Origin of the sequence: Pseudomonas pudica (assembly GCF_015680405.1) — a bacterium.
GTDB classification, from domain to species: Bacteria; Pseudomonadota; Gammaproteobacteria; order Pseudomonadales; family Pseudomonadaceae; genus Aquipseudomonas; species Aquipseudomonas pudica.
Genome location: NZ_JADLJS010000002.1, coordinates 1 through 114,140, shown reverse-complemented (window position 1 = coordinate 114,140; position 114,140 = coordinate 1). Strand labels below are relative to the sequence as shown.

Annotated in this window: 98 protein-coding genes, 5 pseudogenes and 1 riboswitch (1 of these 104 running past the window's edge); of the genes and pseudogenes, 52 read left to right on the top strand and 51 right to left on the bottom strand. The window is 63.5% G+C overall.

All coding sequences use genetic code 11. The features are described from left to right. The 4 genes from IRZ77_RS02145 to IRZ77_RS02130 all read right to left on the bottom strand — a co-directional run. Positions 1-281 carry the beginning of an FAD-binding protein gene (locus IRZ77_RS02145; protein ID WP_108481055.1) on the bottom strand. Its footprint begins 1,396 nt before the window's first position, so the window shows 281 of its 1,677 coding nt (coding positions 1-281); its start codon is at positions 279-281; its stop codon lies off the left edge, out of view. Beyond that, positions 278-1,999 (bottom strand): FAD-binding protein, encoded by a 1,722-nt coding sequence (locus IRZ77_RS02140; RefSeq protein ID WP_196172785.1) that lies wholly within the window; start codon positions 1,997-1,999, stop codon positions 278-280. The genes IRZ77_RS02145 and IRZ77_RS02140 overlap by 4 nt, the downstream gene beginning before the upstream one ends. Before the next feature lie 123 nt (positions 2,000-2,122). Then, positions 2,123-3,694: an amidase gene (locus tag IRZ77_RS02135; protein WP_230384990.1), complete on the bottom strand. Its 1,572-nt coding sequence runs from the start codon at positions 3,692-3,694 to the stop codon at positions 2,123-2,125. Positions 3,695-3,726: 32 nt separating this feature from the next. After that, positions 3,727-5,163: a coniferyl aldehyde dehydrogenase gene (locus IRZ77_RS02130; RefSeq protein ID WP_196172784.1), complete on the bottom strand. Its 1,437-nt coding sequence runs from the start codon at positions 5,161-5,163 to the stop codon at positions 3,727-3,729. Between the two features lie 184 nt (positions 5,164-5,347). Here IRZ77_RS02130 and IRZ77_RS02125 point away from each other — a divergent pair, with 184 nt between their 5' ends. Further along, positions 5,348-6,331 (top strand): flavin reductase family protein, encoded by a 984-nt coding sequence (locus IRZ77_RS02125; protein ID WP_108481059.1) that lies wholly within the window; start codon positions 5,348-5,350, stop codon positions 6,329-6,331. Continuing rightward, entirely contained in the window at positions 6,328-7,647 is a 1,320-nt protein-coding gene (locus tag IRZ77_RS02120; protein ID WP_173015098.1) for a spinster family MFS transporter, read from the top strand. The genes IRZ77_RS02125 and IRZ77_RS02120 overlap by 4 nt, the downstream gene beginning before the upstream one ends. 76 nt (positions 7,648-7,723) lie before the next feature. Here IRZ77_RS02120 and arfB read toward each other — a convergent pair whose 3' ends face one another. Beyond that, positions 7,724-8,137, bottom strand: coding sequence for an alternative ribosome rescue aminoacyl-tRNA hydrolase ArfB (arfB, locus tag IRZ77_RS02115; protein ID WP_108481060.1), 414 nt, complete (start codon positions 8,135-8,137; stop codon positions 7,724-7,726). Positions 8,138-8,381: 244 nt separating this feature from the next. Between arfB and IRZ77_RS02110 the strand changes: the two genes are divergently transcribed. Continuing rightward, positions 8,382-9,359: a LysR family transcriptional regulator gene (locus IRZ77_RS02110; RefSeq protein WP_196172783.1), complete on the top strand. Its 978-nt coding sequence runs from the start codon at positions 8,382-8,384 to the stop codon at positions 9,357-9,359. Positions 9,360-9,379: 20 nt separating this feature from the next. Here the strand turns inward: IRZ77_RS02110 and IRZ77_RS02105 are convergent, their stop codons facing one another. After that, positions 9,380-9,841 (bottom strand): Rid family hydrolase, encoded by a 462-nt coding sequence (locus IRZ77_RS02105; RefSeq protein ID WP_046614140.1) that lies wholly within the window; start codon positions 9,839-9,841, stop codon positions 9,380-9,382. A 263-nt stretch (positions 9,842-10,104) separates the two neighbouring features. On the opposite strand from IRZ77_RS02105, the gene IRZ77_RS02100 reads away from it, so the two are divergent. From IRZ77_RS02100 to IRZ77_RS02085, 4 genes and pseudogenes are all read left to right on the top strand, one after another. Beyond that, positions 10,105-10,791 (top strand): hydrolase, encoded by a 687-nt coding sequence (locus tag IRZ77_RS02100; RefSeq protein WP_003258732.1) that lies wholly within the window; start codon positions 10,105-10,107, stop codon positions 10,789-10,791. A gap of 173 nt (positions 10,792-10,964) precedes the next feature. Then, positions 10,965-11,339, top strand: a pseudogene (locus tag IRZ77_RS27245) (helix-turn-helix domain-containing protein); the annotation flags it as partial. A 250-nt stretch (positions 11,340-11,589) separates the two neighbouring features. Further along, positions 11,590-11,901 carry a hypothetical protein gene (locus IRZ77_RS02090; protein ID WP_196172782.1) on the top strand — a complete coding sequence of 104 codons (312 nt, stop codon included), beginning with the start codon at positions 11,590-11,592 and terminating at the stop codon, positions 11,899-11,901. Between the two features lie 66 nt (positions 11,902-11,967). Next, on the top strand, positions 11,968-12,345 hold the full coding sequence (locus IRZ77_RS02085) for an NUDIX domain-containing protein (protein WP_108481063.1): 378 nt from the start codon (positions 11,968-11,970) through the stop codon (positions 12,343-12,345). A gap of 60 nt (positions 12,346-12,405) precedes the next feature. Here IRZ77_RS02085 and IRZ77_RS02080 read toward each other — a convergent pair whose 3' ends face one another. Next, positions 12,406-13,359: a GlxA family transcriptional regulator gene (locus IRZ77_RS02080; protein WP_046614137.1), complete on the bottom strand. Its 954-nt coding sequence runs from the start codon at positions 13,357-13,359 to the stop codon at positions 12,406-12,408. A gap of 107 nt (positions 13,360-13,466) precedes the next feature. Between IRZ77_RS02080 and IRZ77_RS02075 the strand changes: the two genes are divergently transcribed. Both IRZ77_RS02075 and IRZ77_RS02070 read left to right on the top strand, forming a co-directional pair. Next, positions 13,467-14,264: an SDR family NAD(P)-dependent oxidoreductase gene (locus IRZ77_RS02075; protein WP_196172781.1), complete on the top strand. Its 798-nt coding sequence runs from the start codon at positions 13,467-13,469 to the stop codon at positions 14,262-14,264. Positions 14,265-14,432: 168 nt separating this feature from the next. Further along, positions 14,433-15,440, top strand: a complete 1,008-nt coding sequence (locus tag IRZ77_RS02070) for a zinc-binding alcohol dehydrogenase family protein (protein ID WP_196172779.1) — start codon at positions 14,433-14,435, stop codon at positions 15,438-15,440. A gap of 49 nt (positions 15,441-15,489) precedes the next feature. On the opposite strand, the gene IRZ77_RS02065 is transcribed toward IRZ77_RS02070, so the two are convergent. Continuing rightward, the gene (locus IRZ77_RS02065) at positions 15,490-16,440 is read right to left on the bottom strand and encodes a LysR family transcriptional regulator (protein ID WP_196172777.1); all 951 of its coding nucleotides are present in this window, start codon (positions 16,438-16,440) and stop codon (positions 15,490-15,492) included. A 148-nt stretch (positions 16,441-16,588) separates the two neighbouring features. Here IRZ77_RS02065 and IRZ77_RS02060 point away from each other — a divergent pair, with 148 nt between their 5' ends. Beyond that, positions 16,589-17,005, top strand: coding sequence for a low affinity iron permease family protein (locus IRZ77_RS02060; protein ID WP_108481067.1), 417 nt, complete (start codon positions 16,589-16,591; stop codon positions 17,003-17,005). Positions 17,006-17,008: 3 nt separating this feature from the next. On the opposite strand, the gene IRZ77_RS02055 is transcribed toward IRZ77_RS02060, so the two are convergent. The 11 genes from IRZ77_RS02055 to IRZ77_RS02005 all read right to left on the bottom strand — a co-directional run bounded on the left by IRZ77_RS02055 (position 17,009) and on the right by IRZ77_RS02005 (position 24,083). After that, positions 17,009-18,088 (bottom strand): zinc-binding metallopeptidase family protein, encoded by a 1,080-nt coding sequence (locus IRZ77_RS02055; protein WP_108481068.1) that lies wholly within the window; start codon positions 18,086-18,088, stop codon positions 17,009-17,011. Positions 18,089-18,232: 144 nt separating this feature from the next. After that, positions 18,233-19,039 carry a DUF3618 domain-containing protein gene (locus IRZ77_RS02050; protein WP_108481069.1) on the bottom strand — a complete coding sequence of 269 codons (807 nt, stop codon included), beginning with the start codon at positions 19,037-19,039 and terminating at the stop codon, positions 18,233-18,235. Beyond that, on the bottom strand, positions 19,036-19,464 hold the full coding sequence (locus IRZ77_RS02045) for a phage holin family protein (RefSeq protein ID WP_080958432.1): 429 nt from the start codon (positions 19,462-19,464) through the stop codon (positions 19,036-19,038). The genes IRZ77_RS02050 and IRZ77_RS02045 overlap by 4 nt, the downstream gene beginning before the upstream one ends. After that, entirely contained in the window at positions 19,464-20,051 is a 588-nt protein-coding gene (locus IRZ77_RS02040) for a hypothetical protein (protein ID WP_153670875.1), read from the bottom strand. Before IRZ77_RS02040 ends, IRZ77_RS02045 begins: the two co-directional genes overlap by 1 nt. Positions 20,052-20,293: 242 nt before the next feature. After that, positions 20,294-20,818 carry a hypothetical protein gene (locus tag IRZ77_RS02035; RefSeq protein ID WP_046614128.1) on the bottom strand — a complete coding sequence of 175 codons (525 nt, stop codon included), beginning with the start codon at positions 20,816-20,818 and terminating at the stop codon, positions 20,294-20,296. A gap of 107 nt (positions 20,819-20,925) precedes the next feature. After that, positions 20,926-21,222 carry a DUF6555 family protein gene (locus IRZ77_RS02030; protein ID WP_046614127.1) on the bottom strand — a complete coding sequence of 99 codons (297 nt, stop codon included), beginning with the start codon at positions 21,220-21,222 and terminating at the stop codon, positions 20,926-20,928. Between the two features lie 111 nt (positions 21,223-21,333). Then, entirely contained in the window at positions 21,334-22,047 is a 714-nt protein-coding gene (locus tag IRZ77_RS02025) for a DUF72 domain-containing protein (RefSeq protein WP_153670874.1), read from the bottom strand. A 58-nt stretch (positions 22,048-22,105) separates the two neighbouring features. Continuing rightward, positions 22,106-22,408 (bottom strand): hypothetical protein, encoded by a 303-nt coding sequence (locus IRZ77_RS02020; protein ID WP_046614125.1) that lies wholly within the window; start codon positions 22,406-22,408, stop codon positions 22,106-22,108. Between the two features lie 18 nt (positions 22,409-22,426). Continuing rightward, entirely contained in the window at positions 22,427-22,645 is a 219-nt protein-coding gene (locus tag IRZ77_RS02015; protein WP_046614124.1) for a hypothetical protein, read from the bottom strand. A 210-nt stretch (positions 22,646-22,855) separates the two neighbouring features. Further along, the gene (locus tag IRZ77_RS02010) at positions 22,856-23,734 is read right to left on the bottom strand and encodes a manganese catalase family protein (RefSeq protein WP_046614123.1); all 879 of its coding nucleotides are present in this window, start codon (positions 23,732-23,734) and stop codon (positions 22,856-22,858) included. Positions 23,735-23,792: 58 nt separating this feature from the next. Beyond that, positions 23,793-24,083, bottom strand: a complete 291-nt coding sequence (locus IRZ77_RS02005; protein ID WP_085600893.1) for a con-10 family general stress protein — start codon at positions 24,081-24,083, stop codon at positions 23,793-23,795. Between the two features lie 314 nt (positions 24,084-24,397). Between IRZ77_RS02005 and IRZ77_RS02000 the strand changes: the two genes are divergently transcribed. Together IRZ77_RS02000 and IRZ77_RS01995 are read left to right on the top strand one after the other, a co-directional pair. Next, on the top strand, positions 24,398-26,185 hold the full coding sequence (locus IRZ77_RS02000; RefSeq protein ID WP_196172775.1) for a thiamine pyrophosphate-requiring protein: 1,788 nt from the start codon (positions 24,398-24,400) through the stop codon (positions 26,183-26,185). A gap of 278 nt (positions 26,186-26,463) precedes the next feature. Then, positions 26,464-27,057 (top strand): hypothetical protein, encoded by a 594-nt coding sequence (locus tag IRZ77_RS01995; RefSeq protein ID WP_196172773.1) that lies wholly within the window; start codon positions 26,464-26,466, stop codon positions 27,055-27,057. Positions 27,058-27,172: 115 nt separating this feature from the next. On the opposite strand, the gene IRZ77_RS01990 is transcribed toward IRZ77_RS01995, so the two are convergent. Next, entirely contained in the window at positions 27,173-28,048 is an 876-nt protein-coding gene (locus IRZ77_RS01990; RefSeq protein WP_108481073.1) for an AEC family transporter, read from the bottom strand. Positions 28,049-28,302: 254 nt separating this feature from the next. On the opposite strand from IRZ77_RS01990, the gene IRZ77_RS01985 reads away from it, so the two are divergent. After that, positions 28,303-29,607: an MFS transporter gene (locus IRZ77_RS01985; RefSeq protein WP_108481074.1), complete on the top strand. Its 1,305-nt coding sequence runs from the start codon at positions 28,303-28,305 to the stop codon at positions 29,605-29,607. Between the two features lie 77 nt (positions 29,608-29,684). On the opposite strand, the gene IRZ77_RS01980 is transcribed toward IRZ77_RS01985, so the two are convergent. The 8 genes from IRZ77_RS01980 to IRZ77_RS01945 all read right to left on the bottom strand — a co-directional run bounded on the left by IRZ77_RS01980 (position 29,685) and on the right by IRZ77_RS01945 (position 38,889). Then, complete coding sequence (locus IRZ77_RS01980; RefSeq protein ID WP_135002489.1) at positions 29,685-30,647, bottom strand: 2-hydroxyacid dehydrogenase; 963 nt, start codon at positions 30,645-30,647, stop codon at positions 29,685-29,687. Positions 30,648-30,658: 11 nt separating this feature from the next. Continuing rightward, positions 30,659-31,951 (bottom strand): MFS transporter, encoded by a 1,293-nt coding sequence (locus IRZ77_RS01975; protein ID WP_108481076.1) that lies wholly within the window; start codon positions 31,949-31,951, stop codon positions 30,659-30,661. 58 nt (positions 31,952-32,009) lie between these two features. Continuing rightward, positions 32,010-32,960, bottom strand: coding sequence for a sugar kinase (locus tag IRZ77_RS01970; protein WP_196172771.1), 951 nt, complete (start codon positions 32,958-32,960; stop codon positions 32,010-32,012). Next, complete coding sequence (locus tag IRZ77_RS01965) at positions 32,953-33,744, bottom strand: AP endonuclease (protein ID WP_196172769.1); 792 nt, start codon at positions 33,742-33,744, stop codon at positions 32,953-32,955. Before IRZ77_RS01965 ends, IRZ77_RS01970 begins: the two co-directional genes overlap by 8 nt. A gap of 67 nt (positions 33,745-33,811) precedes the next feature. After that, positions 33,812-34,831: a transcriptional regulator PtxS gene (gene ptxS, locus IRZ77_RS01960; RefSeq protein ID WP_046614277.1), complete on the bottom strand. Its 1,020-nt coding sequence runs from the start codon at positions 34,829-34,831 to the stop codon at positions 33,812-33,814. Positions 34,832-35,103: 272 nt separating this feature from the next. Next, positions 35,104-36,348 (bottom strand): cytochrome c, encoded by a 1,245-nt coding sequence (locus IRZ77_RS01955; protein ID WP_153670869.1) that lies wholly within the window; start codon positions 36,346-36,348, stop codon positions 35,104-35,106. A 12-nt stretch (positions 36,349-36,360) separates the two neighbouring features. Continuing rightward, positions 36,361-38,145: a GMC family oxidoreductase gene (locus tag IRZ77_RS01950; RefSeq protein ID WP_135002488.1), complete on the bottom strand. Its 1,785-nt coding sequence runs from the start codon at positions 38,143-38,145 to the stop codon at positions 36,361-36,363. Between the two features lie 3 nt (positions 38,146-38,148). Beyond that, positions 38,149-38,889: a gluconate 2-dehydrogenase subunit 3 family protein gene (locus tag IRZ77_RS01945; protein WP_135002487.1), complete on the bottom strand. Its 741-nt coding sequence runs from the start codon at positions 38,887-38,889 to the stop codon at positions 38,149-38,151. 361 nt (positions 38,890-39,250) lie between these two features. On the opposite strand from IRZ77_RS01945, the gene IRZ77_RS01940 reads away from it, so the two are divergent. The 7 genes from IRZ77_RS01940 to IRZ77_RS01910 all read left to right on the top strand — a co-directional run bounded on the left by IRZ77_RS01940 (position 39,251) and on the right by IRZ77_RS01910 (position 46,889). Beyond that, a complete protein-coding gene (locus IRZ77_RS01940; RefSeq protein WP_046614281.1) occupies positions 39,251-40,579 on the top strand; it encodes a hypothetical protein in 1,329 nt (442 codons plus the stop codon). A 32-nt stretch (positions 40,580-40,611) separates the two neighbouring features. Next, complete coding sequence (locus IRZ77_RS01935; protein WP_085600879.1) at positions 40,612-42,849, top strand: Ig-like domain-containing protein; 2,238 nt, start codon at positions 40,612-40,614, stop codon at positions 42,847-42,849. Positions 42,850-42,864: 15 nt separating this feature from the next. Further along, entirely contained in the window at positions 42,865-43,338 is a 474-nt protein-coding gene (locus IRZ77_RS01930; protein ID WP_085600877.1) for a curlin, read from the top strand. Positions 43,339-43,354: 16 nt separating this feature from the next. Next, positions 43,355-44,800, top strand: a complete 1,446-nt coding sequence (locus IRZ77_RS01925) for a curlin (protein WP_196172767.1) — start codon at positions 43,355-43,357, stop codon at positions 44,798-44,800. A gap of 276 nt (positions 44,801-45,076) precedes the next feature. Next, positions 45,077-45,724: a DNA oxidative demethylase AlkB gene (gene alkB, locus IRZ77_RS01920; RefSeq protein ID WP_085600873.1), complete on the top strand. Its 648-nt coding sequence runs from the start codon at positions 45,077-45,079 to the stop codon at positions 45,722-45,724. A gap of 166 nt (positions 45,725-45,890) precedes the next feature. Beyond that, positions 45,891-46,178: a hypothetical protein gene (locus IRZ77_RS01915; protein ID WP_046614285.1), complete on the top strand. Its 288-nt coding sequence runs from the start codon at positions 45,891-45,893 to the stop codon at positions 46,176-46,178. A 96-nt stretch (positions 46,179-46,274) separates the two neighbouring features. Next, positions 46,275-46,889: a Yip1 family protein gene (locus IRZ77_RS01910; protein ID WP_046614286.1), complete on the top strand. Its 615-nt coding sequence runs from the start codon at positions 46,275-46,277 to the stop codon at positions 46,887-46,889. A 19-nt stretch (positions 46,890-46,908) separates the two neighbouring features. On the opposite strand, the gene IRZ77_RS01905 is transcribed toward IRZ77_RS01910, so the two are convergent. From IRZ77_RS01905 to IRZ77_RS01880, 6 genes are all read right to left on the bottom strand, one after another. After that, on the bottom strand, positions 46,909-47,169 hold the full coding sequence (locus tag IRZ77_RS01905) for a DUF1652 domain-containing protein (RefSeq protein ID WP_046614287.1): 261 nt from the start codon (positions 47,167-47,169) through the stop codon (positions 46,909-46,911). A gap of 184 nt (positions 47,170-47,353) precedes the next feature. After that, the gene (locus IRZ77_RS01900) at positions 47,354-48,283 is read right to left on the bottom strand and encodes a DNA-3-methyladenine glycosylase family protein (protein ID WP_196172764.1); all 930 of its coding nucleotides are present in this window, start codon (positions 48,281-48,283) and stop codon (positions 47,354-47,356) included. A 154-nt stretch (positions 48,284-48,437) separates the two neighbouring features. Next, complete coding sequence (locus tag IRZ77_RS01895) at positions 48,438-49,325, bottom strand: pirin family protein (protein WP_196172763.1); 888 nt, start codon at positions 49,323-49,325, stop codon at positions 48,438-48,440. A gap of 96 nt (positions 49,326-49,421) precedes the next feature. Next, positions 49,422-50,396: a nucleotidyltransferase family protein gene (locus IRZ77_RS01890; protein ID WP_046614388.1), complete on the bottom strand. Its 975-nt coding sequence runs from the start codon at positions 50,394-50,396 to the stop codon at positions 49,422-49,424. A gap of 64 nt (positions 50,397-50,460) precedes the next feature. Further along, a complete protein-coding gene (locus IRZ77_RS01885) occupies positions 50,461-51,345 on the bottom strand; it encodes an alpha/beta fold hydrolase (protein WP_046614289.1) in 885 nt (294 codons plus the stop codon). A gap of 21 nt (positions 51,346-51,366) precedes the next feature. After that, a complete protein-coding gene (locus IRZ77_RS01880; RefSeq protein WP_046614290.1) occupies positions 51,367-51,996 on the bottom strand; it encodes a LysE family translocator in 630 nt (209 codons plus the stop codon). Positions 51,997-52,122: 126 nt separating this feature from the next. Between IRZ77_RS01880 and IRZ77_RS01875 the strand changes: the two genes are divergently transcribed. From IRZ77_RS01875 to IRZ77_RS01840, 8 genes are all read left to right on the top strand, one after another. Then, the gene (locus tag IRZ77_RS01875; RefSeq protein WP_135002480.1) at positions 52,123-52,602 is read left to right on the top strand and encodes a GNAT family N-acetyltransferase; all 480 of its coding nucleotides are present in this window, start codon (positions 52,123-52,125) and stop codon (positions 52,600-52,602) included. Between the two features lie 281 nt (positions 52,603-52,883). Further along, a riboswitch (cobalamin riboswitch) is annotated at positions 52,884-53,106 on the top strand. Between the two features lie 93 nt (positions 53,107-53,199). Further along, positions 53,200-53,388, top strand: coding sequence for a CbtB domain-containing protein (locus IRZ77_RS01870; RefSeq protein WP_025339304.1), 189 nt, complete (start codon positions 53,200-53,202; stop codon positions 53,386-53,388). 9 nt (positions 53,389-53,397) lie between these two features. Then, on the top strand, positions 53,398-54,084 hold the full coding sequence (locus IRZ77_RS01865; protein WP_046614292.1) for a CbtA family protein: 687 nt from the start codon (positions 53,398-53,400) through the stop codon (positions 54,082-54,084). Further along, the gene (locus IRZ77_RS01860; RefSeq protein WP_046614293.1) at positions 54,084-54,470 is read left to right on the top strand and encodes a cobalamin biosynthesis protein; all 387 of its coding nucleotides are present in this window, start codon (positions 54,084-54,086) and stop codon (positions 54,468-54,470) included. The genes IRZ77_RS01865 and IRZ77_RS01860 overlap by 1 nt, the downstream gene beginning before the upstream one ends. Positions 54,471-54,502: 32 nt before the next feature. Next, a complete protein-coding gene (gene cobM, locus IRZ77_RS01855; protein ID WP_046614294.1) occupies positions 54,503-55,255 on the top strand; it encodes a precorrin-4 C(11)-methyltransferase in 753 nt (250 codons plus the stop codon). A gap of 66 nt (positions 55,256-55,321) precedes the next feature. Next, positions 55,322-55,564: a DUF1272 domain-containing protein gene (locus IRZ77_RS01850; protein ID WP_046614295.1), complete on the top strand. Its 243-nt coding sequence runs from the start codon at positions 55,322-55,324 to the stop codon at positions 55,562-55,564. A 230-nt stretch (positions 55,565-55,794) separates the two neighbouring features. After that, positions 55,795-56,409, top strand: coding sequence for a response regulator transcription factor (locus IRZ77_RS01845; RefSeq protein ID WP_046614296.1), 615 nt, complete (start codon positions 55,795-55,797; stop codon positions 56,407-56,409). Between the two features lie 13 nt (positions 56,410-56,422). Further along, complete coding sequence (locus IRZ77_RS01840) at positions 56,423-59,692, top strand: transporter substrate-binding domain-containing protein (protein ID WP_196172818.1); 3,270 nt, start codon at positions 56,423-56,425, stop codon at positions 59,690-59,692. On the opposite strand, the pseudogene IRZ77_RS27240 reads toward IRZ77_RS01840, so the two are convergent. The 3 genes and pseudogenes from IRZ77_RS27240 to gntR all read right to left on the bottom strand — a co-directional run. Then, positions 59,667-60,098, bottom strand: a pseudogene (locus IRZ77_RS27240) (methyl-accepting chemotaxis protein); the annotation flags it as partial. The gene IRZ77_RS01840 and the pseudogene IRZ77_RS27240 sit on opposite strands and share 26 nt — an antisense overlap. Positions 60,099-60,203: 105 nt before the next feature. Beyond that, positions 60,204-60,887: pseudogene (locus tag IRZ77_RS27235) on the bottom strand (PAS domain-containing protein); the annotation flags it as partial. Between the two features lie 220 nt (positions 60,888-61,107). Next, positions 61,108-62,127 (bottom strand): HTH-type transcriptional regulator GntR, encoded by a 1,020-nt coding sequence (gene gntR, locus IRZ77_RS01830; RefSeq protein WP_046614299.1) that lies wholly within the window; start codon positions 62,125-62,127, stop codon positions 61,108-61,110. A 205-nt stretch (positions 62,128-62,332) separates the two neighbouring features. Between gntR and IRZ77_RS01825 the strand changes: the two genes are divergently transcribed. From IRZ77_RS01825 to IRZ77_RS01815, 3 genes are all read left to right on the top strand, one after another. Further along, the gene (locus tag IRZ77_RS01825; protein ID WP_085600851.1) at positions 62,333-62,872 is read left to right on the top strand and encodes a gluconokinase; all 540 of its coding nucleotides are present in this window, start codon (positions 62,333-62,335) and stop codon (positions 62,870-62,872) included. A gap of 110 nt (positions 62,873-62,982) precedes the next feature. Then, the gene (locus tag IRZ77_RS01820; RefSeq protein WP_015270532.1) at positions 62,983-64,335 is read left to right on the top strand and encodes a GntP family permease; all 1,353 of its coding nucleotides are present in this window, start codon (positions 62,983-62,985) and stop codon (positions 64,333-64,335) included. A gap of 84 nt (positions 64,336-64,419) precedes the next feature. After that, positions 64,420-64,713, top strand: a complete 294-nt coding sequence (locus tag IRZ77_RS01815; protein ID WP_046614301.1) for a hypothetical protein — start codon at positions 64,420-64,422, stop codon at positions 64,711-64,713. Positions 64,714-64,890: 177 nt separating this feature from the next. On the opposite strand, the gene IRZ77_RS01810 is transcribed toward IRZ77_RS01815, so the two are convergent. The 4 genes from IRZ77_RS01810 to IRZ77_RS01795 all read right to left on the bottom strand — a co-directional run bounded on the left by IRZ77_RS01810 (position 64,891) and on the right by IRZ77_RS01795 (position 70,274). Beyond that, on the bottom strand, positions 64,891-66,318 hold the full coding sequence (locus IRZ77_RS01810) for a sigma-54-dependent transcriptional regulator (RefSeq protein ID WP_046614302.1): 1,428 nt from the start codon (positions 66,316-66,318) through the stop codon (positions 64,891-64,893). Continuing rightward, entirely contained in the window at positions 66,287-67,780 is a 1,494-nt protein-coding gene (locus tag IRZ77_RS01805; RefSeq protein WP_046614303.1) for a sensor histidine kinase, read from the bottom strand. Before IRZ77_RS01805 ends, IRZ77_RS01810 begins: the two co-directional genes overlap by 32 nt. 300 nt (positions 67,781-68,080) lie before the next feature. Next, a complete protein-coding gene (locus tag IRZ77_RS01800) occupies positions 68,081-69,538 on the bottom strand; it encodes a sensor histidine kinase (RefSeq protein WP_196172762.1) in 1,458 nt (485 codons plus the stop codon). A 151-nt stretch (positions 69,539-69,689) separates the two neighbouring features. Further along, a complete protein-coding gene (locus tag IRZ77_RS01795) occupies positions 69,690-70,274 on the bottom strand; it encodes a lytic transglycosylase domain-containing protein (protein ID WP_046614305.1) in 585 nt (194 codons plus the stop codon). Positions 70,275-70,459: 185 nt separating this feature from the next. Here IRZ77_RS01795 and gspG point away from each other — a divergent pair, with 185 nt between their 5' ends. Together gspG and IRZ77_RS01785 are read left to right on the top strand one after the other, a co-directional pair. Further along, on the top strand, positions 70,460-70,885 hold the full coding sequence (gene gspG / locus IRZ77_RS01790; protein ID WP_046614306.1) for a type II secretion system major pseudopilin GspG: 426 nt from the start codon (positions 70,460-70,462) through the stop codon (positions 70,883-70,885). Positions 70,886-70,896: 11 nt separating this feature from the next. Next, entirely contained in the window at positions 70,897-72,087 is a 1,191-nt protein-coding gene (locus tag IRZ77_RS01785; RefSeq protein WP_085600846.1) for a type II secretion system F family protein, read from the top strand. 89 nt (positions 72,088-72,176) lie between these two features. On the opposite strand, the pseudogene IRZ77_RS01780 reads toward IRZ77_RS01785, so the two are convergent. Further along, a pseudogene (locus tag IRZ77_RS01780) lies at positions 72,177-72,470 on the bottom strand (LLM class flavin-dependent oxidoreductase); the annotation flags it as partial. Positions 72,471-72,613: 143 nt separating this feature from the next. Here IRZ77_RS01780 and IRZ77_RS01775 point away from each other — a divergent pair. The 6 genes and pseudogenes from IRZ77_RS01775 to IRZ77_RS01750 form a co-directional block, all read left to right on the top strand. After that, positions 72,614-72,998, top strand: a pseudogene (locus IRZ77_RS01775) (rhodanese-related sulfurtransferase); the annotation flags it as partial. 251 nt (positions 72,999-73,249) lie between these two features. Further along, on the top strand, positions 73,250-74,491 hold the full coding sequence (mexE, locus tag IRZ77_RS01770; protein ID WP_046614310.1) for a multidrug efflux RND transporter periplasmic adaptor subunit MexE: 1,242 nt from the start codon (positions 73,250-73,252) through the stop codon (positions 74,489-74,491). A 12-nt stretch (positions 74,492-74,503) separates the two neighbouring features. Beyond that, on the top strand, positions 74,504-77,683 hold the full coding sequence (locus IRZ77_RS01765) for an efflux RND transporter permease subunit (protein ID WP_046614311.1): 3,180 nt from the start codon (positions 74,504-74,506) through the stop codon (positions 77,681-77,683). Continuing rightward, on the top strand, positions 77,680-79,095 hold the full coding sequence (locus tag IRZ77_RS01760; RefSeq protein WP_046614312.1) for an efflux transporter outer membrane subunit: 1,416 nt from the start codon (positions 77,680-77,682) through the stop codon (positions 79,093-79,095). Before IRZ77_RS01765 ends, IRZ77_RS01760 begins: the two co-directional genes overlap by 4 nt. Positions 79,096-79,330: 235 nt before the next feature. Continuing rightward, positions 79,331-80,386: a HEAT repeat domain-containing protein gene (locus IRZ77_RS01755; RefSeq protein WP_196172761.1), complete on the top strand. Its 1,056-nt coding sequence runs from the start codon at positions 79,331-79,333 to the stop codon at positions 80,384-80,386. Between the two features lie 79 nt (positions 80,387-80,465). Next, positions 80,466-82,082: a response regulator gene (locus IRZ77_RS01750; protein WP_196172760.1), complete on the top strand. Its 1,617-nt coding sequence runs from the start codon at positions 80,466-80,468 to the stop codon at positions 82,080-82,082. 6 nt (positions 82,083-82,088) lie between these two features. Here IRZ77_RS01750 and IRZ77_RS01745 read toward each other — a convergent pair whose 3' ends face one another. Continuing rightward, positions 82,089-84,119 carry a hybrid sensor histidine kinase/response regulator gene (locus IRZ77_RS01745; protein ID WP_230386314.1) on the bottom strand — a complete coding sequence of 677 codons (2,031 nt, stop codon included), beginning with the start codon at positions 84,117-84,119 and terminating at the stop codon, positions 82,089-82,091. Between the two features lie 206 nt (positions 84,120-84,325). Here IRZ77_RS01745 and IRZ77_RS01740 point away from each other — a divergent pair, with 206 nt between their 5' ends. Together IRZ77_RS01740 and IRZ77_RS01735 are read left to right on the top strand one after the other, a co-directional pair. Beyond that, complete coding sequence (locus IRZ77_RS01740; protein WP_108481331.1) at positions 84,326-85,012, top strand: type 1 glutamine amidotransferase domain-containing protein; 687 nt, start codon at positions 84,326-84,328, stop codon at positions 85,010-85,012. A gap of 216 nt (positions 85,013-85,228) precedes the next feature. Then, positions 85,229-85,924, top strand: a complete 696-nt coding sequence (locus IRZ77_RS01735; protein ID WP_230386313.1) for a CSS-motif domain-containing protein — start codon at positions 85,229-85,231, stop codon at positions 85,922-85,924. A gap of 39 nt (positions 85,925-85,963) precedes the next feature. Here the strand turns inward: IRZ77_RS01735 and hppD are convergent, their stop codons facing one another. Next, positions 85,964-87,040, bottom strand: coding sequence for a 4-hydroxyphenylpyruvate dioxygenase (gene hppD, locus IRZ77_RS01730; RefSeq protein ID WP_025339331.1), 1,077 nt, complete (start codon positions 87,038-87,040; stop codon positions 85,964-85,966). A 299-nt stretch (positions 87,041-87,339) separates the two neighbouring features. On the opposite strand from hppD, the gene IRZ77_RS01725 reads away from it, so the two are divergent. Beyond that, complete coding sequence (locus IRZ77_RS01725) at positions 87,340-88,926, top strand: EAL domain-containing protein (RefSeq protein WP_108481332.1); 1,587 nt, start codon at positions 87,340-87,342, stop codon at positions 88,924-88,926. Between the two features lie 32 nt (positions 88,927-88,958). After that, a complete protein-coding gene (gene rarD / locus IRZ77_RS01720) occupies positions 88,959-89,846 on the top strand; it encodes an EamA family transporter RarD (RefSeq protein ID WP_196172758.1) in 888 nt (295 codons plus the stop codon). On the opposite strand, the gene IRZ77_RS01715 is transcribed toward rarD, so the two are convergent. Beyond that, complete coding sequence (locus IRZ77_RS01715; RefSeq protein ID WP_085600828.1) at positions 89,809-91,380, bottom strand: TerC family protein; 1,572 nt, start codon at positions 91,378-91,380, stop codon at positions 89,809-89,811. The two genes, rarD and IRZ77_RS01715, sit on opposite strands and share 38 nt — an antisense overlap. A gap of 282 nt (positions 91,381-91,662) precedes the next feature. On the opposite strand from IRZ77_RS01715, the gene IRZ77_RS01710 reads away from it, so the two are divergent. Beyond that, positions 91,663-92,250 (top strand): LysE family translocator, encoded by a 588-nt coding sequence (locus IRZ77_RS01710; RefSeq protein WP_196172757.1) that lies wholly within the window; start codon positions 91,663-91,665, stop codon positions 92,248-92,250. Between the two features lie 119 nt (positions 92,251-92,369). Here the strand turns inward: IRZ77_RS01710 and IRZ77_RS01705 are convergent, their stop codons facing one another. Next, the gene (locus IRZ77_RS01705) at positions 92,370-93,152 is read right to left on the bottom strand and encodes an AraC family transcriptional regulator (RefSeq protein ID WP_085600824.1); all 783 of its coding nucleotides are present in this window, start codon (positions 93,150-93,152) and stop codon (positions 92,370-92,372) included. A 161-nt stretch (positions 93,153-93,313) separates the two neighbouring features. Here IRZ77_RS01705 and IRZ77_RS01700 point away from each other — a divergent pair, with 161 nt between their 5' ends. The 4 genes from IRZ77_RS01700 to IRZ77_RS01685 all read left to right on the top strand — a co-directional run bounded on the left by IRZ77_RS01700 (position 93,314) and on the right by IRZ77_RS01685 (position 100,731). Continuing rightward, positions 93,314-97,141: a leucine-rich repeat domain-containing protein gene (locus IRZ77_RS01700; protein WP_196172756.1), complete on the top strand. Its 3,828-nt coding sequence runs from the start codon at positions 93,314-93,316 to the stop codon at positions 97,139-97,141. A 148-nt stretch (positions 97,142-97,289) separates the two neighbouring features. Beyond that, entirely contained in the window at positions 97,290-98,909 is a 1,620-nt protein-coding gene (locus IRZ77_RS01695) for an NADP-dependent glyceraldehyde-3-phosphate dehydrogenase (RefSeq protein WP_025339338.1), read from the top strand. A gap of 109 nt (positions 98,910-99,018) precedes the next feature. After that, complete coding sequence (locus IRZ77_RS01690) at positions 99,019-99,486, top strand: VOC family protein (RefSeq protein WP_046614324.1); 468 nt, start codon at positions 99,019-99,021, stop codon at positions 99,484-99,486. Between the two features lie 63 nt (positions 99,487-99,549). Next, positions 99,550-100,731 (top strand): hypothetical protein, encoded by a 1,182-nt coding sequence (locus tag IRZ77_RS01685; RefSeq protein WP_196172755.1) that lies wholly within the window; start codon positions 99,550-99,552, stop codon positions 100,729-100,731. Between the two features lie 177 nt (positions 100,732-100,908). Here IRZ77_RS01685 and ilvA read toward each other — a convergent pair whose 3' ends face one another. Then, positions 100,909-102,468 (bottom strand): threonine ammonia-lyase, biosynthetic, encoded by a 1,560-nt coding sequence (gene ilvA / locus IRZ77_RS01680; protein ID WP_196172754.1) that lies wholly within the window; start codon positions 102,466-102,468, stop codon positions 100,909-100,911. Between the two features lie 181 nt (positions 102,469-102,649). Next, positions 102,650-103,081, bottom strand: coding sequence for a PACE efflux transporter (locus IRZ77_RS01675; RefSeq protein WP_003259966.1), 432 nt, complete (start codon positions 103,079-103,081; stop codon positions 102,650-102,652). Between the two features lie 193 nt (positions 103,082-103,274). Between IRZ77_RS01675 and nfrB the strand changes: the two genes are divergently transcribed. The 4 genes from nfrB to IRZ77_RS01655 all read left to right on the top strand — a co-directional run bounded on the left by nfrB (position 103,275) and on the right by IRZ77_RS01655 (position 110,510). Then, complete coding sequence (nfrB, locus tag IRZ77_RS01670) at positions 103,275-105,449, top strand: cyclic di-3',5'-guanylate-activated glycosyltransferase NfrB (protein WP_153670859.1); 2,175 nt, start codon at positions 103,275-103,277, stop codon at positions 105,447-105,449. After that, a complete protein-coding gene (locus IRZ77_RS01665) occupies positions 105,446-108,451 on the top strand; it encodes a phage receptor (protein ID WP_196172753.1) in 3,006 nt (1,001 codons plus the stop codon). The genes nfrB and IRZ77_RS01665 overlap by 4 nt, the downstream gene beginning before the upstream one ends. Further along, complete coding sequence (locus IRZ77_RS01660; protein ID WP_108481239.1) at positions 108,451-109,290, top strand: DUF4434 family protein; 840 nt, start codon at positions 108,451-108,453, stop codon at positions 109,288-109,290. The genes IRZ77_RS01665 and IRZ77_RS01660 overlap by 1 nt, the downstream gene beginning before the upstream one ends. 140 nt (positions 109,291-109,430) lie before the next feature. Then, positions 109,431-110,510 carry a GGDEF domain-containing protein gene (locus IRZ77_RS01655; protein ID WP_108481238.1) on the top strand — a complete coding sequence of 360 codons (1,080 nt, stop codon included), beginning with the start codon at positions 109,431-109,433 and terminating at the stop codon, positions 110,508-110,510. Positions 110,511-110,549: 39 nt separating this feature from the next. Here IRZ77_RS01655 and IRZ77_RS01650 read toward each other — a convergent pair whose 3' ends face one another. The 3 genes from IRZ77_RS01650 to IRZ77_RS01640 form a co-directional block, all read right to left on the bottom strand. After that, complete coding sequence (locus tag IRZ77_RS01650) at positions 110,550-111,839, bottom strand: NHL repeat-containing protein (RefSeq protein ID WP_196172751.1); 1,290 nt, start codon at positions 111,837-111,839, stop codon at positions 110,550-110,552. Positions 111,840-112,024: 185 nt separating this feature from the next. Further along, a complete protein-coding gene (locus IRZ77_RS01645) occupies positions 112,025-113,323 on the bottom strand; it encodes an ATP-binding protein (RefSeq protein ID WP_196172749.1) in 1,299 nt (432 codons plus the stop codon). Between the two features lie 6 nt (positions 113,324-113,329). Further along, the gene (locus IRZ77_RS01640; protein WP_108481235.1) at positions 113,330-114,031 is read right to left on the bottom strand and encodes a response regulator transcription factor; all 702 of its coding nucleotides are present in this window, start codon (positions 114,029-114,031) and stop codon (positions 113,330-113,332) included. Positions 114,032-114,140: the final 109 nt, after the last annotated feature.

The following is a 114,140-nucleotide window of genomic DNA, read 5'->3' as shown; positions in this document are numbered from 1 at the left end:
TAGTCGAACATCGCCTCGGGGCTGTCGTCGAAACCCGCCGCCTGCTGGTGCCGGGTACCACCGCCGGCGTATACCACGCCACCACTGCGGGCGCTGGCACCGCCGCCGGTAAAGCGGTCGGCGACCAGCACATCGGCACCCTCGGCACGCGCCTGCAGCGCTGCACAAGCCCCGGCGGCGCCCCAGCCGATCACCAGCACATCGCACTGCGCCTGCCACTGCAGGTCCGCCGCGTCGGCCACCTGCAACGGTTCGAGGATCGCGGTGACTGCGCTGTTCATGCCACCTCCCGGCGCTTGGCCGCCAGGTGGTTGGCGGCCACGTAGGCGAAGGTCATGGCCGGACCCAGGGTGCCGCCGGCACCGGGGTAGCTGGTGCCCATCACCGAGGCCGAGCAGTTGCCGATGGCATACAGGCCGGCGATCACCGAGCCGTCTTCACGCAGCACCTGGGCCTGGGCATTGGTCAGCAGGCCGCCCTTGGTGCCGATGTCGCCGGCATCCAGGCGCATGGCGTAGTACGGCCCCTTGCGCAGCGGCGCCAGACACGGGTTGGGCTTGATGTTGCAGTCGCCGTAGTAACGGTCGAACACATTGCCGCCGCGGCCGAAGTCAAGATCGACACCTGTGCGGGCATAGTCGTTGACCTTGGCCACGGTGCTGGCCAGGCCCTGCGCATCGACGCCGATCTTTCCGGCCAGGGCCTCCAGGCTGTCGGCCTTCCAGTACAGGGTGTCGCTCCACTCCGGGCGCAGGCGGCTGTCGGGCATGACCTGGGCCGGCATCAGCGGGCCCATGGCGTAGTTGAAACGGAAGTGCCCGTCGAAGATCACCCAGGCCGGTACCGAGCCACCGCCGGTGCGGGCGTTGTCGCGGTGCATGGCGTCGACGAATTCCAGGTACGGTGCGGCCTCGTTGACAAAGCGCCGGCCCTCGCCATTGACCACTATGGCACCAGGGAAGGCGCGTTCGGCGAAAATACCCCGCGGTTTGTCTTCGCCAGGCACGGCAATGGTCGGTGCCCACCAGGCCCAGTCCATCAGCGCGGTGGCTGCGCCCTGGGCCAGGCCGGCCTGCAGGGCGGCGCCGGTGTTGTTGCCCGGTGGCGTCGCACTCCAGGCCATGCGCGTCGGCTTGGGCAGGTACTGTTCACGCAAGGCCTGGTTCTGCTCGAAGCCGCCAGACGCCAGAATCACGCCGTGACGGGCCTGCAATGCGAGCTCACGGCCCTCACGGTAGATGCGCACACCACTGACCCGGCCCTGCTCCATGATCAGTTCACGGAAATCGCTGTTCAGCCACAGCGGCACATCGCGATCCATCAGCGAGCGGCGTAGCGAACACACCAGCGAGCTGCCCAGCGCCGCGCGGCGGTCGAAGCGGCTTCTGCGGCGCCACTTGAAATCGAGCTTGTAGCGCAGCATCAGCCGCAGAATCAGCAGGCGCCAGCCAAAACCCCGGGCCATGGCCTTGTGCGCATCCCGTGCAGTCCAGGCGATACGGCCCATCAGCAGGGTCGAAGGTGACGGCTTGCGCAGGTTGTCGAGCTCGGCGCCGAGCAGGCTGCTGTCGAACAGCTCCGGGTCAAGGGTACGCCCGCCGGGCAAGGCACCGGGCAGATGCGGGTAGTAATCCGGATACTTTGCCGCCACCGCATAGCGCACGCGGCTGCAGCGGGTTAGCGCCTCGATCATCTTCGGCGCATTGTCCAGGTAGGCCTGCAGGCGGGCCGGGTCGACCTGGTCACCGGCGGCGGCATCGAGGTAGCGGCGCGCCTGCTCCATGCTGTCGTTACCACCCAGGCGGGCGAAGTAGTGGTTGTTGGGGATCCAGATGCCGCCCCCGGAGATGGCCGAGGTGCCGCCGAACTTGTCGCTCTTTTCCAGAACCAGCACGCTGAAGCCCTGGTCGGCGAGGAACACCGCCGAGGTCATCGCGCCGGCCCCCGAGCCGACCACTATCACGTCGTACTGGGTTTGAGACTGATCTTGAGCCGTCATTGTTGTTGTGCCATTCGCTAAGGTCAGGGAGAAGCCGCCAGCACCCTCGCGGTGCGGCTGGCGGCGTGCATCCCATGATCGGCGCTGGCCGACGGACACTCATCGTCAAAGCGGACTAGGCAGTTACAGCTGCGCCCGGCGCCCGGCCCAAGGGCGGTCCTGTTCCAGCTGGCTGGCCAGGCGCAGCAGTACGTCTTCGCCACCCAGCCGGGCGGTAAACAGCATCCCCACCGGCAAGCCGCTGTCGCTCTGCCCCAGTGGCAGCGAGAGCGATGGCTGGCCACTGACGTTGGCCAGCACGGTGAAGCCGGCGCTGCCCATCGCCCGGTGAGCGTAGCTGTCCCATGACTGGTCGAGGCTGAGCTGGCCCAGGGCCGGGGTGAGGTTGGCGGTGACCGGCGAGAGGATCACATCGAAGCGGCTGAACGGCTGCTCCATCGCCGCGCCGATGCGCTCGAAGCTCTGCCGGGCACGGTACATCGCCTCGCCGTTGGTGGCACGGGCCCGTTCCAGCACCACCCGGGTGATCTGCTCCAGGTCGCCCGGCCCTGCCGCACGGCCCAGCGCCTGCTCGCGCTCGTGCACCAGGCTCGACAGCGCCGTGCCGATCACGGTGCCATGGGCACCGAACAGCTCGCGCGGGTCTACGGCCAGCTGCAACTCTTCGAGCTCATGGCCCAGGCCCTGCAACTGCTTGATGGCCTGCTCCAGGGTGGTGGCCACTGCAGCGTCGAGGGGGGCGCCGGTCAACGACTGGCGCACCACGGCCACGCGCAACTTGCCCGGCGCACGCTGCAACTCATCCACGTAGGGGCGCTGCAGCGGTGCGCTCCAGTAGGCGCTGCCGGCTTCGTGGCCCTGCCCGGCGTCGAGGAACAGTGCGGTGTCACGCAACGTGCGCGACACCACATTGCCGACGCTGGCACCGAACCAACCCTCGAAGTGCAGCGGGCCACTGGGTGTACGGTAACGGCTGGGCTTGAGCCCGACCAGGCCGCAGTACGACGCCGGGATGCGGATCGAGCCGCCGCCGTCGGTGGCATGTGCCACCGGGACGATGCCGGCGGCCACCGCCGCAGCGGCGCCACCAGAGGAGCCACCAGCGCTCATGGCCAGGTTCCACGGGTTGTGGGTCTGGCCCCAGAGCAGCGATTCGGTGGTGGTGGTGAGGCCGAATTCCGGGCACGTGGTCTTGCCGAACGGCACCGCGCCGGCGTGCTCATAGCGGGCGATCAGTGTACTGGTGACGCTGGCCGGCGGCGCATCGCGGAACAGCCGGCAGCCATGGGTGGTCGGCGTGCCTTGCAGGTAGGTGTTGAGGTCCTTGAGCAGCAGCGGCACCCCGGCCAGCGCGCCCTTGGCGCTGTCACCGGCCGCACGCCGGCGGGCCAGCAAAGCCCGTGCGTAGGCCTCGTGCAGCATGTTCACGGCGCCGACCCTGGGGTTGACGGCGGCATGCCGGGCCAGCGCGGCGGCCAGCAGCTCTTCACCACTGAGGCTGCCGGCGCGCACCGCCTCGGCCATGGCCCAGGCGTCCAGGCCTTGGTAGTCGGTAGCCGAAAGGCCGGTGGTCGCCGCATCGGCAAAGCGCCCCAGCAGGCCGGCGCCCAGGCCGACGGCGCCGGCCTTGAGTACGCTACGGCGCGACCAGCTGGTGCCAGGGGTTGGGTGTGGATCTTGGATCTGGTTACTCATGGCGTCCTGTTCTTCATTGTTGTGAGTACGCATCAGTCTGCAGTGACCTGCGCCAGCATGGCGGCAAGGTAGTGCTCGCCATAGGGTGGCAGCAGCCCCCACTCGCGGCGCGGGTCGTGTGCCGGGGCCTGGAACACCGTGCGCAGGTGGCTGAACTGGAGGAACCCCTCGCGGCCGTGATAGTGCCCCATGCCCGAGGCACCGACACCACCAAACGGCGCATCGTGCAGGGCGGCATGCATCATCACGTCGTTGAGCGTCACCCCGCCAGACAGCGTGTGGTCGAGCACCTGCTGCTGTTCTTGCGGGTCGTCGCCAAAGTGGTACAGCGCCAGCGGCCGTGGCCGGCTGTTGATCTGGGCAATGACCTCGTCCAGTGCGTCATAGGCCAGCACCACCAGCGCCGGGCCGAAGATTTCTTCGTGCAGGATCTGCGCCTGCTCGGGTGGGTTGACCACCACGCTCAAGGGCCGACGGCGTTCATCCGCGGCGCCCGGGGCCACCTCGGGCATCGTTTCGACGCGCACGCCAAGCTGCTGCGCATCCTGCACCAACGCCTCGACACGCGCCAGGTGCCGGGCATTGACCACGGCCACCACATCCGGGTTGCCGGCCACGGTTGGATTGAGCGCACTGTAGGCGCTGCGCAGCGCGGCGATGAAGCGCTCCAGCGCTGCCCGCGGTACGTAGACCAGGTCCGGGTTGATGCAGATCTGCCCGGCATTGGTGGCCTTGGCCACGGCAATACTGTGCGCGGCCTTGGCCAGGTCGGCGCTGGCAGACACGATCACCGGCGACTTGCCGCCCAGCTCCAGGGTCACCGGCACCAGGTTCTGCGCGGCGTTGGCCATTACCCGCCGGCCCACCGCCGTGCTGCCGGTGAACACCAGGTGGTCGAACGGCTGTGCGGTAAAGGCATCGGCCAGGTCCGGGCCACCGGTCACCACCGCCACCTCTAGCGGGTCGAGGTGCGCTGCGCACAGTTCGGCGACCAGTGCCGCCGTGCGCGGCAGCACCTCTGAAGGCTTGAGAATGGCCCGGTTGCCAGCGGCGAGGGCCGACGCCAGCGGGCTGAACAGGGTGTACAGCGGGGCATTCCAGGTGCCGATGATGCCCACCGTGCCCTTGGGCTGGTAACGCACCCAGGCCTTGGCGCCGAGCTGGTCGTACGGCGCGAATGGCGCCCTGGGGTCATCGGCCATCCACTGCTGCAGGTGGTCCCTGGCGTGCTTGAGGCTGGCCAGGGCACCGAGCACATCGTTCATCAGGGTGAAACCGGCGGGCCGGCCGCCGAAATCCTCGTCAATGGCCTGGGTCAGGCCCTGATGGTGACGCACCAGCAGGTCGATCACCCGCTGCAGGCGCTGACGACGGCGCTCGGCCGTGACGGCGCCCTCGCCGACGAAGGCGCTTTGCTGCCGCGATAACAGGCCGCTGAGCGCCTGGACCGATGACGGAACGGGTGGCATGGGTGTCTCCTCTGGCTGTTGACTGCGCCCGATGCGCATGGCGCCACACTAGCCATGGCGCGGGGGCTGCGCCTCGTCCGATCGGACCAGGATCGAGCCACTGCGTTAGTCCGTTGAGACGATGCTCGGCAAGGCCTGCAAGCCAATACTGGCGGCACAAAAGCCACCCCGCATGAGGCCAGCCATGGCAACCCAACAGATCGGTTTCGACCCCCAGGCCTTCCGTGCCGCACTCGGCACCTTCACCACCGGTGTCACCATCATCACATCCCAGGGCGAAGATGGCGCGCCGGTGGGCATTACCGCCAACAGTTTCAACTCGGTGTCGCTGAACCCGCCGCTGGTGCTATGGAGCCTGTCCAAGCAGGCGCGCAGCCTGCCGGTGTTCAGCAACGGCAAGCACTGGAACGTGCACGTGCTTTCGATCGAGCAAGAGAAGCTGTCGAGCCGCTTCGCCACTCAGGGCGAGGACAAGTTCGCAGAAGTCGAGCTCGACAACGGCATCAGCGATGCCCCGCTGCTGCAAGATTGCACCGCACGCTTCCAGTGCCGCACCGCCTTCCAGTACGAAGGCGGCGACCATGTGATCTTCGTCGGCGAGGTGCTGGCGTTCGATCACAGCGACCGCGCACCGCTGGCCTTCCAGAGTGGCCAGTACGCCCTTGCCACGCGCAAGCCGCGCAGCGAGCTGCGCCTGGCCACCACGCCGCCTCCACCGGAGTGCAGCTACACCGAAGACCTGCTGGGCTACCTGCTGGGTCGCAGTCACTACCAGGTGCTCAACCTGTTGCGCCAGCTGCTCAGCAACCAGCAACTGGATGAACAGGCGTTCTTCGTGCTGGCGGTGCTGTCGATCCGCGACAACCTGAGCCTGGACGAGCTCAACACCTTCGTCAGCTATACCGGCCATGTGGTTACCTTGGCCGGCATGCGCTTCCTCGAACGCCAAGGCCTGGTTGCCATAGAAGGCAATGCCGCACAGTTGCGTTTCGTGCTGACCGCCAACGGCCGCGAGCTGTCGTTGCAGCAGGTAGCGCTGGCCAAGGTGGTCGAGGAAGACCTTATCGGCAAGCTCGGCGAGGCCGATGCACAGGCGCTGAAGGTGTTGCTCAAGCGCCTGATCGTGGTCAGCGACCCCGGCCTGCCGGACCTCTGGGCACCGCGATGAGTAGCGCCACCCCTACCCTGCCGTCGACCACGGTCGGCTGGCGCAGCCATGGCCTGCTGCTGTTGCTGGCTGCGGTGTTCGCCGACAACTTTGTCGGCAGGCAGATCCTGGCGGTGATGTTCGAGCCGATCAAGGCCGAGTTCCAGGTTGGTGACAGCTCGCTGGGCCTGATCTCGGGCCTGGCCTTCGCGGCGGTGTATGCGCTGCTCGGCTTGCCGGCCGGGCGCCTGGTCGACCGCGTGCCGCGCCTGCGCCTGCTGGCGCTGGCCTGCCTGCTGTGGGCGCTTGCCACCATGAGCTGCGGGCTGGCGGGCAGTTTCGTGGTGCTGGCCCTGGCGCGCATGCTGGTGGCGGTGAGCGAGGCGCCGACCACGTCGGCGTCGCTGTCGCTGATCGCCGACCTGTATCCGCCGCAGCGGCGCTCGTTCGCCATCAGCTGCTTCACCGCCGCGCCAACCTTCTCGTCGATCATCGGCCTGAGCATCGGGGCCTGGGTGGTCGAGCAGTACGGCTGGCGGACCGCGTTCATCGCCCTGGGGCTGCCGGCCCTGGCCTTTGCCGTCATCCTTGGGCTGCTGGTGCGCGAGCCGGTGCGTGGCCGCTGGGACCTGAATGCGCATCCGGCACCGCGCCTCGGCCTTGGCGCCGAGGCCCGTGCACTGTGGACGCTGGCGCCGTACCGATGGCTGATTCTCGCGGGTGGGCTGACCACCCTGGGCTCGTATGCCGTGGCCATGTGGAACACCAGCTTCCTGGTGCGCTCCCACGGCCTGTCGCTGCGTGAAGCCGGCATGCTCGCCGGCGTGGTCTGCGGCAGCGCTGCCGGCATCGGCGGGCTGTTCAGCGGCTGGCTGAGCGACCGCCTGGCGCGCCGAGGCGTACACTGGCAACTGTCACTGCCGGTGCTGGGGCACCTGGCGGCGCTGTCGGCACTGGCCAGCTACCTGCTGTGGCCCAGCGAGCGCTTGATGTACCTGGGCGCTTTGCCGATACCGGTGGCCATGCTGTGGTGCGCGTTGTACAGCTTCTTTGCTGTGTGGTGGGTGGCGCCGTCCTACAACCTGGTCACGCAACTGGTGACGCCACAACAACGCGGCACGGCCATGGCCCTGCAGACCGTCGTCAGCACTCTGCTGGGCGTGGGGGCCGGCCCGCTGTTGACGGGCCTGCTCAGCGACCTGCTGCAACCCTTGTTCGGCGTGCAGTCGCTGCGCTACGCGCTGTTGTTGATGAGCCTTCCGGTACTCGGGGCGGTGCTGCTATTACTGCGCACCTCGATGCATGTGCAGGCCGATATCAGCGAACAGCGCAGCTGACCGCGGGATAATACGCCGCCATGCACCCACTGGCTTGTTCCATGCGGTGTCTGCGATATCTCTTTTCGTACGGAGCCTAGAATTCCACCTTGCCCCGGCCCGCCTTGACAGTGCTGCGCCGGGCTTTTCCTTCGAGGCGACGGGTCTTCGAGCCGAGGGTCGGCTTGGTGGGGCGGCGTTTCTTCTCGGTCTTGCCGGCAGTGATGATCAACTCGGCAAGACGCGCCAGTGCGTCAGCACGGTTCTGTTCCTGTGTGCGGTATTGCTGTGCCTTGATGATCAACACACCGTCGCCGGTGATGCGGCTGTCACGCAGCGCCAACAGCCGCTCCTTGTAGAACTCAGGCAGCGACGAGGCGGGAATGTCGAAGCGCAGGTGCACGGCGCTGGACACTTTGTTGACATTCTGACCACCTGCGCCCTGCGCGCGGATGTATGTCAGTTCGATGTCGGCATCTGGCAGATGCACCTTGTCAGAGATGGTCAGCATGGCATGGCCCTTGTGAGTCCCTCCATTATCCAGGTTCGCCAGGCAATCATGCCAGTCGGGCTGACTTCGAAGAAGCGACCGTCGCGAGTGTCAGCTTGCGCATGGTAGTTCCCCAAAGGCCCCGGGCTTACTGTTCAGGATAACCCCGACAAGTGTTGACGTGCTCATGTACGACATCTCTTTGCCTTGGTTCACGCAGCCCCTTCTCGTATGATCGTCGCAAATCTGATCTGGAACGGATTTCGTGAAGTCGTTACCTGAAAATGCCCCAACTGCCCCTGCCGCCCCCAAGGTCGCGAAATGGAACGTGGGCGAGGCTGCCAACCAGCTCTCATGGGACGACCTGCGGATCATCAAAACGCTCAGTGAGTGTGGCAATCGCGCTGCCACGGCCAAGAAGCTCGGCATCAACGTGTCCACCGTCTCCCGCAGGGTCTCCCAGGTTGAAAAAACACTGGGCGTAGCCTTGTTCGACCACCGCAAATCAGGCTATCTGCTCACCATCGAGGGCGCGGAGTTGCGTGCTCTCGCCGAACGCGTGGAGCTGGACATTGTCAGCGTGACGAGGCGTGTCTCACGTGCCGGCCAAGGGCCACTCGGAAAGCTTCGTATCACCACCAGCGACTCACTGCTGCTTTACTTCCTCACCCCCATCATCGCGGATTTCAAGGCCCTCAATGAAGGCATCACGATCGAGGTGCTGGTGGGCAACGAATCACTGAGCCTTGCGCGAGACGAATCGGATATTGCGGTTCGAGCCACCAGGAAACCCGCCGAAAGCCTGGTGGGTCGCAAACTGGCCACAATCGCCTGGGCGCCCTACGGCAGCAGCAACCACACATCGCCTGCTCCTCTGTTCACAGAAGGCCAGGCATGGGTTTCCTATTCCGCGGCGCTACGCGGGCTCAAGGCAACGAGCTATGTCGAAAACAGGGTCGCTGCCGAGTGCATCTCGTACCGCACCGATTCGGTTGCGGCGGCAAGTGCTGCAATCGCGGCAGGCCTGGGGGTGGGTTTTCTGCCCTGCATGCTGGGTGATATCACACCAGGGCTTGAACGCGTCGGCCCGGTGGAGCCGGAGCTGCAGGATGAGCTGTGGCTGCTGACGCACCAGGACATCCGCAAATCGTGGCGGGTCAAAGCCTTTATGACATTCTGTGCCGCTGCCGTTGCCAATCAGAAGCCGTTGATCGAGGGCCAACTGGTACTCCCGGTCACGTAGAGCGAAACCGGGAGTGCGGGTCACTCAGCGCGTGGGCCAAGTACCGCTTTGCAGGCGATTTCGATCAGTTGTGGGCGCTGGGCAAGCCTCGAAACGCCGATGATGTTGCTGGCGCATTGAGGCCGCTCCGTGCCGTAGGCGGCCTTGCGTACCTTGCCGACCACGGCAAAGGCCGCGTCCATGTCCAGTACGTAAAGCGTCTCTTCCACGACATCTTCAAGCGTCGCTCCATACAGCGCGAGCAGCTTGGCGATATTGTCGTAGGCGGCACGCATCTGATCCCCCATCGAAGAGAAATCACAGGGCCTGCCGTCACGATCCAGCGGTGCCGGCGCGACCAGGTTGCCTTCTTCGTCATGATTGAACTGGCCCGATACGTAGATCTCGTTCCCTACCCGCCGAGCCTGCGGATACCCATAGGAACTCTCCCACGGCACGCCCCAATAGGCGGTTTGTCTGTTGAGTGGTTGTGAAGCTGCCATCGCTTTCTCCTGGCGTAAACCGGATCAGGTAGATCCGCGTTTGCGGGCGAATCCTAGCAGCAGGATGAACAAGCGGATGGTGCATTAATGCGCTCCTGAGAGCGCAAAAGTGCGCCACCGCATCGCTCAGCGATTCGCTATCTTGTGCTCGGACTCAAGCAACGGCCATCACTGAGGACGTCATCCAGTGCCTCAGCACAGTCTGCCGAAGGCAGGCGCCGTGACTTGTGCGATGACTACCATCCAACTGACAGGGAACAACAATGAACAATCCAAAAACTGAAGTCCTGACCCCATTCAACAGCCAACTGATCTTCATCGATCAGCAGCCGCAGATGGCCTTTGGCGTTCAGAGCATCGATCGCCAGACGCTGAAAAACAACACCGTAGGCCTGGCCAAGGCAGCCAGGATCTTCAATGTGCCCACCACCATCACGACGGTCGAAACTGAAAGCTTCTCTGGGCACACCTACCCCGAGCTGCTCGCCGTCTTCCCCGACGCTCCGCTGCTGGAGCGAACCTCCATGAACTCCTGGGATGACCAGAAGGTGCGTGACGCGCTCAAGAAAAACGGGCGCAACAAGATCATCGTTTCCGGCCTGTGGACGGAGGTATGCAACACCACGTTCGCGCTGTCTGCAATGAACGATGCCGGCTATGAAATCTACATGGTTGCCGACGCCTCCGGTGGCACCACCAAGGAAGCCCACGACTACGCCATGCAGCGCATGATTCAGGCAGGCGTGATTCCGGTGACCTGGCAACAAGTGCTGCTGGAGTGGCAGCGCGACTGGAAAAACCGCGACACCTACGATGCCGTCATGGAACTGGTGAAAGAACACTCCGGCGCGTACGGCATGGGTGTCGACTATGCCTACACCATGGTGCACAAAGCTCCAGAGCGCGTTCAGCACGGCCCAACCCTGGCCCCGGTTGCTGCCGCTGTCTGACCATTGCCAGCCCCTGCATCCAGGGGCTGTTCATTGACCCGCTGATGGGTACGCCGGCTGGCTGAGCCAGGCCATCGAATCGAGTGTTATCGTCTGTAGCCCGCCCAAGGCTGCAGTGGCCTGCTCTGCCCCCTCGAAACGTGCGTGCCCACTTCATTGATTAATGGATTGGTATGAACAGCGATCACTGCACTGTGCTGGCGACTGTCGCACTGAAAACAACCGGGCTCCTCAAGCCCTGGCAGGTCACGACTGCCAAGAAGTTGATGCTGGAGAACCTGGACACTGGCATAACTGTTACGGAACTCGCCCAAGCCTGCTCGCTGTCGCGTAGCCATTTCACACGAATGTTCAGGGATACCATGCACGTGCCCCCGCAGCAGTGGATGCGTGAACAACGGTTGCGCAAAAGCAAGGAACTACTGGGGGGCTCGGGAATGATGCTTGCCGAGATCGCACTGGAGTGCGGTTTCTGCGATCAGTCCCACTTCTGTCGCACATTCGTGAAGGCCGAGGGGATGTCGCCGCAGGCCTGGCAGCGACAAGCGTCCATTCGAACTGAGCCTCTGCTCAGTCAGGGAGCACATTTGTGCTCTGTCGCTGACGCTGACGCTGGACATCGACCAATGTCCACCCCTGGCGGTCCCAGGTACGTTCCTGGCCACACACCAAAATTTCGTACCCCTGAAGTTAATGCGTTTAGTCAGCTTCCCAGACATTCTTTGCACACCGCGGGAACGGGCCCGGGTCATAACAGTACACACAGACCTTCCTGTGTCTGACCTGAGGTAAGCGATCATGGCAAACAATCAAGACAAGGGTGGCAACCAAGGCAATGCTGACACTGGCATGGGTAACAACACTGCCGGCACCGGCCAGCAAGGCGGCCAGGGTTCGGGCGGTCGGATGCCCGGCCAGCAGCAAGGTGGCAGCCAGTCCGGCCAGAAACCTGAGGACAAGATGAACAAGGACTGGGAACGTTCCCGTGACACAGGCAGCCAAGGCGGCCAGCGTACTACTGAAAAGCAGAACCAGAACGTGACAGACAAGGACCGCATGGGCGGTCAGCAAAACCAGGCAGATGACCAGCAGTGGGATAAAGATCGCTGATCATCCGCAGCGGGCATCAGGGTGAGTTCTGCCCTGATGCCACCTCCATCGTATGGGAGGCTCCTGATGAACAACTCCAGAGAACGGCATTCGACAGTCATTTGCCTGCAAGCAGGACGCATCCTTTTCGTGCGCAAGCAAAGCGCTGAATGGTCGTTGCCAGGTGGGAAAATCGATCCAGGCGAGCATCACCTGGATGCTGCGCAGCGCGAGCTGATGGAGGAGACTTGCCTATCCTTCGACGGGGCCAGGTTCCTCAATCACTACATGCTTGCAGCCGAGGAACACTACCTCTATCAGCTGCCTGTCGAACCTGGCGCGCAACCCGCTGCAAATCACGAAATCGTGGAGTGCCGCTGGTTTACAGCGCCCGAAATTCACAAAGTGCACGTCAAACCGTCCAATATCGAGCTGCTTGAACGAGAGCATCTGCTCCCTGTGTAGTGCTTTATCGGCAGCACAGCGCATATGGACCTGGTGTGCATTAACCCGATTCAGCGCTTGTCATTCGGCCGATACCACCCGCCGGGCATCTCTTCGCACAGCTTGGGGCGGGACACCGAAACCACGAATGAACACCTCCCGCATATGCCGACGGTCCCTGAACCCTGTCTCCTTCGCCACCACATCCAGGCTGTGACGGCTCTGCTCGATCATCAAGCGGGCAGCCTCAAGACGCAGGCTCTCCACAGCCTTTGCGGGTGACTGGCCTGTCTCTGCAGTGAATACGCGGGTAAATTGCCGAGGGCTCAGATGTACGGATTCTGCGAGCTCCTCCACACTCAATGGACGATTCAAATGCTTGCGGGCGTAATCCAGGGCGTTCTGAATCCGATCAGATTTCGGCGAAAGCGTGAGCAGTTCGGAATGTTGCGATTGCCCACCGGAGCGGCGCTGATGCATCACCAGCTTTCGTGCCACCGACCTGGCCATCTCGGTTCCCAGATCCTTTTCCACCATGCCCAGCGCCATGTCCAGGGCGGCGGTCATCCCGGCGGATGTCCAGATCGGCCCATCCACAATGAAGATTCGGTCTTCTTCCACTTCGATTTTCGGGTGCAGTTCACGCAGCTTTTTCGCATAGGCCCAGTGTGTCGTGGCGCGCCGGTTATCCAACACTCCGGCCTGGGCCAGCACGAAACAGCCGGTACACAGGCCAGCGATGCGGCGGGCGCCGTCGACAAAGCCGCGAACGCTGGCCAGCACGTCATCGCCTGGCGGGGTCAGCGGGGTCAGAGTGCCCGTGATCATCCAGGTATCAGCCAAACCAGGAGCGCCCAATGGCAGTGTGTCCATGTACATGCCCAGGGAAGACCGCACCGTTCCGCCCCCGACGGAAAAATTCTGGATCTTGTAAACCGTTTCGCCCGCGACGATGTTCGCGAATTCGAACACGGCCTGCGTCGCCAGCGACATGATCTGGAAACCTTCGGTGATGAGATAGCCGACCCGGTGCATGGTTGACGCTCCACAGTTCAATGTCCTGAAAACGTACCATATGTGTCGTTTGAGACAAAGACGACCTTCTGCATCATGGGCTCCACACCCAACAACGGAGCACGACCATGAAACAGCAATTCAAAGGTACTGCACTCATCACAGGCGCCTCCACCGGCATCGGTTCGATCTACGCAGACCGCCTGGCGCGTCGGGGTTACGACCTGGTGCTGGTGGCCCGCAATCGGGAGCGCCTGAACACCCTGGCCAGCCGGCTGACTACAGAAACCCGGCAGAACGTGGAGGTACTTCCGGCAGACCTGGCAAACCCGGATGATCTGGCCAAGGTAGAACGCAAATTGCGCGAGGACGCCAGCATCAGCCTGCTGGTGAACAACGCGGGCATAGGCACGCACACCAGCCTGCTGGAGAGTGATGTCGAGCGCATGGCTGAAATGATCACTCTCAACGTCACCGCCCTCACCCGCCTTACCTATGCCGCCATCCCTGGATTTGTCGCCCGCAAGCAAGGCGCCGTGATCAACATCTCGTCCATTGTCAGCCTGGCGCCGGAGTTGCTCAACGGTGTGTATGGTGGCAGCAAGGCGTATGTCACCGCCTTTACCCAGTCACTGCACAGGGAGCTTGCGGAAAAAGGCATCAGGATCCAGGCTGTGCTGCCAGGGGCAACCGCTACCGACTTCTGGCAGATCGGCGGCTTGCCGGTCGAAAACCTGGACCCAGGCATCGTGATGTCGGCCCAGGACCTGGTGGACGGGGCCCTGCAGGACTTTGACGACGAGGTACTGATCTCCATCCCTTCAATGCACGACCTGCAGTCCTTCGAACGTTACGAGGCAAGCCGGCAAGCCCTGTTCGGCCAACTGTCCAGCAATCGGCTGGCCCCACGTTACAACGCCAATTGATCACGGTTGCCAGCGCCAGTACCGGGTGTAGCTGTCGGCCTGTCGACCAGGGCGACAGCCACCCGATTATCAGCGAAACGCGGAAAGTGTTCCGGCAATAGCCGGGTTTTTCAGGAAGCCCGGGGTGCTTAACCTGTCACCACTGCTCACCAGAAGGTTCACATCCACATGAAAGCAATCGTCTACGACACGCCCGGCCTCCCGATACAAGATCCCCGGTCCTTGTATGAGCATGAACTGCCCAAGCCCACACCTGGTGCCAGGGACCTGTTGGTGGAAGTCAAAGCCATCGCGGTGAACCCGGTCGATACCAAGGTCAGAGCCAGCCGCAGCGGTGACCACCCTCAAGTGTTGGGATGGGATGCCGTCGGGATCGTCCGCGAGGTCGGCGCCGAGGTGTCGATGTTCCAGCCTGGCGACGAAGTGTTCTACGCCGGTGCAATCGACCGCCCGGGCAGTTACAGCGAATTTCACCTGGTCGACGAGCGCATCGTCGGGCACAAGCCCCGCACTCTGGACAATGCCAGTGCCGCAGCCTTGCCGCTGACCTCCATCACCGCCTGGGAACTGCTGTTCGACCGCCTGGGTGTGGAGGAAAATGGCGGCATTGGCAAGAGCCTGCTGGTCATCGGCGCTGGCGGCGGTGTTGGTTCGATCCTGGTGCAGCTTGCACGCAAGCGTACCCAGCTCAAGGTGATCGGCACCGCGTCACGGCCTGAAACCCAAGCCTGGGTCAGCGAACTCGGGGCACATCATGTCATCGACCATTCGGCTTCCTTTGCCCTGCAACTGGAACAACTTCAGCTCAACCCGGTGGATTACGTCATCAGCCTGACCCACACCGATGCGTACCTCGCGCAGATCGTCGAAGTGCTGCGGCCACAGGGCAAGCTCGCGCTGATCGATGACCCTCAGCATCTCGATATCGTGCCGTTCAAGCGCAAATCGCTGTCGGTGCACTGGGAGCTCATGTTCACCCGCTCGCTGTACCAGACCGAGGACATGATCAAGCAGCACCATCTGCTGGAAAAGGTATCGGCGCTGGTCGACGAGGGGGTCATCAAGACCACCGTTGGCGAGCACTTCGGCAGCATCAGTGCCAGCAACCTCAAACGCGCCCATGCCCTGATCGAAAGTGGCAAGGCAAAAGGCAAGATTGTCCTGGAAGGCTTCTGATCACTGATCCAGCCAAGGCAACGAAGGCGGGGCCATGCGCCCCGTCAGCTTATTCAGCAGCAGCGACGAGCTGCTCGAAACGCTCCGCCAGAAACGCTCTGAGCACCTGCACAGCCGGTGTGAGCGATGTTCGATGAGCGCACACCAGTTGCAATGGCGCAGGTTGGCCGTAATCCCCGGGAAACAACTCGATCAGCCGACCGGCGCGTATGTCCGCCAGCACATCCAGCCTGGATTTGTAAACGATCCCCAACCCTTCGACGCCCCAGCGCCGAACGATATCGGCGTCATCGCTGACACGGTCACCTGTGACTTGCACGGTCCTGACGCCATCGGGCAAATGAAAGCTCCATCGCTCGTAGGTTTGCTCGCCCATCACATAACGCAGGCAATTGTGCCTGACCAGATCCTCCAAGGCGTCTGGTGCCCCATGCCGTGCCAGGTAACGTGGTGAGGCACAGACTGTTCTGCGATTGCCAGGGGCAAGCATCAGTGAAACAAGGCCGGAATCTGCCAGCTGCCCATATCGGATACTCGCATCCAATTGTTGGCCGACAAGGTCGGCTACCTGATCGCTGACCCGCAGTTGCAGCTTCACCTTGGGGTGCGATTGCTGGAAGTCGTCCAGCCAGGGCAGCAACAGATTCCTGCCAATATCCGAAGGCATGGACAGGCGAAGTGTACCCGCGATCTCATCTCGCCCCTCGGTCAGCGCCACCTCGCCGTTGCCCAGTGCCTCCAAGGCCTGACGGGCATGGGGCAGATATCGCTCGCCATCATCCGAAAGCCGCAAACGCCTTGTGGAACGCACGAACAACCTGGCCCCCAGGCTGCTTTCCAGGCGCTGGACTGCCCCGCTGGCCAAGGCCGGTGAAATATCCAACAACCTGGCTGCTGCCGAGAAGCTGCCGGCGGAGGCTGTGGTGACGAAGACCTGAAGGTCATCAAACCGAACTGTTTTCTTCACTGTGGAAATGTCTTGACCTGGCGCGAGGATCAAAGCGTAGCGGCAATCCTGATACGTGCCCAGCGTTGGCTTGCAGGAAATGGGAGCGTGCCAGGCGTGCCGCGTCATCCAGGCGAAAAAGTAAAAAAGATTTCAGCGCCCTGCTGCGGTCAGAATCATAGATAGCAGTGGAGATAACATCATGAAATTCGCGCTGTTCTGCCAATGGCTCGCCAAGCGCGCCGGTAAACCAAGCACGTTCATCATTGCCGTGGTGCTCATTACCCTGTGGGCTGCCTCCGGGCCCTGGTTTCACTACAACGATACCTGGCAACTGATCGTCAACACATCGACGACCATCATCACTTTCCTGATGGTCTTTCTGATTCAGAACACCCAGAACCGTGACAATGACGTCATCCACGTGAAGCTCGACGAGCTGATCCGCGCTACAAAGTCTGCAGAGCAATCGGTACTAGGGCTCGAATCTCTCGACAATCGGGAGATCCATAAACTTCGCAAGGAGTACCAGGCGATGGGCCGAAACTGCGAACCGGCTCCACAGTCGCCTCGCGAACAGCAGGCAGACGATGCCGCTCGGGACAACCTGCAGCGCTAGAGGTCAATCATGGTCGTTTGCTTCGGGCTGTTCGTCCTGGCATCCCAGCAGAAATTCAGCCAGGGTCTCAGCACAGGCCGAAATACCATCCAGGAGCACCATCTCAAAGCCATGGGTATTCTCTGTCGGGATCGCAATGCAGCCCGCCCGGGCATCGATCCCGGCGCTCAATACCGCACTCGCATCTGACGCAAAGTCGACGAGCAATGCCGCCTGCGGCTCATAACCTGCCCTGCGCCCAGCGGCGATAAGGCCTTGAACCACGGTGCGGCTGTAGTAGCCCTTCTGGTCACCGGTATTGACGATCGGGTTGACCGATAGCTCCGTACCGTATTCATCGAGCACCGGGCCGACCTCGACGGCAATGGTGGTATCACCGGGCAACCGGGACGCGGCGTACATGGCGCCGGCATTCGATTCCTCCTCCAGTGTGGTGAGCACGAACCAGACATCCTGCTTCAATGCCTCTCGCCTTTCACCCAGCAGCTTTGCACAGAGGATGACAGCACTGATGGGAGCACGGTCATCGAGAAAGTGTGCAGCAACGCAGTCCTGCACTTTGAAGGGCTGACGCCAGTGCTGGCTTAGCACGGCTCGGGTACCCGGTCGGATTCCCGACTTCTGGAGTTCCTGTTTGGTCTTGCGTGTGACGACATGCACGTCGTTCCATTGAACATTTCCCGCCAGCACGTCTTTTCCGTTGGCAGTACGACCGCTACTGTGCATCGAGCCATAGGACAGCACGCCAGGCACTATCTGCTTATCGCCCAGGATATCCACGGGGCAGACACCAAAGCTGATCGGTTGCGCTCCCCCGAGGGCAAGCACCTCGAGGGTGCCGTTGTCTTGGACATTCTTGACGATCATTGCGATCTCATCGAGATGGGCCATTACACGTATGGCTGTCTGCGGATCGCATGCAAGCCCGGCACGAATGACCCCTACCACGTTGCCGGCGGCATCGGTGTGCGTGTCATCGCAATAACTGCCGAGCTCTCGCAGGCAAATATCCCGCACCTCATCCTCTTGTCCCCCAGGCCCACGGGCATAGAGGAGTTCACTCAACAATGCGTCGATCTTCAAAACAGAGCCCTCCTGGTTCAAGCTGCGAGCGGTTAACCGGCACACAGGCCGCGCGTTCAGTATCAACGGGATGCCAGAGGGTCACGCGCACAGCCGCCGGCCCTCCGCCGGGGCGGATGGGGCCGACGACGCACGTGCCACAGGTCAGGAATTGAAGCCCAACCCTGAGGAAAGGTCGGAGTCTCCAGGCCTGCGCTCAGCCTGTGTCGACACTTTGCCACCCGCCTTATCGAGCGACTCTTCGACCGACGCCTTCACCTCGCGACCCTTGGCCTTGAGGGTGTCGGTCAAACGATCACTGCTGGCGCCCATCAATTGGTCTTCCTTGCGGGTAATGGGTAATGACGCCCCCAATGCCGCACCCAGTGCTATCCCCAAAGCGGCCAATACCAGAGGTTGCTCCTGAAGCAGGTGGTCAAACTGGCCCTTCAGTGCCGTGGCCTGATCTGCGGCCTTGTGTGCCGAATGGCGCAGGGTATCCGCGGAAGCCCCCATGGAGTCGCAGGCCCCGCTACCCAGTTCGCTGGCCCGGTCGCGCATGTCATGGGCCTTCATGCGTGCTTTCTGGCTGGCGTCGTGCACTGCCTCCCCCGCCTGCGCGAAAGCGCCCTTCACAGTGTCCACCGCGTCACCAAGCTTTTCGCCCAACCCCGGCCCCTGGTGCGCAGGCCCGGGGTTGAAGGGGCGGTTCTGGTTCAGGCCCAGCCAGGCCAGGCCCAGTACCGTCAGGGTAGCGGGTACGGGGTTGTTCTTGAGGGTGGTGCCCAGGTTCTGGAAGAACTCGCCGCCATTGCCCTTGGCGTAGGCCAGGACCCGGTCGACCATCTGGCCCGGGCTCAGGCGCTGTTCGAGGGCATCCACCAGATCGCTGATGTGCTCGCGCTTGGCGTTGATTTCCTGCTCTAGCAAGTCAGGGTCTTTGTGCGCTTCGTGTTCGAAGGAAGTGGTCATGGCAGTTTCCTCTTCAGCGTGTCCTTGTCCTGCTGCATGGCGTGCAAGGTGCGGTCAGGGGCCAGGTGCGTGGGTTCGAACTGTTTCTTGCCCGACTGCAACATGATGAACCCGATCACCAAGGTGACGGCGCCCACGATCAAGGCTGCCAGCCAAGGCTCGACCACCATCGCCAAGGCGTAGACTGCCGCCAGCAGGAGGATGACGAAGCCCGCCAGCATCACGATCGCCCCCGCGGCAACCGCAGCCGTACCGGCCTTGAGGGTAGCGAGGTTTTGCTGCAGCTCTGCCTTGGCCAGCGCCAGCTCCTTGGTGAACAGGTCCGGTACTTCCCGCATAAGCTGGCGCAACAAACCGCCAACACCGACGGCGTCGTCTTCTGCCGTATGCAAGCCCGGGGTGGTATGCAAAGGGTCTTTGTTCATCATTCACCTCCTTTGAGCGGGTCGCGCTCGAACGGGCTGCCACTGACCGGCGAGCCTGCACCAGGCCCGACCGGGTCGATGGGGGTGTAAGGTTCGCGGGTGGAAACGTCGCTACCACGATCAGGCACGGGCGGCGCGGGTTGCGGCTGGCTCCAATCAGCGGAAGACGTCGGGGTGGTGGATTCGTGGCTGGTGCTGGCACGCATGAAACGCGACACGGCGAACCCGATGGCAACGCTACCGGCCAGGAACAGCGCCGGGTTGCTCCTGGCCAACTGAGCGCCCCGCTGCAGCAGGCTCTCGGCGCTTTCATGGCGTACCTGCTCGGCAAACTCGCCGACGCACTCTGCTGCCTGGTTCAGGTAATGCGACAGCCCGAGGCTATCGTTGCCTTGCAGCGCAGCCGCCGCAGAGCGGGCACTTTCCTCGAGCGAGTCAAGCTGATCGGCTGCGTTATCGCGGTAATGCTCGAACTGCTCAGTGCCTTTGTGCCTGGCCTCGCCAAGCAGCGCACCGGCGTCATCGATCAAGGCATGTTCCTGGGTGCTACCGGGTGGAGACGTCGAACTTTGATTGGTCTTGTCCATCGTTTCGCCCTCGAAGCTGATTGCTGGGTGAGTGCCGCCTTTATTGGGGCATTCATTCGAGGGACGCAGCTGAAGTGGCAGGAGTTCAGCATATGTGATCTATGACATTTGCCTGGCGCGCCAATGGAAATAACGCAATCAACCCTGGTTATTGGTACCGGAGCAAAGGCTTTGGCGGGGACGGTAATCAGCGTCGACAATCATTGGAGCACCCTGTTCTTGAATGGGTGCACCTGTGCGGCTCACGCCAGCTGGATGAAGACCGCGTAGATGCCAAGGATCATCCAGAACACCAGGAAGATCCACGGTGTACGCAGCGAGAACAACAACGATTTGCGGTGCCCGGCCAGTGAGGTTTCCGCCTCGCTGAACAGTGGCGATTCATCATACGCCAGCCCCATCAGTGGCTCGCTGCGCAGAAGGTGGCTCTGTTTCAATTGCCAGTGCTCGATGATCTTGTAGGCCGCGCGAATGCCCGGCCAGGCATTGAGCGAACTCAAAACGCCCAGCAAGGCGAGAAACGGCGGAACCACCAGCGTGAACATCTCGCCCCAGCTCTGGTTGAGGTTACCCATCGACGACACGAAGGCGATCACCAGAAACGACTGGGCAGCCAGATAGGCATCAGTGCGGTTGGCAAGGATGCTGGTCTCGTACTGGATTTCACGGCGGTAGAAATCCAGGCGCTCCTTTGGCGAGCCGAACATGCGGGCGTTCTGCGCATTGATTTCGTGCTCAGGGGTGGCTGGAGTGATGATTCGCGGCACGTGCTGGCTCCCGAAAGTGAGGATGATCGTGTCTCGAAACTTGAGAAGCGAACCCAAGAGCGAAGGCCTGCCTGAAGATTTCACGCAGGCCTTGCGCACAACATGCGTCACGTATTGCCGGTACCGCTATTGGAGAATTTCTTTACATCAATGGTCGGTGCCACGAACTCCGGCCCATCGCCCGATGCCCGCCAGCGCACATTGTTGATACCGTAGCGCTCAGCCATCGGCCGGCTGACCTTCTTGATCTTGTGCTGGCCGAACCGTGGAATGATGCCCACCCCCGCATCGCAACTTGCCCAGTGCCAGGCTTCGGCGTTGTCCATACGCTCGAGCCGGATGATGAAGGTGCGAAATTCCCCGTGAAGCTCGTACTCGATCACATACAACTGCTGTCCCGCCATTGCTATCTCCTTCAGCGATTCAGACCAATGGAGCCGGCGACTTGGAAAAGATTCATTTATTTTGACCGGTTGGTCATCGCTCTCTTCCATCGCTTTGTTTCCGCACCCGTCTCAGCGCAAAAGCCGCTGCAGAGCCAGTGCGTTGGCCATCGCAGCACCGGAGGCGGTGTTGTCGAAAATGCACCAGGTGGGCACTCCAGAAGCACGGCTGTGCTGCAAGCGTTCAGCCAGACGCTGCAAATACTCGTCGGAATACTCGCTGTGGTAGATCCTCGGTTCGCCATGCAGACGCCAGTAGACCAGCCCAGGCCAACCACCCGGGTGCGCATCGGTAACGAAACGCGCAGGGCTTGCCGCGACCTGGGCGATGCGCAAATCGACCAGCATCGGCTGCGCCGATTGCCAGCTGGCGTGCCTGGGCTCCAGCGCTACCGGCCCCTCATACCGTTGCCGCAGGCTTTCAAAAAAACGTCGTGCGTGCTCGGTTTCATGGCCAAGCGATGGCGGCAGTTGTAGCAGCAGGCAACCCAGGCGATCGCCCAACTGCCCGCATTGAGCAAGAAACCTGTCCAGAGCGTCCTCGCACCCGATGAGCCGCTGCTCATGGCTGATGGCCTTGGGCAGCTTCACCGCAAAGCGGAAATGCTTAGGCACGGACGCAGCCCAACGGGCATAGGTTTCGGGGCGATGGGGCCGGTAGAAAGAACTGTTGATTTCCACCGCATTGAAGCGGCTGGCGTAGCGTTGCAGGTGGCTGCCGGGCTGCGCAAATGCCTCGGCATGATGACTGGACAGGCTCCAGCCAGCGCATCCCAGATAAATCATCACCGCCCCCGTCGCAAACCGTCGCAGCTGTATTCACCAAGTGTCTGCGTCGCCCGGTTCAGCTACCGGCCGATTCGCCACAGCACGCCTCGTCCTCATCCTCGCATGCCACGCGCCTGGCATGCCTCACCCCCCATACCAGCGCCCGGCTCATGGTTTCGCCGGCGCGCTGGTCGTAGGCTTGTTCGCACACCACTGAACCGTCGCTGCGATAGACACCGATGAACAACTGGGTCGCCCCCGTACGTGACAGGCGCGTCTGCACATCGATGCAGGTACCGCTGTCGAGCGTTTCCTCATGGGTTTGATGGTGCAGAATCGGGTCGCACCACTGCCTGTAGGTTTCACCTCTTCTTTTCATCTGCCAGCCCTCCCCCTTTCATGGCTGCTGATAATGCCCCGGCGATGTGCCTGGTTCATGATCATGTTCCAGGCGCTGCACCTGTACATCGGTGAACGATGACGCCTCGTTGCGGTGCAGGCCTTGCAGGTAATCACGCGCCGCTTCGCGGCTGAGGTCTTCCTGGTCGCTGCGTAATTCGCAGGTTCCGGGTTGGTTGTCGAGGATGTAACTGATCAGGTACAGGTACTTGGCCATCGCTGTAACTCCTGCTGGCTGAATGAAATCGGGCGACTCAGCTCGATTGATCCTGGGTTGCCTGCAGCCGTTCAGCAGCGACGACGACCGGCTTGGCGCAGGAGAGAAGCTGCCATACGTCCGCTTCGAATGACCGAACGGCTGGGCGGCGGTACTTCGACATTAGTTGCAGCCCCCACAGCGGATCGCCGATCCGCTGTGGCTCTTCTGCTAGGCCGGCTGGTCACCGTTGACCTTGCCCAGTTCGGCGCCGGTCAATGGCTGCGCCTGCGGGTTGGACTCGGTTCTCAGCTTCATCGCCTCTGCAGCAGCGGCCGATGCTTTATCCAGCTCTACAGTCGCCAGGCCATCGCCACCATCCACGGCGGGTTCAGGCTTATCGACGTAGATCCAGTCCTGTCCTTCGTTCCACGACCCGCGCATTTCCCCGCCATGAGACATGTTGAAATAGGTCCGGTTGAGTTCCGGGTCGCCGGGTAGCTTGCCTTGAGGGAAGTTCGGCTGAATGGAATGCAGGGCTTTTTCGAAGGACATCTGGTGGGCGATTTCACGGCTCATCAAGAACCCCAACGCATCCTTGATACCCGGGTCGTCGGTCACGTTGATCAGGCGCTCGTAGACGATCTTGGCCCTGGCTTCGGCGGCAATGTTCGAGCGCAGGTCAGCGGTGGGTTCGCCGATGGTGTCGATGTAGGCTGCGGTCCAGGGGATGCCTGCGGAATTTACCAGTGCCGCGCCGCCGCCATACAACAGGCTGGTGATATGCGAATCGTTGCCAGCGCCAGTCAGCGAGCGATACAGCTCGCCTTCAGCCTCGACACCTTCGGCAAGCCGCCCCCTGGCGCCTTTGTTGAGCATGACCACGATCGAGCCGATGATTTCCAGGTGGCTGAGTTCTTCGGTGGCAATGTCGAACAGCATGTCCTTGCGCCCCGGATCATCCTCGGTGACGGCCTGGGTGAAATAGCGCATCGCTGCAGCCAGTTCGCCCTGCGGGCCACCGAATTGCTCCAACAGCAGGTTTGCAAGCCCAGGGTCAGGCTCTGCAACACGGACGGTATATTGCAATCGCTTGTTGTGCATGAACATTGGCAAATCCTCATCAGCGAACCGGGGCGGTTAGCCGCCCCGGTCGGTTCAACGTTGATCAGCGGTTGTCATCGCTCTTGCGGCCGCCGCCATGGCTGTTTTCGCCGCCCTTGCGACCAGCCTCGGAGGCTTTTTCACGGTCGTTGGCGAAGTTGCCACCGGATGCCTGGCCGCCTTTTTGCCCGGCTTCGGAGGCCCGTTCCGGATCGTTCTTGAAGTTGCCACCAGATGCCTGGCCTCCCTTGTGGCCGGCTTCCGACGCTTTCTCGCGGTCGTTGGCGAAGTTGCCAGGATTGGTGTTGGCGTTGCCGCCCTGGTTGCCGCGGTTCTGGTCTTGGTTATTGGCCATGATCTTTTACCTCAGGTCGTTTACACAGGATGGTCTGTGTTCATTGATGACCTGCGGCAGAGGTTGCGCAGTGAAAAAGTTTTCCCACGCACTGACGAAATGCTTTAAGGAAATGGGCGCCAGACATTCAGACGAAACAAGAACAGGTCGTGCCTGCCTGCGCCCGGTCCATGGCGCCTCCATAGGTGATTGCCCAGCCTTTTGGGCTGTGCTGTTGCAAAGGTTCCGGTCGGTAGACCGATACGCACATGCTTGAAACTTTCACGACCCGAGCCAAGTCCAGACCCCTATCGGTCACGGGATGGGAGAAGGCAATGACCAGCACGGTAGGCGACTTTCTGGTGGAGCGTTTGTATCAATGGGGGGTTCGGCGCATCTTCGGCTACCCCGGCGACGGCATAAACGGCGTATTCGGGGCGTTGAGCCGGGCCGAGGGCAAGATCCAGTTCATCCAGGCACGCCACGAGGAAATGGCGGCCTTCATGGCCAGCGCCCATGCCAAGTTCACCGGCGAATTGGGCGTGTGCATTGCCACCTCCGGCCCCGGCGCTTCACATCTGCTTACCGGCCTGTATGACGCGCGCATGGATCACCAGCCAGTACTGGCCATCGTCGGCCAACAGGCGCGAGCAGCGCTTGGCGGGCATTACCAGCAGGAGCTGGACTTGCTGTCGATGTTCAAGGACGTCGCAGGCGCCTTCGTCCAGCAGGCTTCGACCCCGGAGCAGGTGCGCCACTTGCTCGACCGCGCAGTACGTACTGCCATCGGCGAACGCCGGGTCACCGCCATCATCCTGCCCAACGACCTGCAGGACCTGCCCTACCACGAACCACCAAAAGCCCATGGCACGGTGCATTCCGGCATCGGCTACAGCAGGCCCAGGGTGGTACCTTTCGAGCAGGACCTGCAACGTGCCGCCGAGGTACTCAACGCTGGACGAAAAGTGGCGATCCTGGTCGGTGCCGGTGCATTGCAAGCCACCGAACAGGTGATCGCGGTAGCTGAAACGCTTGGTGCAGGCGTGGCCAAGGCGCTGTTGGGCAAGGCCGTGGTGCCAGACGACCTGCCCTGGGTCACCGGCGCCATCGGGCTTCTCGGTACCGAACCGAGCTATCAGTTGATGAGCGAATGCGACACCTTGCTGATGATCGGCTCCGGTTTCCCCTACGCCGAGTTCCTGCCTCAGGAAGGCCAGGCCCGTGGCGTGCAGATCGATTTGCAGCCAGACATGCTCAGCCTGCGCTACCCCATGGAGGTCAACCTGGTCGGCGACGCCAGCGAAACGCTGCGGGCCCTGCTGCCATTGCTCGAGCACAAGACCGAGCGCCGTTGGCGCGACAAGGTCGAAGCCTGGCGCGCGCACTGGGACAAGACGCTGCAGAAACGCGCACTGGCCAAGGCCGACCCGATCAACCCCCAGCGCGTGGTGCACGAGCTATCCCCTCGCCTGCCCGACCACGCGATCATCACCAGTGACTCAGGGTCCTGCGCCAACTGGTTTGCCCGCGACCTGCAGATACGCCAGGGCATGCAATGCTCATTGTCCGGCGGCTTGGCCAGCATGGGCGCGGCGGTACCCTATGCCATCGCCGCCAAGTTCGCCCATCCGCAGCGCAGCGTGGTGGCACTGGTAGGTGACGGGGCGATGCAGATGAACAATCTGGCCGAGCTGATCACCGTCGCCAAGTATTGGCGGCTGTGGGAGAACCCCCAGTGGATCTGCGCGGTGTTCAACAACGAAGACCTCAACCAGGTGACCTGGGAACAACGGGTAATAGAGGGCGACCCCAAATTCGAGGCCTCACAGGCGATTCCTGATGTGCCCTACCACCTGTTCGCCATCTCCATCGGCTTGCAAGGCATCTATGTAGAGCGCGAAGAGGACATTGCCGACGCCTGGGAGCGGGCCCTGGCGGCTGACCGCCCGGTGTTGATCGAGTTCAAGACCGATCCGGACGTACCGCCCTTGCCGCCGCACATCAAGCTTGAGCAGGCGAAGAACTTCGCCAGCAGCCTGCTCAAGGGCGACCCGGACCAGGCTGGGGTCATCGTGCAGACGGCCAGGCAAGTTCTCGGTTCGGTATTGCCGGGCAAGAAATGAGATGTGCGCTGCAGCGGGGCTTTACGCGTCTGCCCTTATGGTTGTGGACACTCGCAACAGATCACCTGGTCGCACGGCCCTCAGGTGCAGAAGCCATGAGTTACCTCCGGGGTATGCAGGCAGCGACGGTAAAGCGAAATGTCTGGAACTGGCGCCAGTGGCGATTGGGCCGTAGCAGCCCACACGGAGATGCCGTCTTGCCATGATTGCGCCGCTCTAGCCCGTAGGTTCTAATCGCGCACGACCCGTTTGCCTTTGTCACTCAAGGAAGTGTCACCATGTACAGGAAGATCGTGCCGCTGGCGCTGTTTGCAACCTTGGCCGGTTGCTCGAACAGCGAGGACACCAGCGAGGCCAGTTTTCAGAAGGCCGCCCAGGCCTACCTCGATACCCAGTACCCCCGCTGCTTCGTCATCAGTTCATTCCCTGCCAAGACCCAGGACTTCGACCTGCATGGCACCAACAAGGCGTTGCATGCCTTGGCCCGGGTCGGTGTGGTCAGCGAGAAGGAGATCTCGCGGACCGAGGTGCCCGCCCGCCTGTGGCAAGCGGCACGCACGGACATCTACTACGCCTATGAGCTCACCGACGAAGGGCGCAGGTATTACAAGGCAAATAACGGGCTGTGCTTCGGCAAGGCGCAGGTCACCGCCATCGAGCAGTTCAGCAAGCCGAGCGAGGTGACCGGGCAGAAGATTTCGAACGTGACCTATGCCTACAAGATCACCGGGTTACCGGCTTGGGCCGGGGACGAAGGGGTCAAGGCCAGCATTGCCGAACTGGGCAAGGCGGTGGCCAGCAATGACACGCCGCTCAAGGAAACCCGGGCGATGGTGCTGACCAGCCAGGGGTGGCGATTGCAGGAGAAATAGCCGTTTGCCGTATCGGCCTCTTCGCGGGTGAACCCGCTCCCACAGTTCCATCACAAGGCTGGAACCTGCGCTGTAACCGTGGGAGCGGGTTCACCCGCGAAAGGGCCGGTACGGCTTACATCCACCACGCCAGCACCACTGGCAACCAGGCAAACGACAGCACCGTGGAACACATCACCAGGTTCGCCACCTGCTCCGGCTCGCGGTTGGCGCGCACTGCCATCAGGTAGTTGAACACGGCAACCGGCATCGCCGACTGCACCACCAGCACCGCACGCTCCAGGCTTCCCATGCCCAGCGTCGCACCTACTGCCCAGCCCACGGCGGCCCCCAGGCCAATGCGCAAAGCACCCAGCAGCATGCCGCTGCCCACATGATGCAGGCGAATGCTGGCCAGCGACACGCCCAGTGTCAGCAACATCAGCGGGATGGTCATGCCGCCCAGCAGGTCTGCCGTATTGGCCAGCCAGCGCGGCAACTCGAAATCGAGAAAGATGATCGGCATGGCCCCGGCCAGGCTGATCACGATCGGGTTGCGCAGCAGTGCCTTGAGCGAAGCCGCAGTACCGGAAATGGCCATGCCGAGGGTGAACTGCACGATCGACAAGGTCAGAAAGAACGCCACGGCCAGGGCCAGGCCGTGTTCGCCAAAGGCGTACAGGCTGATCGGCAGGCCCATGTTGCCGGTGTTGGGGAACATGAACGCCGGCAACAGGACACGCCAGTGCATGCCCGAAGCGCGGCACACCAGCAAGCCGGCCAGGGCCATGCCCAAGGTGCACAGCAGGCAGGCCATGGCCATGCTGGTGAAGGCGTTCGGGTCCAGCTCGGTACGGCTGAGCGTGGACAGCACCAGCGACGGTGTGCCCACGGTCATCACCACTCGGGCGATGAATTCGGTGGGGTAGTCCAGGCCCTTGCGGGCCCAGGCATAGCCGATGCCGGCAACGATGAAAACCGGGGCCAGGACTGCGAACAGCGAAGCGAACATTGGGGGCCTTCCTTGGGGGTGGGCCCCGCATTATGCCGCAGACTGCGGCGTCTCGTCGCACACCCAAGCCCCTTGGGCAAAACCGCGCAACCCCGTAGAATCGCGCATCCTTTTCGCCCGTCGCCTTGAACGGTGGCAACCGGCAGCGTCGCATCCAGCCCAGGCACATCCGTGCAGCCCCTCGGCCCGTTCGGGTCGAGCCGGTGTGCGCGTCCGAAAAGGCGCTCATTCCGCTCATCCAACTAGAGGTACGTATGTCTCCGCGTTTGCTGGCCATGGCGCTGGCGCCCCTGCTCGGGCTGTTCATCATTGCCCTGGGCAACGGCTTCATGTCTTCCCTTACCACCCTGCGCCTGGGCGCTGCCGGCGAGTCGGCCACCACCATCGGTGTGGTCTCCTCGACCTACTTCATCGGCCTGACCCTGGGTGCCATCTTCAACGACCGGCTGATCCTGCGCATCGGCCATATCCGCGCCTACACCAGCTTCGCCTCGCTGATCGCCGTGACCATCCTGCTGCAAGGCCTGTTCTACGACGTCACCTGGTGGTCGGTGCTGCGCCTGATCAACGGCTGGGCGGCGGTGGGCGTGTTCCTGGTGATCGAAAGCTGGCTGCTGCTGGCCGGTGACGCCAAGATCCGCGGCCGCCTGCTGGCGCTGTACATGATCGCCTTCTACGGCGCCGGGGTCATCGCCCAGGCCGGCCTTGGCGAAATCACCCACATGGGTGACACCGCACCGTTCATGCTGGCCGGCGTGCTCGCCGCCCTGTCGGTACTGCCCATCGTGATCCTGCCCCGAGTGTCGCCGCTGCTGGAACAGGTCGAACCGCTCAAGCCGCGCCAGTTGCTGGGCGTTGCGCCGTCGGGCCTGGTCGGCTGCTTCGGTTCGGGTGTGGCCATTGCCGGCATCTATGCCCTGCTGCCGCTGTACCTGCAGCGCATCGGCCTGGACGTGGGCGAGGTCGGTAACATGATGGCCTGGGTGATTCTGGGTGCCATGCTGCTGCAATACCCGGTCGGGCGCTGGTCCGACCGCAAGGACCGCCAGGATGTGCTGATTGCCCTGGCCGCGCTGTGCGTGCTGCTGTCGCTGGTCACGGTGTTTCTGCCGTCGGACTCGATCCTGCTGCCAGCAATGCTGTTCCTGCTGGGTGGTGGCGTGTTCACCCTGTACCCGGTGGCGGTCAGCCATGCGGCCGACCGGGCGCCATCGGATGCACTTGTGCCGATGATCCAGGGGCTGCTGCTGATCAACTCGCTGGGTTCGGCCATGGCGCCGGTGGCGATTTCGCCAATGATGACCGAGTTTGGCGAGGCCGGGTTGTTCTGGGCCTTTGCCGTGGTCAACCTGGCCATGGTGTGCTTCTTCATGTGGCGCCGTGGCAAGCGCCCGGCGGCGGAGCACCCGGCCCCGTTCACCGCTTCGACCACCTTCTCGCCGACCGGTGCCGAGCTGCGGGTGACCGAAGACCTGATGCATGCGGCGCAGGAGCATCCGCCGCTGGAGCCGGTGGAGAATGCTGCGCCAGCGCAGGCGCAGCGTTCAGAATCGCATTGAATCCGGGGGCTGCCTTGCAGCCCTTTCGCGACACAAGGCCGCTCCCACAGGGGCCGCGCAGGCTTGTGGATCTGGCGCTAGCCATTCACCAGGTTGGCCGGGCGCTCGCCGGCCAGCGCACTGAGCAGGTTGTCCACCGCACAACGCGCCATGGCCTGGCGGGTTTCTTCGGTCGCAGAGCCGATATGCGGGGTCGCCACCACATTGTCGAGTTGCAACAACGGCGACTGCGCCGGCAACGGTTCCTGCACGAACACATCCAGGCCGGCGCCGCGTATGCGCCGGGCACGCAACGCTTCGATCAGTGCCGGCTCATCCACCACGCGCCCGCGGGAAATGTTCACCAGGATAGCCTCTGGCTTCATCAGCGCCAGTTCCCGCGCGCCGATCAGGCCTTCGGTGCTGGCACTCAGCGGCACGGTCAGGCAAACGAAATCCGCCTGCTGCAACAGCTCATCCAGGCTGCATCGCCGCGCCGCATGGCGCGCCTCCACCTCAGGCTTGGCACGCTGACTGTGATACAGCACACGCATGCCGAAGCCGGCCGCAGCACGCCGGGCCAGGGCCTCGCCGATGCGGCCCATGCCGACGATGCCCAGCGTCTTGCCGTGCACATCGCTGCCGAAATGCGCCGGGCCGAGGTTGGCCTGCCAGTTCCCGTCTCGCACCCAGTTAGCCAGTTCCACCACCCGCCTGGCGGTGGCCAGGATCAAGGCAAAGCCCGTGTCGGCGGTGGTTTCGGTGAGCACGTCGGGGGTGTTGGTCAACATCACGCCACGCCGGCTGAGCTCGGCGATGTCATAGTTGTCCACGCCGACCGAAACGCTGGACACCACTTCAAGCTGTGGCGCCAGGTCGAGCAGGCTGGCGTCCAGGCGCAGGCTGGCCCCCAGCAGCCCGTGCGCCCCCGGCAAGGCGTCGCGCAAACGCGCCAGGCCATCGGGCCCGGAAGTATCCACCCAGGTCACCTCGACGCGTTCTTGCAGGCGTGCCATCAAGTCGTCGGACAGGCGTTTGTACAGGACGATTCGCTTCTTCATTGCACTGTTTCCTAATGGTTCATGGCCAGGCGCGAGTTGCCGCGCTTGGCCCGGCCTGATGTCTGGGAACTATTGAGCGCGGCGGTAAGCGCCACTGCGGCCAGCAGCGCACCGCACATGAACAGGTAGGAGGCGCCTGGCCCGCCCGTGACGCCATTGAGGTAACCCACCAGCCACGAGCCACCGAACGAGCCCAGCGCGCCCATGCTGTTGATCAGCGCCATGGCACCGCCCGCGACGTTGGCCGGCAGGATCTCGGGCACGATCGCGAAGAACGGGCCGTAGGGGGCATACATGCAGGCGCCGGCGACCACCAGCAACGCGTACGACAGCCAGAAGTGCTCGCTGCCCAGGGCGTACGAGCCATAGAACGCAACGGCGGCGATCAGCAGTGGTGGCCAGACGAAGCGCTTGCGCTTCTGCAGGCGGTCGGACGCCCACGACACACCGACCATGGCCAGCACCGCCGCCAGGTAAGGTACCGACGACAGCCAGCCGGCCTGCACGATATCGAGGTTGGCCGCCTGCTTGAGGATCGACGGCAACCACAGCACGAAGCCATACACACCGATGCTCCAGCAGAAGTACTGCAGCGCAAGGATGATCACCTGCGGCGAGCGGAACGCCTCGCGGTAGTTCTTCACCGGCTTGATACCTTGCTGCTCGGCAGCCAGCGCCTGTTCCAGGGCGGCTTTTTCCTGCTCGCTCAGCCACTTCACCTGCGCCGGGCGGTCATCCACCAGGCGCCACCAGAAGAACGCCCAGATGACCGCGGGCAGGCCTTCGATGATGAACATCCAGCGCCAGTCGTAATGCTTGACGAGGTAGCCAGACACCACCGACATCCACAGGATGGTCACCGGGTTGCCGAGGATCAGGAAAGTGTTGGCGCGCGAACGCTCCGCGCGGGTGAACCAGTGGCACAGGTACACCAGCATGGCCGGCATCACCGCCGCCTCCACCACCCCGAGCAGGAAGCGGATGCCGATCAGCATGTAGACGTTGCTGACCACGCCGGTGAGCGTGGCAAGGCCACCCCAGAGGATCAGGCAGACAAAGATCAGCTTCTTCACACTGCGCTTTTCGGCATAGATGGCGCCGGGCACCTGGAAGAAGAAGTAACCAAGGAAGAACAGTGCCCCCAGCAGTGAAGACAGTGCGGGGGTGATATGCAGGTCTTCAGCCATGCCGGAAGCGGCGGCGAACCCGTAGTTGGCGCGGTCCAGGTACGCCAGGCTATAGGTGAAGAACACGATCGGGATGATGTACCACCAGCGGCGCGGTGCCAGGCTTTGGCTTTGCATGGTTCGTTTCTCCTGAGCTTGTTGTTTTTGTTGCAACAGGTGTTTCGGGGTCAAGCGTTCACGCGCTTCTGCGCAGGTCGTGGGCTTGCAGCTCATGTCGCAGCGGCAGCCCCTCCATGTCGCCACGCGACTGCACGGCGCGGCTGCCGCACCAGTTGCCACGCGCAACTGCCTCGGCTATCGGGTGGCCGTCCAGCAGCGCACTGAGCACGCCGACGGCAAAGGCATCGCCGGCGCCAACGGTGTCCACCACTTGGCTGACCGGCACTGGCGCCACCTGGCCTTCACCCTTGGCGCTGCGGAAGTACGCACCGGCATCGCCCAGCTTGATCACCACCAGTTCCACCCCTTGGTCGAGGTAGAATGCGGCGATGTCTGCCGGGGTGTGCTGGCCGGTCAGCAGGCGGCCCTCTTCCAGCCCGGGCAGAACCCAGTCGGCCTTGGCGGCCAGGGCATTGACCTCACGCACCATGCTGCTTTGGTCAGGCCACAGCGAGGGGCGCAGGTTGGGGTCGAACGAAATGCTGCGCCCGGCGGCACGCATGGCGTCCATCAACGCATGGGACAGCGCCCGGCAACTCTCCGACAGCGCTGGCGGAATGCCGGTGGCGTGCAAGTGGCGCGCCTGCAGAGAACCCGGGCGCAGCAACGCGGGCGACAGCCGGCTGGCCGCCGAACCACGGCGGAAGTACTCCACCGCCGGGTCACTGCCGTCATCGCAGCGGGCCTTGAGCTGGAAGCCGGTGGGGTTGCAGGCATCCACCTCGACGCCGGAGCAGTCCAGGCCTTCGCGGCGCAGGCTGTCGAGCACGAAACGGCCCAGCGAATCGTCGCCCACCCGGCTCAGCCAGCGGACCTTGAAGCCCAGCCGCGCCAGGCCGATGGCCACGTTGCTGTCAGCGCCGGCGATGCGCTTGCCGAACTGGCCGACACTGGCCAGGTCGCCAGCCTGCTCGGCGACGAACATGGCCATGGTCTCGCCGAAACACAACACGTCATGTTCATGCATGGCTCAGCTCCTCGCTCGATGCCACGCCCTGCCCCAGCGCCGCGAGGTCGCGCACCTGGGCCCGGGTCAGCGCCAGCAGATCGTCGCTAACCAGCGGGTACTCGACAGCACGCACCACGCCGGGGGTGAACTCGGCCATCAACTCGGCCCACTCCTGCAGGTCCGCAGCCTCTGGCGGGACGGCTACCAGGCGGCCATCGGCCCGGCGCTGCACGGCCTTGCAATGCACATAGCTGACCCAGCGGCCAAGCTGGCGAGCGGCGTGGCGAGCAGGCTCGCCCTGCCACTGCCAGTTACCGATATCGAAGGTCATGCCCAGGCTCAGCCCGAGTTCGTCGGCGCGCTGGAAAAACTGCTGCAGGGGTTCGATTCGTCCACCTTGCGCGGTCTGGTCGTTCTCCACCAGCAGCAACGGCCCGTGCGCCGGCAACAGCGTCGCCAGGGCCGCGACGTCACAGCCCGCATGGTAGTGGCCCAGCGAAACCTTGAGCGCGACCGTGCCAAGGGCGCGGGCAGTGTCCAGTTTCTGCGCCAGTTGCGGGTCTGGCACGCCTTGTGCGGTCCACAGCTCCAGCGGCGTGGAATACAGGCACTCCAGGCGCAGCGCGGCAATGGCTGCAGACAGCGCTGCAGTATCCGGGGCACAAGTGAAAAGTTCTTCGCGCAGTTCCACGCGGGTGACGCCAGCGGCAGCCAGCAGATCAAGGAACTGTTCCTGGCCACGTTGCCGGACATAGTCGGCGCCGTAGCTGGAAAGGCTGATGGAAACGGGGTTCGGATGCATTGTTGTTGTCCTTGTGAAACCGGTTTCATTTTTGGGTAACAGCAGGCACGCAGGTACCTGCCTGTGATTACTGTGGCTGGGTTGAACCTCGGATGATCAGCTCGGCCTTGAAGTCGATGCGCCGTACTGCCCCGCTGTCGCCGCGCAGGCGGCCAAGCAGGCTCTCGAATGCTGCCACGCCGATACGCTCGGTGGGCTGGGCCAGTGCAGTGATGCCAGTGCCGACCAAGGGGTACCAGTCGAGGTCGTCGAGGGCGATCAGCCCGACGTCCGCGAAAAGGTTGCGCCCTGCCTGATGCAGGGCTCGGGTCACGGCCAGGGTGGCGACCCCGTTGAAAGTGAAGATGGCCTGCGGGCCATGACCACTGCCGACGAGGAACGAAGCCAGCTGGTCATCCAGCCCGGCGCCGATTTCCAGCACCTGCTGGCGCATGCCGGGGCGCCGGCTGATCGATGTGCCGAACGCCTGTACCCGCTCCAGGCGCGAGCTGGTGCCATCGAGGGGCTCGGTTACCGCCAGGATGTCGCGATAGCCTTGCGCCTGCAGGTGGTCCAGGGCCTGCTCGACAGCGTCGGCATTGTCCAGGCCCACCAGGTCGACATTCAGTTCCGGCAACTGGCGGTCGACCAGCACCATGGGGATGTCGCGCTGCAGGTTGAGCAATTCGCCGGGGTGATGGCCAAGCGTGTTCACGATCAGCCCTTCGACGTTGTAGGACTGCAGGGCCACCAGGTGGTGACGCTCCTGATCGTCGTCGCGGTTGGTGTTGCACACCACCAGGCTGTAGCCGTGCTGGCGGCAGGCAGTTTCCACGCCATGCATCACGGCAACTGAATAGGGGTTGAGGATATCGGCCACCAGCATGCCGATCAGGCGCGTCTGGCCGCGCTTCAGGCCACGGGCCATCTGGTTGGGGCGGTAACCGAGGCGCTCGATGACCTCTTCCAGGCGTTTGGCGGTGGCTTCGGCGAGCAACTGCCGGTCACCGCCGATGTAACGGGAGACGGTGGCCTTGGAAACGCCAGCGACACGCGCTACTTCGCTGATGGTGACCCGTTCGCGGGCATGGGCAGGCGCGTCGGTCATGGGCTGTCCTTATGATTGTTGTGATAGCGATGAAACCGGTTTCAATACAGCAAAAACGCACGCGTTCGTCAACATGCCGTTGGTCGGGAGTGCGATATTCATGCGTAGTAAATGCAATAAGAATACGCTTTAACTATCTGATATATATAGATAAATAATAGCGAAACCCTGTGGGAGCGGGTTCACCCGCGAATGCGATGTTGGATGTGCCGACGCATTCGCGGGTAAACCCGCTCCCACAGTGGATTGGGGGTGCAGACAGAGGGATGCAGTTAACGGAGGGCTTTCACGTCACTGGCGGTGACGGCATCCCCTTGGTTACCCCAACTGGTGCGAATGAAGTTCACCACCTCGGCAACCTCCTGGTCACTCAGGCGCCAGCCGAACGCCGGCATGGTGAAGTTCGACGGTGCCGCGTGCGTCGCTGGCACCGTGCCCCCTGCCAACACCACGTGGATCAGCGATGTGGCATCTGCCGTCTGCACCACCGGGTTGCCGGCCAGGGCCGGGAACACGCGGGTATAGCCCTGGCCATCGGTACGGTGGCAGGCCGCGCAGTTGTCGATGTACACCGCCGCCCCGGGCTTGCTGTCGTCGCCCTTCCACAGCGCATCTGCCACCTGTTTGTCGTACACGTGCGGCCGGTCGTCAGGGTTGCTCGGCGGCAGCGTCTTCAGGTACCGGGCGATGGCGGTCAGGTCAGCGTCGCTCATGTGTTGCATGCTGTGCTCGACCACATCGCTCATGCCACCAAACACGGCGCTGCGGTCGCTACGGCCAGTCTTGAGAAACTGCACCAGCTGCTCTTCGCTCCAGCTACCCAGGCCGTCCTTGTGATCGCCACGCAGGTTCTTGGCAATCCAGCCTTCCAGCGGTGCACTGCCAGCCAGGAACTGCTCGCCATCCTGTAGGCTCAGTGCCTTTTCCTGCATGGTCAGCGCGCGCGGCGTATGGCACGCGCCACAGTGCCCAAGGCCCTCGACCAGATAAGCGCCGCGGTTGACCACCGGGTCGGCCGCCGCCGACGCCTGCCAGGGCTTGGCCTCTGGCGCGAACAACCCGCGCCAGATCGCCAGCGGCCAGCGCATGCTCAGCGGCCAGGGGATGTCGGTGGCCTTGTTCGGCTGCTCGACCGGCTCCACACCCTTCATGAAATAGGCATACAGCGCCTGCATGTCCTGCTCGCTGACACGTGCGTAAGATGGGTATGGCATGGCCGGATACAGGGTGCTGCCGTCCTTGCCGATGCCCTTGCGCACCGCCTGGTCGAAGTCTTCGAAGCTGTACTGGCCGATACCACTGGCAGCCGGGGTGATATTGGTGGAGTAAACCGTGCCGATCGGTGTCTCCATCGGCAGCCCACCGGCGAACGGCTTGCCGCCCTTGGCGGTATGGCAGGCAACACAGTCGCCGGCGCGGGCCAGGTACTCGCCCTGGCGCACCTGCGCATCGTCATTCGGCGCAGCCTGTGCGGCCACGCTGGCACCCAGCAGGGTTGCGATCAACATTGTCTTCATGCGCATCGCTCCTCAAGCCTGAACCAGCGGGCCAGGGTTTTTCAGGTACTGCTCGCGGATGGCGCGGGCCGACCAATAGGTCAGCGCCGCCACCAGCCCGGTCGGGTTGTAGCCCAGCCCCTGGGGGAACGCCGAAGCTCCCGGAACGAACACGTTGTGCACATCCCAGCTTTGCAGGTAGCGGTTCAATGCACTGGTTTTCGGGTCGGTGCCCATGATCGCGCCGCCGTTCAGGTGGGTGGTCTGGTAGCTGGCGGTGTTGAAGTGATCCTTGACCTTCTTGCCCAGCACGGCAATGGTCTTGGGGTTCATCGCCTGGGCGATCTTGCTCAGCTTGTCGACCATGAACTGGTTCATCCTGATGTCGTTCTCCTGCCAGTCGAAGGTCATGCGCAGCAGCGGCTGGCCGTAGGCGTCGCGGTAGGTCGGGTCGAGGTCCAGGTAGTTCCCACGATAGGACTGGTGGGCGCCGTGGGCGTCCATCGACACCTGGTGGGTGTAGTAATCGGCGGTGGCCTTCTTCCAGGCGCTGCCCCAGGCCGGTGTGCCTGGCGGGGTCGCACCACCGGCAATCGGCCGTGTGCCGGCCTGGTTCACCCACATCGGTGAGCCACCGACGAAGCCGTGCGGGCCATGGTCGAAGTTGTCGGCGTTGAAGTCATCGATGGCAATGCCGTTGCCACCGGCACCGATGAAGTTGTTGGTGTAGGTGTCCTTGTCGAAGAACGCCTTGACCGTGCCCATGTTCTGGTAGGCGAAGTTACGCCCGACCACGCCTTCGTTCTTGATGGGGTCGTACGGTTTGCCGATGCCGGACAGCAGCATCAGGCGCACGTTGTTGAACTGGAACGCCGCCAGGATCACCAGGTCCGCCGGCTGCTCCACTTCCCGCCCCTGGGCGTCGATGTAGGTCACCCCGGTGGCCTTGCGCTTGCTGTCGTCCAGGTTCACCCGCAGCACATGGGCGTTGGGCCGCAATTCGAAGTTCGGCACCTGGCGCAGCGCCGGCAGGATGTTCACGTTGGGCGAGGCCTTGGAGTACATGTAGCACACGTAGCCGCTGCAGAAACCGCAGAAGTTGCACGGCCCCATTTGCGCCCCATACGGGTTGGTGTACGGCCCGGAGGTGTTGGCCGATGGCAGGTTGTAGGGCTTGTAGCCCAGGCTGGCCGCCGCTTTTTCGAACAGCCTGGCCGACACCACGTTCTTCTGCGAAGGCAGCGGGAACGGGCTGGAGCGGTCCGGCGCATAGGGGTTGCCGCCCTTCCCTTCGCCGACGACCTGCCCATTGACGGTCCAGGCCTGGCCAGAGGTACCGAATACTTTTTCGGCAAAGTCGAAGTGTGGTTCCAGTTCTTCGTAGCTGACCCCGAAGTCCTGGATCGTCATGTCTTCAGGGATGAATTTGCGCCCGTAGCGTTCTTCGTAGTGGCTGCGCATGCGCAGTTCCATCGGGTCTACCCGAAAGTGCACGCCCGACCAGTGCAGGCCTGCGCCACCTACACCTTTACCCGGCAGGAAGGCACCGAGCTGGCGATTGGGCAGCGCCACGTCATTCATGCTGTGGCGGATGGTGACGGTTTCTTTCGACACGTCGACGAACAGCTTCTTGCGCACGCTGTAGGTCAGCTCGTCGATCACCTGCGGGTAGCTGCCTTCCGGGTAGGTGTCCTGCATCGGCCCGCGCTCCAGGGCCACCACCTGCAGCCCGGCCTCGGTCAGTTCCTTGGCCATGATCGCGCCGGCCCAGCCGAAGCCCACGATTACCGCGTCCACTTTCTTCATCACGGTCGCCATGCCTCAGGCCCTCTCGCCACGGATCGAAACAGCCGGGAACGGGTAAGGCTCGTTGCGCTCGACCCAATCCATGAAATCGGCGCGGGCGCCGGGGAAGCCGATCTGGGTCCAGCCGACCATGCCTTTGTTGCCACCATGGATCGGGTCGCAGAAGAACCCTTCACGGGTGTTCTGCACCAGCAAGCTGAAGAACACCTTGGCCGGCACGGTGTCGAAAGCAAGCTCTCCAGCCTCGATTTTGCTGAGAACGTGGTCTCGGGTAGCGCTATCTTGCGCCGCAAAAACTTGCCCGGAATTGGCCTTGCACCAGCCGTCCACGGCGGCGATGCCCAGGCGGTAGATCTGTTGCGGGCTGAGTTGCAGCTGGTAACCCAGTTCGGGCGCGGCGTCGGCCTTGAACGGGCCCTGCATGTACCACTGCGCGCCGGTTGCATAGGGGGTGTTCATCTGCCGGTCGATGAATTCGGCAGCGCCGGCTTCAAGCGCGCCAGGGCCAAGCTCGTCGGCCGGGATGATGCGCGAGACGGCTGCCTGCACGAAGGCCCACTCTTCGGCAGTGAAGAACGTCGGCTGGTAGTTGCCCGCTGGCGGTGTGGCCGGCACTTTGGGCTCGTGTTGCGGGGCCGCAAGCAACTGACTGGCACCCACGCCAAGCCCCGTGCTGGCCACGGTTACCACAGGGATCAAGGTCAAGGTCTTGCGCAGGAAGTCCCTGCGCGGGTTGTCTGGGGCATGCTCAGGCATTGCGAATCCTCATCGGCTGTGTGCGGCCTTGAAAAGCGCCATCTGATTTTCAATATGGGGGGTGGTCTTGATAGGCCATCAAGAAAACAGCCGAATAATCTAGCGTGTTCAGAAATGTTTTGAAACCGGTTTCAGGGCGAACTGAAAGCGCCGGCCGGATGTGGGTCGGCACGACCTTCCCCAGCCCCCAATCTTGGGGACACGGTGCCCAACGGCAAACACCTGCAAATGCCTTTGCAAAAGAATTGGATCCCTTGCCCTGCAAGGGCTACAGCACATTTTTTCCGGCTTGGCACGCCTATTGCCGATCTCCTGCCAGACGCCCCAAGTCCATGGGCCCGTTTGCAGGAGGAAATGACTCATGCACCGACCGATTCCCCACCCGCTGGCAGTGGCGATTTTCGCCGGCTTGCTCCAGCTCCCCGCGCAGGCTGCCTTGAACGCTGTCGATCCAGGCGCCTATGTTCCCGCCAACGGCGGCTTCCCCGCCTGGTACCAGGACAGCCACGGTCGTACCCTCGACCTGTGCCTGACCAAGGCAGTCAGCTCGCGGGTGCCTGGCGCGCCTGGCGCACCGTCGTACATGTGTACGCTGCTGCCCACCCCCGGCGTGTTCGACGATACCCAACCCATCGTCTTCCCCACCAACTTCCCTGACGAGGCGTTCTGGTTCACCGCCGACGCCGCCATCGTCGATGCTACCCGCGGCATAGACCTCAGCTACGGCACCGCGATCGAGGCGGCATTTGCCGCCGAAGAACCGGTCGACGGCGACCAGGTCAGCTTCGCCCGGGTGCGTATCCGGGTCGACGTGCCAACCGCCGGCACCTACGTGATCACCCATCCGTACGGCGTCGAAGTGTTCGACGTACCTGCGGCAGGGCGCCGGGCGATCAACATGACCCGCGACATCGGCATTGCCGGCGCAGGGGACTTCACCGGTGCCCTGAAAGGCGATGTCGGGCCGTTCCTGCGCAGTGTCAACGGCCCCTACACCGAAGGCAGCGAGCGCTTCATCGGCGACCCCAACCTGGAGGAACGGGTGACCGGCAGCCCGTTCAATACCAACTACGTGCGCATCGAAGGCCCCGGCGGCATCGACCTGCGCACCGAGCTGTTCGCGGTTTCGGGCAAGCTTTCCGAAGTGGCCCTGCCAACCCCCCTCATGCCGCAACGCAGTACCTACTCACGGCATACCGAGAACGGCGATCTGCGCGCCCAGCAGGACATCTTCGTGATGGCCCCGCCACCGCCGGCCAGCGTCACCCTGACCAGCCAGACACCCAACCTGAACCTCACCGAGGCCAACGGTACCGGTGCCTGGTACGCCCAATCGGTGCTCGACCCGGCCGCCGGGACGGTCCTGACCCTGACCGCCGACAACAGCGTGGCGATCCCCACCAGCAGCCTGACCACCGCCAACGTGCCGCTGACCGACCTGGTCACCATCACCCAGGCCCAGTACCGCCTGTCCACCGGCGAGCTGACCCTGGTGGCCAGCACCAGCGACGAAACCTCGCCGCCAGTGCTCACCGCACATACCGGCAACGGCACGCTGATCGGCAACCTGAGTGGTACCGGCGCGGTGAAGACGCTGAGCACCAGCCTGTCGCCGATCCCGCCGGCCAAGGTGCAAGTCACCAGTGCCAACGGCGGTAGCGACACCGAAGACGTGGTGCTGGTGCCATGAACAGACAAAGGCTCAGCCTTCAAGGAGGCAGCATGAACACTTGGTCGCGCCGTGCGCTGTTGGCCGCCGGTTTCTCCCTTACCGTTACCAGCGCCGCGTTTGCCGCGCTGTCCGATGTCGACCCGGGGCCCTACACCTTCGCCACCGGTGGCTATCCGATGTGGTACAAGGACAGCCTCGACCAGTCCCTGGAGCTGTGCCAGTCTCGTGCCACCAGTACGCGTGCGCCAGGCGCGCCAGGGGCGCCCGCCTACATGTGTACCTTGTTGCCCGAGCCCGGCATCTATGACGACGCCCTGCCGCTGGTATTCCCGGACAACTGGCCGCCAGAGATGTTCTGGTTCCTGGCTGAAACCACCATTCCGCAGGCCGGCAACAGCGGCTATGAGCTGGAGGTCTATGTAGCCGGGGTGGAGGCAGCCTTCGCCGCCGAAAACCCGGTCGATGGTGACCAGCAGAGCTTTGCCCGCATCCGTATCCGTGCTTCGGTCCCGAGCACCGGTACCTACACCATCACCCACCCGTACGGGGTGGAGACGGTCAACGTCACCACGGCAGGGCGTCGGGCGATCAACATCACCCGGGACATAGGCATTGGTGCCCCTGGCAACTTCCGGGGAGCGCTGGCCGGGGCGATCGGCCCCTGGCTGAAGGGTGTTGGCGGGCCTTATACCGAGGTCAACCCCGATACCGGCGCCATCGAAACCTACATCGGCGACCCCAATATCACCGAAGCGGTGACCGGCAGCCCCTTCAATACCAACTTCGTGCGCATCGAAGGCCCCGCTGGCACCATCCAGACCAATACCTTCTCTGTTTCCGGCAAGGTACTGGACCAGCGTGCCCAGACCCCGGTCAGCCTGGAACGCGCCACCTATTCGCGCAACGCCACCGGCACCCGCACGGAAGTGTTCGCCAAGGCGCCCAGCGCAGCCAGCCTGTGCATGCGCAATGGCATTGCCCTGGTCGGCACCCCGCCTTCGCCATGCCAGTACACCCTCACCGCCGACAACAACGGGCTGTTCTTCCACCAGCAGTCAGGCCAGGAAGCACCGCCTGCAGTGGTAGTGGTCACCGCCAGCAACAGCGCCGGTGGTACCCAGCCGACCGCGCTGTCGAGCAAGCTCACCGACGTGGTCAAGGTCAGCACCGCACGCTATGACTGGGCCAACAAGCGCCTGCTGATCGAGGCCAGTTCCAGTGATGAAGTGGCGATCCCCGACCTGCTCGCCCAGGGCTACGGTCGCCTGTCCAAGGCAGGCACGCTGCAGAGCCTGACCGTCAACGACGTGCCGCAGCCACCGGCTACCATCACGGTCAAGTCGGCACGTGGCGGCAGCGATGTCGAACCGGTGGTGGTGGTCGGCAATGCGCCGGTCGAGGCGGCCAACCAGCCACCGCTGGCCCAGGCCGATATCGGTAGCACCAGCGTCGGTATCCCGATCACCCTCAACCTGCTGCAGAACGACAGCGACCCGGACGGCAACGTGCCGCTGACCATCAGCGACCTGACCCAGCCCGGTACCGGCCTTGGCGGCGTGGTGATGAACGGCACCACCTCGGTCACCTACACCCCGCCAGCCGGGGCCACGCAACCCGTGGTGGCCACCTTCAGCTACCGGGCAGTGGACGCCAAGGGCCTGAAGTCGGAACCGGCTACTGTCACCATCAACGTAGCGCCCAACCAGGCACCAACCGCCAACCCGGAAACCGTCACCACCCTGGGCGTGCCATTGACCATCAACGTGCTGGCCAACGACACCGATCCGGAAGGCAACGTGCCGCTGACTGTCCCCGCTACCTCCCTCACCCAGCCGGCTACCGGTCGGGGCACGGTCAGTACCGACGGCACCACGGTGACTTACACCCCTCCGGCCACGGTGACCACCGCCTTCACCACCACCTTCACCTACCAGGCTCGTGACTCGCTGGGGGCGCTGTCCAACCCCAGCACCGTCACCGTCAACGTGTCGCCACGGCCCGCCGCCGAAAACTTCGCGGTCACGGCAGCCACGGTCACGGCACGCTCCAACAACCGTTACAACTGGGACCTCAGCGGTACCTCGTCGGTCACCACCGGCAACACCGTCACCGTGCGGGTTACCACCACTACCGGCGTGCAGACCCTTGGCACCGCCACGGTAGCGCTGACAGGCCGCTGGCGCCTGGCGGTGAGCAACAGCACCACGATCATCCCGACTGCGGCACCGACGGCGACGATCACCACCAGCCAGGGCACCACACGCACCGTCAACGTAACCGTGCAGTAAAGGCCGGAGGTTGCAATGAAACGCCTGTACCTCCTGCTGCTCGGCCTGGCCCTGGTGGGCCAGGCCTGCTGGGCCGAGGACCTGCTGGACAATGCCGACCTCGCGCCCGGCAACGACCTCGGCGAACCGGTGATCATCCGCCTGCTGCCGGCCGGTGCCGGTCAGGCTGCGGTGATCGAGCAGCAAGGCACGGGCAACCGCGCCGCCCTCGACCAGAACGGCCAGGCCCTGCTGGGCCGCATCGTCCAGGCCGGTGGCGCACAGGAAGCGTACATCTTGCAGGAAGGTAGTGACCTGATGGCCATCATCAGCCAACAGGGAAATGGCAACAGCGCGTCGATCCGCCAGAGCGGCAGCAGCAACAGCGCGGCCATCGAGCAGATCGGCAACGACAACAGCGCCAGCATCGTGCAGTCGGGCACAGGCCTGAACAGCTCCGTGACCCAGGCCGGCAATGGCCAGCACGTTCAGATCACCCAATACCGATAGACCTGGAGGCACCCCCATGTACAAGCTCGCTCCCTTAAGTGCCGCTATCGTCCTGGCCCTTGCAGGTCAGGCCATGGCTGCTGACAGCACCTCGTCCCAGACCCAGGACGGCAAGGAAAACATCGCCGAAGTCAGCCAGTCCCTGGCACCATTCGCTTCGGCAACCCAGACCCAGACCGGCAAGGGCAACAACCACCTGGCGGTGCAATCGGAGAGCACCAGCGATATCCAGCAGAGCGCCAACGGCCAGTACAACGCCGGCTACGCCGACCAACTGGTCGAGAACGGCAGCCAAGCCACCCAGAACGCCAGCGGCAGCTACAACGATGCCTTCGTCAGCCAGTCGCTGGGCCTGGGCAACCAGTCGCAGCAAAACCAGCAAGGCGCCGAAAACACTTCGACCGTGTGGCAGGACAGCCAGGAAGGCAGCAAGGCCGAGACCTGGCAATCCGGCCAGCGCAACGAAGCCTTCATCGAGCAGACCTTTGGTGGCAGCAACAACCGCAGCAGCATCAACCAGACAGGCCAGGAAAACTACGCCGCTGCCGAGCATCTGGGCTACGTCGATGGCGACATCCAGGTCTACCAGGATGGCACGGGCAACTGGGCGTACGGCGACCAGCGCGACGGCACCGGCGGTACCATCGGCATAGGCCAGTACGGTGGCGGCAACTCGGTGGAAGTGTGGCAGGATAACCAGACCGCCAGCCAGGCGTCGGTAACCCAGTCCGGCCAGATGAACGAAGGCTATATCGACCAGAGCTTCGGCATGAACAACAAGGTCAGCCTGTCGCAACAGGGCACAGCCAACGCCAGCTGGTCGGACCAGTTCGAGACCAACAACTCGACCACCACCATCACCCAGACCGGTAGCAACAACTTGCATTTCACCTACCAGAACGGTGAAAACCTCAACCTGACCATCAACACCAAGGGAAATGGCAACAGCGTCACTGCCAGCAACTGGAAAGGCGCCAAGATGGGCGGCCAGTTCGGTACCAACCAGAACGCCACCATCAACCAGAATGGCAATGGCAACGGCGCCAACCTGACTCAGAACGGTGACAACCAGCTGGCCACGCTGACCCAGAAAGGCACCGGCAACCAGATGGAGACCAAGCAGGCCGACATGAACAACGAGCTGTACTTCGAGCAGAACGGTACTGACAACATCCTGATCGCCGACCAGCGTGGCACCGAAAACTACGCCTACGGCAACAGCCAGGGCAATGGCAACGTAATCAACCTGGACCAGTCCGGCTACAGCAACCAGAGCTACACCAACCAGCTGTACGGTGGCGGCAACGAAGCCACCATCAAGCAGGTTGACAGCTACAACATCGCCTACGTGACCCAGGGAGGCCAGGGCAACAAGGCGTATGTCGACCAGAGCGGTGTGACCCAGACCGCGACCATCACCCAGCTGGGCAGCACCAACGTGGCCACTGTGACCCAGCAGTAGATCGCTCCCCCCTTGAACCGCGGTGCTCCTCTCCCTGGTGCCGCGGTTCCTTTTTATTTCTGTCACAACTCCTTTTTTATTGTTTTAGCGAGGGCCTTGCAGGAGCAGCCTTGTGCTGCGAAGTGGCCGGCAATGACTATACATATCCGTTGCCTGCACCGGCCTCTTCGCAGCACAAGGCTGCTCCTGCAAAGCGGGGCGTCTTGTCCACCCGCGAATAGGCCAAGCCTGCCAAGCGCATTACAATGGCCCCCAACCAAGCCGATGCCCAATCCCATGATCCAGTCCGACCTCGACCTGTTCGGTCCCCAGCCGCAACACCTGGCCAGCCACACCGTGCTGCTGCCCGGCTTCGCCCTGGCCGAGATCGAGGCCTTGCTCGATGCCCTGCGCCCGGTGCTGCGTGCCGCGCCGTTCCGGCACATGCACACTCCGGGAGGCCTGCGCATGGCGGTAGGGTTGACCAACTGCGGCACGCTGGGTTGGGTCAGTGACGAACACGGCTACCGCTACAGCCCCAGCGACCCGCTCACCGGCAACCCCTGGCCCGCCCTGCCCCTCGTGTTGCTCGAGCTCGCCGCCCGCGCCGCAAGCATGGCCGGGTTCGAAGGTTTCGTGCCGGATGCCTGCCTGGTCAACCATTACCTGCCGGGCACCCGCCTGAGCCTCCACCAGGACCGCGACGAGCGGGACTTTGGCCAGCCGATCGTGTCGGTGTCGCTGGGCTTGCCGGCAGTGTTCCTGTTCGGTGGCCTGCAGCGCGCCGACAAGACCCAGCGCATTCCGCTGAGCCATGGCGATGTGCTGGTGTGGGGTGGCGAGGACCGCTTGCGCTTTCACGGCGTGCTCCCGATCAAGCCCGGCATCCATCCGCGCCTGGGTGAGCGGCGGATCAACCTGACCTTGCGCAAGGCCGGTGGCTGAATCGGACCAACGGCCCGTCACCCGGCGCAAACAGGATGAACGCGCATGAAACGCGTTGAACATCTTGGCCAGGCAAGCTTCAAACGATAAGCCGCCCTATTCAGCCGGAGCCCGTTATGCCCTGCCAACCCTGTTTCCCGACACCTCACAGCGGAGCCGCGCGCCCATGAAGATGCCCTGCCGCGCCCCCAATGCCTCATTGCAACTCGATTACGTACGCGACACCCTGTTCGGCCCGGTGGCACAAAGCGTGGAATGTCAGTGCCAGCTCGCTGCCCTCGAGCTGCAGGGCCGCCCGGGCCTGCGCCTGCACATCTGCCCGCCGCTGCCCGACAAGGTCGACCGTGCCCACAGCGTGGCCTTCGTCTGGGACGGACGCAGCTACCACGGCGTGGTTCGCGACCAGGGCAAGTGCGGCGATGGCGGCCTGAACCTGCTGCTGGAACTGCTGTAAGACGATCAACGGCGAGCAACCCGGCTGAACCCAGCAGGTGCGGCACGTCTCCATAGCAAAAGGGCTCACGCCCGCCGGAGAACGCGGAGAACGCCGATGAACAGTCCTTTGCTCAAGCTCTTCACTCACCCCGCCGACGCCTGGCTGGAAATCCGCCGGGCCGAGGAAGACCACCCGCAGCAGTATCTGCCGCGCCTGCTGGCCCTGGCGTTGATCCCCGCGGTGTGCCTGTTCGTGGGCACCACCACCTTCGGCTGGAGCCTGGCGGCCGAGGAACGGGTGCGCCTGAGCATGGCCAGCGCCGCGCAACTGGCGGGCCTGCTCTATGCCACCACGGTCGTCGGGGTGATGTTGATGGGCACCATGATCCGCTGGATGTCGCGCGGTTTCGATGCACAGCCCAGCCTCAACCAGTGCATCGGCTTTGCCGCCTACTGCGCCACACCATGGTTCTTTGCCGGGGTGGTCGGCCTGCTGCCGATCCGCTGGCTGGCGTTGGCGGCGCTGCTGGCAGCCTCGGCCTATGCCAGCGTGTTGCTGTATGGCGGGTTGCAGACCTTCCTGCGCCTGAAGAAGGAACAGGCCATGCTGTTTGCGACCTGCGTATGGGGGGTGGGGTTGCTGCTGCTGGTGACCATCCTGGTGGCGATGATCCTGTTCTGGTTCAACGGCCTGATGCCGGAATATGTGCGCCCGGCCAGCCTGGGCTGACCAGGGCGCGGCAGGTGCCTCAGGCAATCGCCTTGAGTGGCGCCGGGTGGCTGTCACGCAGTGCGTGCAGCTGCCCCACCAGGTTGACCAGGTCGCGGCAACTGTTGAGGCTTTGCAGGGGGACCCCGCTTAGGGTCACGCTCTCCTCGAGACTCTGGCCCTGACACAGGCGGATGGTCAGGTTGGCGCCGTCCGTGCAGCTGACTTCGCAACGGTCGGGCAGGCAGGCCTGCTCGATCATCTGCCGCATTTCTAGCATCGAAACTCCTATCAACGACATGGTACGACCCTCTCTTTGGGATGGCCTGTTGTGTGAGTACGCCTTTGTCGGGCGAGGCGCCAATTGATATTGCGCATGCCGGGGCAGGCATCCATGCGCCTGGGCAATGATCATGCGGGGAATCATCTAGCACCTTAGTGGAAGATTGCCTGCGCAGGCCGGGTGTTCGAACGCAATGGCAGACTTAACGACGAGCGGTGTCGGCAGGCCCCAGCGACGCCCAGAGATGTTGCGCCGCATAGGCGCGCCACGGTCGCCAGGCCAGGGCTCGTTGCGCCAGTTGGGCGTCGTCTCCTTCGAGCAGGCGCAACGCCTTGACCAGCGCCACGTCGCCCAGCGGCAAGGCATCGGCCGCGCCGGCCTGACGCAACGCCAGGTAGTGCGCGCTCCAGGGGCCGATCCCCTTGAGTTGGCACAGCTTGCGCAGCAGTTGATCCAGCTCTTGCCCGCGGCGTAGCAATCCAGGCTCGGCCAGCAAGGCACTGGCCAGCGTGCCCAGAGTGGCGGCGCGCGCCCGCGGCATGCCCATGCCATCGAACTGCGCAGCCGCCAGTACCTGCAACGCCGGGAACACATGGCTCAGGCCCGGTGCAGGCCAGCGCAAGGGCATGCCGTGGCGTTGCACCAGGCGTCCGGCCAGGGTCATGGCCCCGGCCACACTGACCTGCTGCCCCAGCACTGTGCGCATGGCCTGCTCGCAAGCGTCCCAGCCTTGCGGCACGCGCAGGCCTGGGCGTTCCTGTAGCAGGCGGGCCATCAGCGGATCGCGGGACAGTACGGCATTGATGCGCGCGGGGTCGGCATCGAGGTCGAAGACCCGCCTGAGCCTGGCAGTCAGGCCGGGTAGCGCGCGGGCCGGAACGCCTTCAAGGTGGACCCGCAGGTACTGGCTGCCCGAAGGTGTGGCGTGCAAGACGGCGTGGCGGCCGGCAATTACCAGGGTACGGCGGTAGGTACCGTCAAGGCAGGTCTCGATGCCGGGGATGCAGCGGGCAGCGAGGAAGGCCAGAGTCGAGGGCCAATGGTAAGGGGCGCGATAGCGCAGCCACAGAATTTGGTGGCCAGGGGTGGGTAACGATCGGCGCACTGCGTGCAAGGGGGTGAGCTTGAGCATGGCTGCATCATGCCAGCAAATGTAATGCCTGTACCGACGCTATCACCAGCAAGCCAGCACTTACAGGTACAGCGTCGCTCTCGAGATTGTCGCTGTACCTGTGGCAGTTGGCTTGCCGGCGATAGAGCACGGACAGCCATTCAGTCAACCAGGATCAATGCGCCGCACCATCCCGTGCATCCTGCATCTGCCCGAACCGCCCGGCATGGAAGTCGTCGAACGACTCCGCAATTTCTGCCTGGCTGTTCATCACGAACGGGCCATAACCCACGATCGGCTCGTCGATCGGCTCACCGCTTAGCAGCAGCAGGCTGGCACCTTCCAGCGCTTCGACGGCAACATCCTCACCGGCGCGGTCAAACAGCACCAGGCTGGCTGGGCCGGCTTCGCGCTCGCCGTTGATCCGCACATTGCCGCGCAACACCACCAGCGCCGCATTGCGCCCGGCGGCAACCGGCAATTGCACGGTTGCACCGGCATGCAGGCGCATGTCCCAGACATCCATGGCGGTAAAGGTCCGCGCCGGCCCCGAATGCCCACGATATTCGCCTGCAATCACCCGCAGGCTGCCGCCCTCGCCGTCCAGCGCCACCACCGGGATGTCCTCGGCCAGCAGCGTCTGGTAGCCAGCCGCTGCGCGCTTGTCCCGCGCCGGCAGGTTCACCCACAGTTGTACCATCTCCAGCGTACCGCCAGTGCGGGCGAAGCCTGGGGAGTGGAACTCTTCATGGATGATGCCGTTGGCAGCAGTCATCCACTGCACGTCACCGGGGCCGATCAAGCCGCCAGCGCCGGTGGAGTCGCGGTGCTCCAGTTCGCCCTGGTAAACGATGGTCACGGTCTCGAAGCCTCGGTGCGGGTGCTGGCCAACGCCGCGCCGTGCACTGGTCGAGGTGAAGTCATGAGGGCCAGCATAGTCCAGCAGCAAGAACGGGCTGATCTTGCTGGCCAGGTTGTCGTAGGTGAACAGGCTGCGCACCGGGAAACCATCACCTACCCAATGAGCGTGGGGGCTGCGGTGAATACCCAGAATCGTTTTCATGAGAAGGCTCCTCTCTTGGTTGAGATAACCTTACCAGTGATACCAATCAAGCAATAGTTGGCTTCAATGGCATGCATCGTCTCATTAAAAGGACAATCAGAAAAACACGGCGTGAAGTATCGGATGCCCCGGGTACTGCGACCTCAACCAATGCTCCAGCTTCAACGAAAAGGCTTGCCCCCGCACCCTGAGTTCCCGATAGACCGGATCCGCCATTGCCTGGCCTGGGGTCAGTCTGTCCAGATGAAGGCGATTTTCCACCGAGGAAATCAACTCGAGAAAGACTGCGTAGTCTTCGAACAGACCCACGCTATACGGGTTGGAATGACCGAGCATTGCCAGGCGTTGCAAAGGGGTAAGGGCCAGCAGTTGTTGAAGGCGCATGATCTTCGACGGCGCCGGAAGGCCATGGACCTCGGCAATCGCCACGATGCCGCCTGCAAAAAGCAGTTTTCGCGAAAATTGCAGTTTGATGTTGCGTACCCCCCATGCCTTGCCTTCGGCCCTCTTTTCCTCGAAGTTCGCCATGAGGGTGCGGTAGTAGCGGATCAGGTCGTTAAGCAGGAACCTGGCAAGCCCGCTGCCATGGTCGTCAGGTACATAACGGCACAGCAGGTCATGCTGCCACCGGGCAAAGGCTCCATGCCCGAAGAGAGGCCGGCCTTCGAGCAACATCAGCATCCGCCTGGTCAGCGCGGTATTGTCTTCGCACTTCCAGCCTATGTGTTCACTCAAGTCCGAGTACAGCGCCAACGCCTCTCGGCCGAATTTCGCCTCGTCGCTTTCCCCCGGATGGCTGATGGGCCGAACAAGGTCGCCGACCTGGCGCAGTATGTCGTCCAGACGTTCCGCCGGCAGACTGCTGTCATGAACAATGAAGAAGTCGATGTCCGAAACAGGGGAAACCTCGCATCGGCCATAGGAGCCCACACTGACCACGGCCAGAGGAGCCCGCCCCGCCAGTGGTGCAAGCGGGCTGCACATGGCCTGCCTGAGTGACTCGATTGTCTTGCAGGAATAGTCGTAGCGCTTTTGCAGATACGATGGCTGTAGCAAGGTCTTGCTGGTCATGTTCATACGCTCGGGCAAAGCCCAAGATTACTCACGCCTTTACTCTCGGCACTGTCTGGAAAAACTATCCCGCCGGTCCCTGCAGCAGGAAGGCCTGCACTTCTTCAGCACAAGCCTCAGGATGTTCCTGCATGAAGCAGTGTCCACCTGCAACCTGCCTGGCGCTCACCTGAGGGTTCAGCGCCGCCAGGCGGCTCACCGAATGGTGCACGAAGGGGTAGGTGTGCTCGCCGTACAGCACTTGAGTGGGCGTGCGGATCGCCGCCAGGCTTGCCCACATGCGCTTGGGGAAGGAACTGAAGATTTCCACTTCGCGGCTGGGGCGGCATTTGAGCACTACCGCATCGCCGCAGTCGCCGATGGCATGCTCGACGTAGGCCCGCAGCGCCGCATCGGTCCACCCCTTGAAGATGCCCCGCCCATGCAGCGAAGCCTGGGCTGCCTCGCGGTCGGGCCAGTGACTGCGACGGCTGGCGGCCTTGCGTGCCAGGGCGTGACGCCGGTGCAAGCCAACCAGGGCTGCCACCCCCATCACACCCAGCATGCGCCGGCTGAACAGTACCGGGTCGAGCAGCACGGCACGGGTGAACAGTTGCGGCTCACTGGCCAGGATCAGGCCGGTAAGCACACCACCGAAGCTGTGCCCGACGGCAAAACGCGGCACGTCGCCATACTCGCTTCGCCCGGCTGCGAAAGCCTCCAGCGCAAGCGCAGCGGTGCGGTTCCAGCCACGAAATACCCCGCCATGGTCACTGTCACCATGGCCCTGGACATCGCTGAGCCACAGGTCGAAATGTTCACCCAGGCGCATCAGCAATGGCTGGTAGGCCAGGCAGCAGAAACCGTTGCCGTGCAAAAAATGCAGCAGCGGCTTGCCACTGGCCGGGGTTCGCCAGCCACGCAGGGTGAAGCCTTCGGTGCATTCGTGGGACCAGGGGATCAACTGCATCGGTTTGCTGTACTCGCGGGGTCAGGAAAACGCCGATTCTACAAACAGCAGCGGGTACAGTGAAATCACCAGCAACAAGGCCATCAGGACATTGAACAGCATCAGCCAGCGCGGGTTCTGCAACAGGTTGCGCAGGGCACTGCCGAACATCACCCACACCCCGACACTCGGCAGGTTGACCAAGGCAAACAAGGCGGCAATGACAATGACGTTGGTTACATAGCCTTGCGCCGGCGTGTAGGTAGTGATTGCCCCGACAGCCATCACCCAGGCCTTGGGGTTGACCCACTGGAATGCCGCCGCCCCCCAGAAGCCCAGCGGTTTGCGGGCACTGGACGAAGCTGTGCCGACCGGCCCCGAAGTGGCGATCTTCCAGGCCAGGTACAGCAGATAGACGGCACCGGTATAGCGCAAGACCGTGTACAGCGCCGGCCAGGCCTTGAACACCTCGCCCAGGCCCAGGCCAACAGCCAGCACCATTACCATGAAACCGACGCTGATCCCCATCGCGTGGGGAATGGAGCGGCGCACACCGAAGTTGACGCCCGAGGCCAAAAGCATGGTGTTGTTGGGGCCAGGAGTGATGGAGGACACGAAAGCAAACAGCACGAAGGCGGTGAGCAGGTCGGCAGAGGCAAGCATGGCAGGCATTCCACATTCTTTATGGGTGCTGTCACACTAACGGAGTCGCCCTTCTCCGCGACCGATACAGTTCCACTAAATTGTGTAGATACACATCGCTGTACCGCTACCACCAGACCAAGGAAGCCGTCCACCATGAGCCTCACCATCCGCCCTGCCGTTCGCGCCGATGCCGAGCAGATCCTGGCCTTCATCACCGAACTGGCCGAGTACGAACGCGCTCGCCACGAGGTGATCGCGAGCGTTGCCGATATCGAGCACAGCCTTTTTGGCGAGGGCAGCACCGTGCACAGCCTGATTTGCGAGCGCAATGGCCAGGCAATCGGCTTTGCCGTGTATTTCTACAGCTACTCGACCTGGCTCGGGCGCAACGGCATCTACCTGGAAGACCTGTACATAACGCCCGAGCAACGCGGCGACGGTGCCGGGCGGCAATTGCTGAGGCACATTGCCCGCGAAGCGGTTGCGAAGAATTGCGGGCGGCTGGAATGGAGCGTGCTGGACTGGAACGAGCCGGCGATTGGCTTCTACCAGAAGCTGGGGGCCGAAGCGCAGGATGAGTGGGTGCGCTACCGGCTGGATGGGGAGAAGCTGGCGGCGTTTGCCCAGGGGTGACCGAGAGCGCTTCGCAATCCCTGTGGGAGCGGCCTTGTGTCGCGAAAGGGCTGCAAAGCAGCCCCAGCAATTTCAACTGTCACGCATCAATCCTGGGGCCGCTTTGCGGCCCTTTCGCGACACAAGGCCGCTCCCACAAGAACAGCGACAACCTCGAGAGCAACGCTGAGCCTGTGTAGGCTTTAGCCGCGAACGCTAGCGCAGCCGGTGCCATGCACAGAGTACCCGCAGCGCCCGCAAACTCGATTCTGGCAATTGACGGCAGCCCCGCCCCATGGTCTCCTTATGCCTCGCGTTCAGGTGCCCCCATGGGGGTGAAACGGGAAACCGGTGCGTCGCAGGCCCTCCAGCAGGGCCGGACAAGGCCGGTGCTGCCCCCGCAACGGTAAGCGAGCGAAGCGTCTGTACCACTGTGCCCGATCACCCGGCATGGGAAGGTGACGCCTTCCAGGAGCCTGGCTCCTCCTCGCAAGCCCGGAGACCGGCCTGGCGTTCATGAACACCCCGCGGAGGGCGGGCGCTGTTGCATTCCCCTGGGCCGTCATGCTCGGGGCTGCCGCGCTTGCCCATTGCCCACAAAAAGCAGAGGAACGCGTCATGCCCGTCACCAGCGCCAAGCAACACAGCATCACTACCCCCGTCACCCTCAGCCAACGTGTCGTCATCGCCGTCGGCGCCAGCCTGCTGGGCCTGTGCCTGGTGTACTTCGCCGGCTTCTCGCACATCGAGGCCGTGCACAACGCCGCCCATGACACCCGCCACAGCGCCGCCTTCCCCTGCCACTGAGTACGCCCGATGATCACACGCATTGCCCGTACCGCGGGCTTCAGCGGGTTGCTGGCGGCCTTGCTGCTGACCTTGCTGCAAAGCTTCTGGGTCGCCCCGCTTATCCTCGAGGCAGAAACCTACGAATCCTCGGCCCCGGTTGCCCAGCACGAGCATGCCGGCGAAGTGGCCGCCCATGAACACAGCGCCGAAGCCTGGTCGCCTGAAGACGGCTGGCAGCGTGTGCTGTCGACCACTGGCGGCAACCTGGTGGTCGCGGTCGGCTTCGCCCTGATCCTCACCGCCCTGTACAGCCTGCGCGAACCCAAACGTGCCGGCACCGGCGCACTGTGGGGCCTGGCCGGTTTCGCCGTGTTCTGCCTGGCCCCAACCCTGGGCCTGCCGCCGGAGCTGCCGGGTACCGCAGCCGCCGACCTGGGACAGCGCCAGGCCTGGTGGATAGGCACCGCGAGCGCCACCGCGCTGGGCCTCGCCCTGCTGGTGTTCGCCCGCCATTGGTTGCTGAAGGCCTTGGGTGCCGTGCTGCTGGTGACTCCCCACGTGATCGGTGCGCCGCAACCAGAAGTGCACGAGAGCCTGGCCCCCGCCGCATTGGAAACCCAGTTCAAAGTGGCCTCCTGGTTGACCAACGCCGCCTTCTGGCTGGCCCTGGGCCTGCTCAGCGCCTGGCTGTTCCGGCGCTCCAGCCAGGCCTGATGCCTGCGTTTTACGCCGGCTTCGGCTGCCGCCGGGGTTGCCCGGCGGATACACTGGAAACCTTACTACGCCAGGCCTTGACCAACCAGGGCCTGGCGTTGGCCGACCTGCACGGCATCGCCAGCATCAGCCTGAAGGCCGACGAACCCGGCTTGCAGCAACTGGCCGAACGCCTCGGCGTGCCCTTGGTGTTGTACGATAGCGCGCAGTTGCAGCCCTACGAATCCCAGCTAAGCCACCGCTCCGCCGCTGCCCATGCCCACAGCGGCTGCTGGGGCGTGGCAGAGAGTGCGGCCCTGGCCCTGGCCAGCCAGCGGCTTGGCACGGCAAGATTGCTGCTGACTCGCCAGGTGCTGAGCCCGGCCACCCTCGCCCTGGCCTGTTGAGCGTTTCCCCCTCTTTCCTGCAAGGACTTTCCATGACGGTCTACTTCATAGGCGCCGGCCCCGGCGATCCGGAACTGATCACGGTCAAGGGCCAACGGCTGATCCGCCAGTGCCCGGTGATCATCTATGCCGGCTCGCTGGTACCCGCAGCCGTGCTCGAGGGCCACCAGGCCGAGACCGTGATCAACAGTGCCGAACTGCACCTGGAGCAGATCATTGCCGCCATGCGCAATGCCCATGAGCAAGGCCAGGATGTGGCCCGGGTACACAGTGGCGACCCCAGCCTGTACGGCGCCATCGGCGAGCAGATCCGCCACCTGCAGGCGCTGGGCATCGATTACCAGATCATCCCCGGGGTCACCGCCACGGCGGCCAGCGCCGCCCTGCTCGGTTGCGAACTGACCCTGCCCCAGATAGCGCAGACAGTAATCCTCACCCGCTATGGCGACAGTTCGCCGATGCCGCCCGGCGAGCAATTGGGCGACCTGGCGCGCCACGGCAGCACCCTGGCAATTCACCTGGGGGTCAAGCACCTGTCGCGTATCGTCGATGAACTGCTGCCGCACTACGGCGCGCATTGCCCGGTGGCGGTGGTGCACCGCGCCACCTGGCCGGACCAGGACTGGGTGCGCGGCACTCTTGGCGATATCGTCGAACGCGTCGCGGCCAAGGGCTTTCGGCGCACGGCGCTGATCCTGGTGGGCCATGTGCTGGGCGACGCCCCGTTTGCCGATTCTGCCTTGTACCGCGCCGGGCACGCCCACCTGTATCGCACTGGCGACTGAGCATTGCCAGGTTCGCCACGGGCGTAGCAGACTCCGGTTTCCCGCCTGCAAACAGGAGTCATGCCCATGCTGGACCTACGCCCAAACTGCGAGTGCTGCGATACCGACCTGCCCGGTGACAGCCCCGATGCGCTGATCTGCTCCTTCGAATGCACCTTCTGCCGCACCTGCGCCGAAACCCGTTTCCAGGGCCGCTGCCCGAATTGCACCGGCCAGTTGGTGGCACGCCCGACACGGGTCGGCCAGGCGCTGGTCAACAACCCTGCCTCGACCCAGCGTGTCAGCAAAGCACACTCGGTTTGCGCGTGAGCTGTTTCAAAACATTCAGAAAACGGACATCGCCGCTTTGTCAGGGTGATGTCTTTCCCACTTTTTGTAGGACTTTTCAACAACTAGCCCGGGGACTTTCAACACTTCTATACTCGGCATTACCAAATTTCGGGAATGGTCGTATCGTGCAGCGCTTCCGATAACCCCACTTGCAGACGTATTCCTGAGTGATCCAGGAAGCGGACCACATCCTGACAGGAGTTTTCTTCATGACTACCGTGCTCATCGTCGACGACCACCCCATAGTGCGACTGTCCTTGAAAATGTTGCTCGACCGCGAGCGCTTTGAGGTCGTCGGTGAAGTTGGCGATGGCAGTGAAGTCACGCAGGTGGTCCGCAGACTGCGCCCGAACGTGGTCATCCTTGACATCGGGCTTCCGGGCCTGGACGGCATGGAAGTCATCAAGCGCCTCCAAAGCCTGGAACCGGCCCCCAAGATCATGGTACTGACCGGCCAGGCCACCGACCTGTATGTACGGCGCTGCCTGGATGCCGGCATCGGCGCCTTCGTCACCAAGGACGAGGACCACGAGGCCTTGCTGTTTGCGCTGAAGGCCTTGGTCAAGGGCTACTCGACCTTCCCGCAGATGTCGGTCAACAGCAACTCGCTGGAAAGCGAGCCTATGCGCCTGGCGAGCCTGTCCAACCGGGAAATGGAAGTGCTGAGGCGCCTGTCACGCGGCGAGAACAACAAGAATATCGGCACCTGCATGAACCTCAGTGCCAAGACCATCAGCACCTACCGGGGCCGCATCATGGAAAAGCTCAAGACGGAATCGCTGGTTGAGATGGTCGACCTGGCCAAACGCAACAACGTCTACTGAGCGCTCGGTGGCAATGCAGCGCCTGCTGGCAAGCGCCCTTCTGGTCATCGGCCTGGCCAGTTCCGGCGCGCTGCTGGCCAACAGCGAACCCCGCCAGTTACTGGCACGCTCGATCAGCGCCACCGCCCCGCTCGCGCTGTCCAGCGAAGAGCGGCAATGGCTCCAGCAGCGCCAGCACCTGGTGCTGGGCAGCTCACGGCCCGACTACCCACCGCTGGAAATCAATGTCAGCCAGCGCGACTACGAAGGCCTCAGCGCAGACTACGCAGGCATCATCGCTGAACAGCTGGGCATCAACATCGAAGTCCGACGTTTCGACAGCCGCCACGAAGCCATCGCTGCGCTCCGCGACGGCCGTATCGACTTGCTGGGCAGCTCCAACGCCTTCGAGGCAGCGGATGCTCAGCTAAGCCTCAGTGCGAGCTACGCCGAAGACCTGCCGGTCATCGTCACCCGCGAGGGGCACAGCTTGAAGAACACCCCCGACCTCGCCGGCCTGCGCCTGGCCATGGTCGATCATTACCTGCCGGCCAGCAGCGTCCGCAGCCTGTACCCAAAGGCGCAATTGAGCCTGTATCGCTCGACGCTGGCCGGGCTGGCTGCCGTCGAACTGGGCGAGGCCGACGCCTATCTGGGCGATGCCATCAGTACCGACTTAGCGATTGGCAAAAGTTACCAGGGCACACTGAAGATCGACCACTTCTGCCAGGTTGCCCCTGGGGCGTTTGCCTTTGCCCTGGCCAGTGACAACTCGCGCCTGCGTCAGTTGATCGACAAGGCGCTGGCGCGCATCAGCGAAAGCGAACGCCTGAACATCCTGCGCCGCTGGAGCAGTGGCAACACCAGCCTGCTGCTGCAGCGCCACCTCACCGCCCTCACCGCCGAAGAAGAAGCCTGGATCGCCGCCAACCCAAGCGTCAGCGTGCTGGTCAACACCTCGCTGGCACCGCTCACCTTCAACGATACCCAGCACCGCCCCAGCGGCATCACCCTCGACCTGCTCAAGCAGATCTCGCTGCGCACAGGGCTGCATTTCAAGCCGGTCGAAAGCCCGTCGGCGCAGGCAATGGTCGAGCGCCTGGCGCGCGGCGATGCGCAGATGATCGGCGCACTGGGCTATAGCACGGACCGTTCGAAAAAACTGCGCTTTACCCGCCCCTACCTGGTCAGCCCGCGGGTGCTGGTCACCCGTGGCGACAATGCATTACCGGCGCAGGCCATGGTGCTGGATGGCCAGCGCATTGCCCTGGTGCGTGGCTCGCCGCAACGGGCCGTGCTGCAACAACGCTACCCAAAGGCCAGGATGGTCGAAGTGGACAACCCGCTCGGCCTGATGGAAGCCGTGGCCAACGGTGCCGCAGACGTCGCCTTGAGCAGCCATATCAATGCTGCCTACTACATCAGCCATGTTTTCAAGGACCGCCTGCGCATTGCCAGCGTGCTCGACGACGACCCGGCCATCGCCGCATTCGCCGTGGCCGCAGACCAGCCGCAGCTGCAGGCAATCCTCGACAAGGCGCTGCTGAGCATTCCACCCGAAGAACTGGACCAGTTGATCAACCGCTGGCGCATCACCACCATGGTCAGTGACAGCCCTTGGCGCGACTATCGCACCCTGGCCTTGCAGGTACTGGTGCTGTCGGCCTTGCTGCTGGCCGGTGTGGTGTTCTGGAACAGCTACCTGCGCAAGCTTATCAACCAGCGCACCGAGGCCCAGCATGCCCTGCAGGCACAGCTTGCGCTCAGCCGCGGCCTGCTGGAGCAATTGCGCCAGGCCAAGGACGACGCCGAACAGGCCAGCCAGACCAAAAGCACCTTCCTGGCCACCATGAGCCATGAAATCCGTACACCGATGAATGCCGTGATCGGCCTGCTGGAATTGGCCCTGGAAGACAGCCGCGGCGGCCGTTGCGACACCCAGACCTTGCAGACTGCCCACGATTCGGCCATCGGCCTGCTTGAGCTGATCGGCGATATTCTGGACATTTCCCGCATCGAATCCGGGCACATCACCCTGCAGCCGGTGCCCACCAACCTGGTCGAACTGGTACGCGCCACCGTGCGGGTATTCGAAGGCAATGCACGGGCCAAAGGCCTGCACTTGCACAGCGAACTGCCCGCTGCAGCGATCTGGGTTTTGGCGGATCCACTGCGCCTCAAGCAGGTCTTGTCCAACCTGATCAGCAATGCCATCAAGTTCACAGACCGCGGTGAAGTCCAGGCAAGCCTGCTGCTGCCCTCGCCCACTGACACTAACAGCCTGGCAGTGGAACTGAACGTGCGAGACACCGGCATCGGCATCAGCCCTGCCGACCAGGCCCGGCTGTTCAACGCCTTCGTCCAGGCCGACGGCCCACGGGCACGCCAGGGCGCCGGCCTGGGGCTGGTCATCAGCCGCACCCTGGCCGAGTTGATGGGCGGTAGCTTGAACCTGCAGAGCGTCGAAGGCGTTGGCACCAAGGTGCAGGTCAGCCTGCAGTTGCCCGCCTGCGCAGCACCGGTATTGGCCGAACAGCATGAGCCGGTGCTGGAAAACAGCAGCCCGCTGAACATATTGGTAGTCGACGACTACCCCGCCAACCTGCTGCTGCTGGAGCGGCAACTGCATACCTTGGGGCATCGGGTCACGCTGGCGGAGAACGGGGAAATCGCGCTGGCACGCTGGCAGGCCGCCCGCTTCGACCTGGTGATCACCGACTGCAGCATGCCGGTCATGGATGGCCACGAGCTGACCCGCCGCATCCGCAGCTTCGAGGGCGAACGCGGCCTGGCGCCTTGCCGCATTCTCGGTGTCACCGCCAACGCTCAGGCTGAGGAGCGTGCCCGCTGCCTGGCCAGCGGCATGGACGAATGCCTGTTCAAACCCATTGGCCTGCGTACGCTCAAGACCCACCTGCCCCACGCTCAATCCCGGCAACAGCCGCCAGCGCGGCGCGCCAGCGGGTTCAACCTTGGCGAACTGCGCCACCTGACCCAGGACGACGAACAACTGACGCGGAATTTGCTGGAACAGCTGACACAAAGCGTCAGCGAAGACCTGGCCACCCTGCGCACACTGGCAGCAGACGCCCCCGGCGAGGCTGTGCGCGCCCTGGCTCACCGGATCAAGGGCGGGGCGAAAATGCTCAAGGTACGCACGGTGGTCAAGGATTGCGAAGCCATCGAGCAGGCCCAGGATCAGGGCCTGCCGACGGTTGACCTGCGCCTGCAATTACAAGCCAGCCTGGAGACCCTGCTGGACGAGCTGGGCGATGCGCTCAATGCAATTGCAGCGTCGAACTGATCTGGCTGATGGCGTTTACCACGTGCCGTGAACCCTGTTGGATTTCCATGATCACGGTGCCGGCCTCGTTGGCCAGCGCAACACCATGGCCGGTACGCTTCAGGCTCGACTGCATGCTGGCCACAGCCAACAGCGACAGGTCGTGGTTCTGCCGCACCACATCAACGATTTCCAGTGTGGCCTTGCTGGTTCGTGCCGCCAGGTTGCGCACCTCGTCGGCCACCACGGCAAAACCGCGCCCATGTTCACCGGCGCGGGCAGCCTCGATGGCTGCGTTCAAGGCCAGCAGATTGGTCTGGTCGGCGATACCGCGGATGGTCAGCACGATCTGCCCGATCACATCCGACTGCTTGCTCACCGCATCGATGCTGCGTGCCGCGTCGTTGAGTTCATTGGAAATCTGTTCGATCACCTGCACCGCCTGCTGTACCACCTCGGTTCCCTTGCGCGCGCAGGCATCGGTCTGTACCGAACTGGCATGGGCAGCATCGGCAGCGCTTTGCTGGGTGCTGACCTGGCGGGTGATGTCGCTGGCAAACTTCACCACCTTGTACAGGCGGCCCTTGCTGTCGAAGATCGGGTTGTAGGAAGCCTCCAGGTAGACCGTCTGGCCATGTTTGTCGACGCGCTCGAAACGGTGCGAGTGGTATTCGCCGCGGTTGAGCGAAGCCCAGAACTCACGGTATTCGGCCGATTCGCGCTCATGCGCCAGGCAGAACAGCCCGTGATGGCGGCCGACCACCTCGTCCAGGCGATAGCCCATGGTGTCGAGGAAGTTCTGGTTGGCCTTGATCACCCGGCCTTGCGGGGTGAATTCGATCACAGCCATGGAGCGGCTGATGGCTTTGAGCAGGCTTTCGCTCTCGTGCTCCTCCATCACCCGCTGGCTGATGTCGGATGCCACCTTTATAACGCTGGTGACCTGGTGCTGCTCGTCCAGTACCGGCATGTAGCTGGCTTCCAGCCAGACTTCGCGGCCGGCCTTGTCGATGCGCTCGAAGGTACCGCTGATGGCCTTGCCCTGCCCCAGTTCACGCCACAGTTGCTGGTACTCGGCGCTCTTCGCGTAGCCAGGGTCGCAGAACAGCCGGTGGTGCTTGCCGCGCAACTCCTCGGCGCTGTAGCCCATGGCCTGGCAGAAGCGCTCATTGGCATCGAGAATTGTGCCGTCGGGGGTGAACTCGATCATTGCCATGGAGCGGCTGATAGCCGCCAGCTTGGCCTGCAAGCTGGCCAAGGCCTGATGACTGCGCTGAATCTCGACCAGATCGGACTTGCGGTGGAAATCGAACATGACGCCGGGCTCCTTTATGCACGGTGTCCTGAGCATAGATCGCCTGGCGTAAGTCGTGGTTCTTGTGGCGCTTGTGAGATCGAGCGCCGCCCGCGCGGCGCTCGCCCCCCTCAGGACAAACTCACGAGCTCTCCCGCACCATCAACTCGAAGCCCAGGTCCTGCTGCGCGTTCGGCACCCGCTTGCCATCGAGCAACGCCAGCAGCGCCTGTGCAGCACCGCGCCCCACGGCGGCCCGAGGCGTGCGAATCGAGGTCAGCCGCGGCACCATGTGCGCCGAAGCCGGCAGGTCGTTAAAACCGACCATCGCCACCTGCCTCGGCACCTCCACCCCTTGGCGCAATGCCTGCAGCACCGCGCCCTGGGCCAGGTCGTCGTTGCAGAAGAAGATGCCGTCGACATCCGGCGCCTGCTGCAGCAGCTGGCTGAACAACGTGCTGCCCAAGGCAATGGAAGAAGGCTCCGGCGCCAGCACTTCCAGCTCGGCAGCCTGCAAGCCGGCCTCGGCCAACGCCTGGCGGAACCCTTCGGCACGCTGCATCACCCGCGGGTCGAGCTGCGCGGCAATGAACGCGAGGCGCTTGCGCCCGCGCTCGATCAGGTGGCGGGCCGCGGCGCGCCCCGCCTGCTGCTGCGAGAAGCCGACCGACAACGCCCCGGCCTCGCCATTCAGTTCCATCATGTGCACACAGGGCACCCCACTGGCCGCCAGCATCTGCCGCGATGCCTCGCTGCGCTCGAAACCGGTCAGCAGCATGCCGCAGGGCTGGTAGGCCAGGTAGTTGCGGATGAGGTTCTCTTCTTCGGCAAGATCATAGTGATAGTTGCCGATCAGTACTTCGAGCCCGCGCGGGCGCATGACCTCATGAATGGCTTCCAGGGTGTCGATGAAGAGCTGGTTGGACAGCGACGGGATCAACACCACCACCGACTGGCTGCGCGCCGAAGCCAGGGCACGGGCCGCCGGGTTGGCCACATAGCCGAGGCTCGCCGCGGCAGCAACGACCTTTTCCACCAGCTCTGGCGCAACCGTGCTGACCCCGCGCAGGGCGCGCGAGGCGGTAATCGGGGAAACCCCGGAAAGCCTGGCCACTTCTGCCAGAGTGGGACGACCTGTGGTGCGGGAGCCGGTGCGGGACATGGATGTTGTAATTTTACTACTTGCAAGGAAAGGGAACGGCCACTAAGGTAGCGCTGTCTCAGGACGCAGGCAATGTAATCTTTGTAGCCGCCGCCGCGCGCTGGCCGCCAAGCGTCCATACTGCGTAAGGACAAGATCAATAACACCGGGGAGGTGACTGTTCGTCGACGACGAGACAGCGCTATCTCACCCGCAGGAGGTACTGATGAATTCTCCCCTGTCCGCCATCGTGGTGATGGGCGTGGCCGGTTGCGGCAAAAGCTGCATCGGTGCTGCCATCGCCGCCCGAAGCGGCGGCCGCCTGATCGAAGGCGACGCTTTCCACTCTGCCGAAAACATCCGCAAGATGAGCGCTGGCATACCCCTGGACGACAGCGACCGTGCCGGCTGGCTGGTGCGTCTTGGCCAGGAACTGCAAGCCACGACCAAGGCCGGGGAACGTCCGATCCTGACCTGTTCCGCGCTCAAGCGCCGCTATCGCGATTCCCTGCGCGATGCCATGCCCGGGCTGGTATTCGTATTCCTCGAACTGTCACCGGCCGAAGCGGAAAAACGCGTGCTGGCCCGCCCCGGGCATTTCATGCCGGCGAGCCTCATCGACAGCCAGTTCGCAGCCCTTGAGCCGCCACACGGCGAACCACTGACCATCGCGCTTGACGCCACCCAGCCCATCGAAGCGCTTGCCGAAGCGGTGGACAGCTGGCTGAAGGGCCGCGGTGAGCCGGGCCTGGCACAAACCGCCTGAACCTGGCGGCTTACCCGGGCTACCCAAGACAGCGCTACCCTGCCCCACGAGCGCAAGCAAAGTTCCAAAAAGCTACGCCAAAACAACGATAAGACCGAGGCCTTCAAACCATGTTCGGACTGGCTACTGATACCTTCCTGCTGCTCGACGCGCTGGTTACCATCGTCGGGCTGATCCTGCTGATCACCCACTTCAAAGTCCACCCCTTCGTCGCCCTGACCATCGCGGCCGGCTTCCTTGGCCTGACCTCCGGCATGCCGGTGGCCAAGGTCATGAAATCGTTCCAGGACGGTTTTGGCGGCGTGCTGGGCTTCGTCGGCATCGTGCTTGCCTTGGGCACCATGCTTGGCAAGCTGATGGCCGACTCCGGGGGGGCTGACCAGATCGCGCAAACCCTCATCCGCGCCTTCGGCAAGAAGAACGTGCACTGGGCAATGATGTTCGCCGCCTTCCTGGTGGGCATTCCGCTGTTCTTCGAGATCGGCTTCGTGCTGCTGATTCCGCTCGTGTTCATCGTCGCCCGGCGCTCTGGCGTGTCACTGATCAAGATCGGCATTCCGCTGCTGGCCGGCCTGTCAGTGGTGCATGGCCTGGTGCCCCCACACCCGGGCCCGCTGCTGGCGATCGGCATCTTCCATGCCGACATCGGCAAGACTATCTTCTATGGCCTGATCGTGGCGCTGCCTACCGCCATCATCGCCGGCCCGCTGTTCGGTAACTTCATTTCACGCTACATCCCGGGCACCCCGTCCCAGGAGCTGATGGACCAGATCGCCAAGGAGTCCGACCAGGGCAATCTGCCGAGCTTCACCATCACCCTGGTCACCGTGCTGCTGCCAGTGGTGCTGATGCTGCTGAAGACCTTTGCCGACGTGGTGCTGCCAGCCGAGCACATCGTGCGTCAGTGGATGGACCTGATCGGCCACCCCATTACCGCCCTGCTCGCTGCCCTGCTGCTGGCCTTCTATACCTTCGGCTCGGCCCGCGGCTTCAACCGCCAGCAGATCATGAAGATGCTCGACCAGAGCCTGGCACCGACTGCGGCGATCGTGCTGATCGTTGGTGCCGGCGGCGGCTTCAAGCAAATGCTGGTAGATACCGGCGTGGGCAACGTGATCGGGCAGATGGCCGTGCAGGCGGAGATTTCGCCGATCATGCTGGCCTGGCTGGTAGCGGCAGTAATCCGCATTGCCACCGGTTCCGCCACGGTCGCCACCATCACCGGCGCGGGCATCGTTGCACCGGTGATCGACCTGGTGCCAGGGGTCAACCGCGAGCTGCTGGTGCTGGCCACCGGCGCCGGCTCGCTGATCCTGTCCCATGTCAACGACGCCGGCTTCTGGCTGGTGAAGCAGTACTTCAACATGACCGTGGCGGAAACCTTCAAGACCTGGAGCATGATGGAGACCATCCTGTCGATCGTCGGCATCATCTTCATCATGTTGCTGTCGCTGGTGGTGTAACCGTTGATCGGGGTAATGGCACCTTGAAGCTTCGGGTAGGGCCGAACAGAAGTATCAACCCTACCCGAAGCAAAGGAGCCTGCCATGCCCCGCTCAAGCATCCTTCTGATTGCCCTGCTCGCCGCGCCATTGGCCATGGCTGCCGGCACTGGCCCCACCTACCCCGACGACCCGCACAACCCGGCGCCCAAGCCGGGCGCGGACAGCACCCTCAACCCGATCGAAAAGCCCATGCCGCGGGACACCGACCCACGCATAAAAGGCAACGACCCGGACAGCCCGCCCGCTGAACAGAATGACAACCGGGATTTGCCGGGTATGGATGGCAGTGGCTCGGAAGGTACCGGGCGGCAGGGAGCAGCCGATAATCAGCGTTGATCAATGCCCTCAAATTCCAAAAGTTGCCGCAATCCCTGTAGGAGCGGCCTTGTGTCGCGAAGGGCTGCAAAGCAGCCCCAGCAATTTCAACTGTTGCGCATCAATCCCGGGGCCGCTTTGCGGCCCTTTCGCGACACAAGGCCGCTCCCACAAATGCCGCTCCCACAGGTGGGGGCCTCACCACTGGCGCTTGTCCGGCCGGGTCAGCCCCAGTTTCTCGATCCGGTAACGCAGCATGTCCCGCGATAGCCCGAGCATGCGCGCCGATTTGGTCACGTTCCAGTCCGTGCGGTCCAGGGTCTTGCATACCAGGTCACGCTCCATGTCCGGCAGGCTGGTGCCGGGCTCGGGTTCGTGGCGAGGCATTTCGAACACCGCAGGCGCCGCCTGTTGCACCAGCGGCTCGTCGATCAGGGTCATGCACAGGTTGAGCTGATGCGCCTGCACCACCTCGTTCGGTGCCAGCAGCACGGTCTGCTCCAGCATGTTGCGCAGTTCGCGCACATTGCCTGGCCAGCTGTAACCGAGCATCAGGTTTTCCGCCTCGGCGGAAAAGCGCAGGTTCGGCTTGCCATAACGCCGGCCATGATGGGCCAGGAAATGCCGCGCCAACAGCAATACGTCCTGCCCGCGGGCATACAGGCGCGGTACCTTCAGGGCAATGATGCGCAGTCGGAAGAACAGGTCGCGGCGGAACTTGCCCTGCTGCACCATCTGCTCCAGGTTGCAGTTGGTGGCGCTGATCACCCGCAGGTCGACCTTGCGCTCCTTCACCGAGCCGATCCGGCGGATAGTGCGGTCTTCCAGCAACTTGAGCAGCTTGGCCTGCAGCACCAGGTCCATCTCGCCAATCTCGTCGAGGAACAAGGTACCGCCATCGGCAGCCTCCACCAGGCCCACCCGGCGTTCCTTGGCATCGGTAAAGGCGCCCTTTTCGTGGCCGAACAGCTCCGCTTCCAGCAGATTGGCCGGAATCGAGGCACAGTTGAACTCGATGAACGGCCCCTTGCTGCGCGAACCATCGAAATGCAGGGCGCGGGCCACCAGTTCCTTGCCGGTACCGGTCTCGCCTTCGATCAGCACCGGTGGCAAATCATCGCTGGCCATGCGCCGCTCGGCATCCAGCACCTGGCGCAGGGTGTGCTTGAGGGTGAGCATCGTCGGTGATTCGCCGATCAACGCCTGCAACCCGGACTTCTGCGCCTCGCGCTCCTGGTAGAACGACAAGGTGCGCTCCATGCGCTCGGCAGCCAGCGCCTTGTCCAGGGTCAGCTTGAGCTCGGCCAGCACCACCGGTTTGCTCAGGTAATGGAAGGCGCCCTCCTTCATTGCCTGCACGGCATCTTCGACATTGCCGTAGCCGGTCATCATGATCACTTTCAGGTCCGGCACTTGCGCCACCAAGGTACGCAGCAGGTCGTGCCCACTCATGCCCGGCAGCGAGTTGTCGGTCAGCACCGCATCGGGCTGGCCCCGCTTGATCTGCTCCAGCGCCAACTCCGCGCTGTGGCAAACGGTGACCTCGAAGCCCTTGAGGCCGAGGTAGGTGCGAATGTTGTCGGCGAGAATTTCATCATCCTCGACTACCAGGATGCTGTGCTCCATGGTCCCCTCCCGCTGCGATATTGAATGTAAGGCTGACGCGGGTTCCTTCCTCTTCGCGGCTGCTCAGGCTGACCGAGCCTCCAAAACGCTCCATGATGCGTTTGACCAGGGCCAGGCCTACGCCGAGGCCACCCTGCTTGGTGGTGTAGAACGGCTTGAACACCATCCGTTCCTGCTGTTGGCTCATGCCCTTGCCGGTATCGGTGAGGACAAATTCGGCACGCTGCCCATCCTGCACATTGACCTGAGCGCGCAGCATGCCGCCTTCGGGCATGGCCTCCAGGGCATTGGAGAACAGGGTGTTGAGAATCTGCGTGAGCTGTAGCGGCTGGCTGGCCACCCATTGTGACCCAGGGCCTTCGTAGCAGAAGCGCACACCGTTGCGTTCGATCTGCTGGGCGAAGGCCAGATGGGTGTCCTCGATGGCCGTCACCAGGTCCACGGCCTCGGCGTCGTCACTGGTCGGGCGCAGCGACACCAGCAGGTCACGCACCCAGCGCGACATGCGATCGACCTGGCTGATGATGTCGGTGATGTTCTTCTGCGCCGCGGGGTTGGCGATTTCCTGGGCCAGTTCGGCGCTGGAGCGGATGTTGGCCAGCGGGTTGCGCAAGCTATGCGCCACTGCCGAGGACATCTCGCCCAATGCCACATAGGTTTCACTGGCCACCAGCCGGTCCTGCTGCAAGTGCAGCAGCTGCGCCGCGCGGCGCACGATCCAGAACAGGCCGAAGTAGACCAGCGCCCCGCCCACCAGGGTCGAGGCCCAGATCAGCACATAGCCGCGCTGGATACGCCGGACCAGGTCTTGCGGCTCCTTGTAGATCTCCACCATGGCCAGCACCTGCTCGCCCTGGCTGTCGAAAAGCGGGATGTAGTTCTCGATGAACAGGTAGCGCGGTTCACGCTGGAACTTCTGCTCTTCGCGGTCATCGTCGGCCTGGTGGTAGCTGGCCGACACCGCCTTGCGCGAGCGGAAGGCGCGGTCGAGGTCGCCATCCGCCGCGATGCGCTTGCCGATCAGCTCCCGGTTGGTCGACCAGACGATGGTACGGTCGCGTGCATAGACATTAGCCAGCAAGATGTCCGGCAGGTGCTCGACATGGTCGAGGAACTCGACCCGGGTCGATTCAGCCAGGTCTGGCGTGAACTGCAGGTGCTGCTGGTCCAGGCGCGGGTCAAGCAACTCGCCCATTGTGGTGCCCGGCGGCAACTGCGAATGGCGGACTTCGGCCTGGGCCATGGCCTGGATGAACTGGGCGGTGAGCATGGCATCGCGCTCGACGCTGTCGCGCACCACGAAACGCGTCGACACATAACCCAGCCCGCCTGCCACCGAGGCGATAATCAGCAGGCTGATCACCGAGAACCAGCGTAGCAGGTTGAATTCGCGCAATGGCACGGCCACACCGCTGGCGGTAGTACGGGCCTTGTCTGGCACTTCATTATCCAGCATCTGCATCGCGTGCTTCCCGCGCAGGGCGTCCGTTCAGAAATGCATCAAGGCGACGAACAGTAGCCAATTGATAGCACTCCACTCGTGCAGCCGCAGCTGCCATTTGTCGTGTATTGCGCTCTGCCTGTCATGAAGCAAAAACCCAGCCAGTAACTTTACCTATTATATTAATCATTACTAATCAACAGGTTAATGAATCTTCCTAAACCAGCCTCGAGGATAATTCCCCATTTTTGGGGATTTTCACCCAAAAATGATAAAAACCTTTATAAACAAGTAGATATGGTCGTTTATTAAAGTCAATAATCACTCCCTGACCAGCCGGAAACTCAACGAAACCCGGGTGCCATGGCCTTCACTGCTGCTGAGCCGGACACTGCCCCCGAAGCGTTCCATGATGCGTTTCACCAATACCAACCCCACGCCCAACCCACCCTGCTTGGTGGTGAAGAAAGGCCGGAAGGCCATGCGCTGCTGCTCTTCGTTCATGCCTTTACCGTTGTCGGACAAGCGCAAAGTCAGGCTGCGCCTGTCATGACGCACCACCTCGACACGCAACCACCCACCCTGCTCCATCGACTCCAGGGCATTGGCGATCAGGCTGCTGAAAATCTGCCGCAGTAACACCGGGTGCCCCAGCACCTGTACCGCCGGTAACGGGTGCAGGTCCAGGCTCACTCCGCCGCGCGCCAGCGGCACCGCGTAAGTCTGCAGGCTTTCCTGCAATGCCAGCGGCAGATCCACTGCCACTGCCTCATCGTTGAACGGGCGCAATGACTGCAACATCTGACGGATCCACTGCGACATGCGATCGACCTGGCTGATGATGTCATTGACATTGCGCTGCGCCGGGCCATCGTCGAACGCCTGGGCCAGTTCGGCACTGGAACGGATGCTGGCCAGCGGGTTGCGCAGGCTGTGGGCCACCGCCGAGGAGACCTCGCCCAGTGCCACATAGGTTTCGTTGCTGATCAGCCGCTTCTGCTGCACCGACAGCAGGCGCGCGGCGCGGTGCATGATGCCGTACAGGCCGACGTAGACCAGTCCGGCACCGACGGTGATCGCCAGCCAGATCAGGATCAGGCCATGCTCGATGCGCACGATCAGGTCATGGGGCTCCTTGTAGATCTCGACCATCGCCGTGACCTGCTCGCCATCGGCATCGAACAGCGGAATGTAGTTCTCGATGAACAACTGCTTGGGTGGAGTGACGAACTTCTGCTCGGCACGGGCCTGCTCGAAGTTGTGGTAGCTGGCCGAGACTCGCATCTTGTACTCGAAGGCTTGCTCCAGGTCTTCGTCGCCTTCGATCAGCTTGCCGACCAGGGCCGGGTTGCTGGACCAGATCACCGTACGGTCCGGGGCATAGATATTGGCCAGCAGCATGTCGGGCAGGTGAGCGATGTGGTCAAGGAACTCGCCACGCGCCCTGCGCCGAGCGTCCGGGTCGACATCTAGCAGGTTGGCGCGATCGATGCGCGGGTCGAGCAGTTCACCCATGGTGCGCACATTGGGGATCGACACATGGCGCACTTCGGCGTCGGCGATGGAGGTGATGAACTGAGCGGTGAGCAAGGCGTCGCGCTCGATGCTCTCGTCGATGATGAAACGGCTGGAAATCAACCCCAGCCCGACAGCTACCGAGAGGATGATGGCCAGGCTGACCCAGGCGTACCAGCGCAGGAGGTTGAACGGCTTGCGTGGGGTGGCCAGTTCGATACCGGCGGGTAATTCAATGGCGTCGGAACGAGGGGCGATGTCCATGGCGGACTCCACAACTGGGCACCTTCAGAAGGTTATAGCCCAGAGTTGGGGAAACCATCGGGTCGGCTTGGTGGCATCCGCCGAAGGGTATTGTTTCTACCCTTAGTGGGGGCCTGCAGCTGCCGGCGCTCACACAGGGAGGTTGCAAAGGCTAATCACCCGTCAACCCCTGCAACTTGCGGTACTCCCGCAGCACATTGGGCACATAGCGCCGGGTCTCGGCGAACGGCGGTACCGCGCCACGGCGCAGCACAGCTTCGGGGCCGGCGTTGTAGGCCGCCACGGCCAGGGTGATGTCATTGTCGAACAGGTTGAGCATGCGCTTGAGGTAGCGGGCCCCGCCCTGCACGTTGTCCTCCGGGTCCAGGCGGTTTTCCACGCCCATCTCCCGAGCGGTATCCGGCATCAGTTGCATCAGCCCCACCGCGCCCGCCGGCGAACGGGCCTTGGGGTTGTAGCCGGACTCGGCCTTGATCACCGCATGCAGCAACGCCGGGGGTATATCGTGGGTGCGCGCCGCGGCGGCGACCAGCTTGGCGTAGGGGCGGCCGGTGATCAGTTGCGCGTTGGCCGGGCCGGCCTGGGCCTTCGTCTCGCTGATCACCGTTTCGTAGAGGCGCCCGGGTCGATGGACGTTGGTCAGTATGTAGCTGCCTTTGGCGTCGATGGAAATGTACACATCGGCCTGGGCAGCACCTGCCACCAGCCAGATCAAACCGAGAATGAGTCCACGCATGTCGGTCGCCTCTTCGTGGTACCCCCGATGTTGGGGGATATACCCCGGAAAACCCGGGGTCGAGGACCACGACGCAAGCACTGTGCCGCTTTGCATGCCGCGTGGTGCAAGGCGCCAGCGCCGGCGTGCACGGCTGTTGCATGGAGCCTGCAAAAGCTTGTCCCCATGCAGCGGAGGGCTTCACCATGCAGCGCAGAACCAACCCTCAACTTGGCTTCACCCTGCTCGAACTCTTGGTGGTTTTGGTGGTGCTCGGCCTGTTGGCCGGTATCGTCGCCCCCAAGTACTTCAGCCAACTCGGCCGCTCCGAGGCCAAGGTAGCGCGGGCGCAGATAGAGGGGCTGAGCAAGGCCCTGGACCTTTACCGCCTCGAAGTCGGCCACTACCCCAGCAGCGAGCAAGGCCTGCAGGCCCTGGTGATCGCCCCCAGTGGCGAAGCGCGCTGGACCGGCCCGTACCTGCAGAAGGCCGTGCCGCAAGACCCGTGGGGCCGCGCGTACATCTACCGGCAACCCGGCGAGAATGGCGGTGAATACGACCTGCTGTCGATGGGCAAGGATGGCCAGCCCGGCGGCGACGGGGAAAACGCCGAAATCACCAGTTGGCAGTAGGGAGAACGGCCATGCGCTACAGCCTCAAGGCCCTGGGCAGGCAGGGTGTGGTGCAGTTGCAGATCGACGCCGAGGACGCCGACCAGGCCCGCCGCCAGGCCGAGGACCAGGGCCTGCGCGTGCTCAGCCTGCGTGGCCATGGCGGCGCCTTGCGCGGCATGGCCTGGCGCCGCGAAGCAAGCTTTGACCTGGTGCTGTTCAGCCAGGAACTTTCCACCCTGCTCAACGCCGGCCTGCCGCTGATCGACGCGCTGGAAAGCCTGGCGGAAAAGGCCCCCGCAGCGGCAACGCGCAAAGTGCTCGCCGAACTGGTCCGCCAACTGTACGAAGGCCGCTCGCTGTCCCAGGCCCTGGGCCAGCAGCCACGGGTGTTCCCGCCGCTGTACGTGGCGCTGGTGCAGTCCAGCGAGCGTACCGGCGCGCTGGGTGACGCCCTCGCCCGCTACATCAGCTACCGCCAGCGCCTGGACCTGGTACGGCAGAAGCTGGTGGGCGCCTCGGTGTACCCGTTGCTGCTGTTGCTGGTGGGCGGTGGCGTGGTGCTTTTCCTGCTTGGCTACGTGGTGCCTCGCTTCAGCCAGGTATTCGAGGGCATGGGCGCCGAGTTGCCCTGGCTGTCTCGGTTGCTGATGCAGATCGGCCTGTTCCTGCACGCCCAGCAACTGCCGCTGGCGTTGGGCTCCCTAGGTGCGGTCACGGCGCTTTGGCTGCTGCGCCGTCAACCACGGGTACGGCGCTGGGCGGCCTGCCAGCTGCGGCGCCTGCCAGCACTGCACCAACGCCTGATGATGTACGAACTGGCACGCTTCTACCGCTCGTTGGGCATCCTGCTGCAAGGCGGTATCCCCATCCTCACCGCCATGGGCATGGCCCGCGGCCTGCTCGGCAGCGCGGCGGCCCAAGGCCTGGAGCACGCCAGCCAGCGGGTCGGCGAAGGGTTGCCGCTTTCCGACGCGCTGGAGGCCGGGCAACTGGTCACGCCGGTATCGCTGCGCCTGCTGCGGGCCGGCGAGCAGTCCGGCAACCTGGGCGAGATGCTGGAGCGCTGCGCCGACTTTCATGACCAGGAAATCGGCCGCTGGGTAGAGTGGTTCGTCAAACTGTTCGAACCACTGCTGATGACCTTCATCGGCCTTCTGATCGGCCTGATCGTGATCCTGATGTACATGCCGATCTTCGAACTGGCCTCGAGCATTCACTGAATGGCCAGACCCAGGCTTTCGCGCAGGGTGGTGCCCTCGTAGGCAGTGCGATATACCCCGCGCTCCTGCAGCAGCGGCACCACTTGCTCGGTAAGGCGGCGGAACTGCCCGGGGTGGCGTGTGCTTACCGCCAGCGCCGAGAGCAGGGTCAGCGGCTCCAGGCGGTTGAGGTAATGGAGCGGCGAACCGGGGGTTATGTACTGGCTGTCGACGAAGAACATCAGGTCGAATAACGCCGCCTCTGCCTGGCGGGCGATGTCGATGTACCAGTCGATGTTGACGCTGGCGTCGGCAGGCAGCTCCGGGTCGAGCCACTGGTTGTGCCGGCCGGGGCCGCCGCAGCCCATGGTCAGGGCACCGAGCTTGATCTTGCGGGTGGTCATGGGTATTCCTCGGAAACGGTGGTGGCTGTGCCGGCCTCTTCGCGGGGAAACCCGCTCCCACCGGAACTGCGCAGTGTTCGAGTGCTGCACTGCCCTTGTGGGAGCGGGTTCACCCGCGAAAGGGCCAGTAAAGGGGTAATCGCTGGCAGGTAGCAGTGCTGGACGGTTTGTCAGCGGCAGACTTCAGAGCAGCCGGCGAGTGGCAGGCGCCGCAGCCGGCGTTGCCAGCGGTGACCGAAATCGATGTCGAGCAGCCTGCTGGCGCGCTTTGCGGCGCTGGACTTGCAGGCACTGACGCAAACCCCGGTGTACGTGCTGGACCGTGGCACGGCGCGCTGGATTGCAGCGGGCAAGGCGCTGGAGAGCCGCGAAACGCGCTTGGTCGTGGCGCGTACCGACCGTTATCGCCGGCCTTATGAAGGGACGGACAACCCGCGTGAAGCGATGCAGGGGTATCTGGACTGGGAATTCGGCTGGATTGCCCAGCTGGAGCGCGATGGCACCCATGGGTTCCGCGTATCGAGTTGACATTGCCGGGGGCGCGTTGCGCCCCTTTCGCGACACAAGGCCGCTCCTACAGGGGAACGCGTAAGCTGTAGGAGCGGCCCTGTGTCGCGATGGGCTGCAACGCAGCCCCAGAAATACCAACCATGCTGCAAATCGATGAACGACCCACACATATCATTCATCGTGATAATAACCTTCGCCCCGTTCGATTCGTGCATCACGCGCAAGACACTCACACTCCGCCCACTACTAATACATTGGCGGAGTTCTCCATGGAACAATCACTCAAACCCTTGCGCTTTCCCCTCGCTGCCTTGGCAGTGGTGGTGATCAGCGCTTGCGGTCGAACCCCCGACGCCGTGCAGGCTCCCGCGGCGCCGAAGGTCAGCGTGGCCAAGGTGATCGAGCAACCGATCAATGAATGGGACGAGTTCACCGGCCGCCTCGAAGCACCGGAAACCGTCGAGGTACGCCCACGGGTCTCCGGCCAGATCGACCTGGTGGCCTTCACTGAAGGCGCCCAGGTCAAGAAAGGCGACCTGCTGTTCCAGATCGACCCACGCCCGTTCCAGGCAGAGGTCCGCCGCCTCGAAGCTCAGCTTCAGCAAGCCAAGGCCACTGCCATCCGCAGCGCCAACGAAGCCCGCCGTGGTGAACGCCTGCGTGACAGCAACGCCATTTCCGCAGAGCTGGCCGAATCGCGTAGCAGCGCCGCCGCCGAAGCCCGCGCCGGGGTTGACGCGATCCAGGCGCAGCTCGACCTGGCACGCCTGAACCTCAGCTTCACCCGTGTCACCGCGCCCATCAGCGGCCGCGTCAGCCGCGCCCAGTTCACCGCCGGCAACATCGTTACCGCCGATGTCACCCCACTGACCAGCGTGGTCTCCACCGACAAGGTCTACGCCTACTTCGACGCCGACGAGCGCGTGTACCTCAAGTACACCCAGCTGGCCCGCGAAGGCCAGCGCGGCCAGAGCACCCCGGTGTACCTGGGCCTGACCAACGAAACCGGCAACCCGCACCTGGGCCAGATGAACTTCGTCGACAACCAGGTCAACCCGCGCACCGGCACCATCCGTGGCCGTGCGGTGTTCGACAACAGCGACGGCCAGTTCACCCCTGGCCTGTATGCACGCCTGAAGCTGGTAGGCAGCGCCCAGTACCAGGCCGTGCTGATCAACGACGAAGCCGTCGGCACCGACCTTGGCAAGAAGTTCGTGCTGGTCATGGACAAGGACAACAAGGCCGCCTACCGCGCCGTGGAGCTGGGGCCGAAGCTGGAGGGCCTGCGCATCGTGCGCAGTGGCCTGGGCAAGGACGACCGCATCGTGGTCAAGGGCCTGCAACGCGTACGCCCTGGCTCACCGGTCACCCCGGAAGAGACACCGATGGCCAGCGAACAGACCCTCGCCGCCCTCGCCCAGCAGCGCCAGGCCCTGGAGGCCAGCAACCCGGCGCCTAAGGTGGCGGGCAACAACGTGAAAGTCGCCAGCGCCCAGGCGCCACGCGGTTAAGGGACCACACCGATGAACTTCTCGAAATTCTTCATTACCCGGCCAATCTTCGCCGCGGTGCTGTCGCTGGTGCTGCTGATCGCGGGTTCCATCTCGCTGTTCCAGCTGCCGATCAGCGAATACCCCGAAGTGGTGCCGCCCACCGTGGTGGTGCGCGCCAACTTCCCCGGCGCCAACCCCAAGGTCATCGGCGAAACCGTCGCCGCGCCACTTGAGCAGGCGATTACCGGCGTGGAGAACATGCTGTACATGTCCTCCCAGTCCACCGCTGACGGCAAGCTGACGCTGACCATCACCTTCGCCCTGGGCACCGACCTGGACAACGCCCAGGTGCAGGTGCAGAACCGCGTCACCCGTACCCAGCCCAAGCTCCCAGAGGAAGTGACCCGCATCGGTATCACCGTCGACAAGGCCTCGCCCGACCTGACCATGGTCGTGCACCTGACCTCGCCGGACAACCGCTACGACATGCTCTACCTCTCCAACTACGCCATCCTCAACATCAAGGACGAGCTTGCGCGTCTGGGTGGCGTGGGCGACGTGCAGCTGTTCGGCATGGGCGACTACTCGCTGCGCGTTTGGCTGGACCCGAACAAGACCGCTTCGCGCAATCTGACCGCCAGTGATGTGGTGGCTGCGATCCGCGAGCAGAACCGCCAGGTGGCCGCCGGCCAGCTGGGCGCACCGCCCGCCCCGGGTTCGACCAGCTTCCAGCTGTCGATCAACACCCAGGGTCGCCTGGTCAATGAGGAAGAGTTCGAGAACATCATCATCCGCGCCGGTGCCGATGGCGAAATCACTCGCCTGAAGGACATCGCCCGGGTCGAACTCGGCTCCAGCCAATACGCCCTGCGTTCGCTGCTGAACAACCAGCCGGCGGTGGCCATCCCGATCTTCCAGCGCCCAGGCTCCAACGCCATCGAGATCTCCGACGAAGTGCGGGCGAAAATGGCCGAGCTGAAGAAGGACTTCCCCGAGGGCATGGACTACAGCATCGTCTATGACCCGACCGTGTTCGTCCGTGGTTCCATTGAAGCCGTGGTGCACACCCTGTTCGAAGCACTGGTGCTGGTCGTGCTGGTCGTCATCCTGTTCCTGCAGACCTGGCGTGCCTCGATCATCCCGCTGATGGCCGTGCCGGTATCGCTGATCGGTACCTTCGCCGTGATGCACCTGTTCGGCTTCTCGCTCAACGCACTGTCATTGTTCGGCCTGGTCCTGGCCATCGGTATCGTGGTGGACGACGCCATCGTCGTGGTGGAAAACGTCGAGCGCAACATCGGCCTGGGCCTGAAACCCCTGGAAGCCACGCAAAAGGCCATGGGTGAAGTGACCGGGCCGATCATCGCCACCGCCCTGGTGCTGTGCGCGGTGTTCGTGCCTGCTGCGTTCATTTCCGGCCTGACCGGGCAGTTCTACAAGCAGTTCGCCCTGACCATCGCCATTTCCACGGTCATCTCGGCATTCAACTCGCTGACCCTGTCGCCGGCCTTGGCTGCCGTGCTGCTGAAGGACCACCATGCGCCCAAGGACCGTTTCTCGCGGTTCCTGGAAAAACTGCTGGGCAGCTGGTTGTTCACCCCGTTCAACCGCTTCTTCGACCGCGCTTCCAACCGCTACGTCGGCGGCGTGCGTCGGGTCATCCGCTCCAGCGGCATCGCCCTGTTCGTGTATGCCGGCCTGATGGGCCTGACCTACCTGGGCTTCTCGTCCACCCCGACCGGTTTCGTGCCGGCCCAGGACAAGCAGTACCTGGTGGCGTTCGCCCAACTGCCTGACGCGGCCAGCCTCGACCGCACCGAAGCAGTGATCAAGCGCATGAGCGAAATCGCCCTGAAGCAGCCTGGCGTGGCCGACTCGGTAGCCTTCCCGGGCCTGTCGATCAACGGCTTCACCAACAGCCCGAACAGCGGCATCGTGTTCACTCCGCTCAAGCCGTTCGACGAGCGCAAGGACCCGAGCCAGTCGGCGGCGGCCATCGCTGCTGCACTGAATGCCCAGTTCGCCGACATCCAGGACGCCTACATCGCGATCTTCCCGCCACCGCCGGTACAAGGCCTGGGCACCATCGGCGGCTTCCGCCTGCAGATCGAAGACCGTGGCAACCTGGGCTACGAGGCGCTGTACAAGGAAACCCAGAACATCATCGCCAAGAGCCACAACGTGCCGGAACTGGCGGGCCTGTTCACCAGCTACCAGGTCAACGTGCCGCAGGTCGATGCCGCCATCGATCGGGAAAAGGCCAAGACCCACGGCGTGGCGATCACCGACATCTTCGACACCCTGCAGGTCTACCTGGGCTCGCTGTACACCAACGACTTCAACCGCTTTGGCCGCACCTATCAGGTGAACGTCCAGGCCGAGCAGCAGTTCCGCCTCGATGCCGAGCAGATCGGCCAGCTGAAGGTGCGCAACAACATCGGCGAAATGATCCCTCTGGCGACCTTCCTCAAGGTCAGCGACACCTCCGGGCCTGACCGGGTGATGCACTACAACGGTTTCATCACCGCCGAGATCAACGGCGCCGCGGCACCGGGCTACAGCTCCGGCCAGGCTGAAGCTGCAATCGAGAAGCTGCTGAAAGAGGAACTGCCCAACGGCATGACCTTCGAGTGGACCGACCTGACCTACCAGCAGATCCTCTCGGGCAACACTGCGCTGTTCGTGTTCCCGCTGTGCGTGCTGCTGGCCTTCCTGGTGCTTGCCGCCCAGTACGAAAGCTGGAGCCTGCCGCTGGCGGTGATCCTGATCGTGCCGATGACCCTGCTGTCGGCCATCACCGGGGTGATCGTGTCGGGGGGTGACAACAACATCTTCACCCAGATCGGCCTGATCGTACTGGTGGGCCTGGCGTGCAAGAACGCGATCCTGATCGTCGAGTTCGCCAAGGACGAACAGGCCAAGGGGCTCGACCCGCTGGCTGCGGTACTGGAAGCCTGCCGCCTGCGCCTGCGGCCGATCCTGATGACCTCGATCGCCTTCATCATGGGTGTGGTTCCGCTGGTGTTCAGCTCCGGTGCAGGTTCTGAAATGCGCCATGCCATGGGTGTGGCGGTGTTCTCGGGAATGATCGGCGTGACCGTGTTCGGTTTGTTCCTGACCCCGGTGTTCTTCTTCCTGATTCGCCGTTTCGTCGAGCGTCGCCAGGCCCGCAAGGCCGAGCGCGCCCACTCGCTGGAGAGCCATGCATGAACCTGCTCAAACCCTTGACCCCGAGCCTGCTTGCGCTGGCCCTGGCGGCCTGCGCGGTAGGCCCGGACTACCAGGCGCCGGCCACCGAGCCCGCGCAGCTGGCCAGCGATGTACAGACCAAGGCCTACGACCGCAGCCGCTTCGAAAGCCTGTGGTGGAGGCAGTTCGACGACCCGGTACTGAACCAGCTGGTACAGGCTTCGCTGGACGGCAACCGTGACCTGCGCGTGGCCTTCGCCCGCCTGAAGTCAGCCCGTTCGATCCGTGAGGACGCCGAGAACGATCAGTTCCCGGTGGTCACCAGCCGCGCCAGCAGCGACATTGGCAAGGGCCAGGTCCCCGGCCAGACCACGCAACGGGTGAACAGCGAGCGCTACGACCTGGGCCTGGACATGGCCTGGGAGCTTGACCTGTTCGGCCGCATCCAACGCCAGATCGAAGCCAGCGAAGCCCAGGAAGCGGTAGCCGCGGCCGACCTTCAGCAGCTGCAGGTCAGCCTGATCGCCGAGCTGGTCGATGCCTACGGCCAGCTGCGCGGCGCGCAATTACGCGAGAAGATCGCCCTGGCCAACCTCAAGACCCAGCAGGAATCGCGGGCCATCACTGAAACCCTGCGCGATGCCGGCGTGGGCAACGACCTTGACGTGGTGCGCGCCGACGCGCGCCTGGCCGGGGTCGAAGCCACCGTGCCGCAGTTGCAGGCGGAACAGGCGCGGGCCCGGCATCGCATCGCCACACTGCTCGGCCAGCGCCCCGAGGCGCTCAGCGTCGACCTGTCGCCCAAGGCCCTGCCGGCCATCGCCAAGGCGCTACCGGTGGGTGACCCGGGAGAACTGCTGCGCCGCCGCCCGGATATCCGCAGCGCCGAACGCCAGCTGGCGGCTGCCACCGCCAACGTCGGGGTGGCCACGGCCGACCTGTTCCCGCGTGTCAGCCTCAGCGGCTTCCTCGGCTTTACTGCAGCCCGAGGCTCGCAGATCGGCTCCTCGGCAGCCAATGCCTGGGCGTTGGGCCCGAGCATCACCTGGGCCGCCTTCGACCTGGGCAGCGTGCGCGCCCGCCTGCGCGGTGCCAAGGCCGATGCCGAAGGGGCACTGGCCAACTATGAACAGCAGGTGTTGCTGGCCCTGGAAGAATCGGCCAACGCCTTCAGCGACTACGACAAGACCCAGCAGCGGCTGTTGTCGCTGATGCGCCAGAGCGATGCCAGCCGCAAGGCGGCGGAACTGGCCTCGATTCGTTATCGCGAGGGTACGGTGGACTACCTGGTGCTGCTCGATGCCGAGCGTGAGCGGCTGAGCGCAGAAGATGCGCAGGCCCAGGGCGAGGTCGAGCTGTACCGCGGCATCGTCTCCATCTACAAGGCCCTGGGCGGCGGCTGGCAACCGGAGACTGTAGCCAGCGCGCGCTGATACACCCGTTTCAACGGCTCCTTTGGTTGGTTCCTCCCCCAACCGTTTGCCCCGCAGGCCTTGGTTTGCGGGGCTTTTTTATGTTTTTTTGGGGGTGTTCGCCACGACATCATCGTTGTCGTTGAGATCGAGCGCCGCCGCATAACCCGAGACAAGCACCTGTCAGCCCTCACTCGGTTGCAATTACCCCCCGGCTAGCCCAAGCTCTGCCCTTCCCGCCGCCACGGATCGTCCGATGCCCAGACGCAACCGCTACCTGATCGCCCTGCTGCTGTTGATCCTGGTATCGGCCCTGTTCGGCTACCTGTGGCGCGACACTCCGCCAGCCCCGCCAACCTTGCCTGCGCACAGCTACGCCAAGGCCCTGCGCCAGGCCCATGACGGCCAACCCGGCGCCGCACGGGTGCTGTACCAACAATTGCAGCGCACCGACCTGCCACCCATCCGCCGGGCGGCCTTGTATGCCGAACTGCCCAACTACCCTTCGCCCCAGGCATTGAAACTCGCTCGCCAGGACCTGGAAAATGCCGACCCGCTGGTGCGCCGTGCAGCCATCGCCGGCATCCGCCGCCTGCTACCGGCGGCGCAGCGCAGCCTGGTACTCGGCCCGCTGCTGGATGACGACGAGCAAAGCGTACGCTTTGCTGCGGTAGATGCCCTGCTCGGCCTTGCCCCGGATGACATCGGCCTGTATTTCGGCCCGCTGCAGGTCACCCTGGAGCAATACCAGCAGGCCCTGGAGCAACAACCCGAAGATGCCGACGCCCAGGTCCACCTGGCACGCCTGTACCTGCACGAAAACGACTACACTCTGGCCGCCACCGCCCTGCAACGAGCCCTGACGGTAGCGCCAGGCAACCTCGACGCACTGGCCACCCAGGTACGCCTGCTGGAACGCCAGGGCCATCACGACGCCTCGCGCCAGGTACTGGGCAAAGCCCTGGCGCTGAGCCCCGACTCGGCCTTTCTGCAGTACGAGCTGGGGCTCTGGCTGAACCGCCACGAGCAGCGCGAATACGCCTTGCTGGCCTTGTCCCGCGCCGTCGAACTGGACCCGGACAACGCCGACTACCGCTATACACTGGCGGTCACCCTGCATGAGCTGGAACAACTCGACGCCGCGCAAAAGCAACTGGAAACCGTGCTCAGCCGCCAGCCGGCCAATCGCCGGGCACGGGTGTTGCTGATCCAGTACTGGAAGGAATCCGGCCAGTTGCAGAATGTGCAAGTGCTGCTGGCCGAGCTGGAGCGGCAGAACCCGGACGACCCGGTGCTGCAACAGGGGCTGTAGGCAACGTCCGAAAATTTGTTGAACCCTGGGGCTGTGCCCGGGTCCAGTGGATATCAGACCACCCTGCAGGAGAGTCGTTTTGGCCAGGTCGTTGGCGCTGGACGAACGTGCATTGATCCTGGCGCCCCCGCCAATAGCCGCAGATACCGCTCGCCTGCTCGCTTCAGCGGGCATCGACAGCCTCTGCGCGGTCGATCTGGCCAACCTGCGGAGCTGCCTGGCCCAAGGGGCGGGCCTGGCGATCATTGCCGAACAAGTGTTCAAGCAGGGCCCAAGTGCGTTGCTGCAGGCATTCATAGACCAGCAACCGTGCTGGTCGGATCTGCCCATCGTGCTGCTCGGTCAAGGGAGCCAAACGACCATGGGTTCGACCAACTACCCGGTGGGCAACCTGGTAATGCTGGCCGCACCGTTCGAAAACGCCCAGCTGCTGCAGACGACCCAATCCGCCCTGCGCAACCGGCGCCGCCAGTACCTGGCACGCAACCAGCTTCTGGACCTGCAGCAACGTCTTGACGCCCAGGCCGCAACTCCCGGCGAAGACCAGCAGCGCAGCGAGTTCGCACGCAACCAGACGCGCAAGATGGAGGCCATCGGCCAACTGGCCGGGGGCGTCGCCCATGACTTCAACAACCTGCTCACCAGCATCGGCGGCAGCTTCGAGCTGATCGACCGGCGCTTGCGCCAGGGCCGCAGCGATGGCCTGGACAACGTGCTGCGCATGGGCCGCGAGGCGGTGTCACGCGCCGCCCGCCTGACTCACCGCCTGCTGGCCTTCTCTTCCCGGCAATCGCTGCACAGCCAGCAGGTCGACCTGCACAACCTGCTTCAGGCAAAGCGCCTGAAGGCTTGCATGACCCCGGCCGTTACCCTGCACGTGCAAATCGCCAAGGGCCTGTGGTCGGTCGAAGCCGATGACCAGCAATTGCAGGAAGCCCTCGACAACCTGCTGCTCAACGCCTGCGAAGCCATGCCCAATGGCGGCCAGCTGCGCATCGAGGCAAGTAACCAGCACATCGGCGCCGGGCAGTTCGCCGGCGGTGCCCTGTGCGCCGGCGACTATGTACGCCTGCGAATCGTCGATGACGGCCAGGGCATGGCGCAAAGCACGCTGGAGCATGCCTTCGAGCCGTTCTTCAGCACCAAGGCGATCGGCCAGGGCATCGGCCTGGGCCTTTCCATGGTGTACGGTTTCAGCAAGCAATCCCACGGCCATGTCACCCTGCACAGCCAGATTGGCCAAGGGACCCGGGTAGACCTGTACCTGCCACGCCATGTCGACCAGGACCTGGCGCCGGACGAACCCGTGCAGCCCGTGCATGGCTACCAGGGCCATCACGTGCTGGTGGTCGAGGACGACCCGCATGTGCGCCAATTGCTGTGCCAGTCGCTGCGCGAGGATGGCTTTGCCTGCCACAGTGCTGCCGACGCCAATGAGGGCCTGAAGGTACTGCGTTCGACACAGCCGGTGGACCTACTGGTCAGCGATGTCGGCTTGCCCGGCATGAATGGCCGCCAGCTTGCCGAGATTGCACGCAACCTGCGCCCACGTTTGCCAGTACTGTTCATCACCGGCTACGCGGAAACGGCCATGGCCCGCGAGGGGTTCCTGGAGGCGGGAATGCACCTGATCTGCAAGCCCTTCGAGCTGAAGCAACTGCAGGCTCAGGTGACCCAGATACTGGGCAAGCCCTGAACCACATCACTCCTTGAGCATGCGTAGCGCCTCATCCACCAGGTCCGCCAGCGGGAACGGCTTGTTCATCAATGCGGTGCCCGGCTGCTCGAGCAACTGCGCTTCGATCGGCTGACCGGCATAGCCGGTGATGAACAGGATCTTCTGCAACGGCAGCTGCATGCGCATGGCCTTGGCCACCTGGCGGCCGCTGAAACCGCCTGGCAAGCCGATGTCGGTGATTACCAGGTCGAACGGACCGTCATGGCGGAAGCGCTCCAGCGCACTATTGGCGTCGCCCACATCAATGACCTCGAAACCACGCTCGGTCAGGTACTCGCGCATCACCGCACGCAAACCGAGTTCGTCATCGACCAGCAACAGGCGCTGTCCCACGGCCATGCGCTGGGAGCGCGGTACCAGCGCGGGCGCCTCGGGTACCGGGTCATGACACCTTGGGAAAAGCATGCAGACCTTGGTGCCCTGGCTCGGCTCCGACTCGATCCAGGCGTAGCCCCCCGACTGGCCGACAAACCCATATACCATCGACAAGCCAAGCCCTGAGCCGCGCCCGACCGGCTTGGTTGTGAAGAACGGTTCAAAAGCTCTGGCAATTTCCACCGCCGCCATGCCGTGGCCATCATCCTCCACTTGCAAGGCCACGTAGTCGCCTGGCGGCAGGCCGCCCTCATCCGGGAAACATGTCGTCAGCCGCTGGTTGACGCTGCGCAGCGTGACATTGCCGCGATCAAGGCACGCTTCACGGGCGTTCGTGCAAAGATTGATCAAGGCATTTTCAAGCTGGGAAACATCAAGGTTCACCGCCCACGGCGTGACATCCAGTTGCCAATGCAACCGCATCTCCGAGCCCAGCGTGCTGCGCAGCAGTGGTTCGCTCAATCGCAATTGCCGGTTGAAGTCCAACGGCCTGGGCGCCAAAGGTTGATGGCGGGAAAACGCCAGCAGGCGATGGGTCAGCTCCATGGCACGCTGCACCGAATCACGCGCCACCTCGACATAGGTCTCTACCCGCTCCAGCCGTCCTTCCTGCAGTCGCCGTTGCAGCAACTCCAGGCTGCCGCCGATGCCGGACAACAAGTTGTTCAGCTCGTGGCCCATGCCCCCGGCCAACTGGCCAACCACCTCCAAGCGTTCGTTGTTGCGCATCAGGGCTTCGGATTGACGCGCGGCCTCTTCACGTTCCTCGGTGATGTCGCGGCCAACGGCAGTCAGTTGGCTGCCATCGAACCGTGCGCTCCAGCGAAAACAGTGGTAATGGCCATCGCGGTGGCGCAGGCGCGTTTCTATCTGCTCGGCATTGTGGTATTGCAGGCACCCGGTAACGGCCACCTCAACCTCGGCACGATCCGCCGGATGCACCAGGTCCAGTACCGGAATATCCCGTACCTCCTCCTCGGCCCAGCCCAGAATGCGGTACCAGGCAGGGTTGGCGGCCTGCACCTTCAACTCGGGCGAAACCGTCATCATTGCATCACGCGACAATTGCCAGAACTGCTCGCGCTCTACCAGGTGTCGCTCGACCTGCCGCTCGAAGCCTTGCACCTGCTCGCGCCAATGGCGGTGCGCCTCGACGCTGGCCGTGGTCTCGATCACCGCGTGCAGAAACCCTGCCACGCTGCCCAGTTCGTCGCGCAACGGTGTGTAGCCGAACGCACACCGCAACGGCTCCCCGCCTTCGCCACAAACAATACGCAGTGGTAGGTCCTCGACAAAGCTCGAGCGCCCTTCGAGCGCCTTGAACACGCAGGGCCCCATCGTCGGCCATACATCGCTCCACAGCACATCGAAGGCCATACCCAATGCATCCGGGGCAACCGGCCGCAACGCCAGGTAGCCTTCATTGTGGACCACACTGAGGTCTGGCCCCCAGACCACGGCACACGGGAACGGTGACAGGTGCATCATGTCGACTGCAATGCGCAACGAGGCCGACCAGCGCGGCAGCGGCCCTAGCGATGTACACCCCCAGTCGAACCGTGCAATACGTTCGCCCATGGTGTCGACCGGTGCCAGCACGGGCGCCTGCAGGATGACCATCGACGCAGGCTCGCGCGGCGTACCATTTTCGACCACTATCGTGACTCCAGCATGGTTCAAGTACGGGGGCCCCCGTAGATGTGGTTCACGTTAGCACAACACACGCCACGCAATATGGCGTCCTGGCGTCTGAGAGCTATGCTCATTAGGTTTTCCCTCGGGCCAGGGAGCAACGGCCCATTCAGGTTGCCGACGGGAGCGTGGTCATGAGCAAGAAAATGCTGGTGGTGCTGACCAATACAGCCAAGTATCCGGCCCTCAAGCGGGCAACCGGGTTGTGGCTCGGGGAAGCGGTGCACTTTGTCGAAAAAGTCGAGAAAGCCGGCTATACGGTCGATTATGTCAGCCCGCTGGGCGGCTACGTACCCGTCGACCCGCATAGCCTGCAAATGGCCCCCGACCTGGACTGGCAGTGGTATGACGACAAGCGCTTCATGACCTGCCTGGGCAACACCTTGAGCCCTGGCCAGGTGAAGGTCGAAGAGTACCGCGTCATCTACTACACCGGCGGGCATGGAGTAATGTATGACTTCCCCGACAACCAGCCGCTGCAAGACCTGGCGCGCCGGGTCTACGAGAACAACGGCATAGTCGCAGCGGTCTGCCATGGCGTTGTCGGGCTGCTGAACATCAAGCTCAGCGACAACAGCCTGTTGCTCAAGGACCGTAAGGTGACCGGCTTCTCCAATATCGAGGAGAAGCTCGTCGAACTGGACAAGGTGGTCCCCTTCCTGACCGAAAACGAACTGGGCGCCCGCGGCGGTATCTACAGCAAGCATGATGACCCGTGGCAGCCGTTCGTGGTGGCCGATGATCGGCTGATCACCGGGCAGAACCCTGCCTCCACGGCCCTGCTGGCCGAAAAGGTGCTCGCCAGACTGAAGGGAGGCTGACAGCGAACTTCTGCTTTTCTGTAAAACCGCAACCCTTTTGGCCTACAGCCGGAGTGTCATCAAGCACATAGGATCAGCGCTGACCTGTTCAACCCGAACAGCAAGGTTCAACGGAGCGGCGGTCCTATGGCAGCAATACCAAGTCTCGGCATCAACTGGCGGAAACTACTGTTTATAGTGTCCATCGGCTCAATACCGGTCCTATCCGGGTTATTGATGATGGACTATCAACTTGAAAGAAAACTCGAGGAGAATGCCAAGGTCTCCGTTCAGGAAGCGGTTTTCAGCATCGACCAGGCACTGGGCCGCATGGAGGCCGATCTGGACATGATCCTGCCATTGGCAGGCAAGCCCTGTGACCAAGTGCTCGATACGCTGGAACAGAGAGTCGCCAACAGCCCGCATCTTCGCTCGTTGATACTCACCCGCGACCAACAGGCGTATTGCGCGACGGACATGGACCCTTTGCCATACATCTCGGCTTTTTCCCAGTCCGGACGGCAGACGGAGCTGGCATTCGACGCGCCATCGTCGCCTAACGCGGCGATCATCAAGATCCAAAGGCCGCACAACGATCCCGGAATAATCGCAACAGCGTACGGTCGGCAGTTGCGTGACGAACTGCGTGCTTTCCAGGACGGCCTGACATTACTTCTTGAATTCAACGACCTGTATATCTGGAGCGAGGGAGACAGCCGCGACGCACAACGCCCCTCCCAGGTCGAATTCACCGAGCGAACGATATCCCAGAAATATGGCTACGTGGTGATCGGCGGTTACCCCAAAGGGTACGCCGCCCAGGAGTTTCGCCTATCCCTGCATCAGGTACTGCCTTCGCTGGTACTGGTCGGGGTCGCCAGCATGTTCATCATGTACCTGGGCCTGACCATTTCGGCCAAGAAGAAAGATTGATACCGCCGCCATCGAATCGTGACGGCGGTAATTCGGGGATCAGTCGGTGCTCAGCACACCACGGCGTACCTGGTCACGCTCGATGGATTCGAACAGGGCCTTGAAGTTGCCCTCACCAAAGCCATCATCCCCCTTGCGCTGGATGAACTCGAAGAACACCGGGCCGAGCAAGGTCTCGGAGAAAATCTGCAGCAGCAGGCGCTTGTCATCAGGCTGGGAGGCGCCATCAAGGAGAATGCCGCGCGCTTTCAGCTGGTCTACCGGCTCGCCGTGACCCGGCAGGCGCTCTTCGAGCATCTCGTAGTAGGTTTGCGGTGGTGCGGTCATGAAGCGCATGCCGAAGCCCTTGAGGGCGTCCCAGGTCTTGAGCAGGTCATCGGTCAGGAAGGCGACGTGCTGAATGCCTTCGCCGTTGAACTGCATCAGGAACTCTTCGATCTGCCCGGAGCCCTTGGACGATTCTTCGTTCAAAGGAATACGGATCATGCCATCCGGTGCGGTCATGGCACGCGAAGTCAGGCCGGTGTACTCACCCTTGATGTCGAAGTAGCGGATTTCACGGAAGTTGAACAGCTTCTCGTAGAAGCCGGCCCAGTACGACATGCGCCCGCGATAAACGTTGTGGGTGAGGTGGTCGATGATCTTCAGGCCGGCACCGACCGGGTTGCGGTCCACACCCTCGATGAACTTGAAGTCGATGTCGTAGATCGAGCTGCCTTCCTCGAAACGGTCGATCAGGTACAGCGGCGCACCGCCGATGCCCTTGATCGCTGGCAGGCGCAGCTCCATCGGGCCGGTTTCGATTTCCACCGGCTGGGCGCCCAGTTCCAGGGCGCGGGCATAGGCCTCGTGGGCGTTACGCACGCGGAACGCCATGCCGCATACCGACGGGCCGTGTTCGGCGGCGAAGTACGAGGCGATGCTCTTGGGTTCGTTGTTCAGGATCAGGTTGATGTCACCCTGGCGATACAGGTGCACATCCTTGGACCGGTGGGTAGCCACCTTGGTGAAGCCCAGCATCTGGAATACCGGTTCGAGTACGCCAGGGGTCGGCGAAGCCAGTTCGATGAATTCGAAGCCCATCAGGCCCATTGGATTGTCAAAGATATCAGCCATGTTCGTGTCCTCATCTGCAGCGAAAAATTATTGATTGCGTAGGATGTGGCACGGAAACGGCGGTGAGCACGGGATACCCCGCACGCTGCGGGCGAGGAAGTCCCCTATTATCAGCTTGAACCCATGGTATGTCATATGGACCCATTCTCGGCGGGCTTGATCCTTCGGTATCGAAGGACCTTATTGTTGTATTCGTAAATCGATTCTACATTGCGTAAAATGGTTTGTCGCGCTTTAGTTGCTCACGGGTTCCGACAAGCGGCTATCCTCTCGTAATCCATTCTACAGATCAGGTCAGCATGCCCCTTACCGTCAAACGCCGCGCCGGCCTCGGCTGGCGCACCCTGTTGCCCTGGGTCGTCGGCGTGCTGCCGGTGGCGTGCGGCCTGCCCGTGATGAACTGGCAGATCGAGCGCGAAATGCAGGCCAGCAGCCAGGCCACCGCCCGCCAGGTGGTGGAGCACGTCGAGCGCATTCTCGACAACCTGTCCAGCGCTGCCAATGCCCTGCTGCCACTTGTCGACAGCCCGTGCGACGAGGCCCAGCTCATGCTGCGTGCCCAGGTCACGCGCAACGCCTTCGTGCGCTCGACCAACCTGTTCCGGCACAACGCCCTTTATTGCACCTCGCTGTTTGGTGCATTCGAGGAGCCGGTCAACCCTGGCGACTACATCGACGGCAAGCTGTGGCTGATGGACGGCAACTCGGTCACCCCAGGCCACCCGCTGCTGGTGTATCGGGCCAGCGACGGCGACCGCGGCGCGATCAGTACGGTGGATGGCGAACACCTGCTGACCGCGCTGCGCCTGATCGGCCCCGATGAAGTCCTGCAGATCCGCGTGGGTGATGCCTGGATGGGCAAGGATGGCATCGTGCAAAAGGGCGTGCCACCTGCGGCGGCCAGCGCAAATGTACTGCTGGGCTCGACCCGCTACCCGTTCAGCGTGCAGGGCGGCTATGGCGCCGACCAGCAGGGGCTGCTTTGGCGCAGCCATTACCCCGCCCTGTTTGGCTTGCTGCTGGTACTGGGCGTGGTGGCCGCCCTGGTGTGCCGCTGGCAGGTTCGTCGCGCCACCTCGCCGCGCGCCGAGCTGCAAAGGGCACTGGAAGCCGACGAGTTCCTGCCGTATTTCCAGCCGGTGGTGCGCAAGGGCGATTACCGCTGGGCCGGCGCCGAAGTGCTGATGCGCTGGAACCACCCGCGCGAAGGCCTGGTACGCCCTGACCTGTTCATCCCCTATGCCGAACACAGTGGGCAGATCGTCGCCATGACCCGTGCGCTGATGATGCACACCGCGCAGAACCTGGCACCCTATGCCGGGCTGCTGGAGGACGGTTTCCATATCGGCATCAACATCACTGCCGACCACTGCCGCGACTTCAGCCTGCTGGACGACTGCCGCACCTTCCTCCAGCATTTCCCGCCAGGCCGGGTGGTGCTCACCCTGGAGCTGACCGAGCGCAAGCTGATCGAGGCCACACCGGTAGCCCTGGAACTGTTCGAGAAGCTCAACGCCATGGGTGTGAAAATCGCCCTGGACGATTTCGGCACCGGTCAGTCAAGCCTCAACTACCTGCGCCAGTTCAAGGTCGACTACCTGAAGATCGACCAGAGCTTCGTTGCCATGATCGGTGCCGACGCGCTGTCGGTACACATCCTCGAGACCATCATAGAGCTGTCGGCCAAGCTGGGCCTTGGCATCGTTGCCGAAGGCGTGGAAACCGAAGCACAGCGCGATTACCTGGCCCGTCACGAGGTGGACTTCCAGCAGGGTTACCTGTTCGCCAGGCCGATGCCGGCTGCGCAGTTCCTCGAGGCACTGGCGGCACGCCCGGCTGCGTCGCGGTTGCCGCAAGCCTCGCCCCCTGAGATCATGCGCGGCTGATTCACCCGCTCAATTCCCTATCCGAGGCATTCGTGTCAAAAGGCATTCTTTCGTCGGTCATGGCGTCCTGTCTGTTCGCCGTGATGTACTTCTACACCTCTTTGCTCACACCGCTCGATGGCGAAGAGATCTTTGGCTGGCGCACCCTGTTGACGCTGCCCTGCCTGACCCTGTTCATGCTTGTCTCAAAAGACTGGAAACGGGTGGGCGAACTGCTCGCCCGGGTAAAACGCACGCCGCTGCTGTTGCTGGGCATGGTCGGCACATCGTGGCTGATGGGCGTGCAGCTGTGGCTGTTCCTCTGGGCCCCTCTGCACGGGCGCAGCCTGGAAGTGTCGATGGGCTACTTCCTGCTGCCGCTGGCCATGGTCCTGACCGGGCGGCTGGTGTATGGCGAGCGCCTGTCACGCCTGCAGAAGGTGGCCGTGGCCTGCGCCGCGCTGGGTGTGGGCCACGAGCTGTACCAGCATGGCAGTTTCGCCTGGGAAACCCTGGTGGTGACGATCGGTTACCCGATCTACTTCGTGTTGCGCAAGCGCTGCCGCACCGACCATCTGGGTGGCCTGTGGTGCGACATGTGCCTGCTGTTGCCCTGGGCGTTGTACTTCGTGATCCAGGGCCCGCTTTCCCCTGCCGACCTGCAGACACACCCCGGGCTGTATGCGTTGATCCCGATCCTCGGGGCGATCAGCGCCTCGGCCCTGATCGCCTACGTGCTGGCCAGCCGCCTGCTGCCGTTCAGCCTGTTCGGCCTGCTCAGCTACGTCGAACCGGTGCTGCTGGTGGGCGTGGCGCTGCTGCTGGGCGAAACCATCGGCCCGGATCAGTGGTTGACCTACCTGCCGATCTGGGCCGCGGTGCTGGTGCTGGTGATCGAGGGCTTCAAGCACCTGCTGCGTCAACGTCGCCGCTCGGTGTAAGCCGAACCTGGCGCACCCGCCGCTCCTCGACTGCCTCCACTGTCAGCGTCCAGCCATTCCAGGCCAGGCGGTCGCCAACCATCGGCAGGCGGTCGAGCAGGCTCATAACCAGGCCCGCGAGGGTCTGGTAGTCTTCGGTGGCGCGGGCGCTGAAGCCGGTACGCGCCTGCACCTGGCTCAGGTTCAACGCGCCACTGACCACAAAGCCTTCACCTTCCTGGACGATGCCCGGGCCCTCGACCTCGCTGGCATCGGGCAGCTCTCCGGCAATCGACTCGAGGATATCGGTCATGGTCAGCAGGCCGGTGAAATCACCGAACTCATTGACAACGAAGGCGATGTGCGTCGATTGGCCTCGCATCTGCTCCAGGGCGTTGAGGATGCTGAAACTTTCCAGCAGGTTCAGCGGTACCCGGGCCATGCCTTCCAGATCGGGCTGGTTACCCGACAGCAGCTCCTTTAGCAGCTCCTTCTTGTGTACGAAGCCCAGCGGCTCGTCCACGCGGCCACCGCGAATCAGCGGCAGGCGCGAGTACGGCGAATTGGCCAGGGCCTGGGCAATGGCGTCGGCCGGTTGCGCCAGGTCGATCACATCGACCTCGGCACGGGCGGTCATCACCGTGCGGATCGGCCGCTCGGCCAGGTTCAGCACGCCACTGATCATCACCCGTTCACGGCGGTCGAACAGCACCTGTTCCTCACCGCCTTCGACCAGGTCGGCGATTTCCTCGCCCACCTCGTCAGCCTCGACCCGGCGACCACCCAGCAGGCGCAGCACGGCATGCGCGGTACGCTCACGCAGCGGCCGGTGCTGCTGCAGGCTGCGCTTGCGGCGGGCACGGGCCAACTGGTTGAACAGCTCGATCAGGATCGAGAAGCCAATGGCCGCATACAGGTAGCCTTTGGGGATATGGAAGCCCAGGCCTTCGGCGGTGAGGCTGAAGCCGATCATCATCAGGAAGCCCAGGCACAGCATGATCACCGTGGGGTGGGCGTTGACGAAGCGGGTCAGCGGCTTGCTGGCAACGATCATGATGCCGATCGAGAAGACCACCGCGATCATCATCACCGACAAATGCTCGACCATGCCCACCGCAGTAATCACCGCGTCCAGCGAGAACACCGCATCAAGCACCACGATCTGCGCGACGATCGGCCAGAAGGCAGCATGGCGCACCGCGCCGCTGGCCTGGGTCACGTGGCCTTCCAGGCGTTCGTGCAGTTCCATGGTGGCCTTGAACAGCAGGAACACGCCACCGAACAGCATGATCAGGTCGCGGCCCGAGAAGCTCTTGTCGAACACCTCGAACAGCGGCGCGGTCAGGGTGACCATCCACGAGATGCTGGCCAACAGGCCCAGACGCATGATCAAGGCCAGGCTCAGGCCAATGACCCGCGCGCGGTCGCGCTGATGCGGCGGCAGCTTGTCGGCGAGGATGGCGATGAACACCAGGTTGTCGATACCCAGCACCAGCTCGAGGACGATAAGCGTCAACAGGCCCAGCCAGGCCGTGGGGTCGGCTAGCCATTCCATTAGCGGGTACTCACGAGGGCAGCGTCACGAAGACGGAAGAAGGATGGCCTTGAAGGCCGGGGACTGGGGGGCTCCGCGAAGGTGCTCATATAGACCTTGATAGCAAATTGGGAAAATGATCCTACAAGCACAGCAGCTTTCCGTAATAGTGCAAAACTATTACAAAACCTGTAACAACCCTGCACAAAAATACGCTGGCCGGGCATGAGGTACTTTTCTTCAATACCGCAGGCTGTCGATGCCAGAGCATGGGGGCCACCCTCAACCAAACGGATCACTTTCATGAGCCTGTCCCTGTCCATGGCCGCTTTCGCACTGGCGGCCTCGATCTCCCCCGGCCCGGTCAACATCGTCGCGCTGGGCAGCGGTGCCCGCCATGGCCTGCGTGCCAGCCTGGCGCATGTGGCTGGCGCCACGCTGGGCTTCTGCCTGCTGCTGGTGCTGGTCGGGCTGGGTCTGCATCAGTTGTTGCTGCGCTGGCCTTTGCTGGGCCTGCTGCTGCACTGGGGCGGCGTGGCGTTCCTGCTGTACATGGCATGGAAGCTGGCCAGCGACAATGGGCAGCTGGACTGTGCCCATCCTACCCAGGCCCCCTCGGCCTGGCACGGCGCGGCGATGCAATGGCTCAACCCCAAGGCATGGCTGGCAGCGGTGGCCGGGGTTGGTGCCTACACCGGCGGCGAGCAGCAGTTGCTGTGGCTGTTTGCCTGGATCTACGGGCCGATCTGTTTCATTTCGGTGGCCAGCTGGGCGTGGGCCGGAAGCGTGATTCGCCAGTACCTGGGCAACCCACGGCACATGCGTCTGCTGAATCGGAGCCTGGCGTTGCTGCTCGTGGGCAGTGCGGTTTATCTGGTCATTACAGGCTAGCTGCACCGGCCCTTTCGCGACACAAAGCAGTTCCCACAGGTACTGCGACAATCTCGAGAGCAACGCTGTACCTGTGAAAGCTGGCTTGCCAGTGACAGGGCCACAGCCAACATGGCAATTCAGCCGAATGCATTTCGGTAGTGCCCCGGTGTCGTCGCCAGGTGCCGCTTGAAGGCACGCTGCAGGTGCGCCTGGTCGGCAAACCCGGCCTCCTGCGCAACTTCGGCAATTGCCCGCCCCTGTCGCAGTTGCGCCCGGGCCAGTTGCACGCGCTGGTCGAGCAGGTAGCCATGCGGCGTCAGGCCGAAGCGTTGGCGGAACGCGCGAATCAGGTAGGAACGCGACAGCCCACAGGCCGCGCAGATGTCGTCCAGGCGCAGCGGGTCGCCACGATGGGCGCGTATGAACGCTGCTGCCATGTCCAACCGCGGGTTGCCCTCTTCATTCTTGCTGGCATTACCACCAAGCAAGCCCGGCAGTGCACCGAACAGCGCCGCCAGGCGGCCTTCCCGGTCTGGCACCCTGGCGTCGAACAGGTCGGCAAAGGCCTGCAACAGGCGCTGGTACAACGCCGGCGAGCCACTCCAGGCCTGGGCCGGCAAGGCGAACCCCTGCGCCTGCAACCAGGGTATATCGACGAACAACATCAGGTAGGACCAGGGTTCATCGTCGATGGGGTTGCAGGCATGCACCACACCTGGGTTCATCAGCACAGTGGTACCCGCCGCCACCTCGATACACCGGTCACCGTACAGGTAGGAACTGCGCCCACCCGTTATCACCCCGATGGAAAAGCTTTCGTGAGAATGCGCGGCGTAGCACACCTGGCGCCCATCCCCTACCCGCCGGGCTTCGACGAAGGGCAACGCCGGGTCGCGCCAGAACCGTGATACTTCGATCATCCCTCACCCCGCTCGCCGTTGCCATGCGCCTGGATACTACACATTTATCACGGTGTCAGCAGGCAACCCCAGGTCATCTATCCAACCCGCGTTATCCCATTACCACTTGGCCTTCGAGAAATAACGTTTGATGCCCCTCTTTGCATGAAAGGAGCATCGACATGCCAGCCATCAACCCTCATCAAGCCTTGCTCGAGGCGCAGCTGCCGCACTGGGCAGGCCAGGTAACGCCCAATCAATGGGCCGCGTTGAAGCGAACCCAGACCGCCCCTTGGCAGGCACAGGCCTGGTTCGCCAATGCCGCCCCCGACCTGCGTGAAACAGTGCATGCCAGCCAGGCGCGCCTGACGCAGGCGCAAGCGGCATTGGCCGGCTCGCTCAAAGGCCTGAAACAGATCACTGAATTCGCCGAGCCATTGCTGCAACGGCGTCTTGCCGAACACGGCTTTCACGCGCCGCTGCGCAATAGCCAACTGCTGCGGGTCGAGCGCAGCTGGCAATGGGCCGCCCTGCGCTATCTTTACCGCCATCGTCGCGACAACCTGCTACAGGCCGCCCTGCAAAACTTCGCCAGCGACGAGGTGTTCACTGCTGAAAGCGCCATTGCCCTGAACGAAGACATTCAGGTGACACCGATCCTGGTACAAGGCTCCACTCCCTTGGGCATGCAAGCCCCCCTGGCGCACTTTCCATTGAAGTCGGAACACTACCAGGTAGAGCGGCTGCCACTGGAGCCGGCCGCTTTCGCCATACTGTGCCGTGACCTGGACCTGGGTAAGGCTTACCAGGCACACCTGGAACAACACCTTGCCCAGCCCGCCACCCGAGCCTTGGCCATCAGGGTACAGAAAGGCCGCCTGCGCCTGGCAGCCGACCTTGCCTATCTGCGCCACCTGCTCGACGGCAGCACGCGCGATCAGATCGAACAGCTGTTGCAGGGTGGCGCCGTCAGGTGCTGGCAACTGTCGCTGTTCGGCACGCCTCTGCACGAGGTCATGCTGATCGATGCCGGCAGCGCGGGGCTGGCGCTTTACCTGCCCGGCCATGACCCGGCCCTGCGTCAATGCAGCAACCTGAACGCGGTACACGACACGCTGGCGACCTTGCTGCTGGAGCCCGATGCCCGCCAGGCTTTCACGGCCTACATCAGGCAGGACCAACGCACGCACTTTTTCGACCTGTTGCAGCAGAACCTCGACGCCGCGGGCAACACGGCCTTTGACCGCCCTTGGCAGCGCGCTGGGCAAGCGGACCTGCGCCCCACACGCATGGCCATCACAGCCGAGCCTTTCGGCCACTACCAGGACCTGCACCTGGCCCGCCTCAAGCACGAAGCCAGCCTGCTGGCGGTTCCGACAGCCATGGCCGATGCCAACGCGCGAACCAGGCGCCTGGAGGAATGGGAAAGCCTTGGCCTGGATGCACTCGGTATTGCCGCGTTCTTCGTTCCGGGTGCAGGCACCCTGATGCTGGCCGTCACTGCCTGCCAACTGCTCGGCGAGGCCTTCGAGGGCTACCAGGCCTGGCATGAAGGCGACCGCCACCTGGCGCTGCGCCACCTGGAGGCGGTCGGCCTGAACCTGGCCCTGATCGGAGGGTTTGTGGCAGCGGGCAAGGTCGTGCCCAAGCTGTTCAACAGCCCGTTGATGGAAAGCCTGCAACAAGTACGTGGCAATGACGGGCGCTACCGGCTCTGGAATGAAGACCTCACCCCCTACCGCAGTGCCGTGACACTACCCGAAACCCTGCAACCCAATGCGCTTGGCCAGTACCTTTACGAGGGCCGGCATTTCATCCGCATGGACGGTCAACTCTTCGAACAACGCTTCGATCACGACCTGCAGCAATGGCGGGTCATTCACCCCAACACGCCCGATGCCTGGCAGCCCCCGCTGACGCACAATGCCCAAGGTGCCTGGCGCGGCCAGCATGAACAGCCCGGCCAGTGGCCATTCGCGCAGCTGGCACGCCGTCTTGGCCAGGCATATACCGCGTTCACGCCAGAACAGCTTACGCAGGCCGGCCGCCTCTGCGGCATCGACGCCGACTACTTGCGCCGGGTGCACCTGGAAGGCCGAGCAACGCCCCCACTGTTGCTCGATGCCCTGCAACGCATTGCGGCACAAGCCGAGGTCGAGGCGTTGGCTGACAGGGCCCCGCCCGGCCTGTTCGAGCACCTCTACAACGGCAGCGTGCCCACTACCCCTTCAACGCAGAAACTGCTCGCTGCCTATCCGCGGCTTTCACCTGCCCTGGCCACGCGTTTGCTGGCGCCGCTGGGCGAGGCTGAATCGCTCGCCTGGGAACAGCAGGGCCTGCTACCCATTCAGCTTCGCCAGGCACTGGAACAGGTGCACAGCGAGCTGCCCCTGGTACGCGCCCTGGAGGGTGTGCTTCAGCCTGCCCGGGCCAGCAGCGACAGCGAACGCCTGCTGTTCAGCGCCCTGGATGCCATGCCCGACTGGCCCGCGGACCTGCGCCTGGAGCTGCGCGGCGCAAGCCCTGAAGGCCCCTTGCTGGAGCAGGTCGGCAGCGGGCAGGCCAGCACCCTGCGCCGCGTGATCAAATTGGCCGAAGGCTATGAAGTCGACCGGGGCGAGCGCCCTGCGCCTGGGCTGTGTGATCCGGACCTCTGCCGTGCCATCGAGCAGGCACTGCCAGGCTCGCATCGCGATACGCTGGGTATCCCGACGGCCGATGGCAGCTCGCTACGCCAGCGCGTACTGGGTTGGGTCGAAATGCACAGACAGACACTGGCCCAACGCCTCTGGGGGCATCGCGCTTTGCTGCGCAAGCCCATGGTCAGCTTGCGCGGCGGTCGCCCGCTTGACCCCGAACCGCCTCAGCCACGCCTGGCAGGCTCGCTGGCCGGGGCCTATCGGCGCTTGTTCCCCAACGCCACCGACTGGGAGTTCGAAAACTGGCTCGGCAATGACGAGGACAGCCCGTACATCGATGACATTCGCTCGCCCACACAACGGCTGCACGACCTGCAACAGCGTCTGGATACTTTGCGCCACGACCTGCATGAATGGGCTCGGCCCGATCCGCAACGCCCTCACCAGCGGCACCTGGCCATCCGCCCCATCATCAACGCCTGGCGGCGGCTGTCGACCGTAGCGCTTGAAGGGGGTGGCCGCCTGCACAGCCTGGACCTGTCCGGCCTGGAGCTGGTCAACCAGGACCTGGCCAGCCTGGCCTTGCCCGACGACTTCACCCATGTGCAGCACCTGTCACTCAGCTACAACCGTTCGCTCAGCCAGTTGCCAGCCGGGTTCCAAGAGCGCTTTCCCAATCTCAACCGCCTGCTGCTGACCGACTGCCGGTTCGATACCGTACCCCGTCTGGGTAGCCCTGAGCACCTCGCCTGGCTGGATCTGGAAGGCAACCGCATTACCTGGAGTACTCAGGCCCAACAGGCACTGAACCGCTGCGCCGGACTTGTAGTGCTGGACCTCTCGGGCAACCCGCTGCTGCAGGCCCCAGATCTGCGTGGGCTGGCCAACCTGAGGACGTTGTTCCTGAACGACTGTGCGCTCAGCGAATTGCCGCAAGGCCTGGACCAGATGGTCGAGCCCATCATCGTGGATGTTGCCGACAACCAGCTGCTGCGGCTACCAGACGGTTTCAACTTGCCAAGGCCAGTCGCAGAGGCACTGCGCCTGGAAAGCGAATGGCTGGGCGCCCCCGTGGTTGCACAGATCGAAGCTTACAACGCTGCGCATCAGGTGGACCTGATGGTATGCGCAAGTGACTATCAGGAATTTTTCGAACAGGCCGGCCCGGCCGAAATGGCCCTGTGGCAGCGTTTACCGCTGCAGTATCGGCGCGACCTCAGGGCTTTGCTGGACCTGGAACCGTTCCTGTCCCGCCCTCGATATGCCCGTACAGAATTCTGGCGGCGCCTGGCGCTGATCGATGCAGACCCCGTCCTGCGTCAGCAATGGTTGACGCACCCACCGTATGACCTGTTCAACCTTCCGCTTTGACAGCCCCTGGGAGCCTGCCTGCACAACAGGCAGGCATTCGTGGCCATGTTAAGCCAGACTGGTGTTTTTCCGGTGGCCGGTGCATGCTCCTGGCTGAAGCGTTTCACCCCGGCTCGAAACCCGCCCAGCAATGTGAGGTGCAGTACCCATGGACCGTCTGCTCGATTCACTCTTCCCCAGCGCCGAGAACATCCCGGAAACCTGGCGCCTGGAAGCTCCCCTGGAACAACGCGACTACCTGGTGAACGGCGAGCTCAGGCGTTGGGACGGCCCCCTTGCCACGGTGCGCAGCCCGGTCTGGCTCAAGGAAGGCAACGATGAGCATCAGGTGGTGCTGGGCAGCGCTCCGCTGCTCGATGCCGACACCGCGCTCACCGCCCTGGATGCCGCCGTACAGGCCTATGACAAAGGCCGTGGCGCCTGGCCGAACATGCGCGTGGCCGAGCGCATCCAGCACGTCGAGACCTTCCTGGCGCGCATGCGTGAACAGCGCCAGGCCGTGGTCAAGCTGCTGATGTGGGAGATCGGCAAGAACCTCAAGGATTCGGAAAAGGAATTCGACCGCACCTGCGACTACATCGTCGACACCATCAACGCCCTCAAGGACCTCGACCGTCGTTCCAGCCGCTTCGAACTTGAACAGGGCACGCTGGGGCAGATCCGCCGTGCACCACTGGGCGTGGCCCTGTGCATGGGGCCATACAACTACCCGTTGAACGAAACCTTCACCACCTTGATCCCGGCGCTGATCATGGGCAACACCGTGGTGTTCAAACCGGCCAAATTCGGCGTGCTGCTGATCAGGCCATTGCTCGAAGCCTTCCGTGACAGCTTCCCGCCGGGGGTGATCAACGTCATCTACGGCCGTGGCCGGGAAACGGTGAGCGCGCTGATGGCCAGCGGCAAGGTCGATGTATTCGCCTTCATCGGCACGCACAAGGCCGCCAGCGACCTGAAGAAACTGCACCCGCGCCCGCACCGGCTGCGCGCCGCGCTGGGGCTGGATGCCAAGAACCCGGGCATCGTGCTGCCCCAGGTGGACCTCGACAACGCCGTCGAAGAAGCAGTCACCGGTGCGCTGTCGTTCAATGGCCAACGGTGCACGGCACTGAAGATCCTGTTCGTCCATGAGGACGTGGTCGACGCCTTCCTCGACAAGTTCCAGCGCAAGTTGGCCGCGCTCAAGCCCGGCATGCCTTGGGAGCCTGGCGTGGCGCTGACACCGCTGCCCGAGCCCGGCAAGGTCGACTACCTTGACGGCTTGGTCGCCGATGCCACCGCCAAGGGCGCACGCGTGCTCAACGAAGGCGGCGGGCACAGCCGTGGCTCGTTCTTCTACCCTGCCGTGCTGTACCCGGTGAAGAGCGACATGCGCGTGTACCACGAGGAGCAGTTCGGCCCGCTGGTGCCGGTGGTGCCCTATCGCGACCTGCAAACGGTGATCGACTATGTGCTGGACTCCGACTACGGCCAGCAACTGAGCCTGTTCGGCAATGACCCGGCGACCATCGGCAGTCTGGTCGACATCTTCGCCAACCAGGTCGGGCGCATCAATATCAACGCGCAATGCCAGCGCGGCCCTGACACCTACCCGTTCAATGGCCGCAAGAATAGCGCCGAAGGCACCCTGTCGGTACACGATGCCCTGCGTGTGTTCTCGATCCGCACCTTGGTCGCGACGCGCTTCCAGGAGGCCAACAAGGAACTGATCAGCGAGATCATCCGCAACCGGCAGTCGAGCTTCCTGACCACCGACTACATCTTCTGATCGGCGCGCTTATAGAAAATCGGTCTATCACCCCTGTCGATTTTCCATCCGCGCAAACGACTCTAAGCAACAGGGCGCCACCGGCGCCCACTTTCAAGGAGAGTCGAACATGGCAGCCAAACCCATTCCCGAAGGCCAGCACAGCATCACGCCCTACCTGGCCATCAATGACGCCGCCACGGCCATCGAGTTCTACAAGAAGGCCTTTGGCGCGGTGGAAATGTTCCGCCTCGATGCCCCTGGCGGCCGCGTTGGCCATGCCGAACTGAAAATCGGCGATTCGTCGCTGATGCTGGGCGACCCGTGCGACATGGAAGGCGGCCTCACAGCCAGCCAGAAACTCAGCGGCGCAGGCGTGGGCCTGCACCTGTATGTCGAAGACTGCGACAAGGTCTACGCCCAGGCCCTTGCGGCCGGCGCTACCCAGTTGCATGCGGTGACGGACCAATTCTATGGCGACCGCAGCGGCTCCCTGAAAGACCCGTTCGGCAACATCTGGTTCGTTTCGACCCACAAGGAGGACCTGACCCCCGACGAAATTCGCGCCCGCGCGGCGAAGATGTTCGGTGGCAACTGAGCGGCAAGTTGAAAGCGGCGCGACTTTGCTTGAAGCTTGGAGCTCGTAGCTGGGAGCTGCTTCATGCGAATCATCGACAAAACCGCCGCACAGGTCCGTAGCCTGACCCCCGCAGAAGAGGAACTGCTGGTCGGCTTTGCCACCGGCAGCCTCACCGGCCCGCGCCTGCTGCAGGCCAACCAGTTGCTGATGAAGGTGCGCAACGCCAATCAGTGGCTGGCCTGCGACTGCCGCAACGATGCCCTGCCGGTACTCAACGTCACCCTCAACGGCAGCACCGGTACGCTGTTTCTCAAGAACAACCCGGGTACCGCCGAACACGCGCCCGGCTGCCCGTTCACCAAGGACGAGCGAGAGGCGGCCGAGCGCGAAAACGACCCCGCGCCACCCGCTGCCTGGCTGCCGCCCGACACACCGTTGCGCCTGATCGGCGACTTCCGCAGCGGCACCACCAGTGGCGGCAGCGATGGCAGCGAACGGCGCGAACAACAGCGCCTGCTGTCACTGCTGCTGACCTGGATCGAGACCAGCGGCCTGAACCTGTATGCCACGCACCTGAAAAAGGACCTGACCGGGCAGTTTGCCGAATTGCGCAGCGTTGCCAGCCGCTACCCGCTGCTGGAACGGGTGCCCGCCAGCAACTACCTGGAAACCCGCCTGGACATGAAGCACATGATGATGCTCAAGTCCCGTCTGCGCGAAGCCACGGTGTTCGGAAACCACCGCCGGCACGGCCTGCTGCTGGACTGCGTGGACCAGATCAAAGGCCGCAAGCTGTTCAACAACCGCAGTGAAGACGGCTTCGACTTCCAGGGGCACCACCTGTACTGGGGCGGCAACCGCACCGCCGGGCCGTTGCTGGCCTTGGCGCTGTACTCGCCGACCAGTGCCGGCAGCCATTTCTACGAGCTGATCCATGTGGCCAGCGTACCGGTGCTGTCCCGCGCCCACCTGTTCCCGGTGTATCGCGACGAAGAACGCGAGCCGCTCAAGGCCCTGGTATCGCTGGTCGACTGGATGGCTGGCAAGGGTGTGAAAGTACAGATGCGCCGCCCGGTGATCGGCGGCCAGGTGATGGATGAACTGGTAATGACCTCGGACCAGGACCGAGTATTGTCGGTATCGTTGCTGGAGCAGCCCATCGGGCCCGAGCCAGATACCGAGAACTTCAAGCGCTACGCCGACTTCAAGAGCCTGGAAACCTTCCGCAAGTTCGTAGCGGGCTTCTTCATGCGCGAGCGCTGAGCACTCTTTGCCGGCACACACAAAATCTTGTGGGAGCGGCTTTAGCCGCGAAGAAGCCAACGCTGTGATGGCACCGGCTGCGCCGGTGTTCGCGGCTAAAGCCGCTCCCACAGGGTCCCTGCCAATTCAATGAGTTTGTGCAGTTCTACGAGAGCGGCCTAATCATGAGTTTGCGTATCAACCCAGGAACAGCTTGTACGCCGGGTTGTCGGTCTCATCCCAGTACCGGTACCCCATCTCATCCAGCGCCAACGGCAACCCCGCCAACTCATCCCCCGGTACTTCCAGCGCCGCAAATACCCGGGCCTCTGCCGCACCATGGTTGCGGTAATGGAACAGGCTGATGTTCCAACGCTTGCCAAGCCGCTCCAGAAAGCCCAGCAAGGCCCCTGGGCGCTCGGGGAATTCGAAGCGCAGCACCCGCTCGTCAGCCCCGGGCGCGGTATGGCCGCCAACGGTATGGCGCACATGCAGCTTGGCCAGTTCGTTGTCGGTCAGGTCCAGTACGCTGTAGCCCTGCTCGCGCAGGCTGGCCAGCAACTGGTCGCGCGGGTCGTGCAGCGGGTGTGTCTGCACACCCACGAACAGCCGCGCCTCCTTGCCGGGGTAGTAGCGGTAGTTGAACTCGGTGATCTGCCGCTTGCCCAGGGCCTGGCAGAAGGCGCGGAAGCTGCCCGGTTGTTCCGGAATGGTGACAGCGATGATCGCCTCGCGCTGCTCGCCCAGTTCGGCACGCTCGGCCACATGGCGCAGGCGGTCGAAATTGACGTTGGCACCGGAGTCGATCGCCACCAGGGTCTGCCCCTGTACGCCATTGCGCGCCACGTACTTCTTGATCCCGGCCACGGCCAGCGCGCCAGACGGCTCGGTGATCGAGCGGGTATCGTCATAGATGTCCTTGATCGCCGCGCAGAGCTCGTCACTGCTCACGGTCACCACTTCGTCAACGAAGTGCCGGCATAGCTCGAAGCAATGGGCGCCGATCTGCGCCACTGCCACACCATCGGCGAAGGTGCCGACCTGCGGCAGGATCACCCGCTCACCGGCCGCCATGGCAGCCTGCAGGCAGTTGGAATCCTCCGGCTCGACGCCGATTACCTTCACCTCGGGGCGCAGGTACTTCACATAGGCGGCAATGCCTGCAATCAGCCCACCGCCACCCACCGGCACGAAGATGGCGTCCAGCGCACCCGGGCGCTGGCGCAGGATCTCCATGGCCACGGTACCCTGCCCGGCGATCACATCCGGGTCGTCAAACGGTGGCACGAAGGTGGCACCCTCGCTGTCGGCCAGTTTCAGAGCGTGGGCCAAGGCATGGGGGAAGCTCTCGCCTTGCAGCACTACATGGCCACCGCGCGAACGCACCCCCTCCACCTTCAGCGATGGCGTGGTGGTAGGCATGACGATGGTGGCCTTCATGCCCAGGTGCGATGCCGCCAGGGCCACACCCTGGGCATGGTTGCCCGCGGAGGCGGTGATCACCCCGCGCTCGCGCTGCACCGTACTCAGCCGTGACAGGCGGGTGTACGCACCGCGGATCTTGAACGAGAAGGTAGGCTGCAGGTCTTCCCGCTTGAGCAACACCTGGTTGCCCAGGCTGGCAGACAACGCAGGCGCAGCTTGCAAGGGTGTTTCAATGGCCAGGTCGTACACCGGGGCGGCAAGAATGCGTCGCACCTGCTCCGACAGCAGTTGCTGGGGGGTGACGGTAGATCGAGGGCTGACGAAGCTGGTCATCGGTGACTCCTTGGCTGTGTTCACGTTGCCCAGGAGTCAGAGAGAAGAAACCCGCCTCCAGGGCGGGTTCGGTGCACGTACGCGCTAGCCCGCCAAGCTGATAATGGCGGCAATAATAATGGCGTTGATGTGCAGGAAAGTATTCATGGGGTAGGAACTTAGCCGGTAGTGCGGCACAAAGTCAACACTTCGCCTGCTGCGCCGAAAGCGGCACATCGAACACCTTGTCGAAGCCCCACTGGAAGACAAACGCGTAGACGAAGAAGAACACGAACAACGCAAGGTTGGTCAGCAACGCCGCCCACAGGCTGACATCCAGCCAGTACGCCACCAGCGGCAGCAGGATGAGCACCAGCCCGCCCTCGAAGCCCAGCGCATGCAGCAGGCGCCGCAGGAAAGTGCGCTCCCGGCGGTGCTGGCGCGCCTCCCAGCGCTCGAACACCCAGTTGTAGGCCATGTTCCAGCTCATCGCGATACCCGACATCAGCACCGACAGCACGGTCGACTGCGCCATGCCGGCACCGAACGCCAGTTCCAGCGCGGGCGCCACACAGGCGACGGCGATGGCTTCGTAAAGTATGGCCTGGACGATCTTGCGTGCCTTGCCTTGCATGTTCAGCTCCCTGGGTAAACGACCTGCAAAGCTACAAGAAGTGGCCCACAAGAAAAAGCCTGAAATTTGGACAACCCCGCGTTCGGCTGCTTGTATCTATCCAGTGCAAACGGCGACAAGTCGTACAACTTCGTCCAGGGAATCGAACGAGGATATAGACGATGGCCCACCCCTTCCTGCCGGTGACCGGCACATGAGCCTGGCATTCATCGATTTTCTCACCTATGTGCTGTTCGGCCTGAAGATACTCGCGATCGTCCTGGCCACGCTGATGTTCCTGCTGGGCCTGGATGACCTGTTCATCGACCTTTGCTACTGGGGCCGCAAGCTGATCCGGCGCTTTCGCATCTATGACAAATACGAAAAAGCCGACGAAAAACGCCTGTACGAGGTACCGGAGAAGCCCCTGGCCATCATGGTCCCCGCCTGGAACGAAGTGGGCGTGGTCGGTGAGATGGCGCGCCTGGCTGCCTCGACCATCGACTATGAGAACTATCAGATCTTCGTCGGTACCTACCCCAACGACCCGCAGACCCAGGCCGACGTCGACGCGGTGTGCCTGCACTACCCCAACGTGCACAAGGTGGTCTGCGCCCGCCCCGGCCCCACCAGCAAGGCCGACTGCCTGAACAACATCATCGACGCGCTGCTGCGCTTCCAGCAGGACGCCGGTATCCAGTTCGCCGGCTTCATCCTGCACGACGCCGAAGACGTGATCTCGCCCATGGAGCTGCGCCTGTTCAACTACCTGCTACCGAACAAGGACATGATCCAGATCCCGGTGTACCCCTACGCACCGGAATGGAAAGGCTTCACCGCCGGCCACTATGTCGACGAGTTCGCCGAAAACCACGGCAAGGACGTGATCGTGCGCGAGGCCCTGACCGGCCAGGTGCCCAGCGCCGGGGTCGGCACCTGCTTCAGCCGCCGCGCCATCAGTGCGCTGCTCGAGGACGGCGACGGCATCGCCTTCGACGTACAGAGCCTCACCGAAGACTACGATATCGGTTTCCGCCTGAAGCAAAAGGGCATGAAGTGCATTTTCGCCCGCTACTCCATCACCGACCCGGCGCTTACCCTGAAGCAGGAATGGCGCCCGGGCATGAGCCGCGAATTCTCCCAGGTGATCTGCGTGCGCGAACATTTCCCGCGCGACTGGCAGCATGCCATCCGGCAGAAGTCGCGGTGGATCGTCGGTATCGTGTTCCAGGGCACCAGCAACCTTGGTTGGAGCCGCAAGGGCGCGCTCAACTACTTCCTCTGGCGTGACCGCCGCGGCCTGTTCGCCTACCTGCTGAGTTTCCTGGTCAACCTGTTGCTGCTGGTGTTGCTGGCCATGTGGCTGGTCACGGTGATTGCGCCGGAGTCGTGGCGCTTCATGTCGATCCTCAGCGACAGCTGGCTGCTGACCACCTTGCTGTGGCTGAACGGGCTGATGCTGTTCAACCGCCTGTTCCAGCGTGCCTGGTTCGTCACCCGCTTCTACGGCATCGGCGAAGGGCTTCTGTCGGCACCGCGGATGATGTGGAGCAACTTCGTCAACTTCTTCGCCAACCTGCGTGCCCTGCGCCAGGTGATGGAAATGGGTGACTCGCGGCGCGTGGCCTGGGACAAGACCACCCACGAATTCCCCGCCATCGCCGCCCCCGCCCGCACGCCGCTGGGCCAGCGCCTGGTGGCCAAGGGCCTGATCAGCGACGAGCAACTACAACAGGCGATCACCAGCCCGGTACGCCGTCGCCTGGGCCGCGAGCTGCTGCTGCGCGGCTGGCTGAACAGCGAACAGCTGGTCGCCACCCTGGCCGAGCAGATGGACCTGCCCTGGGCACCGCTTAACCCGTTCAAGCTCGACCCGCAGCTGATCGCCAAACTGCCGCGCAAACTGGCGACGCACTATGGCGTGCTGCCAGTGGCCGAAGACGGCGACACGCTGGTGCTGGCCAGCGAAAGCCCGGTGAGCCAGGTGTCGCTGGGGGTGATCAGCCGCCACCTGAAGCGGCCGGTCAGCGCCCGCCTGGCGCCCCAGGGCCGGGTGACCCTGGGCCTGCGCTACCACTATCCAAGCCCCTGGCAGAAGCCGGAAACCCGCGAGATGCTCGCCATCCTCGAGCGCCACCAGGACGACGAAGTGCTGCTGGAACAAGTCAGCCACCACCAGGTGATGTTGGGCGCCCTGCTGCAGGTGCGCGGCATGGTCCCGGTCACCCTGTTCAACCAGGCGCTGATCGACTTCGACCCGGAACACCAGAGCCTCGGCGAGCACCTGATCGCCCGCGGCATCATCACCGAGCAGGTGCTGCAGCAGGCCCTGATCGAACAGGCCAGCGAACAGCAGGCCGCCTTTGACCTGACCCGGGAGGTGGCATGAAGCCGCGTTTTTCCCTCACCTTCACTGGCTTGTTGCTGTGCTCCACCGCCCTGCCCTGCGCCGCTTCCACGCCGATGACCGACTTCCAGCGGTTTACCAGCTACCCGTTCATGGAGCGCAGCTACCGCGAAGCGAAAAAGGACAACTGGGCCGAGGTGGAACGCCTGACCCGCCACGTGCTGGGCCGGGTGCCGAACAACGACGAAGCCCGTGCGCTGCTGGTGGAGGCCCTGGCGCACCAGCGCCGCTACAAGGAGGCCGAAGCCCTGGCCGAACAGTTGGACGGCAGCCCCGAATACGCCAATGCCCTGCTTGAACTGCGCCTGACCTGGATCGAACAAGACCCGCCGCCAGCCAGCCAGGTGGAACAATGGCTGGCCACCAGCGATGGCACCACCCGGGTGCGCCTGTGGCAGGCCTACAGCCTGAGCCTGGCCAAATTCGGTGGCGCCGCCAGGGCGCTGGACTGGCTCAATCAATTGCCGCCACAGAGGGACGGCCAGGTGCTGCGCCTTGCCCGGGCCAACTTCGCCGAACAGCTGCGCGACTGGAAAGAAACCATCGAACAGCTGCAGCCGCTGGCCGAACAAGGCCAATTGCCCGCACAGGACTGGCAGCGCCTGGCCAATGCCTATATCCAGCAGGTGGATGAAAAAGGGCTGAACGCACTGCTGTCCAGCGCCCCCTCCCCCGAAGCAGCCAACCAGGCCCGCCTGGCCATGGCCAACCGTGCCATCGCTGTCGGCCAGAACCAGCAGGCCCAGCGTTGGCTGCAGGCACTGCCCGCCGCGCAGCTGAATCAGCCCGAGCAGCGCCAGCAGCTGTGGGAGCTGGCCCGCGAAGGTGACGACGCACCACTGGTACAGCGCCTGAGCAACGAACTGCAACGGCCCTGCCTGGAAACCGTCGACTGGCTGTCGCGCCGCAACCCGGAGCTGGCGCGCGAGCAGCTCAAGGGCTGTAACGCCAGCACCGACCCCAGGGCCTACGCCGTGCTCAAGCAACGCCTGTACGGCGATCCGCCTCAGCCCCCACAACCACGCACCGCCGCCGAATGGGAGCAGCGCTATCGACAGAGCGGCGATATGGCCGCACTGGAGCAAGCCACCTTCCTGCTGATGCAACAGGGCCACGGTGAACACGCCCGGCAACTGCTGGAGCAAGCCTACGACCGCCACCAAGGCCGCCTTGCACCGTCGCTGCTGCAGCGCCTGGGCAACCTGTATGCGCGCAATGATGGGCCGCTGGACAGCCGCCGAATGCTCGGCCTGATCCCTCGAGTCGACGCCAGTACCCGGGCCCAGCTGCTCGGCCGCCTGGCCGAGGCTGGCCAGTGCGATGCCGTGCGCCGGGCCGTACCGGCCACCCCGAGCGAGCCAGGCCAGTACCGCGCCCTGGGCCGCTGCGCCATGCCCGACCAGCCCGGCGAAGCGGTGGTCTACTACCAGGCCGCCGAGCGCCTGGGCGACAGCGGGAGTCGCTTGCCCCTGGCCTATGCCCTGGAAGCCGCTGGCGACTCCGAAGCGGCCCTGCCCATCTGGCGCACCCAGCCGGACAGCGCCTGGACCGACAACGCTCGCCTCACCGCCGCCCGTGGCGCGCTGAACGCTGGCGACGCACAAGCGGCCCGGCGCTATTGGGACGCCGCCGCGCACGATAGCGCCGACGACTGGGCCCTGGGTGCCGCCATCGCCCAGCGCCAAGGCGATTACCAGGCAGCGCTGGGCTTCCAGCGTCAGGCCCTGGCGCACAACCCGCGGGCCGACCATTACTACGCCGCCTCCAGCACTGCACAACTGGCTGGCGACAGTGCCCAGAGCAGCGCCTGGCTGGCCGAAGCGGTGCGCCTGGCCCCCGACCAGCCACGCTACCGCGCCGACTACGGCATGCGCCTGGCCGGCTCGATGGACAAGGCCCAGCGCCGCCAGTCGATCCCCTACCTGGAGCGCGCTACCCAGGACTTCCCCGAGGACTATCGCCTTGGCGAGACGCTGGCCTTGCGCTACGACGAAACCGAAGACAGCGCTTCGGCACGCCGTGAACTGCGCCGCATCCTCGATGTGGAGCAGGACCTGGTCGACGGCGACGACGAATACGGTAGCCTGGAAGCCCGCAAGTACCGCCAGCGCCGCGCCCACGAAAGCCTGTCCCGGCGCGACACCATCACCCTGGCCAGCACCTGGTCGCCGGCCGGCACCTCGACCAACGACAAGTTCCTCGACAATGGCCAGCGCAGCGGTACTTCGCGCCGCGCGCAATCGCAGAACGTACAACTGGCCATGTGGGACCACGCTCTGGGCGAAGAGCCCAGCCGCAACGGCAGCACCCTGTCGGTGTATGGCCGGGTACTGTTCGGTGGGCAAAGCCGCACCGACTACGCACAAAGCATGGGTACCGGCGTCGGCCTGCGCTACAAGCCATTCGGCCAGGCCAACCTCAACCTGTATGCCGAGCTGTACCACCAGCGTCAGATCGACGAAGAGCACTACCGTGGGCTGAGCCTGGGCCAACTGCTGAGCCCGGCCAAGGTCAGTGGCAACTGGGGCGATCTGCGTCACCACGCCGAATCGAGCAACGACCTGCTGTTGCGTGCCACCGCATCGTTCCTCGACCAGGGTGACTGGCGCAACGACTGGCGGGTCGATGAAGACGACTGGAACGAGCGCTTCCTCTACCTCGACGCTGCCTGGTGGACCCGCGCCGGCGACCACGCCTGGCTGTCGCGCTACCAGCAGGGCCATGCCTGGAAACTGCCGGGCAGCTCGCCGCAAACCATCATGCCCTATGGCTTTGTCGAGTTTTCCAGCCAGGACCCGAGCAACGACTGGCGCCAGGACGCCCGGGCCGGGGTTGGCGTGCGCTGGCAATGGTGGTTCGATGACGACCGCTACAACGCCTACCGCGGTACGCTGAAAGTGCGTGCCGAGTACCAGCAATCGCTGGGCGGCAATCTATACGAGCGCGCCAACGGCGTGCTGCTCGGTGCGGAGATGACCTTCTGATGCGTACGTTCCTGGCCCTCTGCCTGCTTGCCCTGTGCCTGCCGGCCAGCGCCGACCAGCGCCTGTTCTACCAACCCCTCAACCGCGACGCCAATGTCACACCCGCCCAGTGGCAGCAACTGTGGCACGCCACCGTGGCCCAGGGCGGCAAGACCCTGATCGTGCAATGGAGCGCCTATGGCGACAGCGATTTCGGTGGTGCCCAGGGCTGGCTGGCCGACAGCCTGCGCAGCGCGCGCGCCCAAGGCCTGCAACTGGTGCTGGGGCTGTACATGGACCCGGCCTATTACCAACGCCTCGACGAACTGGACGGTGAAGGCCTGAACAGTTACTGGAAGGCGCAACTGGGGCGCTCGCTCAGCCAGTACCAGCAACTGCGCCAGACGTGGCAGTTGCCGGTGGATGGCTGGTACCTGCCCATGGAGCTGGACGACCATCATTTTCGCGAGGCCGAGCGCCGCGGTGCCCTGTACAGCCAGTTGCAGGCCTTCAACCGGCAGCTGGACAAGCCCTTGCATATCAGCGCTTTCAGCGCCGGCAAACTCTCACCGCGGGTCAATGCCGAATGGCTGGATCAACTGGCCGGGTTGGGCTTGACTGTGTGGTGGCAGGATGGCGCCGGGACCGGGCGCTTGCCCGCGTTGGTACGCCAGGGTTACGAGCAGGCCTTGCCGTGCCGGGTGGGCGTGGTGCGCGAGGCGTTCCGCCAGGTGAGCGCGCCAGGGCAGGCGTTTCGGGCTGAGCCTGCCCAGCCGAAGATGGGCGGCGGGTGCCATGCCGAGGCGGTGTTCGACCTGCGTTACCGGCCATGGGCCCGGGATGTTCTGCCCACCAATTGAGTCTCCAGGCCTGGCCTCTTCGCGGGTAAACCCGCTCCCACAGGGACGGCACAGATTTCAGTGCTGTGGGAGACCTGTGGGAGCGGGTTTACCCGCGAAAGGGCCAGGCCTGGTAAAGCAGTACTCCGAGGAGCCCACCGATGTTCAAGACCATCGAAGCCCACGTTCGCAAACAGGTCGCCCCCGCCGCCCTGCGCGCCGAATTCCGCCAGCACGAATTCGAGGCCATGCGCCCGTTCTGCCTGCTGGTGTTCTGCGTCAGCATCCTGATCTGGCTGGTCTTCGACCTGATCGTCAGCTTCCTCGGTGGCCAGGGTTTCACCTGGCTTTCCTGCCTGTTCATCACCCTGCTCGGCAGCCTCACCGTGGTACTGCGGTTCACCCGTCGCAGCCATCATTTCGATGTGCTCAACCTGCTGTTCATCGCCTCCATCACCCTGGGCATGCGCCTGGTGATCGAAGGCATCCCGTTGGCCCTGCGCCCGGTGTGGCTGGTGCTCGGGGTGTCCACCGTGCTGTACGCCGTGTCGGTGCTACCGGTGCGGCGCTGGTCGTTCTTCTGCGCCATGGCCATCACCTGGGTGGTGCTCAACCCGTTCTACCACACCCGCATCGGGCCGGACGAACTCGAAGGCGCCATGCTGATCAGCTATGCGGTGTTCCTCAGCGGTCTGGTCATCTACAGCTACCTGCAGATGCGCAAGGCCAAGCTGCACAACTTCTACCTGTCCAAGGTGCTGCTGGACCAGGCCTATGTCGATGCCCTGACTGAAATCCCCAACCGCCGTTCGTTCATGACCCAGGCTGAACGCCAGTTGCATCTGGCAACGCCCGGGCAGTACCTGGCGATGATCGACATCGACAACTTCAAACGGGTGAATGACCGCTTCGGCCATGATGTAGGCGATGAAGTGCTCAAACGCGTGGCCACGCATATCAAGGCGAGCATGACCGGTTACGAGTTTGCCCGGCTGGGCGGTGAGGAGTTCGCGATACTGTTCCACGGCCTGGACGAGCAAAGCGCTGTCGAGCAGGTCTGCGGACTGTGCAGCAGGGTGCGCGAGGACCATGCCGATCATCCGGTGACCATCAGCATCGGCCTGGTCCGGGTAGACCGTGGCGATACCTTGACAGCAGCGCTGGTCCGAGCGGACCAGGCTTTGTACGCGGCCAAGCACAATGGCAAGGACCGGTTCGTGCTGTGGCAACCGGCGCTTTGATGAAACGGCATGGCGCATTGCACGCCATACCCGAATCGCTTAGACGAAATAACAGACCAGATACGACTTGCCAACGGCGTGATCGGTATTGGCGGTACCGCCCAGGATCAGACGTTGTGAGTCAGGGGCCAACGCACAGCGGGCCACATCGGCACCAGCCTCGATGTTGGTGCGTTTGAGGCCACCGTCACCGAATTTCGGATCGAGTACACCGTCTGCCTGGAACCGCCCTACGAAAAACTCGGTTTCCTTCGCATCATAGGGAATGCCCGTCAGGCCGGCGGCCACGCTACCGCTTTCGCCCCCTGGCTGGCAGTGCACCCAACGCGCGCCAGAAGCGGCCGGGGTCAGATGCACCTCACCGCCATTGAAGGCCGGGTCGAGCCCGCCATCAGCGTTCATGTGGCCCGTTACAGCGGCATAGGGCAATCGGTCGGTGGAGCCACACAGGATCAAGCTTCCGTTCACACGCTCGATCACGTCATAAAACTCGACGCCTACCCTGTTCTTGCCTCGTGGAGCCGTTACCCTGCTGATCCCGCCTGTACCAAAAGTTGGATCCAGCATGCCGTCACGGCCCATGCGCACAACCAACCCCTCACCGTCGGTCGCGCCCCAGGCGACAATTCGTCCATCTGCCAGTTCGGTGACACCCTCCAGCCAAACGTGGGGCTCATCGCGTAGCGGCAATTGCCACACGCCGCCATCATGGAAACAATCGTCCAAAGCGCCACACGCAGTGACGCGTACCAGCAGGCCACAACTTTCCGCCTGCTCGTCGAATCGCGTTACGGCGATCAGTATTTTGCCGTCCTGCTGCTGGATAAGCCCATACGGTTCGTCATACGCAGTCGGGCCCTTCAGCTTGAGCCTGACGATGCCGCCTTCGCCGAAGCAGGTATCCAGGGAGCCATCATGCTTGTAACGCGCCAGCAGCGGATGATTCACGGCCTGGGAGCGATCCTCGGCCAACACGATGAAACCATCATCTGCACAGGCAACCACCTCGACCGGCACCGCACTCACCCCCTGGCCGAAGGGTGCCATGATGAAACCACCGTCGCCGAAGCTAACATCCAGCTGTCCTTCAGCTGTCAGACCAGCCAACCCAACATAGGGCCGACCACCAACCCGGTACTGTGCGACAACGATCAGCCTGGATTGACTGATTGCCAGCCCATGCACGCCGCTCTCCACACCACCGGGAAATACAATTTCAACCTTGCCTTGGTCACCGAAAGCTTTGTCAATTTTGCAACTTCTTGCAGCACTATTATCTAACGTCATGATCTGACTCACAAAGAGAACTTGGAAATGAATTGATTCCATTTGCAGTTCTGTATGTCCAGCCATGCGATAGCGACAAAATATTACTACCCAACAATTTGGGCGCAATGAAAATAAACCCAGGTCCAAAGTTGAAAAAACTTACACCCACTTACATGTAGGAACTCTCAAATCCACTGTAACCCAGAGAGTTTAATCTTTATAAGTATTCATGTTTTCCACCGTCGTCATACCACAGGCAAGCGAATCCTGAACGATGCGCCCCCCAAGGTCGATTGACCGACTGTCAAGGTACCCCCCTGCCCCTCGATAGCTCGACGGCTGATCGCAAGGCCCAGACCGAAACCACCGGTATTGCGGTCACGGCTGCGGTCCAGGCGGTAGAACGGCTGGAAGATCCGCTCACGCTCCTCGGCAGGAATACCAATTCCGTCATCCTCGACCGTCAACAGGCAGGCTCCATCCGCCTCCAGACGCAACCGCAGCAACAGGCTTTGATCGCAATAGCGCATGGCGTTACGCACCAGGTTCTGTACGGCTCGGGCGGTCAGTCGTGGGTCCAGCACGAAGCGTGGCAGCTTGTCCTCGGCCTGCACCTCCCACTGGATGTGCCGAGCATCGAGCTCCTCGGCAAAACCACCCAGCACGCTGTCGACCAGCTCCAGCAACGACACCTCGACCCGCTCGCGGGCCTGGTCGGCGTTGTACAGCCGGCTGTAGGACAACAGCTCCAGCACCAGCTCATCCAGTTCACGCACATGCCCCACCAGTTCCAGCAAGCGCTTGCGGCTGGCCGGCGGCACTTCGTCGAACAGCAGCACCAGGCCGAAATCCAGCCGGGTAAGCGGCGTGCGCAACTCGTGCGACACCGCATTGAGCAGCTCGCGCTGCTGGTTGACGTGGCGCTCCAGGTCACTGGCCATGGTGTCGAACACACCGGCCAGCTCACCGATGTTGGAGTGCGGCGAGATATGCGTACGCTCGGCCATCTGCCCCTGGCCCAGGCGTCGGGCGGTTTCCTTGAGGCGTTCCAGGTCGCGCCAGTGCGGCCATACCCACAGCAGCAGGCAACCGAGCATGGCTGCACCGATCAGTACGGTCACGCCCCACGACAGCACATTGATGTCCAGCGGGTCTGGCGGTGAGTGCAGGCGCACCAGCCATTCCTTGTCCAGCGGCACCAGCACGGTCTCGTAATAGCCCCATTCGGCGATACGCACGGCGTACAGGCCATGCTCCAGGCGCGCCTGCTCGTCCACGCTCAGGTCAGCCTGGTCCATGCGCAGCAACTGCAGCTCCAGCGGTGCGAAATCACTGGCCAGCTCCTGCTCCACCGCTGGCCACTGCTCGCGCGGGGCCTGGCGGAACTGGCGCACGATCAGCGATTGAACGCCCTTGGCCTGGTCCAGGTTGTAGGCCATGAAGCGGTCCTGGAACAGGCCGACGATGGTGTCGGGAATGAACAACAGCGCACCGGCGTAGGCAACGATGATCACCAGGTACAACCGCACCAGAATCTTCAGCATGGGCAGTCAGCACTCCCATTCGACACGGCTGAACAGGTAGCCCTTGCCCCATACGGTCTTGATCTTGCGCGCTTCGCCGGCGTTATCGTCGAATTTGCGTCGCAGCTTGGAAATGGCCACGTCCACCGAGCGGTCGGTGCCGTTGAACTCGATACCCCGCAGTTGCTGCAGGATGCGGTCGCGGTTCAGCACTTCGCCGGCATTGCGCGCCAGTACCACCAGCAGGTTGTACTCGCCGCTTGACAGCTCCACCTCTTCGCCGCGCCAGCTCACGGTGCGCTCGGCCAGGTCGATGCGCAGGCCACCGATCAGGATCAGGTCGTTGTCCAGCCGCGGCTCATTGACGCTGCTGCGGCGCAGCAAGGTACGCACCCGGGCCAGCAGCACACGCGGCTCGCAGGGTTTGGTCACGTAGTCGTCGGCGCCCATTTCCAGGCCCAGGACCTGGTCGTGGCTGTCGTCGCGGGCGGTCAGCATCAGGATCGGCAGGCCCTGGGACTCCTGGCGCAGCAGGCGGCACAGCTGCAGGCCATCGATGCCCGGCAGCATCAGGTCGAGGATGACCAGGTCGGGCTTTTGCCGGCGGTACTCGTCCAGCACCTGATCGCCACGGGCGATCACCTGGACATGGAAGTCGTTGCGTTGCAGGTAGCTGGCGATCAGCTCGGACAGGGCGCTGTCGTCTTCGACCAGGAAAATATTCGGCATAGGCGCTTGGGAATCTGGGTTGGGGTAAGACCTCACCGGCCTCTTCGCGGGCTTGCCCGCTCCCACAGGGACCCAACAGCACTTGAAAGCTGTGCAGTCCCTGTGGGAG

Bases quoted from the DNA above. Each gene is read 5' to 3' on its own strand.
- IRZ77_RS01895 (WP_196172763.1), bottom strand. From the start codon at position 49,325: ATGAAAACGATTCTGGGTATTCACCGCAGCCCCCACGCTCATTGGGTA.
- IRZ77_RS01820 (WP_015270532.1), top strand. From the start codon at position 62,983: ATGTTCGGACTGGCTACTGATACCTTCCTGCTGCTCGACGCGCTGGTT.
- IRZ77_RS01705 (WP_085600824.1), bottom strand. From the start codon at position 93,152: ATGATCGAAGTATCACGGTTCTGGCGCGACCCGGCGTTGCCCTTCGTC.
- IRZ77_RS01660 (WP_108481239.1), top strand. From the start codon at position 108,451: ATGCGTACGTTCCTGGCCCTCTGCCTGCTTGCCCTGTGCCTGCCGGCC.
- IRZ77_RS01985 (WP_108481074.1), top strand. From the start codon at position 28,303: ATGTCTCCGCGTTTGCTGGCCATGGCGCTGGCGCCCCTGCTCGGGCTG.
- IRZ77_RS01665 (WP_196172753.1), top strand. From the start codon at position 105,446: ATGAAGCCGCGTTTTTCCCTCACCTTCACTGGCTTGTTGCTGTGCTCC.
- IRZ77_RS02120 (WP_173015098.1), top strand. From the start codon at position 6,328: ATGAGTAGCGCCACCCCTACCCTGCCGTCGACCACGGTCGGCTGGCGC.
- IRZ77_RS01930 (WP_085600877.1), top strand. From the start codon at position 42,865: ATGAAACGCCTGTACCTCCTGCTGCTCGGCCTGGCCCTGGTGGGCCAG.
- IRZ77_RS01700 (WP_196172756.1), top strand. From the start codon at position 93,314: ATGCCAGCCATCAACCCTCATCAAGCCTTGCTCGAGGCGCAGCTGCCG.
- IRZ77_RS01995 (WP_196172773.1), top strand. From the start codon at position 26,464: ATGTACAGGAAGATCGTGCCGCTGGCGCTGTTTGCAACCTTGGCCGGT.
- IRZ77_RS01870 (WP_025339304.1), top strand. From the start codon at position 53,200: ATGCCCGTCACCAGCGCCAAGCAACACAGCATCACTACCCCCGTCACC.
- ilvA (WP_196172754.1), bottom strand. From the start codon at position 102,468: ATGACCAGCTTCGTCAGCCCTCGATCTACCGTCACCCCCCAGCAACTG.
- IRZ77_RS01685 (WP_196172755.1), top strand. From the start codon at position 99,550: ATGCGAATCATCGACAAAACCGCCGCACAGGTCCGTAGCCTGACCCCC.
- IRZ77_RS02040 (WP_153670875.1), bottom strand. From the start codon at position 20,051: ATGGACAAGACCAATCAAAGTTCGACGTCTCCACCCGGTAGCACCCAG.
- IRZ77_RS01760 (WP_046614312.1), top strand. From the start codon at position 77,680: ATGAACCTGCTCAAACCCTTGACCCCGAGCCTGCTTGCGCTGGCCCTG.
- IRZ77_RS01925 (WP_196172767.1), top strand. From the start codon at position 43,355: ATGTACAAGCTCGCTCCCTTAAGTGCCGCTATCGTCCTGGCCCTTGCA.
- gntR (WP_046614299.1), bottom strand. From the start codon at position 62,127: ATGTCCCGCACCGGCTCCCGCACCACAGGTCGTCCCACTCTGGCAGAA.
- IRZ77_RS01905 (WP_046614287.1), bottom strand. From the start codon at position 47,169: ATGTCGTTGATAGGAGTTTCGATGCTAGAAATGCGGCAGATGATCGAG.
- IRZ77_RS02010 (WP_046614123.1), bottom strand. From the start codon at position 23,734: ATGTTCATGCACAACAAGCGATTGCAATATACCGTCCGTGTTGCAGAG.
- IRZ77_RS01885 (WP_046614289.1), bottom strand. From the start codon at position 51,345: ATGCAGTTGATCCCCTGGTCCCACGAATGCACCGAAGGCTTCACCCTG.
- IRZ77_RS01850 (WP_046614295.1), top strand. From the start codon at position 55,322: ATGCTGGACCTACGCCCAAACTGCGAGTGCTGCGATACCGACCTGCCC.
- IRZ77_RS02020 (WP_046614125.1), bottom strand. From the start codon at position 22,408: ATGAAAAGAAGAGGTGAAACCTACAGGCAGTGGTGCGACCCGATTCTG.
- hppD (WP_025339331.1), bottom strand. From the start codon at position 87,040: ATGGCTGATATCTTTGACAATCCAATGGGCCTGATGGGCTTCGAATTC.
- IRZ77_RS01815 (WP_046614301.1), top strand. From the start codon at position 64,420: ATGCCCCGCTCAAGCATCCTTCTGATTGCCCTGCTCGCCGCGCCATTG.
- IRZ77_RS01945 (WP_135002487.1), bottom strand. From the start codon at position 38,889: ATGCCTGAGCATGCCCCAGACAACCCGCGCAGGGACTTCCTGCGCAAG.
- IRZ77_RS01950 (WP_135002488.1), bottom strand. From the start codon at position 38,145: ATGGCGACCGTGATGAAGAAAGTGGACGCGGTAATCGTGGGCTTCGGC.
- IRZ77_RS01975 (WP_108481076.1), bottom strand. From the start codon at position 31,951: ATGCAAAGCCAAAGCCTGGCACCGCGCCGCTGGTGGTACATCATCCCG.
- IRZ77_RS01710 (WP_196172757.1), top strand. From the start codon at position 91,663: ATGAGCCTGTCCCTGTCCATGGCCGCTTTCGCACTGGCGGCCTCGATC.
- IRZ77_RS01765 (WP_046614311.1), top strand. From the start codon at position 74,504: ATGAACTTCTCGAAATTCTTCATTACCCGGCCAATCTTCGCCGCGGTG.
- IRZ77_RS01880 (WP_046614290.1), bottom strand. From the start codon at position 51,996: ATGCCTGCCATGCTTGCCTCTGCCGACCTGCTCACCGCCTTCGTGCTG.
- gspG (WP_046614306.1), top strand. From the start codon at position 70,460: ATGCAGCGCAGAACCAACCCTCAACTTGGCTTCACCCTGCTCGAACTC.
- IRZ77_RS02005 (WP_085600893.1), bottom strand. From the start codon at position 24,083: ATGGCCAATAACCAAGACCAGAACCGCGGCAACCAGGGCGGCAACGCC.
- nfrB (WP_153670859.1), top strand. From the start codon at position 103,275: ATGAGCCTGGCATTCATCGATTTTCTCACCTATGTGCTGTTCGGCCTG.
- IRZ77_RS02085 (WP_108481063.1), top strand. From the start codon at position 11,968: ATGAACAACTCCAGAGAACGGCATTCGACAGTCATTTGCCTGCAAGCA.
- IRZ77_RS01745 (WP_230386314.1), bottom strand. From the start codon at position 84,119: ATGGTCATCCTGCAGGCGCCCGTGCTGGCACCGGTCGACACCATGGGC.
- IRZ77_RS01845 (WP_046614296.1), top strand. From the start codon at position 55,795: ATGACTACCGTGCTCATCGTCGACGACCACCCCATAGTGCGACTGTCC.
- IRZ77_RS01990 (WP_108481073.1), bottom strand. From the start codon at position 28,048: ATGTTCGCTTCGCTGTTCGCAGTCCTGGCCCCGGTTTTCATCGTTGCC.
- IRZ77_RS01640 (WP_108481235.1), bottom strand. From the start codon at position 114,031: ATGCCGAATATTTTCCTGGTCGAAGACGACAGCGCCCTGTCCGAGCTG.
- IRZ77_RS02130 (WP_196172784.1), bottom strand. From the start codon at position 5,163: ATGCCACCCGTTCCGTCATCGGTCCAGGCGCTCAGCGGCCTGTTATCG.
- IRZ77_RS01695 (WP_025339338.1), top strand. From the start codon at position 97,290: ATGGACCGTCTGCTCGATTCACTCTTCCCCAGCGCCGAGAACATCCCG.
- IRZ77_RS01980 (WP_135002489.1), bottom strand. From the start codon at position 30,647: ATGAAGAAGCGAATCGTCCTGTACAAACGCCTGTCCGACGACTTGATG.
- IRZ77_RS01890 (WP_046614388.1), bottom strand. From the start codon at position 50,396: ATGACCAGCAAGACCTTGCTACAGCCATCGTATCTGCAAAAGCGCTAC.
- IRZ77_RS01805 (WP_046614303.1), bottom strand. From the start codon at position 67,780: ATGCAGATGCTGGATAATGAAGTGCCAGACAAGGCCCGTACTACCGCC.
- IRZ77_RS02045 (WP_080958432.1), bottom strand. From the start codon at position 19,464: ATGAACAAAGACCCTTTGCATACCACCCCGGGCTTGCATACGGCAGAA.
- IRZ77_RS01645 (WP_196172749.1), bottom strand. From the start codon at position 113,323: ATGCTGAAGATTCTGGTGCGGTTGTACCTGGTGATCATCGTTGCCTAC.
- IRZ77_RS01735 (WP_230386313.1), top strand. From the start codon at position 85,229: ATGATGGACTATCAACTTGAAAGAAAACTCGAGGAGAATGCCAAGGTC.
- IRZ77_RS02080 (WP_046614137.1), bottom strand. From the start codon at position 13,359: ATGCACCGGGTCGGCTATCTCATCACCGAAGGTTTCCAGATCATGTCG.
- IRZ77_RS01970 (WP_196172771.1), bottom strand. From the start codon at position 32,960: ATGCATGAACATGACGTGTTGTGTTTCGGCGAGACCATGGCCATGTTC.
- IRZ77_RS02015 (WP_046614124.1), bottom strand. From the start codon at position 22,645: ATGGCCAAGTACCTGTACCTGATCAGTTACATCCTCGACAACCAACCC.
- alkB (WP_085600873.1), top strand. From the start codon at position 45,077: ATGATCCAGTCCGACCTCGACCTGTTCGGTCCCCAGCCGCAACACCTG.
- IRZ77_RS02030 (WP_046614127.1), bottom strand. From the start codon at position 21,222: ATGGCGGGACAGCAGTTGTATGTGATCGAGTACGAGCTTCACGGGGAA.
- arfB (WP_108481060.1), bottom strand. From the start codon at position 8,137: ATGCTGACCATCTCTGACAAGGTGCATCTGCCAGATGCCGACATCGAA.
- IRZ77_RS01965 (WP_196172769.1), bottom strand. From the start codon at position 33,744: ATGCATCCGAACCCCGTTTCCATCAGCCTTTCCAGCTACGGCGCCGAC.
- IRZ77_RS01860 (WP_046614293.1), top strand. From the start codon at position 54,084: ATGCCTGCGTTTTACGCCGGCTTCGGCTGCCGCCGGGGTTGCCCGGCG.
- IRZ77_RS02000 (WP_196172775.1), top strand. From the start codon at position 24,398: ATGACCAGCACGGTAGGCGACTTTCTGGTGGAGCGTTTGTATCAATGG.
- cobM (WP_046614294.1), top strand. From the start codon at position 54,503: ATGACGGTCTACTTCATAGGCGCCGGCCCCGGCGATCCGGAACTGATC.
- IRZ77_RS01840 (WP_196172818.1), top strand. From the start codon at position 56,423: ATGCAGCGCCTGCTGGCAAGCGCCCTTCTGGTCATCGGCCTGGCCAGT.
- IRZ77_RS01715 (WP_085600828.1), bottom strand. From the start codon at position 91,380: ATGGAATGGCTAGCCGACCCCACGGCCTGGCTGGGCCTGTTGACGCTT.
- IRZ77_RS01785 (WP_085600846.1), top strand. From the start codon at position 70,897: ATGCGCTACAGCCTCAAGGCCCTGGGCAGGCAGGGTGTGGTGCAGTTG.
- IRZ77_RS01825 (WP_085600851.1), top strand. From the start codon at position 62,333: ATGAATTCTCCCCTGTCCGCCATCGTGGTGATGGGCGTGGCCGGTTGC.
- IRZ77_RS01755 (WP_196172761.1), top strand. From the start codon at position 79,331: ATGCCCAGACGCAACCGCTACCTGATCGCCCTGCTGCTGTTGATCCTG.
- IRZ77_RS02025 (WP_153670874.1), bottom strand. From the start codon at position 22,047: ATGATTTATCTGGGATGCGCTGGCTGGAGCCTGTCCAGTCATCATGCC.
- IRZ77_RS01865 (WP_046614292.1), top strand. From the start codon at position 53,398: ATGATCACACGCATTGCCCGTACCGCGGGCTTCAGCGGGTTGCTGGCG.
- IRZ77_RS02070 (WP_196172779.1), top strand. From the start codon at position 14,433: ATGAAAGCAATCGTCTACGACACGCCCGGCCTCCCGATACAAGATCCC.
- IRZ77_RS02060 (WP_108481067.1), top strand. From the start codon at position 16,589: ATGAAATTCGCGCTGTTCTGCCAATGGCTCGCCAAGCGCGCCGGTAAA.
- IRZ77_RS02105 (WP_046614140.1), bottom strand. From the start codon at position 9,841: ATGGCAGCTTCACAACCACTCAACAGACAAACCGCCTATTGGGGCGTG.
- IRZ77_RS01955 (WP_153670869.1), bottom strand. From the start codon at position 36,348: ATGAAGACAATGTTGATCGCAACCCTGCTGGGTGCCAGCGTGGCCGCA.
- IRZ77_RS01690 (WP_046614324.1), top strand. From the start codon at position 99,019: ATGGCAGCCAAACCCATTCCCGAAGGCCAGCACAGCATCACGCCCTAC.
- ptxS (WP_046614277.1), bottom strand. From the start codon at position 34,831: ATGACCGACGCGCCTGCCCATGCCCGCGAACGGGTCACCATCAGCGAA.
- IRZ77_RS02100 (WP_003258732.1), top strand. From the start codon at position 10,105: ATGAACAATCCAAAAACTGAAGTCCTGACCCCATTCAACAGCCAACTG.
- IRZ77_RS02125 (WP_108481059.1), top strand. From the start codon at position 5,348: ATGGCAACCCAACAGATCGGTTTCGACCCCCAGGCCTTCCGTGCCGCA.
- IRZ77_RS01915 (WP_046614285.1), top strand. From the start codon at position 45,891: ATGAAGATGCCCTGCCGCGCCCCCAATGCCTCATTGCAACTCGATTAC.
- IRZ77_RS01910 (WP_046614286.1), top strand. From the start codon at position 46,275: ATGAACAGTCCTTTGCTCAAGCTCTTCACTCACCCCGCCGACGCCTGG.
- IRZ77_RS01900 (WP_196172764.1), bottom strand. From the start codon at position 48,283: ATGCTCAAGCTCACCCCCTTGCACGCAGTGCGCCGATCGTTACCCACC.
- IRZ77_RS01810 (WP_046614302.1), bottom strand. From the start codon at position 66,318: ATGGAGCACAGCATCCTGGTAGTCGAGGATGATGAAATTCTCGCCGAC.
- IRZ77_RS01740 (WP_108481331.1), top strand. From the start codon at position 84,326: ATGAGCAAGAAAATGCTGGTGGTGCTGACCAATACAGCCAAGTATCCG.
- IRZ77_RS01800 (WP_196172762.1), bottom strand. From the start codon at position 69,538: ATGGACATCGCCCCTCGTTCCGACGCCATTGAATTACCCGCCGGTATC.
- IRZ77_RS01655 (WP_108481238.1), top strand. From the start codon at position 109,431: ATGTTCAAGACCATCGAAGCCCACGTTCGCAAACAGGTCGCCCCCGCC.
- IRZ77_RS01795 (WP_046614305.1), bottom strand. From the start codon at position 70,274: ATGCGTGGACTCATTCTCGGTTTGATCTGGCTGGTGGCAGGTGCTGCC.
- IRZ77_RS01940 (WP_046614281.1), top strand. From the start codon at position 39,251: ATGCACCGACCGATTCCCCACCCGCTGGCAGTGGCGATTTTCGCCGGC.
- IRZ77_RS02135 (WP_230384990.1), bottom strand. From the start codon at position 3,694: ATGAGTAACCAGATCCAAGATCCACACCCAACCCCTGGCACCAGCTGG.
- IRZ77_RS02140 (WP_196172785.1), bottom strand. From the start codon at position 1,999: ATGACGGCTCAAGATCAGTCTCAAACCCAGTACGACGTGATAGTGGTC.
- IRZ77_RS01875 (WP_135002480.1), top strand. From the start codon at position 52,123: ATGAGCCTCACCATCCGCCCTGCCGTTCGCGCCGATGCCGAGCAGATC.
- IRZ77_RS01675 (WP_003259966.1), bottom strand. From the start codon at position 103,081: ATGCAAGGCAAGGCACGCAAGATCGTCCAGGCCATACTTTACGAAGCC.
- IRZ77_RS01650 (WP_196172751.1), bottom strand. From the start codon at position 111,839: ATGGAATCAATTCATTTCCAAGTTCTCTTTGTGAGTCAGATCATGACG.
- IRZ77_RS02090 (WP_196172782.1), top strand. From the start codon at position 11,590: ATGGCAAACAATCAAGACAAGGGTGGCAACCAAGGCAATGCTGACACT.
- IRZ77_RS02050 (WP_108481069.1), bottom strand. From the start codon at position 19,039: ATGACCACTTCCTTCGAACACGAAGCGCACAAAGACCCTGACTTGCTA.
- mexE (WP_046614310.1), top strand. From the start codon at position 73,250: ATGGAACAATCACTCAAACCCTTGCGCTTTCCCCTCGCTGCCTTGGCA.
- IRZ77_RS01725 (WP_108481332.1), top strand. From the start codon at position 87,340: ATGCCCCTTACCGTCAAACGCCGCGCCGGCCTCGGCTGGCGCACCCTG.
- IRZ77_RS02075 (WP_196172781.1), top strand. From the start codon at position 13,467: ATGAAACAGCAATTCAAAGGTACTGCACTCATCACAGGCGCCTCCACC.
- IRZ77_RS01935 (WP_085600879.1), top strand. From the start codon at position 40,612: ATGAACACTTGGTCGCGCCGTGCGCTGTTGGCCGCCGGTTTCTCCCTT.